The sequence below is a fragment of the Microbacterium sp. MPKO10 genome (assembly GCF_026107415.2).
In the GTDB taxonomy this organism is placed as follows: domain Bacteria; phylum Actinomycetota; class Actinomycetes; order Actinomycetales; family Microbacteriaceae; genus Paramicrobacterium.
Genome location: NZ_JAPCHX010000002.1, coordinates 1 through 115,343 on the forward strand (window position 1 = coordinate 1; position 115,343 = coordinate 115,343).

Sequence of the window (115,343 nt, forward strand, 5' to 3'; positions counted from 1 at the left end):
GCCCGGTCACATTCCGAACCCGGAAGCTAAGGCTCTCAGCGCCGATGGTACTGCAGGGGGGACCCTGTGGGAGAGTAGGACACCGCCGGACTTAACTTACACAACGTGAAGGCCACCCCTGCCCGGGGTGGCCTTCACTGCGTTAACCCACCCACACACCCACCTGCACCGGTACAGACAGCCACCAGTACAGACAGCCACAGGTACCGCCACACCGGCACAGACAGCCACCGGTATAGCCACACCGGTACAGGCATCACCGGTACAGGCACATCACTAGTACCGGCATAATCGAGTGGGCTGCGATCAGAGCCCTTCAACTCGTGGAAGGCACCGCGGCCGCGACCCACACCCACAACACGCGTAATGGGGGCGTATTCGATGGGGAGAGCTCCCCATCGGAACCGATGCGCAAGCTAGCTAGGCTTGGGCCTTATGGCGACCCGCACGACGTACTCCCTTCCCCGCTCTCGGGTCGAGATCACTGTCACCGGTGTGACGGATGTTGGCCGCCGTCGCCGGGTGAACGAAGACTCCATCATCATGGCGTCGCCGATCTTCGCGGTCGCCGACGGAATGGGCGGCCACCAGCGCGGCGACGAGGCTAGCCGTGTCGTGGTGGAGCAGCTGCAGCTCAGTGTGCGCCCCGGCGAGCCGTCGAGCCCCGAGGTGGTCTTCACAGGAATCACCGCGGCCAATGCGAGAATCCTCTCGTGGGCGGACGAAGGCGGTGTCGCCGGCAGCACGGTCGCTGGCGTCGCGCTCGTCTCGTTGTCGCCGCAAGCGGACAGCCATTGGATGGTTTTCAACATCGGCGATTCGCGCGTGTACATTCTCAACGGTTCGCACCTGCGGCAGATCACCGTCGATCACTCGGCCGTGCAAGAGCTCATTGATGATGGCAGTATCACTCCAGAAGCCGCAGCGACGCACCCTCAGCGCAACGTCGTGACACGGGCCGTTGGAGTGGAAACCGACGCGGACCCCGACGTGTGGCTGCTCCCTGCAGAGGGCCACCAGACCTTCATCGTCTGCTCTGACGGGCTCAGCCGAGAAGTCACGGACGATGAAATTCGCAGCATCCTTCTTGAGGGCCCAGCCGACCCGGCACAGGCCCTCGTGGACCGGGCGCTGGCCTCCGGTGCGCGCGACAACGTCTCAGCTCTCGTCGTCGATACCGTCAGCATTGACACCACCCCGCCGAGCCCGGGATATCATGACACGAGAGGTTTGGGCGCGCTCGAAGAGACTCTGCCGCGCTCGAGGTAAGGACGATATGACGCACTTCAGCTACACCGCGGCACATCAGCGAGAGTGGATTGCGCTTGCAGCATCCGGTCGCCTTCTCGTCGTGCGCATCGACGACGACGCGGAACTGCTGACGCGGGTGACATCGCTGGACATCGGTACGCTGACCGTCCACGAAACCCTCGAAGCGCTCACTGCCGGTGGGCTCGCGAACACTCCCGCGTTCGGGCTGTGCTTCTGGGTCGCGGGCACACTCGAGACCGAGGGCCTTGGCGTGATCGTGTATGGCGAGACAGCGATTGACGTCGTGACCGCCGCCGAAACGGTCACGGTGCGGGCGACCGGAGTGAGCGGCTGGGGTGAACAGCTTGTCGAGAACGTCACGGGCATCGAGGTGCGCGGCGGCTCCGACACCGCCGACGCTCTGCCTCTCAGTCAGGGCGCTGCGTGGATCGCGGGTCTCTCGCTCGTCGCGGACGACACGAATCAGGATGCTGCAGGTGCAGCGACAGCGACCGTCGCCGACCCATCGGCCACCAGCTCCGACGCGTCGAAGCCGATCGCACACGAACCCGCCAGCGAACCCAAGCCGGACACCATCGCGATCGACGAGCCGCTCGCCGCGAAGTCGCCACCGCCGCTGCCGAACGCCTTTCCCGTCGTGACTCCGGACGCGTCCGGAGGCGAGAGCGACTCCGTCAAGCCTGTGACCGCTGAACAGCCGACATGGTCGGACGAGGCAGGCGCGGCGCTGGCGCCAGAGACCGAGACCGCTGCCGCGAATACTGAGGCCGGTGAGGTGCCGGACGGCCACGCAGAACCGGAGCGCCCCGCGTCTTCCGATGGATCAGACGACATCACCGGCCCGGAAAGCCCCGCCGGTACCGGGCCTTCAGCAGCACCGAGCGGTGTTGACGGCGCGGACGACGTGCCAGAGCTGACCCTGTTGCCCGGTGACGTCGCGGATCCCATCGAACTTCCCGAGCCCGACGAGCAGACCATCATGCGCACACCAGGGCAGCCGGTTGTGCCTGCACGCGAGGCACTGCTCGGCGACCACGACGGCATGACGGTCCTCGCGGAGGATGTCCGTGCAGCACGGGAGGCAGCGCATCTGCCCGAGGGAGTAGCCGACGAGTCCGCGAACATGCCGCAGTATGCATATGCGCTTGAGCTGCCCGGCGGCGCGCGCCAGCCGCTCGACGCTCCCGTCGTTCTCGGACGCGCGCCGAGTGTGTCCAATGTTCCGGCATCCGTTCTGCCGCATCTCGTGACGCTCGCGGGCGATGACATCTCGCGCACCCACGTACGCGTCGCCGTCGAGGGGGATGCTGTCGTGGTCACCGATCTCCACTCGAGCAACGGAACGATCGTCGAGGTGCCCGGGCGGTCACCCCAACAGCTGCGCGGCGGCGAGCCTGTGCCCGTGATCACCGGTACCGTGATCGACCTCGGCTCGGGCATCACGCTTCGCGTGCTCGAGGCTTAGCGTGGCGAGGCAGGCGGCGCAACCACCGAGGATCCCCGGTCTCCACGCAGAACGCCTGCTTGGATCTGGCGGCTTCAGCGACGTCTACCTGTATCGCCAAGAGCTTCCGCGCCGCGAGGTTGCCGTCAAGGTGCTCTCGCTCGACGAGGTCACTGAGGCTTCGCGGGCCGCGTTCGTCGACGAGGCGAACCTCATGGCCCAGGTCTCGGCACACCCGTACATCGTCACCATCTACAACGCCGCGGTCGCCGACGACGGACGGCCGTACTTCGTCATGGAGTACTGCCCCGGCCCAAGCCTGTCGCAGCAGTACCGGTACCGGCAGTTCACCGTGGCTGACGTGCTGCGCACCGGCATCCGGTTGACGAGTGCCGTCGCGACGGCACACGCGGCGGGTATCCTGCACCGTGACATCAAACCGGCCAACGTGCTCACGAACGCGTACGGGTGGCCTGCACTCGCGGACTTCGGCATCTCATCGGCTGTGGACGCCGACCACACCGCGGGGGGCGAGTCTGCGTCGCTCGGAATGTCGATCCCGTGGTCGCCTCCCGAAATGTTTGCCGACCATCCGGTCGCTGACGTGCGGAGTGACGTCTTCTCGCTCGCCGCCACCGTGTACACGCTGCTCGCGGGCCGCTCACCGTTCGAAGTGCCCGGTCAGCCGAACGGCTCGATCGACCTCATCGGGCGGATCGAACGCGGCACGGTGACCCCGCTCGAGCGTTCCGATGTTCCCGCTTCGCTCATGGCGGTGCTGCGGCGTGGCATGGCAACCCGGCGCGAAGACCGCTTTCCCAGTGCCGTCGACGTGGGCCGATCGCTGCAGCGTGTCGAGATGGAGCTCTCGTACGCGCCCACGCAGCTTGACGTGCCCAACCTTGCATCGGCGAAGCCGCAGAGCGACGACGGCGATGACGATGCCACGCGCATTCGCCCGATGACCACGGTGACGCCGAATCAGCGCACGCCGGAGACCCCGGTACCCGCCCCGCCTGTTCCGCAGGGGTCGGAGAGCGATGCCACGATCGCCCGCCCGGTGAAGCCCGTGTCGGCCCAGCCAGCGCCCGGTGCGCCCGCAGCTCCCGGGGACGCGAGGCGCCCTCAGCAGCGTCCCGTCACCCCACAGGCGGTGGTTCCGCATGACACCTCGGCGACGGCGCGGCGCGGCCCGGTGGCGCCCGTGTCCACGACGTCGGATGCTGCGGCAGAGCCAGCCGAGCCGGGTCGACGTCGGCGTCGCATCCTTCCCTTCGTCATTGCGGCAGTAGCCGTCGTCGTCGTGGGAGGCGGCGTCACGGCATCCCTGATGATCGCCGATGGGCCGCAGCCCGAACACACGGCGTCGTCGACAGGCGAGCCGTTGCTCGTCACGGGGGTCCCCGCTCCCGTGGAGAAGGGCATCACGGTGTCGGATGATGGCGCCAGCGTGACCTTTGAATGGACCAATCCCAACCCGAAGGCCGGTGACATGTACATCTGGCGGCGCTCTGAATCGGGTGAGCTGGGGCCGAAGCACGTGATCGACGAGACCTCGGTGACAATCGACGGTGTGTCAGATGGCGATAAGGTGTGTGTCACGGTCTTAATCAGCAGAGCGAGCGGAAAGACATCAACGGAACCATTGGAGATGTGCACATCGTGACGGCACCACGTATCGAGTTCTGCGGGGAATGGTACGACGTCAGCCCCGACGAGTTCTTCTATATTGGGCGCGAGGGAGACCTTGTCATTGACGACAACCCTTTTCTGCACCGGCGTTTCCTTGCCATTGGCCTCGAGAACGGGATGTACTGGCTCATCAACGTCGGCAACGCTCTTTCGGCAACGGTGACGGACAGCACAGGTCAGGTGCAGGCCTGGCTGGCACCCGGCGCCCGGCTTCCCGTCGTTTTCCGTGAGCTGCAGGTGCTGTTCAGTGCGGGATCGACAACATACGACTTCACGATCCACATGGACTCGGAGTTCTTCGGTACCTCACCTCTGACATCGGCGTCGAGCGGTGAGACCACGGTCGGACCGATCCACCTCACGAGTAACCAACGGCTGCTGATCCTCGCTTTGGCCGAAGACGTGTTGCGGCAGAATTCGCCAGGCCGTGGCGAGATCCCGGCCTCTGCTGAAGCGGCAGAGCGCCTCGGCTGGACGCAGACGGCGTTCAACCGCAAGCTCGACAACGTGTGTGACAAGCTGGACCGCTTCGGTGTGCCCGGCCTGCGGGGTGGCCGCGGAAAGCTCGCGACCAACCGGCGGTCACGCCTCGTCGAGTATGCGGTGTCGACGCGCATGGTCGACCCGAGCGATCTCGTGCTTCTCGATCAAGATCCGTCGGGCACGAGCTCAAGCACGGGTACGGGCGAGAACGTCGCAGAGAGCTAGAACTTTCGCCGTGTGACCGGCCGTGTTAGGTTAGGCTCCGGAATAACTGTGCCTTGAGCGCTGTCGAGCAGCTGGTAATCGAGACGGAACGTGTTTGTGGGGAGCATGAGGGGATGGTTGCGCGGCCGAAAGGTCACTGCATCCGTCATCGCGGCGTCCCTGATTCTTGCAGTACCGGTCACCTTCGCCGTCTTGCACCCGGGATACCCGGCCTCGGATGTCGACCTTGAGGCACGCGATGTCTGGGTGACGAACGGCAAAGAGCTTCTCGCCGGGCGGCTCAACAAGCAGATTGAAGAGCTTGATGCGTCGGTAGCGACGCTCGCGAACGACATTGACATCTTTCAGGATGGCGAGCTTGCCCTGCTGCACGACCGCGTCTCGTCCACGGTGCAGACCATCGATCCGGCGTACACCACGCTCGGAAACAGTGCCGACCTGCCGCCGGGCGCTGAGCTCGCCTATGGGGGAGGCCGTCTGGCTGTGCTCGAGCCCGAGAGCGGCAGCCTCTGGGTCACCAACGTGGCGGGCGGGCTCGACTTCACGACGGTCGACAACGAGCCCCTGCTCAAATTGGGGGCGGATGCTGCGATCGCGGTGTCACACGAGGGCGTCGTGTTCGCCGCGGCGCCGGCCGACGGCATCCTGTATTCGTACCCTGCCGACGGCGGCAAGCCGAGCGAGCAGGAGATTCCCTCAAGCGAGAGCTTTCAGCTGACAGCCGCGGGCGAGACGCCCGTGCTGTTCGACGGCGATGCGAACCGTGTCATCGTTCCGGGTCAGGATCCCATCGAGCTTCCGTCGACCGGTGTGAAGCTGCAGCAGTCGTCCGCCGACCCCGGCGAGGCACTCGTCGCTGGCGCAGAGTCGCTCATGTCCGTTCCACTGAACGGTGATGAGGTCACTGAGATCGATGCCGACATCAGCGCTCCGGCGGCCAACCCCGACGACGTCGCCGCCCCCGTGAACCTCGAGGGATGCTGGCACGCTGCGTGGGCCTCGGGCAGCCGTTACCTGGCACAGTGCGACGGTTCGGCTCCCACGCGCGAAGAGATCGACCCGTCGACGGCGGGTGCCGAGCTGGTGTTCCGCGTTAACCGCGACGTTATCGCCCTCAATAACCTGCAGACCGGTGACTCCTGGCTCGTCACCGAGAACATGCGCCTGGTGCACAACTGGGAGGACGTCACACCGCCCGAAGAAGATGACGGTGAAGAAGGCGACGAGAAATCGTCGGTGAAGTCGTTCGAGGACACCCTCGCCGAGCGTACCGACCAGAACCGGCCTCCGATCGCGAATGATGACAAGCTCGGAGTCCGGCCCGAACGCACGACGGTGCTGCCGCTGCTCAGCAATGACACGGATCCCGACGGCGATGTGCTCACGATCACCGATATCAAGGGGTTCTCTGAGAAGTGGGGCCAGCTGCAGTACATCGACGGCGGGCGTGCCCTGCAGTTCTCGCCGAAGGACGGCGTCGATGCGGGCACCTTCTCGTTCCGGTACAGCGTGAGCGACGGCCGGCCGGGCGGCGTCGCCGAAGGCGCGGTCAACGTGACGATCCGCCCGCCCGAGGCCAACGAGCCACCCGAGTCAGAGCGCGTCGGAGCGGCAGTCGTGGATGCAGGACAGACGATCACGTACGACGCGCTCGCCGACTGGCGAGACCCGGACGGCGACGACATTTACCTGGAATCGGCGGCGTCCGACGCCGGGGATCGCGTACGGTTCAACCCGGATGGGCGCATTACGGTGACCCACACGTCAGGGCAGCTCGGTCCGCGCGACATCGTGTTCACCGTGTCAGACGGTACGGCGTCCGAGACCGGTACTTTCACGCTTGACGTCAAGCCCGCAGGATCGTCGAACCCAGTGGGGACGCCGGACTTCGCCCAGACTTTCGTCGGTGAGGCCGTCGACGTCCATCCGCTCGACAATGACCTGTCGCCGTCGGGCGGGCAACTGGAGCTGTTGGGTGCCGAAGCGCTGCAGGGTGCGATCTCGGTCGCCGTCGATTCGGAGCGCGGCACCATTACGGCATCCGCCGGTAAGGCCGGCGCGTACTACGTCAAATACTCGCTCGGGGCGGGCGAACGCACCAGTATCGGGCTGATCCGCATTGAGGTGACCGAGAAGGCCGAAGCCGATCTCGCTCCCGTCGCCGTGCGAGACACCGGATACGTGCGACCAGGCGAGCCCGCGATGATCCCCGTGCTCGTCAACGACGTGTCACCGACCGGCGACGTGCTCGCGGTCAAATCGATCGAGGCGACCGGCGACGCCGCGCAGCTGTCGATCGAGCTGCTGTCGCAGAGCATGATCCGTGTCACGGCGACGGCAGAGGTGACGGGGCAGGTGCAGTTCTCTTACACCGTCTCTGATGGGCACAAGGAGTCGACAACGACAGTCACGATCGTGATGGTGCCACCTCTGTCGAAGCATCAGGCGCCGATCGCTGAAGACGACCAGGTGCGTGTGCGCGCGGGCGACATCGCGAGCGTGCCTGTGCTCGACAACGACATCCATCCCGACAACGCGGGCATGACCGTGGAGCAAGAGCTTGTGCAGGGCACCGAGAAGGGTCTCGCCTTCGTCACCGATGACAGGGTGCGCTATCAGGCTCCCGCAGAGGCCGGGGTGTACACCGCCGTGTACACGGTCGTTGACGATTATGGGCAGAAGGCGACAGCATCCGTCACCTTCACCGTCGTCGGGACGGACGAGGATTCCAACCAAGCACCCATCGCGAAGACACTGACGACGCGTGTGTTTGAAGGCAGCTCTGTCGACATCGAAATTCCGTTGGACGGGCTGGACCCTGACGGCGACTCCGTCGTGTATGACGGGCTCGCGAGCGCCCCGCTTCTGGGCGCCGTGCGCAACGAGAAGAGCCAGAGCTTCACGTACGTCGCAGGATCGATGGAACTCGGGACCGACACGTTCACCTACAAGATCAAGGACGTTCTGGGGGCGACGGCTGTCGGAACGATCAAGATCGCCGTCATTCCGCGCCCGGAGCAGGCGATGAACCCGGTGGCCGTCGACGACAGCATTGAGGTGAAGCCCGGCCGGGTTGCCTCGGTTCCCGTTCTCAAGAACGATTCGGACCCGAACCAGTACTCGATGTCGCTCGACGAGGAGCTCGAAGACGTTCCGGAAGACGTCGTGGCCACCGTGGAGGGCGAGAGCGTCGTCATCGAGGCACCGGATGTGGAGATGACCTTTGCGCTGCGTTATACGGTGCGCAATGAGAAGGGCGGATTCGACTCGGCCTATGTGATGGTGCGAGTCAGCGAAGAAGCGACGATTCAACCGCCGGGCGTGCAAGATCAGGTTGTGGAGCAGGAGGACGTCGTCGGCGAAGAGACCGTTGACATTGACATCTTCGATGGTGCAACGAACCCGGGCGGCCGCGTCTCTGACCTCACAGCGACCCTCGAGGGCCCGAACGCCGATCAGGCGAAGATTCTCGAGAATGGCAAGGTGCGCGTGACGCTCGGCGATAAACGTATGGCGATTACGTTCCGCCTGACGAATGAAGCGGACGATCTGAGTTCGGCAGCGTTCATTGTCGTGCCGCCCTACTCAGACGGGCAGCCGCCGCGCCTGCGGGAGGATCTGGCCGAGCAGATAGTCGACATGAATTCTACGAAGGAGTGGGATCTTGATGACATCGCGTATTCGCCGTCGGGCAAAGACATTTCGATCACGGGTGCTGACAACGTCTCGGCGTCGCGGAGCAATGGTGAGTCATCCTTCGTTGATGAGAAGACGCTGAGGTTTTCGCCGGCCGAGGACTACCGGGGACCTGCCTCGATTACGTTCGAGGTCACCGACGGCACGTCAACGGGCACGAGTCTGCTCGTTCTGCCGATCACTGTGGGTGACCCGAATTTTGAAGACATCGCTCCGACATTCACACCGCCCTCGATCACGATCGAGGCGGGTGAGGATGCTGTCGAGTTCGACCTGCGCAGTGCGGCCTCGCATCCGAACCCTGACGTCCTCAACCAGGTCACGTTCAGCGATCTGCGGGGGCAGGACAACGGCATCCAGGCGAAGCTGAGCGGGTCGACGCTCTCGGTGCAGGCGCCGTTCAAGACGCCGACGGGAACGTCTGTAACTCTCGGAGTCTCGATGAAGTTCAAGGACTTCACCGTTGACGGGCAGATCACCGTGACGGTCGTTGCGTCGACGCGGCCGATGCCCGCTGCCGTCGATCATGTCAACAATGACGCGCGCAAGGGGGAGACCTACACGATCAAGGCGCTGGCCGGGGCGTTCAATCCGTTCCCCGATGAGAAGCTCACGATCGTGAAGGCGGAGCTCGATTCCGGTGACGCCAAGGTGAGTACCGACGGCACGACGGTGACGGTGAAGACCGGGCCGGCGAAGAGCCAAGAGATCAGCATCATCTATACGATTCAGGATGCGACGGGGGACCAGCATCGGCAATCCTCGGCGCGTATCACGGTTGTGGTGAAGGACGTCCCGGATGCTCCGCCAGCGCCCAAAGCCGCACCAAGTGATAGCAACGTTCGAGTGACATTCAACGGTACCCCAGCCAACAACGGCTCTGATGTCACAAAGTACACCGTACGAAGAAGCGATGGAACGGAACGCACCAACTGCTCCCCAGGGACTGCGTGCGATTTCCCCTCAGACAACGGCAAGTCGTATTCGTTCCGGGTCAAGGCGACCAACGGGGTGGGGGACAGCTCATGGTCGCCGGAGTCAAAAAAGGTCACGCCGTGGGGAACGCCGTCGTCGCCAAGTCTGAAGTCGTTTACCGCAAACGGCAGTACCAATGGCAATGGAAAGGGTAAAGCAAAGATGACGGCCACCTGGAGTGCTCCGTCGTCGACTGGCGGAAGCGCCGTAACTTACAGCTGGAATGTCGACGGCGGTAGCGAGAAGACCACTTCTCAACTATCTGCCACCACAGGAATATTGTCGGCAGGAACTCATAAATTTAAGGTGAGGGCTTGCAACAACGGTGAAAAATGCAGCGACTATGTGTCGATTAGTGGCAAGGTGCCACAATACGATCCCGAGGTTACATTGGTGAAGGGCGTCGATGGTCCGAAAGAGCGTTGCTGGAACGGTAAGTGCGCGCAGAACACGTACCAGGTGCACTTCACATGGCAGTATTTCGAGGCAAATACCTACACGGTCGTTCCTCAATACTGCGACTCTGGTGAGTGGCACGACGTAGCGCCAGAACCGTACAAGATATCGATGGACAAGTCTGGGAACGAGACGACCTCGGCATGGGTGCAGCCTCAGCTTGCTAATTGCGGTATCCGAGTGAAGATCAGCGGAAACGGTGTGAATATCACGAGTGCGAAATACGACTTCCCGGGCTGACCAGCACGCCCATTTCTAGAAATTGACGCAGGAGACATTAGTGGACATCACTCAAGAGCAGGCTGACTGGTTCAAGGACGCCTTCACGAGCCTCGTCGACAACGTCGACAAGGCCATCGTCGGCAAGCAGGAGGTCATCCGGCTCGTCATCGCGTCCCTGCTGACCGGCGGCCACGTGCTGCTCGAGGACTACCCGGGAACAGGCAAGACCGTGCTGGCAAAGTCGCTCGCGAACACGCTCGAGGGCGCCAGCTCCCGCATCCAATTCACTCCCGACCTGCTGCCGAGCGACGTGACCGGCGTGACGATCTACAATCAGCAGACGCACGTCTTCGAGTTCCACAAAGGCCCGATCTTCGCGCAGATCGTGCTTGCTGACGAGATCAACCGTGCCTCGCCCAAGACCCAGAGCGCCCTGCTTGAGGTGATGGAAGAGGGGTTGGTCACCGTCGATAACGAGACCCACCCCGTCGGCAGCCCGTTCATGGTGATCGCCACCCAGAACCCGGTCGAGCAGTCCGGAACCTACAAACTGCCCGAGGCACAGCTCGACCGCTTTCTGATCAAGACGTCACTCGGCTACCCCGACCGTGACACGAGCGTGAACCTGCTTATGGACGCGGCAAACCGATCGCGCTCCGCCGGCGTCGGCCCCATCATCAACGCCGAATCGGTGAACGCCATGACGAAGCTTGCCGGAGACGTGCACGTCGAGCGCTCCATCATGGAGTACATCACCGATATCATCCACGCGACCCGTTCAGACAAAGACGTTGCGCTCGGTGTCAGCATGCGCGGAGGCCTCGCCCTCGCGCGGATCGTCAAGGTGTGGGCGCTCAGCCAAGGGCGCACATATGCGACACCGGACGACGTGAACGCGCTCGCCGTGCACGTTCTCGCGCACCGTCTGCTCATCGACCCCGAGTCGGAGTTCGCGGGCGTCACCGCACACGAGATCATCGACCGCATCCTTCTCTCGATCACTCCGCCGGCGTACCGCGCAGCATGAGCCTCACCGTCGAGCACGATACTCCGCAGACGACGACGCGCCGGTCGCCGCTGCGGACGCGTGCTGCGACGACGACGCAACGCGTCAGGCAGGGCATCGCCACGCTTGTCGTGCCCGTCTCGAAGGCTGTCAACCCGTTCTTCGCCACGGTCAGCTCAACGGGGTGGTTCGTCGCGATCACCGGCGTGATCCTGCTCACCGCCGGGCTGGTGCTCGGCTGGGCGGAAGTGATCTTCGTCGGCGCCACACTGATCGCCGCGTTCGCGATCGCCGCGTTGTTCACGATCGGGCGCTCACGATTCACCGTCTCGCTGCGCCTCAACCCGCGCCGCGTCACGGTCGGTGAGCGCGCAGTCGGCGAAATGATCGTCACCAACACCGCCAAGCGCAACTCCCTCGCCACAACATTCGAGTTGCCCGTCGGTGACGGACTCGCCGTCTTCGACGTGCCCACGCTGGCCCCGGATGCTGGCTCAGAAGAGCTCTTCGCCGTACCCACCGAGCACCGCGCCGTGATCGTGGCCGGCCCCTCCCGCTCGGTGCGCGGCGACCGCCTCGGACTGTTCCGCCGTGCCGTCGATTGGACGGAACCGATCGAGCTGTTCGTTCACCCGCGCATCGTCCGGCTGCACCCGACAGCCGCGGGACTCGTGCGCGACCTCGAGGGTCAGATCACCAAGAAGATCACGAACAACGACATCTCGTTCCACGCGCTGCGCGACTATGTGCGGGGCGACGACGTGCGGTATGTGCACTGGCGCAGCTCGGCGCGCACCGGCCAGCTGATGGTGCGGCAGTTCGAAGAGTCACGTCGGTCGCAGCTCACCATGGTGCACAGTGCCAACAAACGGTATTACACCAGCGACAATGAGTTCGAAATGGCCGTGTCTGTCACTGCCTCCATCGCCACTCAGGTGATCCGGGATGCCACGGACATCAACGTCGTCAGTGAAGGGATGCGCCTGCGCACACACACGCTGCAGGCGATGCTCGACGACAGCTGCCGCGTGCAGCCGGTCGACACCGACGAGTCTGCTCGTGACTTCGCCCGCGACGCGACAAAGCGCCTGCCTGACCCCAGCGTCGTTGTGATTGTCGCGGGGTCAGGCATGGACGCCGCCGATTATCGCAGCATCCAGCGTCTCTTCTCGGGCGAGGTTAACGTCATCGCCCTGCGCGTGACCGAGGGCGGTCAGCCGCGGGTGCAGGACGTCGCCGGTCTGCAGGTGTACACGATCGGCACTCTCCGGGATCTCCCGCGAATCATGGAGCGCGCGCAGTGAGTGAGCGTCGCGATGCTCGCAAGGCCAGACAGGATGCTGCCCGGCAGCAGTCCGCGTCGCCGGCAGGCAGAAAACGCATGCGTGCGCCCCGCGGCGCGTCGCCACGAGCGCCGCGTACACCGCGCACGCCACTGTCGCCCGGGACGGTCAGCGCGCAGACCTGGGTGGATATCGCCGTTGTCAGCGGCCTGATCCTCGTCGGCGCTCTCGGCTGGATGCCCGTGTTCGACGGCGCTCAGCATCTGCTGGCGTCGGCCGGTGGTCTTCTCGTCGGCCTCGGAACCGCCTGGGCGAGCCACCGGCTGCGGCTCAACGCGGTGACGACAGTGCTCGTCTTCTTTCTGACGTACTTTCTCTTCGGCAGTGCCTTCGCCCTGCCCGGCAATGCCCTGTGGTTCGTGCTGCCGACCCTCGACACGGTGCGGGATCTCGCCGTGGGCGCCGTCTTCGGCTGGACAGACGTGGTGACCCTTGCGGCACCGGTCGGCGCGCCGACGTACGTCGCCGTACTGCCCTACGTGTTCTCGATGGTGCTCGGCGCGGTCAGCGGCATACTGCTTCTGCGCTGGCTTCCCACGCGCTACCGGACGCTGTGGCGCTGCGCGTTGGTGCTCATTCTGCCCCTCATCGCCTACCTTGCCCCTCTCGTTCTCGGCACGCATGAGCCGTTCCTGCCCGCCGCGCGCGGCCTCCTCTTCGCCGTTGCCGCTCTCGTGTGGCTGGGATGGCGTCGACCCGAGGGGCGCAACATCAGCCTGTCTGAGAAGGCGGGACTGCGCAGAGCCCGCGTGGTCGGCACAGCGTTTGTCGCGGTCGCCGCCGTCGTGATCGGCGGCCTGGCAGCATCCATTCTTCTTCCCGCCCCCGAAAGTCGGCTCGTAGTGCGAGACGAAGTGCAGCCGCCGTTCGATCCCGAACAGTTCCCGAGCCCTCTTTCCGGGTACCGGCTGTACACGAAGACGCTCAACGAGACGGACTTGTTCACGGTGACGGGGATGATCCCCGGTGACCGGATCCGCCTGGCCGTCATGGACACCTACAACGGCCACCTGTGGAACGTAGCCGGGCCCGATCTCGCCACCGAAGGCTCCGGACTGTACGAGCTGAGCGGATCGACGCTACCTCCGCCGCCCCTTTCAGACGTCGTGGACCAGCGCCGCATCAGCGTCGACGTTCTCGGGTACTCCGGCCCGTGGCTGCCCACCATTGGCGTGCCCGAGACGATCGACCTCGATGGGATCGACCGCGAACGCTCTCGAGGATTCCGTTATAACGCCTCCACCGGATCAGCCGTACTGATCGACGGCGTCACCTCGGGCATCGAATACTCGATGCGCAGCGGCATCCAGGCGGTTCCCGGTGATGAGACGTTGACAGACACGCCCGTCGCCGCCGTCGGCATGCCACCCGTCGAGAAAGTTCCCGACGTCGTGGTGGCGAAAGCGAAAGAGTACGTGGGCGGCGCCGAAACGCCCATCGAACAGCTGCGTGCTATCGAATCGGCCCTCGTCACGAACGGCTTCCTCAGCCACGGGCGAGAGACGGATGCTGCGTCATCACGCGCCGGCCACGGAGCCGACCGCATGGAAGAACTGTTCACGCGCTCACAGCTGATTGGCGACGAAGAGCAGTACGCGTCGGCGATGGCCCTCATGGCGCGCAGCTTCGGCTATCCAGCGCGCGTTGTCATGGGCTTCCAATCCGATGCGGTTGTCGAAGGCTCTCCGACGACGATCACGGGTGACGACGTGACGGCGTGGGTGGAGGTTCCGTTCGAGGGCGTCGGCTGGATCCCGTTCTTCCCGACCCCGGACGAGACCGAGATCCCGCAGGATCAGAATCCGAAGCCGCAGAGCGAACCGCAGCCGCAGGTGAGACAACCGCCGCGCTCAGAGAAGCGGCCTGACGACCTCCTCACCGACAGCGACATCGACGACAAGAAGGACAAGGAAGAGGACGACGGCTTCGCGCTGCCCGTCTGGGCCATTGCGACGCTCGCAGCTGTGGGCGGACTGCTGCTTCTGTACCTCATTCCCCTCGTGATCATCGCGCTCATCAAACGACGCCGCGTGAAGCGTCGCAGACGAGCCGCCACGCCCGACGCACGGGCATCGGGCGCGTGGGATGAATTCCTCGATCGGCATACGGAGCTCGGTTATGACGTTCCGCTCCGCACGCGTGCGGGAATCGCCGGTGCGCTGGCGGGGCAAAGAGACGCGGATGCTGTGGCGACAGCTACGCTCGAGGGCATGGCGTTCAGCGCCGACGCCGCCGTATTCGCCGCAGAAGACGCCGCTGACGGCGACATCGATGTGCTGTGGACACAGACGGATGAGCAATCGCGTCTGTCACGCCGGGCGGTAAGCTGGTGGAGACGCCAGGTGAGCCGCTTCCGCGTCAGCCGGGCACGTCGCGGAAGAGCGCGAAAGAAGGCGTCGAGGAGGAACGATGGGCGCTGACGAGACGGCAGGGTCGCCCGGGCCGGACACGTGGAACGGAGTTCCCGTTCCTCCGCGTCCGCCGCTACCCGTTCTTCCGGGCACAGAGCCCCGCGAGTCAGTTGAGTCGATCGCCCCGGTGACGGTACCGCCGGGGATCGACAATGACACGAGGCGCCCCGACGACGAGAGACCACCGCGGTTCATCGGGCTCCCTCCCGGCATGCAGGCGGATATCGACACGGTGCCGACGACAACGGGGAGCACGCCGCGCACGGAGGCGGCCGAGGTCAGCGCTGACGACAGCGTCTCGGATCTCGATCTCGAATTTCCGGACGGCAGCCGCGTACGTGCCGAGGGCAGCATCCTGATCGGTCGCGACCCGACGGCGCAATCGGCGTTCCCCGACGCCCAACTGGTCTCCATTGTCGATGTCACCCGCAGCGTGTCGAAGACTCACGCGGCCGTGCAATGGTCACGCGGCGCTGTGTGGGTGACAGATCTCAACTCGACGAACGGAACCCGAATCCTCGACGCGACGGGACGCGAGACCGCGTGCGTGCCCGAGGCCCCGACACCCGCGCCCCGCGACGGAGGCATCCTCTTCGGACGCTGCCACGTTCCGCTTCGGGCGAGGGGGAGCGATGGATCCGCATGAGGCCAGAGACCCTCGCCTGATCGCCCTGGCGCAGACGGCGTTCACCGTCGTACTGTATTTGGCGCTGATCATCGCGAGCTTCGGCGTTCTGAGTCTGCTGACCGACACCGACGTGATCGATGTCGAGTCGAGCTTGCTGCTGGCGCCGGCGATGGTGGCCGCAGCCGTCGTCATTGTCGCGCTCCGGCTCGTTGGTGCGGCCATTCGCCTCGTGCAGGATCGCGAGCGCGGCGACCTCGCAGTGCGCATTCCTCTCGTGGCAAGCATCCTGACGGGTTTTTGTGCGCTGCTCGGGTACATCGTCATCGGCGGGATGCTGCGAGCTGTCGCTCTGCGTAACCCAGAGGAGCTTGTCGGCTTCGCCCTGCACGAACTGCTGCGGCCGTACAGCGTGACTCTCGGCGTCTGGGCTCTGATCGTGCACATCGCGTTCGTCGTGATGATCGGTCTGGGTGGGGATGACCCGAAGCGTCCCCTTTGGCCGTGGGAGAAGAGCTGAAAAGCGCAGTTCAGAGTACGGTTGGAGTATGGAGCGGACCCTCGAGGCCAAGGTCGGCGGCGCTGTCGACGCGTGGATAGCCTGGCTCCCTCGGTGGAAGCCGGCCACCCATCGCGTGCGCACACGTCTGTGCCGCCGGTGCCTCGGCTCGCCGTTCCTCAAGGCGATCGGGCTCGACGCCGATGTTCCGCATGGTGTGCAGCACGGCCTCACGACGCGCATGAAGGCACTCATCGATGACGTCGTCGACGAGTACACGGACCAGAATCTTCCCGTGTTGTCTCGCGAGCTCAAAGAGACGGAACGGCGCAAGGCACGCTCGTATCGCCCAGAGGTGGGCCTCGATCCCGAGTTCGACGGGCTGCAGCTTGACCCGGATCCCGTGCCCGGTGAGCCGTTTCTGTTCACGCTTGGTGAGCTGGCTGAAGGGGACGGACCGCCCGAGTCTGTGCGCCCGATCGAACTGAGCGAGGAAGAGAAGCAGGCGCTGCGCACCGAGATCCGTCTGGCCGACGAATGTGCCGATCATGCGGGCCGGTTGATCTGCGGATTCCTCCAGCAGCACCGCGTGCGTGCCCGCGAGGCCGTCGCGGAAATTGTCGAGCCGCAGGTAACCGCGTTGCTTGACGCGCTGTCCGAAAGTCTCGACGTGCCGCCCACGCGGTGGTGAGGTGGACAGAAGTACCCCTGGACGCCGCATAAGTATGTCGACAAACTGGTATCACCAAAGCACAAGGGGGAGAGATGTCGTACCCACCCAACGACCCACAGCAGCCGTGGCAGAACGGCAATCAACAGGGCAACCAGCCGCAGCAGCCTGAGCAGCCGCCGTACGGTCAACCGCAGCAGCAGCCTCAGCAGCAGCCGTATGGGCAGCCTCAGCAGCCTCAGCCGTACGGACAGCCGCAGCAGCCGTATGGGCAGCCCGCGCCGCAGCAGCAGCCGCAGCAACCGCAGCAGCCGTACGGCCAGCCGCCGCAGCAGCCCGCGGCGGCACCGAACCCGTACCCTCAGACGCCGGGCGAGCAGCAGCCGACGGGGCAGCAGCCCACAGGCCCGCACGAGCCGTACAGTCAGCAGCCCGAATACGGCTCCCAGCAGACTCAGGTGTACCCGCCGCAGAACCAGGTCGGTTACCCAGGAGGCGGGGACGGCGGACAGCCGCCGCGGAAGAAGAAATCGCCCGTCGGCTGGATTGCCGGGGGCGCAGCGCTCCTGCTCATCATCATCGCGGGTGTCGTCGGAATCTCCATCGGAAACTCGGCGCACGCACCGCAGAATCAGGTGACCGCATACCTTGACCTCCTGAAGGCCGGTAAGGCCGAGCAGGCGCTCAAGCAGTCGGGAGTCAAGGTCGAAAAGAGCGATGTCCTTCTGACCGACGAGGCATACAAGTCGGCAGACGACAAGATCTCGAAGTACACCATCTCGTCGACAGAGGTCAGTGGTGACAGCGCATCGGTCACGGCCTCGATCTCGCAGGGAGGCGAAACCTACGAGCAGACGTTCGAGCTCAGCAAGGCGGGCAAGGACCTGGTCTTCTTCGACAAGTGGAAGCTCGACCCGCCGAAGCTCGGCGAGATCTCGTATTCGGTGAGCGGGCCCGACAGCGTGCAGATCGCTGTCAACGGCGTCACGGTGGGCGCAGATTCCGAGGGTGCGCTGCGTGCGCTTCCCGGCACCTACGCCATCTCCACGTCAGAAGACCAGGGCGTCTTCGAGGCGGAGGGCGTCTCATCGACGGTCCTTGGCTTCGGCAACGAGAGCGAAGAGGCCGCTGAGCTGACCGTCGGGCTCTCAGACGACGGGGTCAAGGCAGCCGAGGGGGCAGTGTCGAAGTACCTCGATGAGTGCGAGTCGTCCACCGAGGCGAAGCCGAAGGGATGCCCCAACTGGGTCAACGACGAGGGTGTCGACAAGATTGACGACATCGTCTGGACCTTCGAAACTCAGCCCGAGTTCACCGTGGGGGACTACGACGGCTCCGGGTGGGCTGTGACGACGGACAGTGAAGGCGAGTTCAGCCTCGACTGCACGGTCACCATTGACGGCCAGACAGAGAAGCACGTCGGCCTCAAGGCGGGCACGCTTCCCTTCGATGTCGATGGCATGGTCACATTCGATGAGGAGGGCAACGCAACATTCGAGTGGGACGGAGACGATTCGGGCTACTGAGTTCGCAACCTTCCGTAGCACAGGCCCGGTTTTTGCCGGGCCTGTGCTATTTGACCGTCATCCGCTCGGGCCGTATTATTGTTCGGGTGTGCGCATTCGCGTGCGTTGAACCGTGCCTACGCGCGGAGAGACCACGCCGAGGCATTCACATCCTGGGTCGGTTCAGTATGGAACGGCCCCCACGGCATATTCGCCACCAGCATCCGTCACGCTTTGCCGGATGGGCGGATCGTGGCGGCACGTGAGAAATCGCGTGCCTCACCATCACATATTCGCTGTCACCGTGCAGCACATTGAGGAGAAGCAGTGCCAACTATTCAGCAGTTGGTCCGCAAGGGACGCAAGTCGAAGTCTGCCAAGACCAAGGCTCCTGCCCTGAAGGCCAACCCCCAGCAGCGAGGCGTGTGCACACGCGTCTACACGACCACCCCGAAGAAGCCGAACTCGGCGATGCGCAAGGTGGCCCGTGTGAAGCTTTCGAACGGTACAGAGGTCACCGCGTACATCCCGGGTGAAGGCCACAACCTTCAGGAGCACTCGATGGTGCTCGTCCGTGGTGGACGTGTGAAGGACCTCCCCGGTGTTCGTTACCGCATCGTTCGTGGTGCTCTCGACACCCAGGCCGTCAAGAACCGCAAGCAGGGTCGCAGCCACTACGGCGCGAAGATGGAGAAGAAGTAATGCCACGTAAGGGACCCGCACCCAAGCGCCCGGTCGTTGCTGACCCCGTCTACGGCGCCCCCATCGTCAGCCAGCTCGTCAACAAGATCCTCGTTGACGGCAAGAAGGCCCTCGCCGAGCGCATCGTCTATGACGCGCTTGAGGGCGTTGCGGCGAAGAACAGCCAGGATGCTGTCGTCACCTTGAAGAAGGCTCTCGACAACGTCCGTCCGTCCATCGAGGTCAAGAGCCGCCGTGTCGGTGGCTCGACGTACCAGGTTCCGGTCGAGGTCAAGCCTCACCGCGCCAACACTCTCGCACTGCGCTGGCTCGTGAGCTACGCGAAGGGCCGCCGCGAGAAGACGATGACGGAGCGACTCACCAACGAGATCCTCGACGCCTCGAACGGCCTTGGCGCCGCGGTGAAGCGTCGCGAGGACACTCACAAGATGGCCGAGTCGAACCGCGCGTTCGCACACTACCGCTGGTAGCAGTCGGCGGCGCTCTCCGCAGCAGGCCTGGGGAGAGCGCCCGCCACCCCACACTTCACTTTCACTTTCCGGAGGAACCCCGTGGCACAAGACGTGCTCACTGACCTGAAGAAGGTTCGCAACATCGGCATCATGGCGCACATCGATGCCGGTAAGACCACTACCACTGAGCGCATCCTGTTCTACACGGGCGTCAACCACAAGCTCGGTGAGACCCACGACGGTGGAGCAACCACCGACTGGATGGAGCAGGAGCAGGAGCGTGGCATCACGATCACCTCTGCTGCTGTCACGTGCTTCTGGGAGAACAACCAGATCAACATCATCGACACCCCGGGTCACGTTGACTTCACCGTCGAGGTGGAGCGCTCGCTGCGCGTGCTCGACGGTGCCGTCGCTGTCTTCGACGGCAAAGAGGGCGTTGAGCCCCAGTCAGAGACCGTGTGGCGTCAGGCCGACAAGTATGACGTCCCGCGCATCTGCTTCGTCAACAAGATGGACAAGCTCGGTGCCGACTTCTACTACACGGTCGAGACGATCAAGAGTCGTCTCGGCGCGAAGCCACTCGTGATTCAGCTGCCGATCGGTGCCGAGAACGACTTCGTCGGCATTGTCGACCTTGTCGAGATGCGCGCGAAGGTCTGGCCCGGCGACTCGAAGGGCGACGTCACGATGGGCGCGAAGTTCGAGGTCCGCGACATCCCGGAGGAACTCAAGGCCAAGGCCGAGGAGTACCGCACGGAGCTTCTTGAGGCCGTTGCCGAGACGAGCGATGAGCTCATGGAGAAGTACTTCTCCGGCGAAGAGCTCACTATTGACGAGATCAAAGCAGCGATCCGCAAGCTCACGAGCAACAGCGAGATCTACCCGGTTCTCTGTGGTTCGGCGTTCAAGAACCGCGGTGTGCAGCCGATGCTGGATGCCGTCGTTGATTACCTCCCATCTCCGCTCGACGTTCCTGCCATTGAGGCACACGACCCGCGCGATGAAGAGAAGGTCATCCTGCGCCACGCCGACAGTGCTGAGCCGTTCTCCGCATTGGCGTTCAAGGTTGCCGTTCACCCGTTCTTCGGTCGACTGACCTACGTGCGCGTGTATTCAGGTCACCTCGACAGCGGTGCGCAGATCGTGAACTCGACGAAGCAGAAGAAGGAGCGCATCGGGAAGATCTTCCAGATGCACGCCAACAAGGAGAACCCCGTCGATTCGGTGACCGCAGGCCACATCTACGCGGTCATCGGGCTGAAAGACACCACGACGGGCGACACGCTCTCGGATCCGGCCTCTCCGGTCGTCCTTGAGTCGATGACATTCCCTGAGCCCGTCATCGAGGTAGCGATCGAGCCGAAGACCAAGGCTGACCAGGAGAAGCTGTCGACGGCTATCCAGCGACTCGCCGAGGAAGACCCGACGTTCCGCGTTGAGCTGAACGTCGAGACGGGTCAGACGATCATTAAGGGCATGGGCGAGCTCCAGCTCGACGTCCTCGTCGACCGCATGAAGCGTGAATTCCGCGTCGAGGCAAACGTGGGCAAGCCCCAGGTCGCCTTCCGCGAGACGATTCGCCGCGCCGTGCCGCGTCACGACTACACCCACAAGAAGCAGACCGGTGGTTCCGGTCAGTTCGCGAAGATCCAGTTCGCACTCGAACCTATGGAGGTTGAGGGCGACAAGATCTACGAGTTCGAGAACAAGGTGACCGGTGGCCGCGTTCCGCGCGAGTACATTCCATCAGTCGATGCCGGGTTCCAGGACGCGCTTCAGGTGGGAATTCTCGCGGGCTACCCGATGGTCGGCGTCAAGGCGACGCTGCTCGACGGTGCTGCTCACGATGTGGACTCGTCGGAGATGGCGTTCAAGATCGCCGGTTCGATGGGTATCAAAGAAGCCCTCCCCAAGGCCAGCCCGGCTCTTCTTGAGCCGCTCATGGCTGTTGAGGTGCGTACTCCAGAGGAGTACATGGGTGATGTCATCGGCGACCTCAACTCGCGCCGCGGCATGATCCAGTCGATGGAGGATGCGTCGGGTGTCAAGGTGATTCGCGCCAACGTCCCCCTCTCGGAGATGTTCGGATACATCGGTGACTTGCGATCGAAGACCTCCGGTCGTGCCGTGTACTCGATGCAGTTCGAGACGTACGCCGAGGTCCCGAAGGCTGTCGCCGACGAGATCATCCAAAAGGCCAAGGGCGAATAGTCCTTTGCTGCTGGGCGCCACCTGTGGACACAGTGCGGCGCCCAGTCCTCACCTAGTAACATAAATACACAAATCCCCGTAGAGAATCGGTCGCAATCCAGTGCCCGCTGTATCTACACGAGAGTCCTGAGGAGGACCACAGTGGCTAAGGCCAAGTTCGAGCGGACCAAGCCGCACGTAAACATCGGAACGATCGGTCACGTCGACCACGGTAAGACAACACTCACCGCGGCGATCTCGCACGTTCTCTCACTCAAGTACCCGTCTGACGTCAACGTTCAGCAGGACTTCGCCAGCATCGACTCGGCACCTGAAGAGCGTCAGCGCGGCATCACGATCAATATCTCGCACATCGAGTACGAGACCCCGAAGCGTCACTACGCTCACGTTGACGCCCCGGGCCACGCCGACTACGTGAAGAACATGATCACCGGTGCCGCTCAGATGGACGGCGCGATCCTCGTGGTCGCCGCCACTGACGGCCCGATGGCTCAGACCCGTGAGCACGTCCTGCTCGCCAAGCAGGTTGGTGTTCCCTACCTCGTTGTGGCTCTGAACAAGTCGGACATGGTGGACGACGAAGAGATCATGGAGCTCGTCGAGCTCGAGGTTCGCGAGCTTCTCTCGAGCCAGAGCTTCGACGGCGACAACGCTCCGGTCATCCCGGTTTCGGCACTCAAGGCTCTTGAGGGCGACGCCAAGTGGGAGCAGGCCATCGTTGACCTCATGGAGGCCGTCGACGAGAACGTTCCTGACCCCGTGCGCGACAAGGACAAGCCGTTCCTCATGCCGATCGAGGACGTCTTCACGATCACCGGTCGTGGAACAGTCGTCACCGGCCGCGCCGAGCGCGGAACTCTTGCGATCAACTCCGAGGTCGAGATCGTCGGCATCCGCCCGACGCAGAAGACCACGGTCACTGGTATCGAGATGTTCCACAAGCAGCTCGACGAAGCATGGGCTGGCGAGAACTGTGGTCTGCTCCTTCGCGGCACCAAGCGCGAGGACGTCGAGCGCGGTCAGGTCGTTGTGAAGCCGGGTTCGGTCACGCCGCACACGAACTTCGAGGGCACTGCATACATCCTCTCGAAGGACGAGGGTGGGCGTCACAACCCGTTCTACACGAACTACCGCCCGCAGTTCTACTTCCGCACCACGGACGTCACCGGTGTCATCTCGCTGCCCGAGGGCACCGAGATGGTCATGCCTGGCGACACCACCGACATGTCGGTCGAGCTGATCCAGCCGATCGCTATGGAAGAGGGCCTCGGCTTTGCTATCCGTGAGGGTGGCCGCACCGTTGGTGCCGGTACCGTCACCAAGATCAACAAGTAGTCCTCGCGACTTCTGATCTCACAAGAATGGGGTCGGGCCTTCGGGCCCGGCCCCATTCTTTTTGTCTCAGCTCTTGTTTCACCTGTGTCGAGTCGGCAGAATGGCCTGACACCGCCCGTCGATTCAACAGGAGGAACTATGGGACTCTTCGACAAAGGCAAGGATCTGTTCGAGCAGAACAAGGACACGATCGACGATGCACTGCATTCAGAGAAGGCTGAGGACGTGAGCGATCAGGTTCTCGACAAGGCCTCCGAAGGAGCCGACGGCCTCACGGGCGGGAAGTTTACAGACAAAATCGACAGTGCGCGCGACGCCGCCGACGAGAAGATCGGCGACGAGTAGGCGTCGACGAACGTCCGAACGGCGGAGGGCTCGATCACTCGGGCCCTCCGCCGTCGTGTGCGCCGTTAACCGGGACTCTCCTGAGAATCCCGCGGTGCCCGCCCACACCGCGACACGCCCGGGTTGCACAATGCCGTGAAATCTGGCAAACTCAACTAGTTCAATACTTCGGACGCGCCGTGTGGCGTGCCTTCCGGATCACTGCCAGGCAGTGCATAGACCGTAGAGATGTCTAGGCCGCGGGCAGCAGGACACCGACTTAATCACTCCGACAAAAACGCTGACTATCCGCGTGCCCGGAAACAGGTACACGGCCAGCGGGAGTGATGAAGCTTGACAGAAGAACAGTGGTACGCGAAGCAGTGCCAGCGGTGAAGGGAATTCCCGTCGCCGCACAGTAAAGAGCGTCCAATGCGAGAAATTCGTAAGACGCACGACAGAGAGTGAGTCACAGATGGCGGGACAGAAGATCCGCATTCGACTTAAGTCGTACGACCATGAGGTCATCGACACCTCGGCGCGCAAGATCGTCGACACAGTCACCCGCGCGGGTGCACAGGTCGTCGGCCCCGTGCCGCTTCCGACAGAGAAGAACGTGGTGTGTGTCATTCGTTCACCCCACAAGTACAAGGACAGCCGCGAGCACTTCGAGATGCGTACCCACAAGCGGTTGATCGACATCGTCGACCCGACACCGAAGGCCGTTGACTCGCTCATGCGACTCGACCTCCCGGCCGACGTCAACATCGAGATCAAGCTCTAAGGGAAGTCATGGCTACGCAGAACAAGACCAGCAAGGGTCTGCTCGGCAAGAAGCTGGGCATGACTCAGGTGTGGGACGACGCAGGCAAAGTTGTTCCCGTCACCGTTATCGAGATCACTCCGAACGTTGTGACCCAGGTCCGTACCCCCGAGGTCGACGGCTACAACGCCGTCCAGATCGCCGCAGGCGAGATCGACCCGCGCAAGGTGGACCAGCCGACCAGCGGTCACTACAAGAACGCGGGCGTCACCCCTCGCCGTCACCTCACCGAGGTTCGCACGGAAGACGCTGCTGACTACTCACTCGGTCAGGAGCTCACCGTCGACACGACATTCGAGGCAGGCCAGAAGGTCGACGTTGTCGGAACGTCCAAGGGCAAGGGCTTCGCCGGTGTCATGAAGCGCCACAACTTCCAGGGCGTCTCGGCATCGCACGGTGCTCACCGCAACCACCGCAAGCCCGGTTCCATCGGCGCATCGGCGACCCCGGGCCGCGTGTTCAAGGGTCACCGCATGGCTGGCCGCATGGGCGGTGACCGCGTCACGGTTCTCAACCTCCGTGTACACGCGATCGACGCTGAGAAGGGCCTCATGCTCGTCAAGGGCGCTGTCCCCGGTCCCCGTGGCCGCATCGTTTTCGTCCGCAACGCAGTGAAGGGAGCGTAGTTCAATGGCTACCTCGCTCGACGTTCTCGACACCAAGGGTAAGAAGGCCGGCACGGTTGACCTTCCCGCCGAGGTGTTCGACGTTCAGACAAACATTCCGCTGATTCACCAGGTTGTCGTGGCTCAGCAGGCCGCTGCGCGCCAGGGCACTCACAAGACCAAGGGTCGCGGTGAGGTCTCAGGTTCCGGCGTCAAGCCGTTCAAGCAGAAGGGCACCGGCCGGGCTCGTCAGGGCTCGATCCGTATGCCGCAGCACAAGGGCGGTGGCATCGTCCACGGACCAGTGCCGCGTGACTACGCTCAGCGCACCCCCAAGAAGATGATCGCGGCAGCACTTCGCGGTTCTCTCTCTGACCGTGCTCGCGGTGGCCGCATCCACGTCGTCGAGACGTTCGCGGTCGCAGACGAGCGACTCACCAAGAACGCTGCAACGTACCTCGCGGACGTCGTCGAGTCGAAGAACGTTCTGATCGTTCTCGACCGTGACGACGAGACGAGCCACCGCGCCGTCCGCAACATCCCGACAGTGCACGTTCTCACCTACGACCAGCTGAACGCCTATGACGTTCTCGTCTCTGACGACATCGTATTCACGAAGGCTGCCTTCGAGGGTTTCGTCGCCAGCCATGCTTCGGGCACGTCGGCCACCAAGGCCGCGGGTTCGGCAGAAGCAACTGAGGAGGTCTCGGCATGAGCCAGACAATCAAAGACCCCCGCGAGATCATCATCGCGCCGGTCGTCTCTGAGAAGAGCTACGGGCTCATCGACGAAGGCAAGTACACGTTCATCGTCGACGACCGCGCGAACAAGACGGAGATCAAGTTCGCCATCGAGAAGATCTTCAGCGTCAAGGTCTCGTCGGTGAACACGCTGAACCGTCAGGGCAAGACCCGCCGCACTCGCTTCGGCATCGGCAAGCGCAAGGACACCAAGCGCGCCATCGTCACGCTGAAGTCCGGTTCCATCGACATCTTCACGGCTGTCGGCTAGGAGTACAGGAAGAAACAATGGCTATTCGCAAGTACAAGCCCACGACCCCGGGTCGCCGCGGCTCGAGCGTTTCCGACTTCGCCGAGATCACGCGCACGACGCCGGAGAAGTCGCTCCTTCGCCCGCTGTCGAAGACCGGTGGTCGCAACAACCAGGGCCGCATCACCACGCGTCACATCGGTGGCGGTCACAAGCGCCAGTACCGTGTCATCGACTTCCGTCGCCATGACAAGGACGGCGTCAACGCCAAGGTCGCTCACATCGAGTATGACCCGAACCGTACAGCGCACATCGCACTGCTGCACTTCGTCGACGGCACCAAGCGCTACATCCTCGCACCGCAGAGGCTGAAGCAGGGCGACGTCATCGAGTCCGGTGCTGGCGCTGACATCAAGCCAGGCAACAACCTGCCGCTGCGCAACATCCCGACGGGTACCGTCGTGCACGCGATCGAGCTGAAGCCCGGTGGGGGAGCAAAGCTCGCCCGTTCAGCCGGCGCCTCGGTTCGTCTCGTGGCGAAGGACGGCCCCTACGCTCAGCTGCGTCTGCCGTCGGGCGAGATCCGCAACGTCGACGCACGCTGCCGCGCAACGATCGGAGAGGTCGGCAACGCCGAACAGTCGAACATCAGCTGGGGCAAGGCAGGCCGTAACCGGTGGAAGGGCGTTCGCCCGACCGTCCGTGGTGTCGTCATGAACCCGGTCGACCACCCGCACGGTGGTGGCGAGGGCAAGACCTCCGGTGGACGCCACCCGGTCAGCCCGTGGGGCCAGAAGGAAGGCCGCACGCGTCACCCCAACAAAGAGAGCGACAAGCTCATCGTTCGCCGTCGGCCCACCTCGAAGAAGCGCAAGTAGGAGTTGTAGAAGATGCCACGCAGTCTCAAGAAGGGCCCCTTCGTTGACGAACACCTGCTCCGCAAGGTGAATGTCGCGAACGAGGCCAAGAACAAGAACGTCATCAAGACCTGGTCGCGCCGCTCGATGATCGTGCCGGCGATGCTCGGTCACACCATCGCGGTGCACGACGGTCGCAAGCACATCCCGGTGTTCGTCACCGAGAGCATGGTCGGTCACAAGCTCGGCGAGTTTGCTCCGACCCGCACCTTCCGTGGTCACGTGAAGGACGACAAGAAGGGCCGTCGCCGCTAACGCGGGGACGTGAAGGAGGAAGAGAAATGGTGGAGTCGATCGCACGAGTGCGACACATCCGCGTCACCCCCATGAAGGCCCGCCGCGTTGTCAACCTGATCCGCGGCAAGCAGGCGCAGGAGGCACTTGCCATCCTGAAGTTCGCCCCGCAGGGTGCTTCGGAGCCCGTCTACAAGCTGGTCGCCTCGGCCATCGCCAACGCTCGCGTGAAGGCGGACGCCGAGAACAGCTTCCTGGACGAGCAGGACCTGTACATCACCAAGGCATACGTTGACGAGGGTGCAACCCTCAAGCGGTTCCAGCCGCGGGCCCAGGGCCGCGCGTACCGCATCAACAAGCGCACCAGCCACATCACCGTCGAGCTCTCGACGCCTGATGAGATCAGCGCGGCCACGGAAACAGAGAAGGCGAGCAAGTAATGGGCCAGAAAGTCAACCCGTACGGCTTCCGTCTTGGTGTCACCACCGACCACGTGTCGCGCTGGTTCGCTGACAGCACCAAGCCGGGACAGCGTTACAGCGACTACGTCGCCGAGGACGTCAAGATCCGCAAGCTGCTGACCACCTCGCTCGACCGCGCTGGTGTGTCCCGCATCGAGATCGAGCGCACCCGCGACCGCGTCCGTGTGGACATTCACACGGCGCGCCCCGGGATCGTCATCGGTCGGCGTGGTGCCGAGGCGGAGCGCATCCGCGGTGAGCTCGAGAAGCTCACGGGCAAGCAGATTCAGCTCAACATCCTCGAGGTCAAGAACCCCGAGGCCGACGCTCAGCTCGTTGCCCAGGGCATCGCCGAGCAGCTCTCCGCACGTGTGGCATTCCGCCGCGCAATGCGCAAGGGTCTGCAGGGTGCTCAGCGCGCGGGCGCCAAGGGCGTTCGCATCCAGGTCTCCGGGCGCCTCGGCGGCGCCGAGATGAGCCGCTCGGAGTTCTACCGCGAGGGCCGCGTGCCCCTGCACACGCTCCGCGCCAACATCGACTACGGCTTCTACGAGGCACGGACGACATTCGGGCGCATCGGCGTGAAGGTCTGGATCTACAAGGGCGACGTCACGAACAAGGAACTTGCTCGTGAGCAGGCGAACTCGAAGCCGGCTCGTGAGCGCAACGACCGCCCGCGCCGTCAGCCTCGCGAGGCTCAGGCGCCGGTCGCAGAAGGAGCCAGTGCTTAATCATGTTGATCCCCCGCAAAGTTAAGTTCCGCAAGCAGCACCGTCCGGTTCGTACCGGACAGGCGACCGGCGGTACCAAGGTCAGCTTTGGTGAGTTCGGCATTCAGGCGCTCACCCCGGCCTACGTGACCAACCGCCAGATCGAGGCTGCTCGTATCGCGATGACCCGTCACATCAAGCGTGGTGGAAAGGTGTGGATCAACATCTACCCTGACCGCCCGCTCACCAAGAAGCCGGCTGAGACCCGCATGGGTTCCGGTAAGGGCTCGCCCGAGTGGTGGGTCGCAAACGTCAAGCCCGGACGCGTGCTGTTCGAGGTAGCGGGTGTCGATGAGACGCTCGCCCGCGAAGCACTCACCCGTGCAATTCACAAGCTGCCCCTCAAGGCACGCATCATCAAGCGCGAGGAGGGCGACGCGTAATGGCGATCGGTTCCAAGGAGCTCACGCCCGCTGAGCTCGACACATTCGAAGACGAGCGTCTGACTGACGAGCTGCGCAAGGCGAAGGAAGAGCTGTTCAACCTTCGTTTTCAGGCGGCCACCGGCCAGCTTGAGACGCACGGGCGACTGCGCGCTGTCAAGCGCGACATCGCTCGCATCTACACGGTGATCCGCGAGCGTGAGCTCGGCATTCGTGCCACACCGGTACCTGTCGAGGCTCCGGCGAAGGAGACCCGCAAGAGCAAGAAGGCCAAGGCAGCCGAAGAGGCAGCCGCGGCTGACGAGACGAAGGAGGCCTAGAACATGGCTGAGACTGCAAAGGCAGCATCCGAGGCCGCGTCAGGCGCTCCTGTTCGCGGTTACCGCAAGACCCTTCGCGGCTACGTCGTCAGCGACAAGATGGAGAAGACCATCGTCGTCGAGGTCGAAGACCGCGTGAAGCACCCGCTGTACGGCAAGGTCATTCGCCGCAGCTCCAAGGTGAAGGCGCATGACGAGCAGGGGCAGGCCGGCATCGGCGACCTCGTCGTCATCGACGAGACCCGTCCGCTGAGCGCCACGAAGCGCTGGCGCCTCGTCGAGATCGTCGAGAAGGCCAAGTAAGCCTGTCGGCTTGCTGTGAGAAGGAGTAAGGAATGATTCAGCAGGAATCACGGCTCAAGGTTGCCGATAACAGCGGTGCCAAAGAGCTCCTCACGATTCGCGTGCTTGGCGGATCAGGCCGTCACTACGCTGGCCTCGGTGACACCATCGTCGCCACAGTGAAGGATGCCATCCCCGGCGGAAACGTGAAGCGAGGCGATATCGTCAAGGCGGTCATCGTCCGCACGAAGAAGCAGAGCCGTCGTCAGGACGGCTCGTACATCAAGTTCGACGAGAACGCCGCAGTGATCTTGAAGAGCGACGGCGAGCCCCGCGGTACCCGTATCTTCGGGCCGGTCGGTCGCGAGCTTCGCGACAAGCGGTTCATGAAGATCGTCTCGCTGGCACCGGAGGTTATCTAGTCATGGGAGCAAAGATCAAGAAGGGTGACCTGGTGCAGGTCATCAGCGGCCCAACCGAAGAGCGCGGCGGTTACCGTGGCAAGCAGGGTCGTGTCATTGAGGTGCTCATCGAGAAGGAGCGCGTGATCGTCGAGGGCGTCAACTACGTCACGAAGCACGTGCGCCAGGGCCAGACGCAGCGTGGGACCAAGACCGGCGGTCTTGAGACTCACGAGGCTCCGATCCACATCTCGAACGTTGCACTCGTCGACCCCGACACCAAGAAGCCGGTCAAGGTCGGCTTCCGCAACGAAGAAGTCGTCAAGGACGGCGTCGCCAAGACGGTGCGCGTTCGGTACGACAAGAAGTCTGGTAAGGACCTGAAGTAATGACTGACACCGCAGCTGCTGCGCCCGCTGGCAAAATCCAGCCGCGCCTCAAGCAGAAGTACAAGACGGAGATCATCCCGCAGCTCAAAGAGCAGTTCGGGTTCTCGAACGTTCACCAGGTCCCCGGCCTTGTGAAAATCGTCGTGAACACGGGTGTCGGCGACGCCGCGCGCGACAGCAAGGTCATCGACGGCGCGATCGCCGACCTGACCAAGATCACCGGGCAGAAGCCGCAGGTCACGAAGGCACGTAAGTCCATCGCGCAGTTCAAGCTGCGTGAAGGACAGGCGATCGGCGCGCACACCACGCTGCGCGGCGACCGCGCGTGGGAGTTCCTCGACCGGCTTCTGTCACTTGCACTTCCGCGCATCCGCGACTTCCGCGGACTCAACGACCGTCAGTTCGACGGCAACGGCAACTACACATTCGGTCTCACCGAGCAGTCCGTGTTCCACGAGATTGACCAGGACAAGATCGATCGCGTGCGCGGTTTCGACATCACTGTCGTGACCACGGCACGCAACGACGACGAAGGCCGTGCGCTCCTCAAGGCGCTCGGGTTCCCCTTCGCCTCGAAAGACGCCGCGTAGCGGCGCTGCGGGGTCGGCAGCTGCCGACCCCGTTCACACCACAGGTCTGCATTCGTGTAACGGGTGTACGAAACCTGGTGAGCAAAGGAAATAACACATGACAATGACAGATCCGGTCGCAGACATGCTGACCAGACTGCGCAACGCGAACACGGCGCACCACGAGTCCGTGTCGATGCCGCACTCGAAACTGAAGAGCCGCATCGCGGACATCCTCAAGAGCGAAGGCTTCATCACCGGCTGGGACGTCGAAGACGCTCGTGTCGGCAAGACGCTGACGCTGAACCTCAAGTTCGGCCCCGATCGCGAACCGTCGATCGTCGGCATCAAGCGCGTGTCGAAGCCAGGGCTCCGCGTGTATGCCAAGTCGACAGAGCTCCCCAGCGTGCTCGGCGGACTCGGCGTTGCGATCCTGTCCACCTCCTCCGGTCTTCTGACGGACCGCGAGGCCGAGAAGAAGGGCGTCGGCGGGGAAGTCCTCGCCTACGTGTGGTAACGCGCAATGTCACGTATTGGAAAGCTTCCCATTGACATCCCCGCAGGGGTAGATGTCACCATCAACGGTCAGTCCGTCACGGTGAAGGGCCCGAAGGGTGAGCTCAGCCTCACCGTTGCCGAGCCCATCGTGGCTCAGGTCGACGACGGCCAGATCGTTGTCAGCCGCCCGGACGAGGAGCGCGAGTCGCGTTCGCTTCACGGATTGACGCGCACGCTGATCAACAACAACATCATCGGGGTCACGACGGGCTACACCAAGGGCCTCGAGGTCGTCGGAACCGGTTACCGCGTGCTGCAGAAGGGGTCGAACATCGAGTTCGCTCTCGGATTCTCGCACCCCGTTGTCGTCGAGCCGCCGGCGGGCATCACGCTCACCGTCGAGGGCAACAACAAGATCACGGTCTCGGGCATCGACAAGCAGGCCGTCGGTGAGACCGCCGCCAACATTCGCAAGATTCGCAGGCCGGAGCCCTACAAGGGCAAGGGCGTGCGTTACGCAGGCGAGGTCATTCGCCGCAAGGCCGGAAAGGCTGGTAAGTAAGCATGGCTGTCAAGACCAAGTCGTCAGCCCGCAACCGTCGTCACGCGCGCCTTCGCAAGAAGGTCGCGGGGACCGCGTCGCGTCCGCGTCTCGTTGTCACTCGTTCGTCGCGCCACGTGTTCGTTCAGGTCGTCGACGACGCCAAGGGCCACACACTCGTGTCCGCGTCCACGCTCGAAACCGATCTGCGTTCGTCCTCCGGTGACAAGTCGGAGAAGGCGAAGAAGGTCGGCGAGCTTGTCGCCTCGCGCGCCAAGGATGCGGGAATCGAGTCCGTTGTATTTGACCGTGGTGGGAACCGTTACGCAGGACGCGTCGCGGCGATCGCCGAAGGTGCTCGAGAGGGTGGACTGAACCTGTGAGCGAAGCAAAGAAGGAGCAGGACGTGGCTACAGACCAGACTGCTGAAAAGCCTGTGGAGACCGCAGCCGGCTCAGAGCCGCGCACGGACGATCCCCGCAACAACCGTCGCGGCGGTGGCCGTGGCGACCGCAACCAGGGTCGTGACCGTGGCGGACGCGACCGTGGCGGACGCGACGACAAGAACCAGTTCCTTGAGCGCGTTGTCACGATCAACCGTGTGTCGAAGGTCGTCAAGGGTGGTCGTCGCTTCAGCTTCACCGCACTCGTCGTCGTTGGCGACGGAAACGGTGTCGTGGGCGTCGGATACGGTAAGGCTCGTGAGGTCCCCCTCGCGATCTCGAAGGGCGTTGAAGAGGCGAAGAAGAACTTCTTCCGCGTCCCCCGCATCGGCCAGTCGATCCCGCACCCGGTTCAGGGCGAGGAAGCCGCGGGCGTCGTCCTGCTGCGTCCGGCTGCTGCCGGTACCGGTGTTATCGCCGGTGGTCCCGTTCGCGCCGTGCTCGAGTGCGCCGGAATCCACGACGTGCTCAGCAAGTCGCTCGGATCGTCGAACACCATTAACATCGTGCGTGCAACCGTCACCGCGCTCAAGCAGCTCGAAGAGCCTCGCGCCGTTGCCGCTCGCCGCGGCAAGGAGTACGACGAGGTTGCCCCGGCTAAGTTGCTGCAGATCGAGGCGCGGGCCGCAGAGGCAGCCGCAGCCGCGAAGGTAGGTGCGTAATGGCCAGCCAGCTGAAGGTCACGCAGATCAAGTCCAAAATTAGTGAGAAGCAGAACCAGCGCGACACGCTTCGCAGCCTGGGACTCAAGCGCATCGGCGACGTGGTGGTCCGCGAGGACTCGCCGCAGACCCGTGGCTACGTCAACGCTGTTTCCCACCTCGTAAAGGTTGAGGAGATCGACTAATGGCTGACGAGAAGAAGGACGTCACCACAGACACGGCCGCTCCCGCCGAGAAGGCAGCCAAGGCTCCCGCGAAGAAGGCTCCGGCCAAAAAGTCGGCTGCCAAGGCGGAGACCAAGGCTGAGGCCAGCACCCCGGTGCTGAAGGTTCACCACCTGCGCCCCGCACCCGGATCCAAGACCGACCGCACGCGTGTCGGCCGCGGTGAGGCGTCGAAGGGTAAGACGGCAGGTCGTGGTACCAAGGGAACCAAGGCCCGCTATCAGGTGCGCCCCGGATTCGAGGGTGGACAGCTCCCGGCGCACATGCGTACGCCGAAGCTGCGCGGGTTCAAGAACCCCTTCCGCGTCGAGTACCAGGTTGTGAACCTCGAGCGTCTTGCCGAGCTCTACCCCAAGGGTGGCGACGTCACCGTTGATGACCTCGTGTCCAAGGGCGCCGTTCGCAAGAACGAGAAGGTCAAGGTCCTCGGGAACGGCGAGATTTCGGTGAAGCTGAACGTTGAGGTCGACAAGGTCTCGGGCTCGGCGGAGCAGAAGATCGTCGCAGCCGGCGGTTCGGTCAAGTAATTTACGACCGGTCGTGCGATTCGCCAACACCGTGATTCGCGTCTTCGATTGTTCGTTGGGCCCAGTAATCGGCTAGATTCGATTGCTGGGCCCTTCGATTTCGGAAGGCTCTTCGTCGGCATGGCGAGTCGGACAGTCCGGCTCAACCCAGGAGGCCCTTGTTGTTTAGCGCAATTGCGCGGATCTTCCGCACCCCGGACCTGCGCCGGAAGATCGGCTTCACCCTCGGCATCATTGCCCTGTACCGGCTCGGTTCGTTCATCCCGACGCCGTTCGTCGATTTCGCCAACGTACAGAAATGTCTGGCACTGAACCAGGGCACAAGCGGCCTGTACGAGCTCGTCAACCTGTTCTCAGGTGGTGCGCTCCTGCAGCTGTCGATCTTCGCACTCGGCATCATGCCGTACATCACCGCGTCGATCATCACGCAGCTGCTCCGCGTGGTCATTCCGCACTTCGACACCTTGCACAAGGAAGGCCAGGCCGGCCAGAGCAAGCTGACGCAGTACACGCGGTACCTCACAATCTTCCTCGGCATCCTTCAGTCGACGACGCTGATCACTGTGGCGCGAAGTGGCGCACTCTTCGGGACCAACTCCGGCCCCGAATGCAGCTCGCTGCTGACCGATGACACCTGGTATGCGGTTCTTCTGATGGTGCTCACAATGACAGCGGGCACCGGACTCATCATGTGGATGGGCGAGCTCATCACTGAGCGCGGGATCGGCAATGGAATGTCGCTGCTGATCTTCACGTCGATCGCCGCCACATTCCCGAGCTCGCTGTGGGCCATCGCTGAGTCTCACGGATTCGAGATGTTCCTTCTCGTTCTCGCCATCGGCTGCGTCGTTGTCGTCGCCGTCGTATTTGTCGAGCAGTCACAGCGGCGCGTTCCCGTGCAGTACGCAAAGCGCATGGTCGGACGCCGCACCTATGGCGGCAACAGCACATACATTCCGATCAAGGTCAACATGGCCGGTGTGATTCCGATCATCTTCGCCTCATCGCTGCTGTACCTGCCCGCGCTCATCGCGCAGTTCAACCAGCCGGCCGCCGGTGAAGCGCCCCCGGCCTGGGTCACGTGGATCACCACGTATCTGACGAACGGCGACCACCCGCTGTACATGGCTCTGTACTTCCTGCTCATCATCGGGTTCACGTACTTCTACGTGGCGATCACCTTCAACCCGGAGGAAGTCGCTGACAACATGAAGAAGTACGGTGGCTTCATTCCCGGCATCCGCGCCGGGCGCCCGACGGCCGAGTACCTCGATTACGTGCTCACCCGTGTGACGCTGCCTGGATCCCTGTACCTCGGATTGATCGCTCTGATTCCGCTTGTCGCTCTCGCGACGGTTGGCGCCAACCAGAACTTCCCGTTCGGCGGAGCATCAATCCTCATCATCGTCGGTGTTGGTCTTGAGACGGTCAAGCAGATCGACTCGCAGCTCCAGCAGCGTCACTACGAAGGGTTGCTTCGATGACGACGGAAAACTCCCAGGCGAACGTGCGGCTGCTGATCGTCGGCCCTCCCGGAGCGGGAAAGGGCACGCAGGCGAGCGTTATTGCCTCCACCTACGGAATTCCTGCGATCTCGACCGGAGATATCTTCCGTCAGAACATCGCCGACGGCACCGAACTGGGAAAGAAGGTCGACGCGATCGTCTCGAGCGGGGGCTACGTTCCTGATTCGCTGACGAACGAGATCGTCGCCGACCGACTGCAGCAGAGCGACGCCGCACAGGGCTTCCTCCTGGACGGCTACCCCCGCACGGCGGAGCAGGTGGCCGAGCTCGACCGCATTCTCGCGGCATCCGGGCATGCACTGGACGCCGTGGTGCAGCTGACGGCCGACCGCGACGAGGTCGTGAAGCGTCTGCTGATCCGCGCTGAGCAGCAGGGCCGCTCGGACGACACCGAGGACGTCATCCGCCACCGGCAGGATGTCTACACCGAGCAGACGGCTCCGGTGATCGCCGAGTATGAAAAGCGCGGTCTCGTTGTGAGCGTCGACGGCCTCGGCACGATCGACGAGGTCAGCGATCGGGTTCTGAGCGCTCTGGCACAGCGCGGGCTGGCAGCATCCGCCTGATGCGACCGCTGCGCCGCTCGATCTACAAGTCACCTGCCCAGCTGCGGCTGATGCGGGAACCAGGGCTCTTGACGGCGCGCGCTCTCGCCGCCGCGTGCGACGCGGTGAGGCCCGGCGTGACGACGGCGGAGATCGACAGCGTTGCTGAGAGCGTCATCGTGGCTGGTGGTGGCAAGCCGAATTTCAAGATGGAGCGCGGCTACCACCACACGCTGTGCGTTTCAGTCAACGACGAGGTCGTCCACGGGATTCCCGGCGACCGCGTGATCGAGCCGGGCGACATCGTCTCGATCGACTGCGGTGCCGACGTCGGCGGCTGGAACGGTGACTCGGCGGCAACTGTCGTGGTTCCGGACCCCGAGCGCCCAGACGTCGTGGCAGCGCGCGAGAAGCTCTCTGCGGCCACAGAAGGCTCACTGTGGGCTGGCATCGCGCGACTGGCGACAGCAACGCACCTGAACGAGATCGGCGACGCCGTGCAGAGTTTCATCGAGGCGAACCCGGCGGCAGACGGCAGCGCATACGGCATCATCGAGGACTACATCGGCCACGGCATCGGCCGTTCGATGCACGAAGAGCCGCCGGTCTTCAACTACCGCGTGCCCATGCAGGGCCCCGCGGTGAAGAACGGTCTTGTCGTCGCCATCGAGCCGATGGTCGTGGAAGCATCGCCAGACACCGAGGTGCAGAGCGATGACTGGACTGTCGTGACGACCGACGGCGGAGCCGCCGCGCACTGGGAGCACAGCATTGCCGTCCATGCCGGCGGGATCTGGGTGCTCACAGCCGAAGACGGGGGAGCGGCGGGGCTCGCCCCGTTCGGCATCACGCCGGCACCCATCGCCTGACCCGCACTGAGTGCCTGGCCTGCTCGGCTCTCCTGATGGCCCTGGTTGCCTGATCGGTGCCCGTCGGCTGGCCAGCATCTGCCGGTCACCGAACGGCTGCCGCCCGAGGCGCGGTATCGTCGCCTCATGGCCGTCGTCTTCATGATCACCCCGCGCCACCCCGAGACCACGCCGGGAAACGCTGACGCGTCGTCACTCGATGCACTCCTGGTGCCGCACGATCCGGATGCTGCCGCCCTCAGCGTCTTCGACGCCGGAGCCGCGCGAGGCGACGGCGTCTTCGAGACAATCGGGGTGAACGCCGGCCGCGCGCGCAAACCCGAATCGCACATTGCTCGCCTAGCAGCATCCGCTCGCATTATGGATCTACCCGCACCAGACGTTTCGGTCTGGCGCCACGCGATTGACCGCGTCGTATCCCTGCTCGATCCGGAACGCAGCGGTGTGATCCGGCTGGTGATCACACGCGGAACACCGGGGGCGGGACCCACCTGCTGGATCACGGGGGAGGAGGTCTCGCCCGAGGTCCGTGAGCGGGAGAGTGGCGTGCGCGTGGTGCTGCTCGACCGGGGCTGGCCCATCGACATCGCCGACAGGGCACCCTGGATGCTGGCGGGCGCGAAGACCCTCTCGTACGCCCCCAACATGGCCGCACTGCGCGAGGCTCGACGCCGCGGAGCAGATGACGTCGTCTTCACGTCGCTGGAGGGATTCGCGCTGGAAGGGCCGACGTCGTCGCTGATCATCAGGACGGGGATGCTGTTGAGCACGCCGGCCTCTGGCGACGGGAATCTGCCCGGGACGACCCAGCGCGAAATCTTCGACTGGGCACGCCAGAACGGGTTCGAGACGTCGTCGCGCCGGGTGCCCGCAGACGAGGTGCGGAGCGCGAATGCCGCCTGGCTGGTGTCGAGTGTGCGACTCGTGGTGCCGATCACCGCCATCGACGGGCGCGGAATGGATGTCGACGCCGAACTCACAGACCGCATGAACGAGCACCTTCTGGCGCTCGGCTGAACAGCGCCGGGCCGGCCTGCCCGCTACAGAGTCGGACGATACGCGCCGGGGCCGGCCGAATGCTCGGGCCGGCTGCGCGCATCCGAGTGGACAGAACGTTTCCTGGCTTCTGGATACCTCTGGGCTGGGCTGCGGCGTGGCTGGAGAGGGGCAGGGCGCAGCCGATCTCAGCTGTCCATCGTGCGCACGAGCTCGTCGATGAACGTGCTGAACGTTCGGCCGCTGCGGATGATGCTCGCCACGTCGTCGCGCTCAGAGAACACCTCGACGAACTGATCGAACACCTCTTGAAACTGCGCACGGCCCTCGGCGCTGAACGCGATGAGCGCGACCACGTTGACCCGACCGTCGCCCCACGGCATGCTGCGTTCGTTCACGGCGATCGCGATCGAGGTGCGTCTCGCGGTCATCTCCATGGCGTGCGGAACGGCGAGCGTGTCTGTGAACGCCGTCGACGACATGCGCTCGCGTTCGATCGCGCCCTCGATGTACCCGGCGTCGATGACCCCCTGTTGCAGCATCCGCTCGCCGAGCACGCGAATCACCGCCTCTTCCCCTTGGGCGTTGATGTCGCGGACGAACAGCGACTCATCGAGATAGCGCAGCAGCTCATCCCGAATCGAGGCACGCCGTGCCAACCGGCGCGTGCGGCTGAGCGCGGCCCGCACCTTGTCGACGTCGGCCGGGCTCAGGAACGGCTGAATGTGCACGATGTTCTCGGCGGGGACGGGCGGTTCGATCGTCGTGAGGATGAGGTCGGCGTCGAGTCGGCTCCAGGGTACGTCCGTGCGCGTCACGACCCGCGTGACGGTGAGCGCGTCGCCGAGCGCCTGAACGACGCGGTCGGCGAGCATCGCCTGCAGATCGTAATAGTTGGGGCACACGAGCACGCACGTCGCGAGTTCGTCACGACGGGTCTGCTGCTGCAGATGCGCGCCGATGTGCATCGCGATATAGGCGATCTCGTCGTCGTTCACGACAATGCCGCGGGCGTCGTGCAGCCCGCTCGCGAGGAAGACCGCGAGTTCGTAGATCATCGGATACGCGGTCTTGATCGACTTCGTCAGCGGATTGCGCGAATATGACTGATCCTCGGCCCGCTCGAGGAGATTGCTGACGTGCACAGTGAGCCGGGTCAGGAAGTCCACGTCTGTCAGGTCGACGAGGTACTCATCGCTCGCTCGCTCGGCGATCGCCCGCACCGTCGCGAACTCCTCCGGCGTGAAGTACTCCGAGGCGACCGAGGCATCCGCGTCGGGCCGCGGCGCGACGGCGCGCGTCGACAGCAGATAAGCGATGTATCCCACGTCGGCCTCGCCCAGTGGTTCGGCGAAGTGGGTGCGCGAGAGCCGGCGCACGACGTCGCGCAATTCAGCATCCGCGCCCGTCTCCCGACCCGCGGCCTCAACCGGCTGGCTGCGCCCCGCACGATCGGCGGCGATCGCGATGTGCAGCAGAACGTTGTCCATTCCGTAGTCGTTGATGTAGTAGCCGCTGCTCTGCAGAGCGTCGATCAGGTCGGTCTTGAAGCTTCCGAGGCTCTCCGACTCGAAAGCGCGCTGGATCGCATCGAGCTCGGCCATGCCGTGCGTTGTCTCGTCACGGAACAGCCGCGACAGCAGACGGCGCCTGGCGAGTTCTGAGCCCTGCAGGACGACCCGGCTGCCCGTGCGCTTGAGCTCCAGCTGCGTATCGGCGAGCAGGGCGCGCACCCGCGAGAGGTCCGTCTCGAGCGTCGAATCGCTGATGAAAAGCGCACTCGCCGTCTCAAAGACATCGAAGCCGTTCTCGTCGTCGACGAGCAGCCGCACAAGCCGGTGCAGTCTCTCCCGCGGCGTCCCCTCATCGCTCACCGTCTCGGCCGCAGACACATAGGCGGCATAGGCCTCGCGGTCCAGCCGGTACCCGTCCGGTCCCGACTCGATCACCGGAAGCGGGTCGGCCTTCGCCTTCACCGCCGCAATATACGTCCGGATGCTGCGGGACGTGACCCCGAGCGCATCAGCGAGCTCCCCCGCCGTCTGCCAGCCTGTCGACCGCATAAGCTGCGTCAGCAGCTGCGTGTGTCGGTCGTTGCTCACGGTGCTCCTTTGACGGTCGTGTTAAGAGTCAATCAGTCTTCACCGGGCGCCGGAAAGAATATGCCTCTTGAGACGTTTCCGCCCGGGCGGAAGACCCTCTGCTGGCTGCGGCCGGAACGAGTCGGCACACTCGATGATATGCGGATCATCGTTGTATGCGGAGCGGGAGCGTCGTCGACGTTCGTGGCGCTGCGCGTGCGTCGCGCGGCAGCATCCCGAGGTCAAGAGATCTCGGCGCGCGCCGTCCCCATCGAAGCCGTTGACGCGGCGCTCGCCGAGGCCGATGTGCTGCTTCTCGGTGCGCACCTCGCGACCGGTGCCGACGAGTTGGAGTGCCGGGCCGACGAAGCGGGCGTCGCCTTCGCCGTCATGCCCGAAGAGGTATTCATCGCCCCGACGGGTGATGCGGCGCTCGATCTTGCCCTCGCGGCTGTGGGGGAACAGACATGATGACGAAATCGTTGTATGTCAGCACACACTCAGACTATGGTGACAAACACAGCCCTCAGACGTCCAGGAGGACCACATGGTGGAACGAAACATCAGAATCGGATCGTCGCATGGGCTGCACGCTCGTCCGGCCAAGCTCTTCACGCAGGCCGCGGCATCAAGCGGTGCGACCGTCAACATCCGCAAGGGAGACAAGACGGTCAATGCCGCGAGCATTCTCGGCGTCATCTCACTGGGAGTCGACCACGGCGACGAGGTCACACTCACCGTCGAGGGCGATGACGCCGAACGCATTATGGGCGAGCTCGAAGAGCTGCTCGTCACTGATCAAGACGAGGCCTGACCGCACAATGCGTGCGGCCTCGCGAGAACGAGGAGGTCGCTGATGGAGTTCACCGGAACGGGGATCGGTCGAGGAGTTGCCGTCGGGCAGACGGTGCGTATGCCTGACCCTCTGCCAGAGCCCGCCGACACACCGAGCAAACGGGGTGCCGACGACGAGCTCTCACGCGCCACCGCATCGATGGGCGCCGTCGCACGCGACCTTGAGAAGCGCGCCGAGATCGCCGGGGGTACCGCTGCCGACGTCCTCGAAGCACAGGCCATGATGGCCGAGGATCCGTCGCTCGTCGACCTCATCTCGCAGGCCACGGCAGCCGGTAAGACGGCGGAGCGCGCGGTCTTCGAGTCGTTCGCCTCGTTCCGCGACCAGCTGACCGCCATGGGCGGGTACCTGGGGGAGCGCGCAGCCGATCTCGACGACGTTTCGCAGCGGGTGATCGCCGATCTCAGTGGCGTGCCGGCGCCCGGCGTCCCGCAGCCGGAGGAACCCTTCGTCCTCGTCGCCCGCGACCTCGCCCCGGCCGACACCGCCCTTCTCGACCTCGACAAGGTGCTCGCTCTCGTGACCAGCGATGGCGGGCCCACGTCGCACACGGCGATCCTCGCCCGCGAGAAGGCGATCGTCGCGATTGTGGGAACAGCAGACGCCCTCACGATCGAGAACGGCACCTCCGTGATCGTGGATGCTGCAGCAGGCACGGTCATGACCGAGCCCTCGGCCGCGGCTGTGGCCGACGCCGAGGCGCGCATCGCGGAGCGTCGCGAAGCAGCATCCGCCCCGCTGACGCCGGGAGCACTCGCCGATGGAACCGCAGTTCCGCTGCTGGCCAACCTGGGGTCGGGGGATGCCGCGGCATCCGCTGTTGAGCTTGGCGCCGAGGGCGTTGGACTGTTCCGCACCGAGTTTCTCTTTCTCGACGCGGGCCAGACGGCGCCGAGCGTCGACGAACAGACCGCGCATTACGTGCGCGTGCTCGAGGCGTTCCCCGGCAAGAAGGTGACAGTGCGCGTCCTGGACGCGGGCGCCGATAAGCCGCTTCCGTTCCTGAACGATGCCGATGAAGAGAACCCGGCCCTGGGTCTGCGCGGCTTGCGTGCTCTGCGCGCAAACGAGCAGATCCTGCGCGACCAGCTGACGGCGCTCGCCGCGGCCGATGCGCAGACGGACGCCGACCTGTGGGTGATGGCCCCGATGGTCTCAACCGTGGAAGAGACCGAGTACTTCGTCGGTCTGGCGCACGAGTTCGGACTCCGCACGGCGGGGATCATGGTGGAGGTGCCGTCGATCGCGCTGCTCGCGGATCGCGCGCTCGCACACGCCGATTTCGCGTCGATCGGCACGAACGATCTGACGCAGTACACGCTCGCCGCTGACCGGCTCCTCGGAACGGTCGCGGGATTCCAAGACCCGTGGCACCCCGCCGTCCTCCGGCTGATCAGCGAGATCGGTCAGGCCGGTGCAGACACAGGCACACCCGTCGGGATCTGCGGCGAAGCCGCCGCAGATCCGCTCCTCGCCGTCGTGCTCGTTGGGCTCGGCGCGACAACCCTCTCGATGTCGCCGGCGGCGCTCGCCGACGTGCGACTCTCGCTCGTGCGGTTTGACCGCGACGCCGCGCAGCGACTGGCGCGCATCGCGCTCGACGCGCACGATGCGGCCTCGGCCAGAAGCGCCGTCACTGACGCGGCAGCTTCTCTACAGAAAGAGTGATCACAATGACCGACACGACAGCAACAGCAAAGAAGGGAGGCGTGCGCGTCCGCGTCCAGCGGTTCGGCACGTTCCTCTCCGGAATGGTGATGCCCAACATCGGCGCATTCATCGCGTGGGGGCTCATCACCGCATTCTTCATCGAGACCGGGTGGACGCCCGTTCCGCAGCTCGGCGGGTTCGGCGAAGACGCCGACGGCAACGCCTACGTCGGCCTGGTCGGACCGATGATCACCTACATGCTGCCTCTTCTGTTGGCGTACACGGGCGGCAAGATGGTGTATGACGTGCGCGGTGGCGTCGTCGGTGTGATCGCCACCATGGGCGTCATCGTCGGAAGCGATGTTCCGATGTTCATCGGTGCCATGATCATGGGGCCGCTCGGCGCCTGGATCATGAAGCAGGTGGACTCCATCTGGGACGGCAAGATCAAGGCCGGCTTCGAGATGCTCGTGAACAACTTCTCGGCCGGCATCCTCGGCGGTCTGCTCGCCCTCGGCGGCTTCTTCGGCATCGCGCCTCTTGTCACTGGGCTCAGCAGCGCCCTCGAGGCAGGCGTCGGCTGGCTCGTCAACCTGCACCTGCTGCCGCTCGCCAGCATCCTTGTCGAGCCCGGCAAGGTTCTGTTCCTGAACAACGCCATCAACCACGGTGTGTTCACCCCGCTCGGTGTCGAGCAGGTGACGGAGCAGGGCAAATCGATCCTCTTCCTCATCGAGGCGAACCCCGGCCCCGGCGTCGGCATTCTGCTCGCGTTCATGTTCTTCGGCGTCGGCATGTCGAAGGCCAGTGCACCGGGCGCCGCGATCATCCAGTTCTTCGGCGGCATCCACGAGATCTACTTCCCGTACGTGCTCATGAAGCCGATGATCATCATCGCGGCGATCGCCGGTGGTATGACGGGCGTCGCCATCAACGCGGCGTTCCAGACGGGGCTGCGCGCCCCAGCATCCCCGGGCAGCATCATCGCCGTGCTCATTCAAACAGCACCAGACAGCTATGTCGGCGTGATCCTCTCGGTCATCGGTGCGGCCGCCGTGTCATTCGTCATCTCCGCGATCATCCTGCGCGCCTCACGCAAACGCGACCTCGAGAACGAGAACGCGGGTGACCTCAGCGACGCGATCGCAAAGACCGAGGCGAACAAGGGCAAGAAGTCCAGCGTGCTCGGCACGATGGGAACAGAGACGGATGCTGCCGAGCAGACCGAGGGCGCAACGACGACGGTCACCGGGCCGATCAGCAACATTGTGTTCGCCTGCGACGCCGGTATGGGATCGAGTGCCATGGGAGCATCCGTTCTGCGCAACAAGCTCAAGAAGGCCGGAATCACGGATGTGAAAGTCACGAACCAGGCGATCGCGAACCTCACGGGAGACGCTGACCTGATCGTGACGCAGCATGAGCTCACCGAGCGAGCACAGCAGAAGTCGCCGAACTCCATCCATGTGTCCGTTGACAACTTCATGAACAGCCCGAAGTACGACGAGGTCGTGCAGCGGGTGACCGAGAGCAACGAGACAGAGGGGGAGAACGAATGAGCGCCGAGATTCTCACAGTGGGCAACATTGTGGCGTCAGGCAACGCGACGACCAGGGACGAGGCGATCGCCGAAGCGGGCCGTGTGCTCGTGAACGCCGGTGCCGTCACGGAAGCGTACGTCACAGCGATGCGCGATCGCGAAGAGACCGTGTCGACGTACATGGGCAACTACCTGGCGATTCCGCACGGCACGAACGAGGCGAAAGACGAGATCAAGTCGTCCGCGTTGTCGTTCATTCGTTACGCGACCCCCATCGATTGGGGCGGTGACGAGGTGCGTTTCGTCGTCGGCATTGCCGGCGTCGAGAACGAGCACCTCGAGATCCTCTCGAAGATCGCGATCGTGTTCTCTGAAGAGGAGTCCGTGCAGCAACTGATCGACGCAGCGGATGCTGAGGCGCTCTACGGCGTGCTCGAGGAGGTCAACGACCAATGAAAGCTGTTCACTTCGGAGCGGGAAACATCGGCCGCGGGTTCATCGGCCTGCTGCTGCACGACGCCGGATACGATGTTGTCTTCTCCGACGTGAACCCGGAACTCATCCAGGCCCTTCAGGCTGCCGACAGCTACACCGTGCATGAGGTCGGTGAGGGCGCCGAAGATCACGTCGTGACCGCCTTCACCGCCGTGAACTCGGCGGAGGACGAAGAACGGCTTATCTCCGAGCTCGCCGATGCCGACATCATCACCACGGCAGTGGGTCCGAACGTTCTGCGGTTCATCGCCCCGGCGATCGCGAAGGGACTCGCAGCGCGCGCCGCCGAGAGCTCCCCTGTCGCGGTTCTGGCGTGCGAGAACGCGATCGGTGCGACAGACACGCTGCGCGGGCACATCGAAGAGAACGCGGGGGCCGACTGGGAGCTTCTCGCCCCGCGCGCCGTCTTCGCCAACACCGCCGTCGACCGCATCGTCCCGGCGCAGGCCCCGGACGCAGGCATCGATGTCACCGTCGAGGCGTTTCACGAATGGGTCATCGAACGCGGCCCATTCGGCGGCGCCGAGCCAGTGCTGCCCGGAGCACACTTCGTCGACCGTCTCGCCCCGTACATCGAGCGCAAGCTGTTCACCGTGAACACCGGGCATGCAACGACCGCATACGTTGGCTTCCTCGCCGGGCACGAGAAGATTGCGGATGCCGCGGCCGACCCGCTCGTGCACGAGAAGGTGAGTCGCGTGCTTGAAGAGACGTCGGCGTACCTCGTTGATGTACACGACCTCGACCCCGCGGAGCAGACGGCCTATCGCGAGACGATCCTGTCGCGCTTCACGAACGACCATCTTCCCGATACCGTGCAGCGCGTCGGCCGGCAGCCGCTGCGCAAGCTCAGCCGGCATGAGCGCTTCATCGGCCCGGCGGCATCAATCGCCGAGCATGGCGGATCCTGCGATGCGCTGATCGACGCGATCGGGGCCGCATTGCAGTTCCACGTCGCCGATGACGAGCAGAGTCAAGAGATGGAAGAGCTTCTTGAGACACTCGAGCCCGAGGAGTTCACCGAGCAGGTGACGGGCCTCGACCGGCAGCATCCGCTTTTCGATCGTGTCTGCCGAGAAGTTCACGCCGTGACGCGCCGATAGCAGAATCTCGACTGGCGAAGCAGAGCTTTATCGCATAAGATAATTCGTTGGTGCATTGTGCACGCCACTGGCGATGCCGTCCGCACCGAAATCCAACGCACGACCAGTGCGACGAACCTGAGCGACAGTGAGGCTATGGCCAAAAAAGACGGTGTCATCGAGATCGAAGGAGCCGTGATCGAAGCGCTGCCCAACGCGATGTTCCGCGTTGAGCTGAGTAATGGTCACAAAGTTCTTGCCCACATTTCGGGCAAGATGCGCCAGCACTACATCCGCATCCTCCCGGAGGACCGCGTGATCGTGGAACTGACCCCCTACGACCTGACCCGCGGCCGGATCGTCTACCGCTACAAGTAAGTCGCGCTGTAAGTAACGGTTGAGCCTCCACGCGCTTCGCGGCGCGCGGCTCTTCACGAGGACAGCGAATCGAAGGAAAAACATGAAGGTCCATCCCAGCGTCAAGAAGGTCTGCGATCACTGCAAGGTGATCCGCCGCCACGGGCGCGTCATGGTCATCTGCAAGAGCAACCCGCGCCACAAGCAGCGTCAGGGCTAGCAGTCGCGGCCACGGCCGCACCACGACAACAGAACAGAACAGGCAGTTCCAGAACCCGGCCGAGCGGCTTTCGCTCACCGGGGGACACCCAGGGTCGGAGGCTCTGGCACCGGATCTGCTCCATACCTCCACTTACTCCTAGGAGAAGCCACCATGGCACGTCTCGCCGGCGTAGACATTCCCCGCGAAAAGCGCGTGGAAGTCGCACTGACGTACATCTATGGTGTCGGCCGCACCCGGGCGCTCAAAGCCCTCGCCGACACCGACATTGACGGAAACATTCGCGTCAAGGACCTCACCGACGACCAGCTGGTCGCCCTTCGCGATTACATCGAGGGCAACTTCCAGGTCGAGGGTGACCTTCGCCGTGAGGTAGCCGCTGACATCCGCCGCAAGGTCGAGATCGGCTCGTACCAGGGCATCCGCCACCGCCGCGGTCTTCCGGTTCACGGCCAGCGCACCAAGACCAACGCGCGCACCCGCAAGGGCCCGAAGCGCACTGTCGCCGGCAAGAAGAAGGCTCGCTAGGTCGAGACTCGCCTCAAGGATTCAGGAGAATATCAATGGCAGCACCCAAGTCGGCCGTCCGCAAGCCGCGTAAGAAAGAAAAGAAAAACGTCGTCCAGGGCCAGGCCCACATCAAGTCGACGTTCAACAACACAATCGTTTCGGTCACCGACGCCTCTGGCGCCGTCATCAGCTGGGCTTCGTCCGGTGGAGTCGGCTTCAAGGGATCGCGTAAGTCGACACCGTTCGCCGCTCAGATGGCCGCAGAGGCCGCCGCGCGTCAGGCGCAGGAGCACGGCATGAAGAAGGTCGACGTCTTCGTCAAGGGCCCGGGTTCCGGTCGCGAGACAGCGATCCGTTCGCTGCAGGCCGCCGGCCTCGAGGTCGGATCGATCAACGACGTCACCCCGCAGGCGCACAACGGATGCCGCCCGCCGAAGCGTCGTCGCGTCTAAGCACTTCTCACCCGAGATCGGGCCGGATAACCCCGGCTCGATTCTTGGGGTTAACACAACTCAATATCCCGTCAACGCAAGTGTCATATAGCGGACACTTAGCCGAAAGGAATACATAGTGCTGATTGCACAGCGTCCATCGCTCACCGAGGAGAACATCTCGGAGTTCCGCAGTCGTTTCGTCATCGAGCCGCTTGAGCCCGGCTTCGGTTACACACTCGGCAACTCGCTTCGTCGCACACTTCTCTCGTCGATCCCCGGCGCCGCTGTCACCAGCGTCCGCATCGACGGCGTGCTTCACGAGTTCAGCACCATTCCCGGTGTGAAGGAAGACGTCACCGAGATCATCCTCAACGTCAAGGGTCTCGTCGTCTCGAGCGAGCACGATGAGCCGATCACCGCGTACCTGCGCAAGACCGGCTCCGGCCAGGTCACGGCTGCCGACATCTCGGCTCCCGCCGGTGTCGAGGTGCACAACCCCGAACTCGTGATCGCCACGCTGAACGAAGAGGCGAAGTTCGAGCTCGAGCTCACGATCGAGCGCGGCCGCGGCTACGTCTCGGCCACGCAGAACCGCAACGAGTTCTCTGAAGCCGGACAGATCCCCGTCGACTCGATCTACTCGCCGGTCCTCAAGGTCACCTACCGCGTCGAGGCGACGCGTGCCGGTGAGCGCACCGACTTCGACCGCCTCGTCGTCGACGTCGAGACCAAGCAGGCCATCACGCCGCGCGACGCCATCGCATCGGCCGGAAGCACGCTCGTCGAGCTGTTCGGTCTCGCGAAGGAGCTCAACAACCAGGCTGAGGGAATCGAACTCGGTGCGGCTCCGGCCGAGACCGTGCTCTCGAGCGAGCTGTCTGTCCCGATCGAAGACCTCGACCTGTCGGTTCGTTCGTACAACTGCCTCAAGCGTGAGGGAATCAACACGGTTTCCGAGCTTGTCGCCCTCAGCGAGACGCAGCTCATGAACATCCGCAACTTCGGTCAGAAGTCGGTGGACGAGGTTCGCGACAAGCTCGTCGAGATGGGGCTGTCGCTCAAGGACTCGGTTCCCGGGTTCGACGGCGCACACTTCTACTCGGGCTACGAAGACGAGAACAACTGACGGTCAGTCGTAAGACGGTCCGAGATCAATCTGGAGAAACACGACAATGCCTAAGCCCACCAAGGGACCCCGCCTCGGAGGCAGCGCAGCGCACCAGCGTCTGATGCTCGCCAACCTCTCTGCGGCCCTGTTCACCCACAAGAGCATCACCACGACCGAGACCAAGGCCAAGCGCCTGCGTCCGTTCGCCGAGCGTCTCGTCACGTTCGCGAAGCGCGGTGACTTGCACTCGCGCCGTCGCGTGCTGTCGACGATCGGCGACAAGACCGTCGTGCACGAGCTGTTCACGCAGATCGCGCCGCTCGTCGCCGAGCGCGAGGGTGGCTACACACGCATCACGAAGATCGGCAACCGCAAGGGCGACAACGCTCCCATGGCCGTGATCGAGCTCGTTCTCGAGCCCGTCACGCCGAAGGCGAAGCCGGCCAAGAAGACGGCGGCCGCTGAAGCGCCGAAGGCTGAAGAGCCCGCGGACGAGACACCCGAGGAGACTCCGGAAGAGGAGACCACGGATGCTCCCGCCGAGGACACCGCTGAGGAGTCGACAGAGGCAGCAGAGGACGCTCCCGAGGCTTCCGCTGAAGACGCTCCCGCCGAGGACGCAGCTGACGAGACGGCAGAGTCCGAGGACGACGCCAAGTAAGCAGCATCCTGCGCTGAAGGCCCCCGAGAATCTCACGATTCTCGGGGGCCTTCGCCGTGAGGGCCGTGACCCGTATGGTTATCTCCGCGGTTAGACTCGGCCAGGTGACTGACAACGCGATTACCGAACTTCTGGACGCCACGCGACTGAACGGACTCACGGCCACACGGGCCGGTCACCTCGTCGCATCCATCTCCACCCCCACCGCCGAGGGCAACGCGTACGTCTCAGCGCTTGCGGAGCTGACGGACGACGGAGCACCGCGGCTCACGCGCGGTGACGTGTCAGCATCCTCGCCCGCGATCACCGACGACGGGCACGTTCTGTTCGTGTCGAAGCGTGTGGGCGAAGATAACTCCGAGGCGAAAGACGGCTCCGTCTGGTGCCTCCCGCCGCGCGGTGAGGCGCGGCAGCTCGCGACGCGCCCCGGCGGTTTCGGTTCGCTGCGGACTGCGGCGGGCGTGGTTGTGGCGGAACTCGCCGTGCACTCGCAGGCGACGACAGAGAAAGAGCACGCCGATCTGTCGAAGACCCGCACCGACGCGAAGGTGTCGGCGGCGCTGCACGCAGGGTTCCCGACGCGGTATTGGGACAGTGATCTGGGGCCGACGCGGAGCACGCTCGCGGTGGCGACCCTTCCCGCCGATCTCGACGCGGCAACCACCCGCCCCGCTCCGACGCCGGAATCCGACGACGAGTCGGCGCCCCAGCCGCTCACCTTCGAGTATGCGCGGATGCCCGCCGGGCGCCTGACCGACTGGACGCTCGCCGATGACGGGTCGTTCGCCCTCGCGTCGCTGCAGATCAGCATCCCGGCGAAGCTCATGGCTCAGCAGGTGTGGCGGATCGACCTGCGCGGTGGTGAGCCGCGACTGCTTGTCGACGCAGATCCGAAGGGGCGTGACGAGGTGGAGGCAGGGCCGATCTCGCCAGATGGCACACGTGCCGTGATCGGGCGCTTCACGAACTGGACGGCCGAGCAGAGCCTCAGCGCTCGCCTTCAGCTGCTCGACCTGACGACGGGCGCGGTCTCGGAGCTGTGGCCGGAACACGACTTCTGGGCGAACCCGGTGTGGCTCGACGACACGACGATCGTCGCGGTGAGTGACGATTCCGGGCGCGGTTCGGTGTGGATCGGTGGGCTTCAGGACTCCCAGCCGCACCGCCTGGCGGGAGGGCCAGAGCAGAAGCGCGCATTCGGCGGTCTCGTGGTGCACGGGGATCGCCTTGTCGCCGTTGCCTCGGCTGTCGATGTCGCCCCGCATCCCGTGGCGATCGACCCGTCAACGGGTGCCGTGACAGATCTGCCGAACCCGGCGCACACGCTCGATGCTCCGGGGGAACTGCGCGAGATCACGGCGACCGCAGACGACGGAACGATGGTGCGCGCGTGGTTGCGCGTGCCGAGCGGCGACGGGCCGCATCCGCTTGTCGTCTTCGCCCATGGCGGGCCGTGGGGGTCGTGGAACGCCTGGACCTACCGGTGGAACCCGAACCCGTTTGTCGCCGCCGGCTACGCCGTGCTGCTTCCGGACCCGGCGATTTCGACCGGCTATGGTCAGCGCATGATCGACCGCGGCCAGCAGCTACGGCGGTTACATGGCGAACTGGGTGGCCGGCCACACCGGAACGCGGTTTCGCTGCATCGTCACGCACGCCTCGCTCTGGAACACCGAGTCGATGGGATCGACGACGGACAACGACGGCTGGGACGAGCCGATGCGGGTGCAGAACGAGCAGTACTCGCCCCACCGGTTCGTTGCAGACATCCAGGTGCCCATGCTCGTCATACACGGTGACCGCGACTATCGGGTGCCGATCGCTCAGGGCCAGCAGCTCTGGTACGACCTGCTCACCCATTCGGCGACGCCGCGCGATGCAGACGGTCACACGCAGCACCGGTACCTGTACTTTCCTGACGAGGGCCATTGGATCCTCGGGCGCGGAAATGCGCAGGTCTGGTATGAGACGTTCCTCGGATTCCTCGACACGCACGTGCGCGGGGTCGAGGCCGTCAGGCCGGCCACGCTCGGCTGAACCCGCTCGATAAACTGAAGGCATGACAGACTCCGCCGCCCCGCTTCGCGACCGTGTCGCCGCACCGGAACTCGAGCTCCCACAGCATCCGGATATCGCCTGCTGGAGGCCCGCGACGCTCGACGACCTCGACGCCATGATGGTGCTGATGGATGCTGCGGATCACGTCGATCATCCGGCATCCACAACCACACGCGCGCAGATCGAGAACGCCCTCAGATCGTCGATGCTCATCATGGCCGACGACACACTTGTGGGCGAGAGCGCCTCTGGTGTGCTCATCACGGCGGGCATCGTCGCTGAGGCACAGGCCCAGTCGACGCGCGTGCAGGTATACCTGGAGGGCACGGTGCACCCCGAGTGGCGTGGCCGCGGCATCGGGCGCCAGCTGCTGGCCTGGCAGCGAGACCGTGCCCTGCAGATTCTCGCCCGGTCGCCGCACGCCCTGCCGGGTTGGATCATGGTTGACCAGGAACAGGGAAACATCGCGGGTCAGCACCTCAGCGAGCGAGCCGGGTTCACGCTGACCCGGTATTTCACCGAGATGGAGCGCCGCCTAGCCGACCCCGTCGAGACTGTCGAGACTCTGGCAGACGTCCGCATCGTACCGCTGACGGATGCGCTCGTTGAGTCGGCGCGACTCGCCCGCAACGATGCATTCCGTGACCACTGGGGCAGCCAGCCAACCACGCGCGAGCGCTGGGAGCACATGACCTCGGCACCCGAGTTCCGGGGCGATCTCAGCCGCGTGGCGATCGAGAAGACGGATGCTGACGAGCCGCGCGTCGTCGCGTTCGCACTCATCTCGGTAAACAAGCGCGACTGGGAGTCGGCAGGGTATTCCAAGGCGTATATCGAGTACATCGGGGTGGTGCGCGATCATCGCGGAGAGAAGCTTGCCCCGGCGATCATCACCGAGGCGCTGCAGAGCCTGCGCGATGCGGGAATCGAGCGCGCGACACTCGATGTGGACTCCGAGAGTCCGACGGGCGCGAACACCCTCTACGAGCGGATGGGCTTCGTCGCCGGAGGCCGCACATTCTCGTACGTTCTTGAGGTCTAGCCAGCCGGATGCTGGTCAGCGCACGACCGGCAGGTTATAGCCGTGCTGCTCGGTCACCGCTGGTGGGAGATCGGCGAGCACCTGCAGTGAGTGCGTGATCGCCTCGGCATACAGGACGCCGCCGTCGTAGCCGGGGTGGATGTGATCGGCGGCGAGCAGCTCATCGGCGCGCGGATCGATCGCGTCTCTCCAATCCGCCACGACCGAGGTCCGGTGTCGAGCCGCGAACGCATCGAGGTCGGCGTTCACTCCGTCGATCCAGTCGCGTGGCGCATAGGCGTTGACCAGAATGAGGTGACGGTCCGGGCCGATGACGTCCATGATCTGGTCGAGGGTGGCTGGATCGACGGGACCGTTCGTTCCGAGCCCGATGACGACGGTGCTGCGCAGCTGCCCCTCGCTCTTCAGCCCCTCGAGAATCCCCGGTGCCGTGTACATGGACCGAGAGACGGCTGCATCGATGGCGATGCCGGGCAACGCGTCCTCGAGGGCGGGTGCCGCGGCCAGCATGACGGAGTCGCCGACCGCGGTGATGTTCTCGCCGGTGATTGTCGACGTGGGCGACTCCGACGGATCCGGTTTCGAGCCCTTGGCCTCCGAGGCTTTCTGTGCATTCGCGATGAGCGTCTCGACCGATGACTTCTGCGGGGCGACGGCCATGGCCGTGCCCGTTGACCCGATGAGCACGACGGTCACGGCAATGATTGCCGTGGCGAGTCCCGCGCGCGGAACACTGCGCCGGAACGCCCCCAGAAGTGCGCGGCCGCAGTCGCGGAATCCGCGACGTCGCACGGGAGTCTCGACGTACCGGAACGACAGTTCCGAGGCCAGGAGCGTCACGACGATCGCGAGGAGTGAGATGCTGATTGGCGGCGCTCCCGATGCCGATGAGCCGCCCCAGGCGAGTGCCAACGTGAAGACGGGCCAATGCCAGAGATAGACACCGTATGAGCGGCGGCCCAGCCAGCGCAGGGCACCGGCATCGAGCCTCGAACCGAGCAGCGACCCCGGGCGGATCGCGGCGGCGATCACGATCACGGTCAAAAGCGACGCGAGCGCGAGGCCTCCCCGGTATGTCGCGTCGTCACCGTCTCCCAGTGAGAAAGTCAGCACCGCGACCCCGATGAGCGCGAGCGAACCGGCGACGTCGAATGAGCCGCGGATCACCGGGCCGTTGCGTTTCGGCAGTCCCGCGCCGAGACGCCCCTCGAGAAGGACGGCGAGTGCAGCGCCCAGCAAGAGTCCGAATGCATGCGTGTCGGTTCCGTAATAGACGCGGGTGGCGTCGCTCCCCGAGATGAAGAGCGTGCTCATCCAGAGTGCCGAGCCGATGGATGCTGCCACGAGAACACCCGCGCGAAGCCACCGCGACGGCAGAAGCAGCAGAGCGAGAAGCAGCAGCGGCCAGACGATGTAGAACTGCTCCTCAACAGCGAGTGACCACAGGGTGCGGAACATCTCGGGGGAGAGGGCGTCGAAGTAGGAACCGCCCGACACGATCTCGACCCAGTTGTAGCTGAACGTTGCTGCGCCGAATATCTGTCTGCCGATGCGGACGAGCACATCGCCGCCGATGAGCAGGGCGGCAGTTGTCGAGGCGGTGACGACGAGAACCAGGGCGGGGAGGATGCGGCGCGCTCGCCGCGTCCAGAAACCGCGCAGGCTGACACGGCCCTGTGTGTCGCGCTCGCGGATGAGCAAACTGGTGATGAGAAAACCCGAGATGACGAAGAACACGTCAACACCGATGAAGCCGCCGGGAAGCGCTCCGGGGAACAGATGGTAGACGAGCACCCCGGCCACGGCAAGCGCGCGCAGCCCGTCGAGTCCCGCATAGTGGATGCGGGCGGCGGGCTGAGAGAGGGCGGAAGCTGTTGTCACCATGGAACCGATCGAGGATATCTCTCGAGAGTGAGTGGCGCATGAGAACCGATGTTGCTGTGCTCTAGCCTGATGCGATGGACACCTGGCATCACGGACTTCTCGAGACGGCACCCGCTCGCTTCGTCGAGCAGCACCTGAGCGCACCCGTGCTTGTCGACGATCTGTCGTGGGGACTCGTCGATACGGCCGTCCTCTGGGTTCGTGACGGCGATCGCGATGTGATTGTGAAGACGGCTGGTCCGGGCAATCATCATATTGGGCGGGAAATTACGGCGAATGAGTCGTACACGTCCCCGCTGGTTGGCAGCAACCGCACGGGGAGGCTCATCGCCGCTGACCGCACGGCGAACACGCTCATCCTCTCGTATCAGCACGGGAACCTGATCGACGGGACGGTCTCTGAGTTCGACCCTGATGTCTATGCGCAGGCGGGGGCGGTGCTCCGCGAACTGCACGGGCAGGAGTCGCGTGTTGATGACGACTACGAGATTCGTGTCACCGATCGTGCCGTGCGCTGGCTCGATGGTGAGCACCGCATCGCTCCCGATGTCGAGGCGGAGGCTCGCAGCATCCTCTCGTCGTATCGTCCGATGCCGATCACGGTTGTGCCCACGCATGGTGACTGGCAGCCGCGCAATTGGCTGATCGACAACGGCTGGCTGCGCGTCATTGATTTCGGGCGCTTTGCCTTCCGGCCGCCCGCGACGGACCTGTGCCGCATCGCTGAAAAGCAGTGGCGTGAGAATCCGGTATTAGAGGACGCCTTTGTGGCGGGCTTCGGTCGGGACCCGCGCGACGAGTTCGTCTGGCCGATGGATCTGCTGCGTGAGGCGATCGGAACCGCCTGCTGGGCGTTCCAGGTCGGCGATGCGGATTTTGAGGAGCACGGTCTCCGGCTTCTCGATGAGGCGATCGCGCGTTTCTGATCGCTCGTCGTGCGAAAGCCATGCAGAGACCGCGACGTTTCGACGTGGCTCATGACGAACAGGTCACCCGGCCATCGCCGGGCACGTCCTGGTGATGCGGCGTCGATAGACTGAGCGCCGTGACCGACCAGCATCCGCCTGCCACACGATTCCGGCTCGACATCGCGTACGACGGAACGGACTTCTCCGGGTGGGCGAGACAGCCGGAGCTGCGCACCGTGCAGGGGGCGCTGGAAGACGCCATCGCGCGCGTCTTCGGCCGTCGCGGGGATGAGCCAGGGCTGACCGTCGCCGGACGCACCGATGCCGGGGTTCACGCGACGGGTCAAGTGGCCCATGTCGATCTGCTCGAGCGGCACGTCGAAGCGTTGACCCGGCAGAAGCGGCGGGATGCTGTGCCGCAGAGTCCCGGTGAGGTCTTCGCGCGTCGCATCAACGGTGTTCTCGGTCGACGCTCCGATGTCGTGGTCACGGCGGCGCGCGAGGCTCCCGACGGGTTTGACGCGCGGTTCTCGGCGTCGTGGCGTCGGTACGCGTATCGGATCGCCGACGATGTCACCGGACGGAACCCGCTTGAGCGCAGCACCGTTGTCTGGCATCCGGGAACCCTCAATGTCGAGGCAATGGATGCCGCGGCCCGTGAACTCGTCGGGTTGCACGACTTCGGTGCCTACTGCAAGCCGCGCGAGGGGGCCACGACGATTCGCACGCTGCAGGATTTTCGGTGGATCCGGGATGCTGCGGGCCACGTCGTCGCCGAGGTGAAGGCCGATGCCTTCTGTCACAGCATGGTCCGTTCGCTGACGGGTGCCTGCGTCGCCGTCGGTGAGGGGCGGCTCAGCGCAGACGATCTCGTGCGGCTCAGAGATGCGGGCGAGCGGACGAGCGCGTTCGCGGTGATGCCGGCACACGGGCTGGTTCTCGTGCAGGTCGGTTACCCGGAAGATGACCTGCTTGCCGCGCGTGCTGAACTCACGCGCGCCAAACGGTCACTCGACTGAGCTGCTGGCTCGAGGAACCTCGTTTAAAGACGGAGCGAGGAGCGACGTCCGAATGCCGCTGTCGCACGCTTCTGGCCGGACAGATGGTGGAGTGCGGACGCCATATTCACGTCGGCAACGCGGGCGACACCGCGCGCGAGTAGTGTTCGATCCGGCATCGGGTCTGTGCGTTGTGCTTTGTGGGGCAGGGCAGTGCGTGCGACAGCATCCCGGTATAATCTCGTGAGTGACAGCGTGTTGTCTGCGACAGCATCCAGGCCCTGCGAATTGACCGGCTGACCGGCGTCGCGTAGCATAGCTCGTTGGTGCTGTGCCCGTTTTCTGGCTCGCACCCGTAGTTGAGCCCTCCACCTGCGGAGTTCACGTCACGTGAACGCCCAACGGAGCGGGATTCACGAACGTCCAACTAACGATTAGGAAAGCAGCACTACTGTGACGCGCACTTACTCTCCCAAGGCCAGTGAGATCCAGCGTGACTGGATCGTCATCGACGCTGAAGATGTCGTTCTCGGCCGTCTGGCAAGCCACACTGCCGTTCTTCTTCGCGGCAAGCACAAGCCGACATTCGTCAACCACCTCGACACCGGTGACTTCGTCATCATCGTCAACGCCGCCAAGGTCGCCCTCAGCGGCGACAAGCTTCAGAAGAAGCGCGCCTACCGCCACTCGGGCTACCCGGGCGGTCTCTCCTCCATGAGCTACGGCGAACTCCTCGAGAAGAACCCTGTTCGCGCCGTCGAAAAGGCAGTTCGCGGGATGCTCCCGAAGAACTCGCTCGGTCGTGCTCAGCTGGGCAAGCTCAAGGTGTACGCAGGCAGCGAGCACCCGCACGCCGCTCAGCAGCCGAAGCCGTACTCATTCGACCAGGTCGCGCAGTAAGCGCCCGCAAAGCTAAGGATTCATGACAGTGGCGAAGATCGAAGACTCCATCGAAACCCCCCAGAACTTCAGCACCGAGTCGGAGGCGACACCCGAGGCTGCAGCCCCGCGCCCCGCGCTGACCGTTCCCGGCGCAGCTGTGGGACGCCGCAAGCAGGCCATCGCCCGCGTGCGCCTCGTTCCCGGCTCCGGCAGCATCACGGTCAACGGCCGTGAGCTTGCCGACTACTTCCCGAACAAGCTGCACCAGCAGCTCATCAACGACCCGTTCACGGTGCTCGACCTCTCGGGCAGCTACGACGTGATCGCCCGCATCTCGGGTGGTGGCCCCTCGGGCCAGGCCGGCGCTCTGCGTCTCGGCATCGCTCGTGCGCTCAACCAGATCGACCTCGAGAACAACCGCCCGACTCTGAAGAAGTCCGGATTCCTCGCGCGTGACGCTCGCGTCAAGGAGCGCAAGAAGGCTGGACTCAAGAAGGCGCGTAAGGCACCTCAGTTCTCGAAGCGCTAAGACACACAGGTCTGGCTCTTCATGGCTCGTCTGTTTGGAACTGACGGCGTTCGCGGTCTCGCGAACGGTGTTCTCACAGCCGACCTCGCTCTCGGCCTTGCCCAAGCCACCGCAGTGGTGCTTGGGCAAGGCCGAAGTGCTGAGGCCCGGCGTGCTGAAGGTAAACGGCCGACGGCCGTCGTCGCCCGCGACCCTCGCGTGTCAGGAGAGTTTCTCGCGGCCGCGGTTTCGGCGGGTCTCGCCTCGAGCGGGGTCGACGTGCTGGACGCCGGCGTCATCACGACGCCCGCTGCTGCCTTCCTCGTGCAGAGCATCGACGCCGATTTCGGTGTGATGATTTCGGCGTCGCACAACCCGGCGCCCGACAACGGCATCAAGATATTCGCGCACGGCGGCACCAAGCTGCCCGACATCGTGGAAGAGCGGATCGAGGAGCACCTCGACACAGAACAGCTCATGCCCACGGGTGCCGACGTCGGCCGGATCCAGCGGTTCGCTGACGCTGAGGACCGCTACCTTATTCATCTTCTCGGCAGCCTCCCGCATCCGCTCGACGGATTGCACGTCGTCATCGACTGTGCAAACGGTGCAGCCGCGGGCGTCTCCCCTCAGGTGTTTTCGGATGCTGGCGCCCGCGTCTCTGTGGTCGGAAACGACCCGGACGGCATCAACATCAACGATGGTGTCGGGTCGACACACATCGATGCGCTCGCGCGCACTGTCGTCGAGCTCGGCGCCGATGTGGGCATCGCTCACGACGGTGACGCCGACCGCTGCCTGGCCGTGGACGCGAATGGCACAGTCATCGACGGCGACGTGATCATGGCGATCCTCGCCGTGTCGATGAAAGAGCGCGGCAAGCTCGTCGACGACACGCTCGTTGCGACAGTGATGAGCAACCTCGGTCTGCGTCGCGCCATGGAAGAGCACGGCATCGAGATGCTGCAGACAAAGGTCGGCGACCGCTACGTTCTCGAGGCGATGAACGAGAAGGGCTACGCCCTCGGCGGCGAGCAGTCCGGCCACGTGATCATGAGCGAATTCGCGACGACGGGCGACGGCATCCTGACCGGTCTACACCTCGTCAGCGAGATGGCCCGCACCGGCAAGACCCTCGCAGAGCTCGCCAGCGTCATGACCGTGTACCCCCAGGTCATGATCAATGTGAAGGACGTGGACAAGACCCGCGCGCACTCGGATGAGAACGTCTTGCGTGCCGTCACAGATGCTGAGGGCGAGCTGGGTGAAACCGGCCGCGTCCTGCTGCGGCCGAGCGGAACAGAGCAGCTTGTTCGTGTGATGGTGGAAGCAGCCGATCACGACACGGCGGGCCGCATCGCCGATCACCTCGCCGGGATCGTGAGGACGAACCTCAGCATCGTCTGACCCGATGGCGCATACTGCGCTGAAAGCTCACGCTGGGCAGAGAGCGAACATCGACAGGGCCTGCATCCATGCGGATGCAGGCCCTGTCGTTGCATGAGGTTGCGTCAGAGGTTGCGGCGACTGGATCCGACGACGTCGCCGGCCTTCCAGTCGTCCCAGCCCTCGCGCCCCGCCATGAAGGCTTCGATCTCCTCCTTCGAGGCCTCCAGCTTCGGGTCATGCTTGAGGTAGTGCTTCGTCTCGCGAGCGACGAGACCCGAGAGCACAAGCAGACCGACGAGGTTCGGCAGTGCCATGAGCCCGTTCATCACGTCGGAGAAGGCCCACACGACGCCGAGCTGTACGGTGCAGCCGATGTACACGATGAGAGAAAACACAATGCGGAACGGCATCACAGCGCGTCGACCGAAGAGCCGCTCGATGTTGCGCTCACCGTAGTACGACCAGCCAAGGATCGTCGAGAACGCGAACATCACGAGCGCGATTGTCACGACCCAGTGACCCCACTCGCCGGGCAGCCCGTTCGTGAATGCCTCGCCCGTCATCAGGGCGGCGGAGATCTGCTCGCCTGTTTCGGGGTCAATCGCCTTCCACGCGCCCGTCGTGACGATGACGAGACCGGTCATCGTCACGACGATGATCGTGTCGATGAAGGTCTGCGTCATCGAGACGAGACCCTGACGCACGGGGTGCGAGGTCTGGGCTGCTGCAGCGGCCATGGGTGCTGAGCCAAGCCCGGACTCGTTCGAGAAGAGCCCGCGAGCGACACCAAACTGAATCACGATGATGATCGCGGAGCCCGCGAAGCCTCCCGCTGCGCTCGTGCCGGTAAACGCGTGGGTGAAGATCTCGGCAAGCGCGGACGGGAGCGAGCCGATGTTCGCGATGAGAATGTACAGTGCCGCGGCCACGTAGAAGATGATCATGACGGGCACGAAGCCCGCGGTGACGCGGCCGATCACCTTGATTCCTCCGACCAAAACGAGCAGTGCCAAGACGGTGAGCGTGACGCCGGTGATCCACGTGGGCACGTTGAAGCTCGACTCGACGTTGGAGGCGATCGAGTTGCCCTGCGTCATGTTCCCGATGCCGAAGCACGCGATCGTGGCGAAGATGGCGAACATGAGGCCGAGGACCTTGCCGAACGGGCCCTTGATTCCGCGCTCCAGATAGTACTGGGGTCCGCCGGACTTCTCGCCCGCAGCATCCGTCCCTCTGAACCGCACACCGAGATACGCTTCGGTGTATTTCGTCGCCATGCCGACGAGGCCGGTGATCCACATCCAGAACAGGGCGCCCGGGCCGCCGATCGCGATGGCCGTTGCCACGCCGACGATGTTTCCCGTGCCGACGGTTGCGGCCAGGGCAGTCGTCAATGCCTGGAATTGCGAAATATCGCCTTCACTTCCGGCATCTTTGCGCTTGAGGATGCCGAGGCGCAACGCGGCGCCGAGTTTGATGAATTGCAGCCCACCGAGACGAAACGTCAGGTAGATGCCGGTTCCGATGAGCAGAGGAATGAGGACGTATGGTCCCCAGACGACTGAGCTGATGTTTCCCAGTGCTTCCTCAAGCCAGGTCAAGTCCATGGTTCTCCCGTCTGTGCGTCGTTGCACGATGGGCACCATCCTATGGGGCAACAAGGCCCCGCTGGAAGAGCCTTATGCGCGAGCCGCGCGACGTGATTTCTGCCACGCCCAGAACCGCGACAGCATCCGCTTCAACCACCCCGAGAGACGCCGTGCCCATCGGAATTCGGTGCCAAGAATCGCGAGCCCAAGAAAGACAATGAGCCAGCCCGGTCCCGGGAGAGGAATGAGAATCAGACCGAGAAGCGCGATGACGGTGCCGAGCGTGCCCACCGTCACACGGTAGGTGCGTTGCAGGCGCGGGTGCGTCACGAGCCAGGCGCGGATGCGACGCATCAGACGTCGCACCCAGCGGTCGGGATTCTCTGCGCTGACGATATCGCGAGAGATCTCGGTCTGGTACGTCATGGTCGCCAGGCTAGGCGCGGATGCTGGAGATGCGCCGAATGCTCAGGTCAGATCTTGCGCAGCAGCACCTTGGAGACTGTGTGATCGCTCTCTTTGCGCAGCACAAGCTTGGCACGTGCCCGGGTGGGACGAATGTTCTCGCGCAGGTTGGGCTCGTTGACCTCGGTCCAGAAGTAGCGGGCCTTCTCTCGAGCTTCTTGCTCGCTCAGATCGGCGAAAACGTTGAAATATGAGTTTGGGTTCGCGAATGCACCCTGCTGCAACGCGAGGAACCGCTCTTCGAACCAGTGCGCGATGTCGTCTGTGCGGGCATCGACGTAGACGCTGAAGTCGAAGAGATCGGCGATGGTGAGGTGCCCGGCGACGGCCGGCTGCAGCACATTGAGCCCCTCGACGATGAGCACGTCGGGACGCCGCACGACGATGCTGGCATCGGGAACGATGTTGTACTGCATGTGCGAGTAGAACGGCGCGCGCACCTCGTCTGCGCCGGACTTCACCTCGGTGATGAAGCGCAGAAGCGACCGGCGGTCGTAGGCCTCGGGGAAGCCCTTGCGGTGCATGATTCCGCGGCGTTCGAGCTCTTCGTTGGGGTAGAGAAAGCCGTCCGTCGTGATGAGCTCGACGCGGGGAGTGTCCGGCCACCGCGACATCAGTTCGCGCAGCAGTCGCGAGACCGTCGACTTACCTGCAGCGACCGAGCCGGCCACGCCGATCACGAACGGCGTGCGTGCCGATGACTCGCCGAGGAACTGCTGCGTCGAATCGTGCAGTCGCTTCGCGTTCGCCACATAGAGGCTCAGCAGCCGGCTGAGCGGCAGGTACACCTCGGCGACCTCGTTGATGTCCATGCGGTCGCCGAGCCCGCGCAGCTGCACGATTTCAGCATCCGTCAGTGGGCTCTGCATGTTGGGCGCGAGACTGGCCCATCGTGCACGGTCGATCTCGACGAACGGGGTCGTGTGCACGGGAAGGGAGCCGGTGGCTGTGCGACTGGGCGACATGTGACCACATTTTACGCAGGTTGCGCTGTCGAATCGTGCCGGCAGCGCTACAGAGTCCTGGTGGAGCTGACCCTATTCACCGCGTGCTATCGGTGTTAGTGTCCGAAAAGGCGGCGGATTCATGACAGGGATACGTCCGTCGTCGGAGGGGATCAGTCGTGCTCGACACGAACACCGACGGAGTTGATCAGCGCGTATCGACCGGTGAACTGCCGAGCTGGCAGCGCATCGACGAACGCGTCACCGAGGCGTACGAGCGCAATGTTGCCGATGAGGGTGGACGCGTCGCCGACTACATTCCTGAGCTCGCAGCTGTGGATCCCTCTCAATTCGGCATCTGCGTCGCGGACGTTGGCGGTGGCCTCCATTCGGCGGGGGACGCCGATGTCGAGTTCACCATCCAATCGGTCTCAAAAGCGTTTGTCTATGCGCTGGTCTGCGCTGAATTCGGGCACGACGAGGTGGGCCGGCTCGTCGGGGTGAACAACACGGGCCTCGCGTTCAATTCAGTGATGGCCATCGAGCTGAACGATGGGCATCCGATGAACCCCATGGTGAATGCGGGTGCTATTGCGACCACAGCGCTCATGCCCGGGGCAACGCTCGCAGAGAAGTGGGAGAACGTCCGTACCGGGCTCTCGGAATTTGCCGGCAGGCAGCTCACGATGGACGGAGATGTTTACCGCTCAGAATCGGAGACCAACACCCGCAATGAGGCGATCGCGAAGCTGTTGAAGAGCTACGGCCGCGTCACCGGAGACTCCACGGGCCTCGTCGACATTTATACCCGCCAGTGCTCCCTCCGCGTCACCGCGCAGGATCTGGCAATCATGGGGGCGACTCTTGCCGACGGGGGTGTGAATCCCGTGACGAAGCAACGGGTTGTGTCACCGATCGTCTGCCGCGACACACTCGCCGTGCTGGCGACCAGCGGGCTCTACGAGCGTTCGGGGGAATGGATGTTTGAGATCGGCCTGCCCGGCAAATCAGGGGTGTCGGGCGGCATTGTGACTGTCGCACCGGGAAAGGGAGCGCTCGGGGCGTTCTCGCCTCGACTCGACTCAGCGGGGAACAGCGTTCGCGGGCAGAAGGCAACAGCGGCGCTCTCGCGCTCACTCGGCCTGAACATCTTCGCCTCCGACAGTGAAGGGGACAGACACGATGTCTGAGCAGAAGGCGACGACCGCAGAGAAGACTTCATGGGTGCCGCTGGTGGGGCTGTTTCTCGCGCAGGTGCTCATGTCGTTCAACGTTGCGGTTCTGCCTGTCTCACTCGGCGGCATGGTCGACGACTTCGGGGTGCCGCCAACGGTCGTCAGTTCCACCATCGTCACCTATGGGGTCGCGGTTGCCGCGCTCGTCATGGTCGGGGCGAAGCTGGGACAGCGCATCGGCTGGGTGCTCATTTTCCGCATCGTCGTCGTCATCTTTGCGGGTTCATCGGTCATGATGCTCCTGTCTCCGAGCGTCGGCTGGGCGATCACAGGCCAGGCGCTCGCCGGGGCCTCCGCGGCGATCATCGTGCCCGCGCTCGTTGCGCTCATCGCCGAGAACTACAAGGGAACCCAGCAGGCAACGGCGATCGGATCCCTCGGCTCGGCGCGTGCGATTTCTGGAGTGAGCGCCTTCATGATCGGCGGCGCACTCGGAACGTTCATCGGATGGCGTCCCGTTTTCATCATCGTGCTCGTGCTCGCGATTGCTGTGTTTCTCTTCAGCTTTCGCCTGCGCAGCGATCGCGGTAAACGGGCGGTGCAGATCGATGTGGTCGGGGCTGTGTTCATCGGCGTTGCCATCATTCTGCTGACGCTTGGCTTCAACAATTTCAATGCCTGGGGAGTGCTCACCGCTCGCCCGACCGCACCGTTCTCGGTGCTGGGGCTCTCGCCTGCCATTGTGATGGTCGTGTTCGGGCTCATTCTCGGGCAGTGCTTCTTTCTGTGGACGCGACGTCGATCGCGGCTCAGCAAGGTTCCGCTCGTGAGCCTCGCCGTCCTGGGCTCAGGCAAGGAGCGGGCCGCGGTCTACGCAATGTTCATCGTCGTCGCCCTCGAAGCTGCTCTGAATTTCACAGTCCCGCTCTACATCCAGATCGTTCAAGGTCGCACACCGCTCGATACGTCGTTGGCGATGCTGCCGTTCAACCTCACCGTGTTCATCGTCGCCACCCTCGTCGTGCGGTTCTACAAGCGATACACCCCGCGCACCATCGGTGTTTTCTCGTTTTCCCTCACCACGATTGCGCTCATATGGCTTGCGATCGCCGTGACGAACAACTGGGAGACCATCCCCACGATCGCGGGGCTAATCGTCTTCGGCATCGGGCAGGGGGCGTTGGTGACTCTCGTGTTCAACGTGCTCGTCACCGCCTCGCCGAAAGAAGCCGCGGGTGATGTCGGATCCGTGCGAGGAACGACTCAGAATCTCGCGTCGGCCGTGGGCACCGCCCTTGCAGGGGCAATGCTCGTGACCATTCTCGGCATCAATATCGGGCAGGCAGTGACGAACAACGTTGAGTTGCCGCGAAACCTCGTTGATCAGGTGGACCTTGACGATGTTAACTTCGTCAGCAACGATCAGCTGCGCGAGGTGCTCGATGCGACAGACGCCACGGCAGAAGAAGTGGACCGCGCCGTCGAGATCAACGCTGACGCTCGTCTGCGCGCTCTGAAACTCGGGCTGTTGATTCTGGGCGGGATCAGCTCGATCGCGATCATCCCCGCCACGAGGCTGCCTAAGTACCGACCGGATGAGATTCCCGTCCCCGACGAGACGGACTCTCGGTGATTCGGAGCCGCGTCCCGTCTCAGCACTCAGCTTTCTGCCCATAAACTTGTCACCATGTGTGGAATCGTGGGATACGTCGGCAACCGTGACAGCATCGACGTCTTGATGAACGGGCTCAGAAGGCTCGAGTATCGCGGGTATGACTCCGCCGGAGTTGCCGTCATTGGGGAAGACGGGACGCTCACGACACGGAAGCGTGCGGGCAAGCTCGCCGTCCTCGCCGACGATGTCGCTGAGACAGCGATTCCAGCGAGCGCGACCGGTATCGGGCACACCCGTTGGGCGACGCACGGCGGCCCGACAGACGACAACGCTCACCCGCACCTCAGCGCCGACGGCAAGCTCGCCGTCATTCACAACGGGATCATCGAGAACTTTGCGGCGATTCGCGACGAGCTCGAGAATCAGGGATACACCTTCTCGAGTGAGACTGACACCGAAGCGGCGGCCATTCTGCTCGGTCGCGAATATGCAGAGACCGGTGACCTGCGTCAGGCCTTCCAGCGCGTGGTCGTCAAACTCGACGGCGCGTTCACACTGCTTGCCGTGCACCAGGACGAGCCGAACCTCGTCGTGGGCGCCCGCCAGAACTCGCCGCTCGTGATTGGCCTCGGCCAGAACGAGAACTTCCTCGGCTCCGACGTCGCCGCGTTCGTCGAGTACACGCGCTTCGCGCTCGCCGTGGGCGAGGGCGAGATGGTCGCGATCACCCCGGACAGCGTCGACGTCACCGACTTCGCCGGCAACCCTGTGCAGTCCACGCCCTTCGAAGTGCAGTGGGACGCCTCGGCCGCCGAAAAGGGCGGATGGTCGAGTTTCATGGCGAAAGAGATCAGCGAACAGCCGGATGCTGTCGCCAACACGATCCGTGCACGCATCGGCGACGACGGTCTCGTGCATGTGCCCGAGCTCGAAGGGCTCGACGAGCTCTTCCGCGACGTGTCCCGAGTCGTGATCGTCGCGTGCGGCACGGCCTCCTACGCCGGCATGGTGGGGAAGTACGCCATTGAAGCGTGGACGCGCCTGCCCGTCGAGGTCGCGCTGAGCCACGAGTTCCGCTACAGCGATCCCGTCGTCGATGCGAGCACACTCGTCGTGTCGATCAGCCAGTCCGGTGAGACGATGGACACCCTCATGGCGGTGAAATACGCGGCCGAACGCGGCGCGAAGACCCTGTCCATCTGCAACACACAGGGCGCCACGATTCCACGTGAATCGGATGCTGTCGTCTACACGCACGCGGGCCCCGAAGTGGCTGTAGCCTCGACGAAGGCGTTCGTCGCGCAGATCACTGCGCTGTACCTGTTCGGGCTGCACATAGCGAACGTGCGTGGCAGCCTCACACGCGAGCAGATCGCCGAGAACGCGACGGAGCTCCAGGCAATCCCGGGCAAGATCGCTGAGGTGCTCGAGCAGCACGACGAGATCGCGCAGCTGGCGCACTGGATGAGCGACACACGATCCGTGCTATTCCTCGGCCGCAACGTCGGCTACCCGATCTCTCTCGAGGGTGCACTCAAGCTCAAGGAGCTCGCCTACATCCACGCGGAGGGCTTCGCCGCGGGCGAGCTCAAGCACGGTCCGATCGCGCTGATCGAGCCGGGCCAGCCGGTCTTCGTCGTCGTGCCGAGCCCGCGCGGTTCGCAGACGATGCACGCGAAGGTCGTCTCCAACATTCAAGAGATCCGCGCCCGCGGCGCCCGCGTCATCGCGATCGCCGAAGAGGGCGACGTCGCCGTTCTGCCGTACGCCGACACCGTGGTGCGGGTTCCGCTCGCCGCCCCGCTCTTCGAGCCGCTGCTCTGCGTGGTTCCCACGCAGATCTTCGCCATGGAGCTCGCATCGGCGAAGGGCCTCGACGTCGATCAGCCGCGCAACCTGGCCAAGAGCGTCACCGTCGAGTAGCCATGTCAACGGCAGGTGGTGCGCAATGATCGCGGGAATCGGCGTCGATCTCGTCGACCTCGCTCGATTCGAGCGGGCCGTCGACCGGACGCCGCGTCTGCGGGAACGCCTGTTCGCTGAGCGCGAACGGATGCTGCCCCTGCGCTCACTTGCGGGGCGCTACGCCGCGAAGGAAGCACTGATCAAGGCGCTCGGCGGCTCAGACGGCGTGCGCTGGCTGGACATCGTCGTCGACAAGTCTGAGGACGGCGACCCGTTCTTCACGTTGTCGGGGACGACGGCGGAAGCCGTAACCGAACGCGGCATCACGGCGTTGCACGTGAGCATGAGTCACGATGGGGGAGCCGCGATGGCTTTCGTCGTCGCCGAGAAGGGGGACGCGTCATGACGGTGCTCCGCGAGGCGACGGTCGATCTGGCGGCGATCGCCGAGAACCTGCGCGTACTCAGGTCGTCGACGCAGGCGACAAACGTCCTCGCCGTCGTCAAGGCGGATGCGTATGGGCATGGTGCCGTTCCCGTCGCCCGGACGCTCGTCGCGGCCGGCGCGGACATGCTCGGAACCGCGGACATCGACGAAGCCCGTGCCCTGCGCGGCGCCGGCATCGATGCGCCCATTCTGTGCTGGCTGCACGGCCCGGATGCCGATTTCGAGGCTGCCCTCGCGCAGAACATTGAGGTGGCGGTCTCGAGCATCGAGCAGCTGAACGCCGTGGCCGACGCGGCGCGGCGCCTGAGAGCATCCGATGTTCCCGTGCAGATCAAACTCGACACGGGGCTCAGCCGCAATGGTGCCGCCCCGGAACTCGCGGGCGCCCTGTTTGCGCGCGCTGCGAAGTTTGAGGCCGAGCGGGTCCTGCGCGTGCGCGGCCTCATGACGCACGTCTCGAACACGGCTCCGGCCGAGGATCTCGCGCAGGTCGCTCAGTTCGAGAACCTCGTCGCTGACGCGCGCGCGGCAGGTCTGCGCCCCGACGTGCTGCATGCCGCTGCGACGGCCGCCGCCCTGCGGATTCCCGAGTCGCGCTTCAATCTGGTGCGTCTTGGCATCGGGCTCTATGGGCTCACGCCGTTCGACGACGAGACGAGTCAGCAGCTCGGCATTCGACCCGCTATGACGCTGCGCGCCCCGGTTGCCGCGGTGCGCCGAGTGCCTGCCGGGGCGGGCATCTCGTATGGCTTCACCCATCGCACGTCGACCCCGACGACGCTCGCCCTCATTCCGCTCGGGTACGGCGACGGCATCCCGCGCCAGGCGTCGAATGGCGGCACCGTCGCGATCCGGGGTCGCATCGTCGCGAATGTCGGCCGCGTTGCGATGGACCAGTTCGTCGTCGACGTGGGCGACGCGCCCGTCGAAGTCGGCGACGAGGCGGTGCTGTTTGGCGATGCCGCCCAGGGCGTGCCCAGTGCGGACGACTGGGCGAACGCCGCATCCACCATCAACTACGAGATCGTCACGCGCCTCGGGTCCCGTGTCGTGCGTCGCTATGAGGGCGCATGATCGACGTCCCCTCGACGATCGTCTGCGCGACGCCGGACGAGATGCACGACCTCGGCGTCGAGCTTGGCCGGATGCTGCACGCCGGCGATCTGCTCGTTCTCACCGGGCCTCTCGGGGCGGGCAAGACGACACTCACGCGCGGAATCGGTGAGGGGCTCGGCGTGCGGGGGCCGGTCACGAGTCCCACGTTCGTGCTTGCACGAACGCACCCGAGCCTGGTCGGAGGGGCGCCGCTTGTGCACGTCGACGCGTACCGGCTGAGCGACCCGCTGGAGCTGGACGACCTCGACATCGACTTCGAGAGCAGCGTCGTTATCGTCGAGTGGGGGCGCGGGATGCTGGAGGGCATTGCCGAGTCGTGGCTCGACGTGGAGATCGAGCGGCCGATGGGCAGCGCTGGGTCGGCCGCCGACGCGGGCACGGCTGCCGAGGAGCGTGACGAGCCGCGCACGGTGCGCATCGCACGTGTGCGCGCGGGTGACGGCGCGGAAAACTGCGCGGAAAACTGCGCGGAAAACAGCTCGGGCGCAGAGGAATAGGCTGGACGCGTGCTTCTTGCCATCGACTCATCCATCGGAACGTCGGCCGCCGTCGTCGACCTCGACCGCGGCATCATCGCCGAGCGGCACAGCGCCGACACCCGCGGCCACGCGGAGGTCGTCGGTGCGCTCATGCGCGACGCGCTGACAGCATCCGGGGTCTCGCCTGCTGAGCTCTCGGGCGTGGTCGCAGGAATGGGCCCGGGCCCGTTCACCGGTCTGCGCATCGGCATCGCTGCCGCGCGCGCGTTTGCGTTCGGCGTTTCGAAGCCGGTCGTCCCCGTTGTCAGCCACGACGCCATCGCGTTCGACTGGTATGCCTCCGGCGGCACGGGGGAGCTTCTCGTCGTCACCGATGCTCGTCGGCGCGAGAATTACTGCTCGCGGTATTCCCGAGCGGATGCTGCCGGGCTGCCCGTCCGCATCGACGGCCCCGTCCTCGCCAAACCGGGTGACATTGTCATGGGTGCGGCGACCAGGCTTGACGCTGACCGGATCTCCGCCGGATCTCTGGGCATGGTCGCCGAGCTCACCTGGGCCGCCGGACGTCCCTTCGCCGCCGACGAGCCCCTGTATCTGCGATCGCCTGACGTGACCCCGTCAGCGGGACACAAGCGGGTGACGTCGTGATCGAGATACGCGATGCGACACGTGACGACCTCGACGCGATCATGGAGCTCGAGCGCAGCTCGTTCGCGCCAGACGACTGGTCGCGCGACTCGATGCAGCGCGAGATTCTCAGTGAGCACACGCGCTACCTCGTGGCCGCAGACGACGAATACATCGTCGGCTACGGGGGAGTGCTCGCTCCGTCTGGCAGCGCCGACGCCGACATTCAGACCATCGCCGTCGCGCCCGAGCACCGGCGGACGGGAATCGGCAGGGCGCTCATGACGCGACTTGTCAGCGTGGCAGCATCCGCCGGCGCCCGCGGCGTCTTTCTCGAAGTCAGCGCCGAGAGCGCAGGAGCGCAGCAGTTGTATCTCTCGCTCGGGTTTACGCAGATCGGTGTGCGCCCACGCTATTACCGGGGAGGCATCGACGCCTTCGTAATGAAGCTTGATCGCCCGGGCGAGGTCGGAAAGACAGGAACAGCATGAACCGCGACGCCCCGCTCGTGCTCGGCATCGAGACCAGCTGCGATGAGACCGGAATCGGTATCGTGCGCGGCAGGACTCTGCTGTCGAACACGATCTCGTCATCGATGGAGCAGCACGCGCGCTTCGGCGGCGTCGTGCCCGAGGTCGCGGCGCGGGCCCACCTCGAAGCGCTGGGCCCCGCCCTGACCTCCGCTGTCGACGAGGCGCAGATTGAACTTGCCGACCTCGACGCTGTTGCCGTGACGAGCGGCCCGGGGCTCGCCGGAGCGCTCATGGTCGGCGTCGGCGCGGCGAAGGCGCTCGCGCTCGCCCTCGACAAGCCGCTCTATGCCGTCAACCATCTCGTTGGACACGTCGGTGCCGACATTCTCGATGACCGCGGCGAGCCGTTCGAGTACCCGACGATCGCGCTCCTGGTCTCGGGCGGGCACACCTCACTGCTGCTCGTGCGTGACCTCACCAGCGATGTCGAGCTGTTGGGCGAGACGATCGACGATGCGGCGGGCGAAGCGTTCGACAAGGTGGCGCGCATTCTCGGGCTTCCATATCCGGGAGGCCCGCAGATCGACAGAGCCGCAGCGGAAGGGGATCCAACGGCGATTCGCTTTCCGCGCGGACTCAGCCTGCCGAAAGACATGGCCGCGCACCGGTACGACTTCTCGTTCTCGGGCCTGAAGACGGCGGTCGCCCGATGGGTCGAACAGAAACAGGATGCTGGTGAGCCGGTGCCCATCGCCGATGTCGCCGCGTCGTTCCGCGAAGCCGTCGCCGACGTGCTGCTGACGAAAGCCATCGCCGCCTGCCGTGATCACGAGGTGCCCCGACTGCTGCTCGGCGGGGGAGTCGTGGCGAATGCGCGGATCCGCGAGCTCGCCGAGCAGCGGGCCGCCGAGGCGGGCGTTGCCCTGCGCATTCCGCCGTTGGCGCTGTGCACCGATAACGGAGCGATGATCGCGGCGCTCGGAGCCCAGCGCATCATGGGCGGATTCGCCCCGTCGAGTTTGGATTTTGGAGCAGACTCGACGCTTCCGGTCACCGATATTCAGGTAGCGTGAGACGACACCGCTGCAATCGCGAGGAGACGCACGATGACAGAGCCTAACGATCCTGCCGCCCCGGCGACGCCGCCGCGCCCGCCGCTGCCCGACAACACGCCAGACCAGAACGCGGATGCTGCCAAGAACGCAGATTCTGGCCAGGCATCCGGCGGCGACACGCAGCAGTCGGAGAAGTCGCAGACGCAGGACGCCCCGGCTCAGCACCAGAGCTCATCGGCTCAGCAGCCTCAGCAGCCTCAGCAGACTCCGCGACAGAGTGCTCCAGCGCAGCAGCCGCAGCAGCAGCCGCAGACGGGAGCTCAGGGCGCGCCGGGCCAGCAGCCTCAGCAGCCATCCGCCCAACAGCCCGGTGCCCAACAGCCCAGTACCCAACAGCCCGGTGCCCAGCCTTCGACGGGGAACCCCGCAGGTCAGCAGCCGCCCGCGGCGCAGAGTCCACAGCAGGGCGCGAGCCGGAACCCCGCACCGTGGGCGCGCCCGTCGGGCGCTGCGCCTACACAGCAGCCACCGGCACCTACGCAGCAGCCCGCTGCCCCGCAGCAACCGGGAACCTCGCAGCCGTCAGCTCAGCCTCAGCAGCAGAGGCCCCCTCAGCAGCCACAGAATCCGGCGCAGCCTCAGCGCCCGGGGCAGCCGCCGCAGAGCCCTCAGCAGCAGAGACTGCCTCAGCAGCCACAGGGGCCCGCCCCGCAGGGCGCTGCCCCGCAGCATCCGGGTGGGAATCATCCGCCGGCACAGGGTCAGCCCTCGCAAAGCCGTCCGGCACAAGGTCAGCCTGCGTCGGGCCAACCAGCGCAGGGACAGCAGCCGTCAGCGCCGGGGCAGCGCGCGCCGCAGGCTCACACCCAGCAACAGCCAACGACGCCGTATCAGCAGCCTCCTGCGCAACAGCGGCCAGGCCCGCAGAACTCTGCCCCGCAGTATCCGGGCTACCAGCCACCCGCGCAAGGCCAGCAGCCTTCCGCACAGCGGCCGCAGGGCCCGGCTCAGCCACAGCATCCGGGTGCGTACCAGCAGCCCTCGGCAGCGCAGAACCCGACGACTCCGTACCAGCAGCCGAGTCAGCAGCCCTATCGACCGGCACCCGGTCCGGGCCAGCAGCAGCCGTATCAGCCTGCACCGCAGCCGAACCGCACGGCTCAGGCTCCCCTTGTCGGTCCCGGCGGCGCGATGCCTGCCGCAGCACCCGTCGCCCAGCCCAAGCCTCACAAGAGCCGCGCAGGCCTCATTGGTCTGATCTTCGGAATCCTCGGAGTCATCGGCGGCGTGTTCTTCGGTTGGGCGCTTCCTCTCGCGGTCGTCGGAATCGTGCTGGGCTTCAAGGCGCGAGGCAAAGCGGACGACGACCGTACGTTTGCTCTGTGGGCAATTATCACGGGGTTTGCGGGGACGCTGTTCTCGATCGGATGGTTCGTGTACAGCATCATCTACTTCGTCATGAGATGATCGACGTGAGGGGAGACCACATACAATGAGCGATCCACAGCAGGGCCACGAGAATCAGCAGCCCGCGTACGGACAGAACCAGCAGCCGACCTATGGTCAGCAGGCGCCCGCACCGACATACGGGCAGCAGCCCTACGGACAGCCCACGTACGGGCAGCAGACGGCCCCGCCTCCGGGATACGTACAGCAGCCCTACGGCCAGCAGCCGTATTCCGCCTACCCGCCGCAGCCGGGCACGAACGTGCTCGCCATCGTCGCGATCATTTCGGCATTCTTCATTCCGCTCGCGGGAATCATTTGCGGGCACATCGCGCGCAAGCAGATCCGAGAAACCGGTGAGCAGGGGGACGGTCTCGCCCTGACTGGACTGATTGTCGGCTACGTATTCACGGCGATCATCGTGATCCTCATCGTGCTCTACGTCATCTTCTTCGTCGTGCTCTTCGGAGCTGTCGGGTTGTCGGGCGCCTACTACACCTGATCCGCTCGTTTCGGCCCGGTAGCGAACGCACAATCGGCCGTCACCGCGTTAATGCGGTGACGGCCGATTGTGCCACCAGGCTCGGGGTGCGGGTGAGAACGCCCACATGCCACAGGTCGACGATGGAGAACGGACGCCGGTTCACCGACCTGAACGATGCCAGAGGGAGAAACAGCCCGACGAGGATGAGAATCGCGCTGCTGGTCGCCAGCATCGTCAGGTGAAAAGACTCGATCCGCTGAATGCGGGAGGAATGCGTGTGGTCGGCGGGCGGCTGAGTGACCATGAATACTCCGTCCCCAATCGGTGACGGCTGTGCTTCAGGCTCGTTCTACCACGAGAGCCGTGTGCCGCCCCGCGACGCGCGTGAGAACGATCGTCGCCTGCGTGCGTCCGCGCGGGTGCAGCCGGGTGCGGAACGCCGCGGGGTCGATATCGACGCCGCGCTTCTTGATCTCGAGCGTCCCGATGTCGTTTCCCTTCACCCAGCGGCGCAGCACCTTCTCGTCAAGGGGCAGCTGCTCGATGATTCGGAACGTCGTCGCGAACGGGGTGTCGTGACGCTCGTCTGAGCTGAGGTAGGCGATGCCGTCGCTGATCGGGCCGGCGTTCAGTGTGCGGGCGAGGTCGCCGATGAGGCGGGCACGAATCACTGCGCCGTCTGGCTCGTACAGGTACGTGCCGAGTGCGCGCACGGGCTCGTCTTCGCTGTCTGCGGTCGCTGTCAGCTCGGGCGAGCCCTCGTCGCTGAGAACGAGGGCCGCCCGGCCAACACCCTCACGTGCGAGCACCCCCGACCAGAGCATGAGCTCGACAACGCTGCCGTCGACGCTGACCCACTGCGCCTCCACGTCGTTGGGAATCTGGTCGCGGTCGAAACCGGGGCCAAGCTTGACGCCCGTCGGCAACCGCCGTGCGACGTCGAAGACGTGGTCGAGGCTGGGCGAATAGTCAGACGGATCGGTCAGCCGCTGCGTCTCGGCGTGCCCCGACGTGCGGCGGGCCGGATCGAAGAACACCGCGTCGACGTCGCCGAGCTCTGCGTCTTCCGCCCGGCCGTGGATGACATGCGCCTCGGCGAACGGCGCGAGATTGTGCGTGGCGATCGCCGCCGTCACCTCATCCGTCTCGACGGCGGTGACGGCGATCTGCATGGCAGCCATAGCCATCGCGTCTCCGCCGATGCCGCAGCCGAGGTCGGCGACGCGCGTCAAGCCCTGCGCGACGTAGCGCCCCGCGTGCATGGCGGCGGCACGCAGCCTGGTGGCCTGTTCGAGGCCCGCCTGCGTGAACAGCATCCGGTCGGCGAACTCGCCGAACTTGACGCGACCGCGCGCACGCAGCCGTGCCTGTGTAAGCGCGGCAGCGACCAGCTGCGGATCGTGCCCAGCTTTGCGCAGTCGCGTGACAGTCTGAACGATGTCGCCCGCCGTCCCCTGCTCGGCCAACTCGTCGAGTAGTGTCATTCCATCGGGGGTGAGCAGTGAGACCAGCTCGGCGCGTTCCATCCCGCCAAGATACCAACCCGAAACGATCTCGCCCTGAGCGAAACCGACACGAGAGTTGGCACTCACGTTGCACGAGTGCCAACGCATCCGTAAACTGACAATTAGCACTCGGATAGTGAGGGTGCTAACTCACGTCTTCTTATGAGAAAGAGGTCAACCGTGTCGGTCTCCATCAAGCCGCTCGAGGATCGCATCGTCATTCAGCAGGTCGAGGCAGAGCAGACCACCGCGTCTGGTCTGGTCATCCCTGACACCGCCAAGGAGAAGCCGCAGGAGGGCGAAGTCGTGGCTGTCGGCCCCGGTCGCATCGACGACAACGGCAACCGCGTTCCGCTCGACGTCACCGTCGGCGACCGGGTTCTCTACTCGAAGTACGGCGGGACCGAGGTGAAGTTCGGCTCTGACGAGTACCTCGTGCTCTCGGCGCGTGACGTGCTCGCGGTCGTCGAGCGCTAAGCGATCCACGAACAGAAGGCCCGGGTGCACGCATCCGGGCCTTCTGCGTGCCCGGGCAGTGTCTGTGCCAGCACATAGACTGGCATCATGACTCCGACCCGGGTATTCGTCTTCGATATCGACGGCGTCATCCGCTCATTCCGCCCCGCCCGCATGGCCGCACGGCTCGACGCCGAACTGGGCCTGCCCGTCGGCATCATCGAGCAGACGGCGTTCGCCGACCCTTTCGGCGTCGACCTCGTCGAAGGGCGGATGACGCGCGCCGAATGGGTGGCTGAGCTGTCGGAGCGCGTCGCCCAAAACACACGAGATGCGGATGCTGCTCGTTCCATCGTGAGCGAATGGGCGACCGACATCGGCCAGCTGATCCCCGAGACCGTCGAGCTTATCGACGAGCTGCGCACGCAGCATCCGGTTTTCGCCTTCACCAACGGCACAGACTGCACGACGCGAGAGCTTACCGAGCACGGCATCATCGACCGCTTTCACCGCGTGCTGAACTCCTACGAGCTCGGCATCGCAAAGCCCGAGCCGGCCAGCTACCCGAAAGCGCACGCGCAGATCGAGCAGACACTGGGCGGGCCCGTACCCGCGTCGTCCGTTCACTTCACCGATGATCGCCCCGAGAACATCGAGGCGGCAGCGCGATTCGGCTGGCAGGCTGTGCAATTCACGGATGCTGCCGCGCTGCGTCGCGCGATCGCACCGGTTCTCGCCCCGTGACGCCGGCTCCGCAGGCGAGGTCACGCTCAGGTTTTTTCTACGCGGCCTCGGCGTATTTGCTCTGGGGCGGGCTGCCGCTGTACTTCGTCATTCTCGAACCGGCGGGCGCCTTCGAGATCGTGTCTCTGCGCATTCTATTCTCACTGGTCTTCTGCGCCGTTCTGCTGAGCGTGCTGCGCGACTGGCGCGGATTCTTCGCCCTGTTCCGCTCGCGACGCACGATGCTGGTCATGACGTGCGCCGCCGTGTTCATCTACATCAACTGGCAGACATACGTCATCGCCACGCTGACAGGGCACGTGGTCGAAGCATCGCTCGGGTATTTCATCAACCCGATCGTGACGGTGCTGTTCGGCATCGTCTTTCTGCGCGAGAAGCTGCGTCCGCTGCAATGGGCTGCGGTCGGCGTGAGCGTGATCGCCGTGCTCGTTCTTTGGATGGGATACGGAAGCTTCCCGATCATCGCGCTGATTCTCGCCTTCTCGTTCGGGCTCTACGGGCTGATGAAGAACCGTGTGGGCGGCACGGTTGGGGCGATCACCGGTCTGACCCTCGAAACGCTTCTGCTCGCGCCCGTCGCGATCGCCGTGCTGTTCGGCGTGGCCGCCACGACGGGAATCGTCTTCGGAACGGCGGGAGCGGGAAACACGGCGCTTCTGGTCGGCTCGGGGGTCGTGACTGCTGTTCCACTGCTGCTGTTCGCGTCAGCATCCCGTCGTCTTCCCCTCGTCTATATGGGGATGTTCCAGTACGTGACGCCTCTCATGCAGTTCCTCGTCGGCGTGTTCATTCTGCGCGAGCCCATGCCGCCGGAGCGCTGGGCCGGGTTTTTCATCGTCTGGGTCGCGCTCGCTCTGCTCACGGTCGACATGGTGAGGCACGCGCGAACGGTGCGGCGGCGTACGCTTGATCTGACCTGAGCATCCGGGCATAAACCGCCGCCCGAGATGGTTACCATGGATTACCGGCGTTGACCAGCTCCGTTCCGCCGGGTCGCTCTCACCCACATGACTCGCCTCGCGAAGGGACGCTATGGACACCTCGGATCCGTTCGGCTACATCGGTCTCACCTACGACGACGTGCTGCTGCTTCCCGCGCACACGAACGTCATCCCGAGTGAGGCAGAGACTTCGTCGCGACTGACCCGCAACATCACGGTCGCGACGCCGCTGCTCTCCAGCGCGATGGACACCGTGACGGAGGCGCGCATGGCCATTGCCATGGCGCGCGAGGGCGGCATCGGCATCCTGCACCGCAACCTCTCGATCGCCGACCAGGCCGAGATGGTCGACCGCGTGAAGCGCAGTGAGTCGGGGATGATCACCAACCCGGTCACGACGACAGCCGACGCGACAGTTGCGGAGGTGGACGAACTGTGCGGTCAATTCCGGGTCTCTGGGCTGCCCGTTGTTGACGAGGCCGGCGTGCTCAAGGGCATCGTGACCAATCGCGACATGCGCTTCGTCGACGACGAGAAGAAATCGTCGACACCCGTCTCTGCCGTGATGACGAGCGAGAAGCTCATCACCGCTCCGGTGGGGACGAGCCCGGAGCAGGCGATCGAGCTGCTGTCCACGCACCGCATCGAGAAGCTCCCGCTCGTGGACGACCGGGGCATTCTCAAGGGCCTCATCACCGTCAAGGACTTCGACAAGAGCGAAAAGTACCCGCTTGCGACCAAGGACGACTCGGGGCGCCTCCGCGTGGGGGCGGCGATCGGTTTCTTCGGCGACGCGTGGGAGCGTGCCTGCGCCGTGCGCGATGCCGGAGTCGATGTTCTCGTCGTTGACACGGCGAATGGTGATTCCGAGGGCGTCCTCGAGCTGATCGGTCGCCTCAAAGCAGACACGAGCTTTGCCTCGATCGATGTGATCGGCGGTAACGTGGCCACGGGCGCCGGTGCCCGTGCGATTGCCGAGGCTGGCGCGGATGCTGTCAAGATCGGCGTCGGGCCCGGGTCGATCTGTACGACACGTGTCGTCGCCGGGGTCGGCGTTCCCCAGGTGTCCGCCGTCTACGAGGCGTGGAAGGCCGTGCGCGACCTCGACGTTCCGATCATCGCTGATGGCGGCCTGCAGTACTCGGGCGACATCGCGAAGGCGATCGTTGCTGGCGCTGAAACCGTCATGCTCGGCTCGCTACTCGCGGGGTGCGACGAGTCACCGGGCGAGCTGGTGTTCGTCAACGGCAAGCAGTTCAAGACCTACCGCGGCATGGGGTCGCTCGGAGCCATGCAGACGCGCGGCAAGAACACCTCGTATTCGAAGGACCGCTACTTCCAGGCTGACGTGCCCAGTGACGACAAGCTGATTCCCGAGGGCATCGAGGGTCAGGTTCCGTATCGCGGGCCGCTCTCGGCCGTCGCCTATCAGCTCATCGGCGGGCTGCGGCAGTCGATGTTCTATGTCGGTGCTCGAACCATTCCCGAGCTCAAGGAACGCGGCAAGTTTGTGCGCATCACATCGGCGGGGCTCAAGGAGTCGCACCCGCACGATGTGCAGATCGTGGTGGAGGCGCCCAACTACCGTCGGTAGAGGTGCGAAGCTCGATCGCGCTCCACTTACTTACATGAGCCTGAAACGTTGAGAGCGCGGCGACGATTGTAGCGCGGTCTTGGCGCGCGTCGTCCGTAGGCTGCCCAACGAGCCGTCCCTACGTGAGAGGGAGCTTGGTATCTGGCTGCCGATAGGTGAATTCCCCCGGGCGACGCCCGCTGCGTGCAGCGCTGTAGCCCACGATGAGTTGCGGCACGAGGACTTCAAGAATCGCTCGCTCAAAGCCGGTCGCATCGGCGGGCAGAGCGATCGCGACGAGGTTCTCATGCGCGGGGCGCGCGAGCTCGGCCAGCGGCCGCTGGGTGACTAGGCACACCTGCACCCCGGAATCGAGAACCGAGTCGACGAGCGAGAGTTCACGGTCATCGCCGAAGACCACGAGACCGCTGTGCTCGCGCAGAGGCTCCATCGGCCCGTGCAGATACTGATAAGTGTCGAACGCGGCAGTGGGGACGGCCAGCGCTTCTCGAAACATCAGAGCACCCTCCGACGCGGCAGCCAACGACATCCCGCGCCCCACGAAATCCACGGTCTGCGCTGTGGCGAGGCGCTCAGAAGCGAGTTCTGCCGCGGCAGCGAACTGGGCGAGCGTGGCTGCAACGCGAGTAGGTATGCCCTCGGCATCGCCCACCGGCATTCCGAGCATGTGCTCGCACAACAACGCAGCGGCGAGCAACGTCGACGTGTACCCCACTGTGTATACGCCCGAGTCATCGAGGTCGCCGAAGGTAATTGCAACGTCGACGACCGCGGTGAGTGGGCTGTCGGGGACGTTCGTGATTCCGATGCGTCGGCCGGGCGTGAAGCCGCGCGCCGCGGTGATGGGCTCCGGACTACGGCCGGACTCCGAGATGATGACGTAATGGTCGGCCGACTGCGCTCCCGCCGGGTAGAACGAGGCATCGGATGCTGTGAGCGCGACGGCACGCATTCCGGAAGCAGCAAGTGCGAAGACTAGAGCGTGCGCCGCGTGTGACGACGCCCCCATGGCAACGACGGCGACGGTGTCTCCCGCGCGCCACGGCTCGATTGTCGCATCGGCGAGTGCCTCGACGATGCTGCGACGGGCTCGTTCCAGGTTCGCCGGTTGATCGCGCACGGCGGTGTCATAGTCAATTCGTTTCATCGTCTCTCCTCATCGTGAAAAGCTTCTCCCTCACTCCACCGCTGCAGCACGGCGACTCAGCTACCCCTTGACAGCGCCGACGCCCATGCCGCTGACGACATAGCGCTGGAAGATCACGGCGATCACAATGGGCGGAATGGCCGCGAGGATGCCGCCGGCAGCCACGAGCCCGAAATCTGTGGTGTAGCGCCCCGCGAACTCCGAGATGGCGACGGGCAGCGTCTTCGCGGCATCCGAAGATGTAAAGATGAGGGCGTACATGAATTCATCCCATGCGAGAAGGAACGCGAACATCATCGCCGCGAAGATCCCCGGCTTCGCGCTCGGCAGAATGATTCGGAAGAGAGCGCCAACCCGGGAAGTGCCGTCGATGCGTGCTGCCTCCTCAAGCTCGTCCGGAATCGTCACAAAGTAGTTGCTGAGAATCCAGAGCGTGAACGGGATCACGAGGGACGAATCAACGAGGATCAGGCCGACAAGAGTGTTGAGCATCCCCAATGCGTTCAAGATGAAGTACAGGGGAATGAGCAGTGCGATCTGCGGAAGCATGTAGGTGGCAAGAAAAACCATCAGCGTGGCCTTGCGGAACGGGAACCGCAGTCGCGCAAATGCATACGCCCCCAGCACCCCGACGACCATGGCGATGGCGACGACGGAGACGGCGACGATCGTCGAGTTGACCATGGCGGCGCGGAATGTCGAGCCAACGCTGCCCTCGCCGCCCTGGAAGATCTCGACGTAGCGACTCAGATCGATCTCGGACGGTATCCAGCGCATCGGCCGGCTGACAAGGTCACGTTGCGGTGCGAAGCTCGCTTCGACCATCCATGCGAAAGGGAGCAGGATAAGCACGGCGACAATGATCGCGGCGACGTGCAGGAGAATCGAGTTTCGTCGTTGATGTCTCACAGCAGGCTCATCTCCGATCGGCGCAGCATCCTGAGATAGACCGTCGTCAGAATCAGGATGACGATGACGATGATGTAGGAGAGCGCCGACCCCATTCCGAAGTTCTGATCCGAGAAGGCGCGTACATATGTGTAGTAGGCAATTGTCTGCGTGCCGTTTGCCGGCCCGCCGCGGGTCATCGCATAGATGATGTCGAATGCCTTGAACGCCTCGACAGTGCGCAGCACGAGAACGATCGAGATCGAAGGAACCAGCATCGGCAGAGTGATCGAGCGGAAAATGCGGAGCCACGACGCGCGATCGATTTTGGCGCTCTCATAGATCTCGGGGTTGATCGCCGTCAATCCGGCAAGCAGAAAGAAGGCGACGAGTGGCGTCGTTTTCCAGGCATCGGCCAGGATGACCATGTTCAGAGCGAGCGTCGGGTCACCCAGCCAGGCGATGTACTCGTCCGTCAGGCCGAGCTGCGTGAGCGCGGCGTTGAGCGAACCGTACTGGGCGTTGAAGATGCCTTTCCACATCGCCGCATTGACAATCGTCGGTACGGCCCAAGGGAGCACCACGATTGCGCGGAACAACCACCGCATACGCAGCCGCGCATTCAACAGCATTGCGAGCATCATTCCAAGCGTTAACTCCAACGCCGTCGAGACCACGGTGAAGTACAGTGTGCGGCCAATTGCCGCCCAGAAGCCAGAGCTTGACAGCGCTCGCTGATAGTTCTCAATTCCAACGAATGGGGTCTCCGTAGCAAGCGCAGACTCTACTTCGAAGAACGAGATGATCAGTGTGCGAATGATCGGGTAGACAATAATGCCGAAGACCGCGACTGCGGCCGGGAGGAGGAGCCAGAAAGCGAGACGCCTCTGACTCTCCCTGCCCGTTCTCAGCCGCGGCGGTGCCGTGGTGGCGAGTTTCGTCATCGTATAGCTCAGCCGTTCAGAACATCGTTCGCGGCCGACACCGCGTCGTCCATAGCCTGCTGCGGAGACTTCTTACCGAGAAGTGCATTCTGGATCTCGAGCTGGACGATTTGTGAGACCTGACTGTAGTTCGGGACCTGCGGGCGGAGTATCCCGTCGTCGTACCCGACCTTGGCCGCGGCGAATACCTCAGGATTGGTCTCGGTGATCTCGGAGTCTTCGTATGATGCTTTCCAGTTCGGCAGGGTGCTCGTAACGAACTTCTCCTGTTCGCTCTGGCCGCTGATGAATGAGATAAAGTTCCACGCGGCGTCCTTATTCTCCGACTTCGAGGCGATGCCGAGTGCCATTGCGCCATTCACGCCCGGCCGCACGCCTTCTGGGCCGTTCGGCGTAGCCGATACACCGACTTGGCCGACGACCTTCGAGATTGATTCATCATTGAGATCGCGGAACGTTGACTCCCAGTTCAAGGAGAATGCAGCCTGGCCGGACGCCATGGTCTTGTTCACATCATCCTCGAGGAACGTGGTCGAGTTCGGGTTGGTGAGACCTTCATCGATGGAGTCTTTCATCCAGGTGAGCGCCTCTACCCCCGGGCCCTGGTTGATAATGAGTTCGCCGTCGTCGTTCGTGAATTCACCGCCGAAAGCTCCAAGCAGCTGCGCGTAGTCGCAGATAAGCGCCTCTGCCTGTGCCCAGCTCCAGGCGAGCGGGTATTCGACGATTCCCTGTTCCTTCATCGCGCGAGCGACATCCAAGACGCCGTCCCATGTGTCGAGATCAGAGACCGAGTATCCTGCCTCCTCGACCATGTCTTCGTTGTAGTAGAACAGCTTGGTCGACGGATACCAGGGCACCCCATAGAACTTGTCCTGATACTCAGCGGTGATGAGTGCGCCGCCGAGCATGTCCTGTTTCCACTCGTCGGGGAAACGATCGGTCACATCGGTCACGATGCCTTTTGACGCAAATTCAGCTGGCCAGATGACATCCATGAGAACGACGTCGTATGTACCCGAAGGGGCGGCCGTCACGATCTTGTCATGCAGCGCCTCATAGGCGACGAAGGTGGGATCGACAGTGATATCGGGATACTCCTTGTTGAAGTCTTCGATCATCTCCTTAACGTCGTCTTCCGTGTAGCCGGCTTGTTTCATGAAGAGCGCATTAACCGTTCCTGAGTCGGCATCGCCAGCTCCGCCAGCTGATGACGGCGCTCCGGTAACGCTGCACGCGCTGAGAGCGAGGGCTGCAGCGGCGGCTATCGTGACCGTCGCGGTCGTGCGCCTCAATCCGTTCTTGAGATGTCTCATGATTTCCTCTACTTCCTTGTTGAGGTTCCTATGTGATGGGGGAGGGGCGGTCAATTGGTGTCTGAGGGGGCTGAGCTGTCGTCGTGTGCCGGGATTCCTCGTCATCGGCAAGTCTGAGTGCGCCAACAACAGGAGGGTCGGTCAGGAGTTCAGTCGCTGCTTCGGGCCAAAGGACGGCGATTCGAGCTTTGAGCGCCGAGTAGAGCTGAGGCTGGTTCGTGATGACTCCTCCCGCGCAGACGATCGCACTGCCGATGGCACCCTGCTGACGGACATTGAGCACATTGGACGCCAGCTCACTCGCTGCCTCTTCTATGACGGCGGCAGCGGTGGCGGAACCATCGTCTGCCGCCTCAAAAACGAGGGGCGCTGCCGACGCCCACCTGCCGATCTCGGGGGCGACCGAGAGGGCATAGATCAGACCCGTGACATCGCTGACGTCGAAGTGCTGCATCAGCCGTTGCCCGAGCAGATCGTCACCCTGAGTCTCATCTCGACGTTGAAGCAGCTTCTTGACTGCTTCGCGCACGATGCCGGGAGCACTTCCCGGGTCCCCTAGCAACCAACCGTGCCCGCCGGCTATGAGCATCGCTTCTGAGGGGGAGGAGCCGACGACGATCGAGCCGGTTCCGACGATGACGGCTAAACCTGAGTTCTGACCAGAGGCGGGAACAAGTAACTGCGCATCGTTAACGACGGTGGCGGGTTGGCGGTACGCAGAGCGCAACTGTTGCGCGAAACGTTGGCAGTGCTCTGGAGTGTCGCACCCGTGCGCGCCGACCACCATGCGACCGCCATCGATGCCGTCGCCGAGGGCAAGAACCTCAGACACGAGACGTTCGGCGTTTTCCGGATCCCCGAACAATCCACCGCGCCGCCAACGGTCACTCGGCAGCACACGTTCGTGAACGGTTCCCTGGGGATCACGCAGTGCGATGTGTGTCTTGGTTCCACCGATATCGATGCCAACGGTCACAGCGCCTCCTTGCGATGAGACTTCTTATCGATCACATTGAAAAGAAGTCGTTTCGAACATAGACCTGTGAATAGTGCCTGTCAACAGATTTCGAGAAATCAACCAGCGACGTAGGTGAATCCCCGCACGTCGAGAGCGGCGAGCTCAGCGATTCCCACGAGAACGCCATCGTCGACAAAGGCCGCCGGTTCCATATGAGGAACACGGATGATCCGCCCAGTCAGGCGCTCTTCAATTGCCGGAATCACCATGTCAACATGGGATGCGAGCCCGCTACCCAGCACAATGACTTCAGGGTCCAGAATGATCGACATCGCGCCGATAGCAATGGCGACCATATCGAGAATCTCGGACGCCATATCGACGGCAACAGCCTCCCCCCGCGCCGCGCGAGTGAGAATCTCGTCAGCCATCAGCAGGTGGCCATCCGGCACGGTGAGCCCCCGGGAGCGTGCTTTTCGGGTGAGGGCAACCGACCCCACGCGATCTTCGAGGTCACCGAGAACTGAGTACGACTTTTCTAAAGACGAAGGCTCCATGAGCAAATAGCCAATCTCACCCGCCTCAAACCTGGAGCCGTGGTGAATTCGCCCGTTGCTGATGATGCCCGCTCCGAGTCCGTTCTCGAGGTGAACGGCGACAAGGCTACTCGCGCCTCGACCTGCTCCATGCTGCATCTCGCCCAGGGCGAGCGCGTTCGCGTCATTTTCAATGACGATCGGCAGGTTCGTTCGTGCGGCGAAGAACTCTTTCAAGGGGAACTCGGGCCAGCCCAATTCAGGGAGGTGAGCCACCCGCCCATCTGGATGTCTCACAACACCCGGAACCGATATTCCAACACTGACACAAGGGGTAGCGAGCGAACGGGCAGACTCGAGGAGGTCATCGAGGAGCTTCAGCGTGCGTGAGAGGCGTTCATCTGCTTCGACGCTGCTGTGGGATTCGGCAGGAGGCAGATCGTCAAAATCCACGTTGATGCGATGCACAAAGCGTGAGTCAAAATCGATCAGTGCGCCTCGCGCGCAATCGGCTCGCACCTGGATGCAAGCGACAAGTTGAGAGGCCCCTGTGTAGCTCAGCAGTACGGAGGGACGCCCGCCTGTTGAGGGGACGTGTCCTTGGCGCGCGACCAGGCCCTCATCGATGAGGTTCGCTGTGAGTCTGTTGACCGTGGCCGGACTCAGTCCCGTGGCGACACCAATCTGCTGACGAGACAGCGGACCCTGCTCGCGCAGAGCCTCGATGATGGCGGTTCGGTTGACTCGGGAGACAGTGTTGCTCGTCGCCGTCGACGCCTTGTATGTCGCTGGTCGCATGCACCCTCCCGCGCCGTACGAGTCAAATTCGCGCGGAAAACAGTCTGCGCACTCAGCATGGTATCTCTCTGTCGCACCCGCACGATGTGCAGATCGTGGTGGAGGCACCCAACTACCGCCGGTAGTGGGAATGGCAGTACCGGCGTCGCCGTCGGAGACAGATGTGCGGCGCCGTGGGATAGGAACAGCGCGGTAGGCTGGAGCGCGTGAGCCAAGAAACTGAAATCGGCCGCGCCAAGCGGGCACGCACCACATTCTCGTTCGACGACGTCGCCATCGTGCCGTCGCGGCGCACCCGCGACCCCGAGGACGTCTCGACTGCGTGGACGATCGACGCGTACACGTTCGACACTCCGTTCATCGCTGCGCCGATGGACTCCGTCGTGTCGCCGCGCACCGCGATCATGATGGGCCAGCTCGGCGGCCTCGGCGTGCTCGATCTCGAGGGGCTCTGGACGCGCTACGAAAACCCCGAGCCGATCCTGAGCGAGATTCGCAGCCTGCCGGCCGAGTCCGTCGTGTCGCACATGCAGCAGCTCTACTCCGAGCCGATCAAGGCCGAGCTCATCACCGCGCGGCTCGAAGAGATCCGCGAGGCGGGCGTGACCGTTGCCGGTTCTCTCTCGCCGCAGCGCACACAGGAGTTCTACCAGACCGTCGTCGATGCCGGCGTCGACCTCTTCGTGATCCGTGGCACGACGGTCTCTGCCGAGCACGTCTCGCAGAACCAAGAGCCGCTGAACCTCAAGAAGTTCATCTACGAACTCGACGTCCCGGTGATCGTCGGGGGAGCTGCAACGTACACAGCCGCGCTGCACCTCATGCGCACCGGTGCCGCGGGCGTGCTCGTCGGATTCGGCGGCGGTGCCGCGTCGACGACGCGGAATACCCTCGGCATCCACGCCCCCATGGCGACAGCGGTCGCCGACGTCGCCGGCGCACGCCGCGACTACCTCGACGAGTCGGGCGGGCGCTACGTGCACGTCATCGCCGACGGCGGGCTCGGTACATCGGGCGACATTGTCAAGGCGATCGCGTGCGGCGCGGACGCCGTCATGCTGGGCACCACGTTTGCCCGCGCGAGCGACGCACCGGGAGGCGGCTTCCACTGGGGTGCCGAGGCTCACCACTCGAAGCTGCCGCGTGGCAATCGCGTCGAGGTCGGCACGACGGGCACGCTCGAGGAGATCATCTATGGCCCGGCTTCCACGCCCGATGGTACAGCGAACCTTCTCGGAGCGCTCAAGCGCTCAATGGCGACGACCGGTTACAGCGACCTCAAGGAGTTCCAGCGCGTCGAGGTAGTTGTCGCGCCGTACCGACTGCGTTAGCGTCGAACCAAGGGCGTGAGCATCCGACAGGTTCACGCTGATGGAGGTTCGCAATGAGCGCCAAGAAGACGGTTGCGCGGTCGAAGAAGCTGGGCCCTGAGGAACGCGTCGAAGCGATCGAGGAGATGCGCTCGAAAGAGCTCGACGTCCTCGTCATCGGCGGCGGGATCGTCGGCACGGGCAGTGCCATGGATGCTGTCACACGCGGCCTTTCCACGGGCCTCCTCGAGGCACGGGACTGGGCGAGCGGCACATCGAGCCGGTCATCGAAACTGGTTCATGGCGGCATCCGGTATCTCGAGCAGCTCGACTTCGGTCTCGTCCGAGAGGCACTCATCGAGCGCGGTCTGCTGCTGCAGCGGGTCGCGCCGCACCTGGTGAAGCCCGTGCGCTTTCTGTACCCGCTGACGAAACCGGTCTGGGAACGCATCTACATCGGCGCCGGCATGATGCTCTACGACATCTTCAGCTACACGGGCCTGCGCCCACCGGGCGTGCCGCACCACCGTCACCTGTCACGGCGCCAGCTGCAGAAGTCGATTCCCTCGCTGCGCAGCAATGCATTTGTCGGCGGGCTCACGTACTACGACGCTCAAGTCGACGATGCCCGCTACGTGGCATCGCTCGCCCGGACGGCATCGGCATACGGTGCGCACGTCGCCAGTCGCGTCCGCGTTGAAGGTTTCCTCAAGGTCGGCCAGCGGGTCGTCGGCGTCAAGGCGCACGACCTGGAGACCGACGAGCACTTCGAGGTGAAGGCGAAGCAGGTCGTCAACGCCACCGGCGTCTGGACGGACGAGACGCAGTCGATGGTGGGGGAGCGCGGGCAGTTCAAGGTGCGTGCCTCGAAGGGCATCCACCTCGTCGTACCGCGCGACCGCTTCCAGTCGACGATGGGCATGATCCTCCGCACCGAGAAGAGCGTGCTCTTTGTTATTCCGTGGGGGCGCCACTGGCTCATCGGCACGACGGACACCGACTGGAACCTCGACAAGGCGCACCCGGCCGCCACGGCTGCGGACATCGACTATCTGCTCGAGCACGTCAATAGTGTGCTCGCCGTATCGCTGACGCGCGACGACGTCGAGGGCGTCTATGCCGGGCTGCGGCCGCTGCTCGCGGGTGAGAGCGACGAGACGTCGAAGCTGTCGCGTGAGCACGTTGTCGCTCATTCTGTTCCCGGGCTCGTCGTCGTGGCCGGAGGCAAGTGGACCACGTACCGCATCATGGCGAAGGACGCCATCGACGCTGCGGTCGACGCGCTCGACGGCAAGATCCCGGCGTCGACAACGGACAACATCTCGCTCCTGGGAGCCGAGGGGTATCAGGCGGCGTGGAACAAGCGCGGCAAGATCGCGCGCAAGTTCAACGTGCACAAAGCACGGGTGGAGCATCTGCTGAACCGCTACGGCGTGCTCACCGATGACATCCTCGACCTCATCAGAGACAACCCCGAGTTGCAGGAGCCGCTTCCCGGAGCCGACGACTACATCAAGGCGGAGGTCATCTACGCCGCGACGAGCGAGGGTGCGCTTCACATTGAAGACGTGCTTGCGCGGCGCACGCGCATCTCGATCGAAGCCTGGGACCGCGGAGTCTCCGCCGCCCCCGTCGTCGCCGAGCTGATGGGCGATGTTCTCGGCTGGGACGCCGAGAAGAAGGAAGCCGAGGTGGAGTACTACCTGAAGCGCGTTGCGGCCGAGCGAGCGTCACAGCAGGAGCCCGACGACGAGTCGGCTGAGCGTGTGCGACTGGAGGCTCCCGACATCTCGCAGGTCTGAGTCTTCAGATCTGAGCCGCCGGGAGGGACAGGCCCGGTGCTCACTCAGTGAGTGCGCGGATAACGCGGATAAACTGGCCCTTTCGGCGGGTTCGATCCCCGCGAGACGGAGGACATGTGAGCGGCAACGCGACAACCCGATTCAACAATGCCTCTCTGCTCTCTGTGGCGAGCGAGCTTCCATCGCGGGTGACGACCTCGGCTGATATCGAGTTGCGCCTGGCCTCCGCACTCAAGCGACTTCGCCTCCCCGACAGCCTGCTCGAGCGCGTCGCCGGTGTGACGGAGCGCCGCAACTGGGCCGACGGCGAGAACTCTGACGACGCGACGGTGGCCGCGGGGCGTCGCGCGCTGGATGAGGCCGGCGTCGCGGCATCCGATATTGGGCTCATCGTCAATACCTCCGTCACGCGCAAGCACCTGGAGCCCTCCGTGGCCGTGCGCCTGCACCACGGACTCGGGCTGCCGAGCTCTGCCATCAACTTCGATATCGCCAACGCCTGTCTCGGCTTCGTCAGCGGCACGAGCCTCGCGGCCGGCATGATCGATGCGGGGCAGATCCGCTACGCGCTCATCGTGAACGGTGAGGATGCTGATGAGATCCAGAACAACACGGTCACTCGTCTGCTGCGCAACGACGTTGGCCGTGACGGCTTCATGAGCGAGTTCGCCTCGCTGACACTCGGCTCCGGCTCGGCGGCCGCGGTGATCGGCCCCGCAGACGAACACCCCAACGGCCACCGCATCCTCGGCGGTGTGACACGCGCTGCGACGCAGTTCCACGAACTCTGCGTGGGCAGCACCGACGGCATGTTCACCGACGCGAAGGCCCTGTTGAAGGGCGGCCTCGATCTGGTGGTCTCAGCGTGGAAAGATGCGGCGAAAGAATGGAACTGGGGCGCGATGGACCGCTACATCACCCACCAGGTCTCTGAAGTGCACACGAACGCCATCGTGAAGACTGCGAAACTCGATCGTCGTCGCGTCCCCATCACCTTCCCCTGGCTCGGCAACGTGGGGCCGGCCTCGATCCCCATCACCCTTGCCGAAGAGAAGAAGTCCCTCGTGCGCGGTGACCGCGTGCTGCTCATGGGCGTCGGCTCGGGCCTCAACACGGCCATGATGGAACTGGCGTGGTGAGTTCCCCCTCCGCTCAGGAGCACGTCGCCGCGCGTGCCGCATCTCTGCCCCCGAGCGGGCTGCCCGGTCTCGACCTCGCCTCCAGCCATCTCATCGACGTCCCTGGTCGCGGCATCGACGAGGGGGCCGTGCGCACCTGGCACTACCTGGACAACGCCGACGAACTGGCCGACCGCGGAGTCACACCTCGCGGAACGATCCTCGCCGTCCACGGCAACCCCACCTGGTCATATCTGTGGCGACAGATCGTGGCGCAGTCCGGCGGTGATCGGCCGTGGCGCGTCGTTGCCGTCGACCAGCTCGAGATGGGCTTTTCGGAGCGTACCGGGCGGCACCGCACGCTCTCGCAGCGCATCACCGATCTATCGGCGTTCACCGAAGCCCTCGGCCTCACGGGCTCCGTCGTGACACTGGGGCACGACTGGGGCGGTGTGATTTCGCTGGGCTGGGCCACCCGGCATCCGGAGCTGTTGGCTGGCGTCGCACTTCTCAACACGGCAGTGCATCAGCCGGGCGACGCCCCCGTGCCCGCTCCGCTGCGCCTCGCCCGCGCCCGAGGCGTCCTCGCCACCGCGACGGCGCAGACCAACGCGTTCCTCGACGTCACGCTCTCGCTCGCTCATCCCCGGTTGTCCGCCGCCGTTGCCGCGGCGTATCGCGAGCCGTACCTGACAGCTGACCGGCGCTCCGGAATCGAGGGCTTCGTGCGAGACATCCCCGTCGACACCCGACACGAGAGCCACGCTGCCCTCGAGGCGGTCGCCGACGGCGTGTCGCAGCTCACGGTTCCCGCTCTTCTGCTGTGGGGTCCCAGGGACCCGATCTTCAGCGACCGCTACCTCGCCGATCTCATCGAGCGACTCCCGCACGCACACGTGCACCGGTTCGAAGGCGCGGGTCACCTGCTCGCCGAAGACGCGCCGTACGCCCCGGCGGTGCTCGACTGGGTGACCGAGCACGTCGACGAGGTTCAGCGCGCAGACCAAGCCAAGCACGCTGCTGAAGCCGAGCACGCTGCCGTCGCCGAGCACGCTGACACGGCCGGGTACAGTGACGGCGCGGCCACCACGGCCGAGAATCCGGATGCTGCCGCCGATGCCGCGCGGGCACGCTTCGTGCCGCTGTGGAACCAGCTCGACGCCCACAGCGATGACCCGAGTCTCGCCGTCACCGACATGACCGCTCCCGGGGAGCCGCTCCGGGTCAGCTGGGCTCAGTTGTCGACTCGTGTGCGGCAGCTGGCGGCAGGGCTCCACAGTATCGGAGTGCGTCCAGGTGACCGGGTGTCGTTGCTCGTGCAGCCGGGCCCGACGCTCACCGCGGTGATCTACGCGTGCCTGCGCATCGGTGCGGTCGTGGTCGTTGCCGATGCCGGGCTCGGAGTCCGCGGGCTCAGCCGTGCGATTGCGGGAGCACGCCCCGACATTCTGATTGGCGACGCCCGTGCACTGAGCGCCGCCCGTCTGCTCGGGTGGCCGGGGCGACGCATTTCCACCGCCGCGCTGCCGCGTCCCGTCGCAGCCGCCCTCGGCGTGGCACACACGTTGGGCGACCTGGCAGCCCGGGGCAGAGACACACGGCTTCCTGCCGAGCCGAGCGCCGACGCCGAGGCCGCCGTGCTGTTCACCTCAGGGTCGACGGGCCCCGCAAAAGGGGTCGTCTACACGCACGCCCAGCTCTCGGCCATGCGCGACACCATCGCCGGGCACTTCGCGGTGACGCCCGAGACGGGACTCGTCACCGGGTTCGCGCCGTTCGCCCTTCTGGGCCCGGCGCTCGGCACCCGCTCGGTGACGCCCGCCATGAACATCAGCTCGCCGCGCACGCTCACCGCACAAGCCGTCGCCGCCGCGGTGCGGGCCTCGAACGCGCGCATCGTGTTTCTCTCACCAGCATCCATTCTCAACGTCGTCGCCACCTCGGGCGAGCTGTCTGACGATGACCGCGCAGCGCTCGCGACCGTGCGTACGTTCCTCTCGACCGGCGCCCCCATCAGCGAACGGCTGCTGAGCGCCGCCGCAGAACTCATGCCGAACGCGACAGCGCACACGCCGTACGGCATGACCGAGTGTCTGCTCGTCACGGACATCACGCGTGAGGGCATCAGTGAGGTGCAGGATGCCGCAGACCGCGGTGTCTGTGTCGGCACACCCATGGGCGGCAATCGTGTGCTCATCAGCGCGCTGGATTCCGCCGGGAACGCCGCGGGAACAGCATCCGATGCCCCCGGCGTTTTAGGCGAGATCCTCGTCTCGGCGCCGCACCTGAAGCAGAAGTACGACCGGCTCTGGCTCACCGATCGTCGCGCGACCCGTGACGTGCCCGAAAACGGACGCTGGCATCGCACGGGAGACATTGGCCACCTCGATGCCGAGGGTCGTCTGTGGGTGGAAGGGCGCCTGCAGCACGTCATCGTCACGGCCGAGGGACCCGTCGCACCCGTCGGTCCGGAACAGGACCTCGAGCGCGTCGCCGAGGTGCGGCGTGCCGCTGTCGTCGGCATCGGCCCGGAGGGTCTGCGCCAGGCCGTCGCGGTCATCGAAACGATGGACGGCACCCGCAGGCCGCGGTTCGTCGAGCCCGGACTCGCCGCGCGCCTGCGTGCCAGCACGGCTCTGCCGCTGGCCGCCGTGTTCGAGGTGCAGCGGCTCCCGACAGACATCCGCCACAATTCGAAGATCGATCGTTCGCGGCTGTCGGTGTGGGCCGAGCGGATGCTGTCAGGCGAACGGCTGGTGGCACCGTGATCGTCGTTGTCACCGGAGCGAGCGGTCTGCTGGGGCGGGCCGTCGCCGTCCTGCTGCGCGACGCCGGCCACGAGGTCCGCACGCTGCAGCGCAGTCCGTCGACAATTGATGGCGTGCACGACGTGCGCGGTTCCGTCACCGAACGTGACGTCGTCGAGGCGGCGGTTGCCGGGGCTGACGGCGTTGTGCATCTCGCCGCGAAAGTGTCGCTCGCGGGGGATCGCGATGACTTCTGGCGCGTCAACGTGGGCGGCACCCGGACGCTTCTCGACGCTGCCGAACGTGCGGGAGTCCGCCGTGTCGTCCAGGTCTCATCGCCGTCCGTCGCGCACACCGGCTCCTCGCTCGCTGGCGTCGGCGCCGAGCCCGCCGACCCTGACCACGCGCGAGGAGACTATGCGCGCACGAAAGCCGAGGGCGAACTGCTGGCGCTCGCGCGGAACAGCGGGTCGCTGAGCGTCGTAGCGGTCCGCCCGCACCTCGTGTGGGGGCCGGGCGACACCCAGCTGATCGCGCGCATCGTCGACCGTGCCCGCCGCGGAACGCTTCCCCTTTTGAACGACGGAACGGCGCTCATCGACACGACATACATCGACAACGCGGCGAGCGGCATCGTGGCCGCGTTCGAAAGCGCGGAGCAGGTGGCCGGGCGCCGCTACGTGATCACCAACGGCGAGCCACGACCCGTCGCCGAGCTGATGGCTGGCATCTGCGCTGCGGCGGGCGTTCCCGCGCCCCGCTTCAGCATTCCCGCGGGCCTCGCCACGGTGGCCGGAAGCGCGATCGAGCACCTGTGGAGCATCCGGCCCGGTCGGGATGAGCCGCCCATGACGCGGTTCCTCGCCGAGCAGCTGTCGACGTCGCACTGGTTCGACCAGCGTGACACCCGTCGCGAGCTGCGGTGGACGCCGAGCGTGAGCATCGACGAGGGCCTTCGCTACCTCGCCGCCCACGAGTCCGGGCACAGCGTGCCCACAGCGGTCCCGAGCTAAGCTCGACATGGTTCCCTCTCGCGGACCACGCGAGCCAGTCGAAAGAGTGAGCACCATTTCCCCACGCGTCTCGGATCAGCCGCGCACACTGTTCCGCACGATGATCATGCCGCGCTGGATCGCGCTTCTCGTGTTGGCGCTCGCGATCGCCGCGGCTTTCGCATTCCTCGGGAAGTGGCAGCTGGAACGGGCCTACCGCGCAGCGCCGACGCAAGAGAGCGCGCCGACCGAGACCGTCAGACCGCTGACCGACACCGTCGAGCCCGGCAGCCTGCTGCGCACCGAGCGCGTCGGCCAGAAGGTAAGCGTGCACGGCGAATTCGTTCCGGGCGACTACCTCGTGATCAGCGACCGGCTCAACGAGGGTGAGTCCGGGTACTGGGTCGCCGGGCACCTCGTGACAGATGAGGGCGCCGCGCTCGCCGTGGGGCTCGGCTGGACGCCAACGCGTGAGACAGCGGATGCTGTCGCCGAGCGCCTCAACGACGCGCAGCGTGCTGAAGCATCCGTCACCGGCCGTGTGCTTTCGGCGCAATTCCCCGAGCTCGACGAAGACGCGCCATTCGAATTCACGAAGATGGCCCCCGCCAGGTTCGTCAACGTGTGGCACGAGATGGACGACGTAGATGTCTACGAGGCATACGTCGTCTCTGACGCGGCGCCCGAGGGCCTCGAGACCATCTCATCGCCTCCGCCCGAGCAGGAGGTCGAGATCAACTGGCTGAACATCTTCTACGCGATCGAATGGGTCGTGTTCGCGGGATTCGCTGTGTTCCTCTGGTTCCGCATCGTGAGGGATGCCTGGGAGCGCGATATCGAAGAGCGCGAGCTCGCCCAGGCGGATGGCACATCGAATGAGAAAGTAAACTAACACCATGGCTCTTGAACCTCGCGCCGCTGATCTCCCCAAGATTCCGGGAGCCCTGAAGTTGTATCAGGTGGCCTCGATCATCACCGGTGTGCTGCTTTTGGCACTGTGCCTCGAGATGCTCGGCAAATACGCGTTCGGTGTCGAGCTCGAACTCGGCGGTGCGTACGGGTTCCTCGCCCTCGTGCCGAGCGGCAGCGTCGCGGCGATCAACCTGTCGATCGGCGTGCTCGTCGTGCACGGCTGGTTCTATGTCGTCTACCTGTTCGCGGACTTCCGCTTATGGAGCCTGATGCGCTGGCCGCTGACGACGTTCGTCTTAATCGCCCTGGGCGGCGTCGTGCCCTTCCTCTCGTTCATCGTCGAAGCGAGAATGGCGAAGCGCGTGCGTGCGTACCTCGCCGAGCGCCACGACCGCGACAACGCATCTCGTGACACCCAGAATCGTGACACCCAGAACCGTGATGCCACAGACCAGGAGGCCACCCATTAGCGAGCAGACCACGGCCCAGCGGCCGGTTCTCGTCGTCGACTTCGGGGCACAGTACGCGCAGCTGATCGCGCGTCGCGTCCGCGAGGCCGGCGTGTATTCAGAGATCGTTCCCCATACGATCACCGCGGCCGAGGTGCGCCGCCTCGACCCCGTCGGCATGATCCTCTCGGGTGGGCCCTCAAGCGTCTACGCTGACGGCGCCCCGGGCTTCGACGGCGAGATCTTCGACCTCGGCATCCCGACACTCGGCATCTGCTACGGATTCCAGGTGATGGCGCGCGCCCTCGGTGGGACCGTCGCGCACACAGGCAAGCGCGAGTACGGGTCGACGGATGCTGTTCTCAGCGGTGACGGCGGCACACTGCTCGCCGGTCAGCCCGCCGACCAGACCGTGTGGATGAGCCACGGAGACTCGGTCTCAGAGGCTCCTGCCGGGTTCGACGTGCTCGCGTCGACAGCATCCACGCCCGTTGCGGCGTTCGCCAGTGACGAGCGGTGCCTGTACGGGGTGCAGTGGCATCCCGAGGTGAAGCATTCCGCGTTCGGGCAGAACGTTCTCGAGAACTTCTTGCACACGGCTGCCGGCATCCCCGCCGACTGGAACTCGGGCAACGTGATCGCCGAGCAAGTGGCGCGCATCCGTGCCGAGGTCGGCGACGCTCGCGTGATCTCGGCGCTCTCGGGCGGAGTCGACTCCGCTGTGTCGACGGCCCTCGTGCACGAGGCGATCGGCGACCAGCTCACTGCCGTATTCGTCGACCATGGCCTGCTGCGACAGGGCGAGCGTGAGCAGGTCGAGAAGGATTACGTCGAGTCCACCGGTGTTCGCCTGGTGACCGTGGATGCCGCGGACACCTTCCTTGGGCACCTGGAGGGCGTGAGCGACCCGGAGCAGAAGCGCAAGATCATCGGGCGCGAGTTCATTCGTGCGTTCGAGAAGGTGCAGCGGGAGCTTGTCGAGGAAGCCAAGGCGACCGGCGACGCCCCCATCAAGTTCCTCGTGCAGGGCACGCTGTATCCGGACGTCGTCGAGTCAGGCGGCGGAACCGGCACGGCCAACATCAAGAGTCACCACAACGTCGGCGGGCTGCCCGATGACCTCGACTTCGATCTGATCGAGCCGCTGCGCGCACTGTTCAAAGACGAGGTGCGGGCGATTGGCCGCGAGCTCGGAATCCCCGACGCGATCGTGAGCAGACAGCCCTTCCCCGGGCCGGGCCTCGGCATCCGCATCATCGGCGAGGTCACGGCCGAGCGTCTCGACGTGCTGCGCCGAGCCGACGCCATTGTGCGCGAGGAGCTCACCGCTGCGGGTCTCGACAGTGAGATCTGGCAGTGCCCCGTCGTGCTGCTCGCGGATGTGCGCTCGGTCGGTGTTCAGGGCGACGGTCGCACATACGGGCACCCGATCGTCCTGCGTCCCGTCTCGAGCGAAGACGCGATGACCGCCGATTGGACGCGTGTTCCGTACGACGTTCTGGCGCGCATCTCGAACCGCATCACGAATGAGGTGCAGGAGGTCAACCGGGTTGTGCTCGATGTGACGTCGAAGCCGCCGGGGACCATCGAGTGGGAGTGACGCTGCCGCTCAGCCGGTGATCTCGAGGATCACGAGCTGGGCGATGCTCGTCCCGACGCCCAGCAAAAGAAACCCCAGTGCGATCCACGTCAGGGCGCGTGCGTGCGATCGAGGACGCTCGAATCGAATCCTCTCGGGGTGCCTGTCGCGGTAGAAGATCTCCGCCTCCCGGCGTCCATCGAGCCAGGCACGGTGCTCGGGGCCCAGCTCAGCCGTGCCCGGTTCTGAGCCGCTCGCGCGGAACCAGCGAATGACCGTCTCGTCATCGTCGACGATGCCCCGCGCACTGTGCCACCCGCGCGTCGCGAATCGGGCGATCAATGCAATGACGGCGACGATCAGGCAGACGCCGAAGCCGAGCCACGAGGCGAACTCAAGCGCGAGCACGACCAGTTCGCTACTATTCACCGTGCTCCTGACGTCAGACCCGCCAGCACTCTGTCCCGGCTGTCAAGGATCATACCCGCTGACAGCGTCGACGGCTGGGCGTCGGAATGCGGTTCCCTGCCCGTAATCACTGAACACTTGAACACGGAGGCAATCAGCGGCAGGATGCTGGAATGAGGCCGCTGACTGCTGACGACATCCGCTCCTCGTTTGTGAACGCGACGCCCGAGCAATTGGAGCGACTGCCGCTTCCGGGGCTGCACGAGACAATATGGAATGAACGGGAGTTCCTTGGCTGGCGCGATCCCCAGGCGGCGCGGCTCGGCTACATCGTGCATTGGGCGGGAGATCGACCGGTGGGGATCGTCGTGAGGGCAGCATCCGGAACCCTCAGAAACGGGATCGCCGCCATGTGCTCATTCTGCCGGTCGACGCAGCCGGCGACGCAGGTGCGCATGTTCTCTGCTCCGCGAGCGGGGGAAGCCGGCCTGAACGGCAACACGATCGGCACGTACCTGTGCGAAGACCTCGCGTGCTCACTGTTGATTCGCATTACGCCGTCGCAGCCGCTGCAGCCCGGCCTTGTCGAAACCCGGGCCACGAGGCTCCTGGAGCGTGTGCACGGCTTCACGAGTGACATCCTGAAGACCGCCGAGAAGTGATGCCCGGGCAGGTAGTGGGCCTGCTTCGGGCGAGCCACCGGGTCGCCACTGACGAAGCGATGGGGCGCGGCGTCACGTCGCGCGTCGCCGCGTGCGCGCCGTCGCGGGGGCCGACCACGGGTCTTCCGGCCAGGGATGCTTCGGGTAGCGGCCGCGCATTTCACGGCGGACGTCCTGGTACGGGCCGTTCCAGAACGAGGCGAGGTCGTCCGTCACGGCAAGGGGGCGGCGTGCGGGCGAGAGCAGATGAAACTGCACGGCGACACGGCCGTCGATGAGTCGTGGAGTATCGGCAAGCCCGAAGACCTCCTGCAGCTTCACCGCGACAACCGGACGCCCGGCGGCATCCTCGGGGTAGTCGATGCGCACGCGCGACCCGGACGGCACGGTGAGGCGTTCGGGTGCGAGTTCGTCGAGGCGGCGAGCCTGGGGCCAGGGCAGCAGGCGGCGTAGCGCCGAAGCGACATCAACATCAGACAGGGATGCTGCGGCCGGGGAAATCGCGTTCAGGTCAGGCCCGAGCCAATCGTCGAGTCGCTCAACGAGAGCGGCGTCGGTGACATCGGGCCATGGGGCGCCGAGCTCGCGGTGCACGAGCGCAAGGCGGCGACGCAACGAGGAGGCCTCGGCCGACCACGGCAGGATGCCGATGCCCTCAGCAGTGAGATGCGAGGTGAGAGCCGCCGCGATCTCGTCCGGACGCGGAGCCACGGGCGTTGACGACACGAGGACCGCACCGACACGACGTTCGAGGCGTGCGCGGGGGCGCCCGTTCTCCACGCTGATCTGCCGTGCGTCCATCACGTGGCCGATGCGCAGGGCATCGTCGTCGTGCAGAGCCGCGGCAAGCCGGATGACAGCCCCTGTTCCATCGGCGGCACGGCCGTCGGCGCGCTGCACATCGCACACGGCGATCCATTCGCTCCCGGTGAGTGCCGACCCCTCAGGAAGAGCGGCGCGGGTGCCACTGGCGAGAAAGTAGCTGCGAGAATCGGGCGCTGTGCGTCGGGCGATCCAGTCGGGTCTCGAGAGTGCGGCGATGAGCCCCGTGGCGTTCCGCAGATCTGTGTGGGGCCGTGGGGTGTCGGAACCGTGTGACGCCGGCATCCTCTCGACGGTTCGGGTGAGCCGTTCTGCCTCAGCACGCCACCGTGCCGTACCGCGGTGCTCGCCGCGCCGCAGCGAGCGCACGAGGGCGTCGAGGTCGGCACCGGGCTCACGCGCGTCGCCCGAGATCGCGGCGATGACCGATGCGGCTTCGCGGGGGTCGACGTGCGAGACCGCAATGTTCTCGTCGACGACCCGACCGGTGGCGACGAGCAGCGCGCGAGCCTCTCGGGCGCCGAGCGGCACGAGGGCGATGCGTGCTCCGAGCGCCGTGGGGCGGCCGTCGTCATCGATCAGCTCGAGGGCGCTGAGCGTCGCGACTGCCTGCCGAAGCGACTCCGCAGGAGGCGAAGTGAGAAGCGGAAGCCCGCGCCCCTCCGGCGTACCCCAGGCGGCCAGCGTGAGCGCGGCATCGGTGAGGTCGGCGGCCAGGATCTCCGGGTCCGCCTCGGGGCGAAACGCGGCGAAGTCGGCCTCGCTGTAGGCACGCACCACGCGACCGGGGCCCTGCCGTGCCGCACGGCCAGCACGCTGGTCGGCGCTCGCACGCGAGCAGCTGACGGTGACGAGCCCCGACATCCCGCGGGCCTGATCGCGGCGCGGCTCGCGCGACAGCCCGGCATCCACCACAAGCCTGACACCGGGAACCGTGAGCGAGCTCTCGGCCAGAGACGTACTCACGACGATGCGGGGCGGGTCAGTGGGATGCTGCCGCCCGGCCGTTGCGCGGTCCTGCTCACGTGGAGCCAGGCGTCCGTGCAGGGGAAGCACCTCGACAGCTGTCGCCTGTTCGCGCGAGCGCAGCCGCTGCACCAGCCCCTCGACATCGCGCGCTGTCGGTACGAAGACGAGCGCGTCGCAGCCCTCCGTGCGCTGTGCGTCGAGAGTGGTGCCGGCGAGGTGGTCGAGGAATTCCCGCGTCACCCCGCGGGTGTCAAGACGCGGCGCGCGGGGCGGACGGTATTCCACGCTCAGCGGGTGGAGTGCCGAGGGCACGTCGACGATGCGGGCATCCATGAGGTCGGCGACGGCCGCGGCATCGAGGGTGGCCGACATCGCGACGAGTGTGAGATCCGCGCGCAGGGTGCGCACTTCGGACAGGATGCCGAGCAGCAGGTCGCCGTCGAGAGAGCGCTCGTGCACTTCGTCGAGAATGACCGCGTGGACGCCGTCGAGTCCGGGGTCGTTCAGCAATCGTCGCAGGAGAACGCCGGGGGTGACGATTTCGATACGGGTCGAGTCGGAGACGCGCCGCTCACCACGCACGGTGAAGCCGACGGGGCCGCCGAGCGAAGAGCCGTCGAGCTCGGCGATCCGGCGAGCCGCGGCGCGAACAGCGACCCGCCGTGGCTGAGTGACAATGACGCGTCCTGTGCCGCGCGTCAGATTGGCGACGAGAGGTGGCACGACTGTTGTCTTACCGGTTCCGGGCGGAGCCGTGACGACCACGGAACCCGTCTCACAGGCATCCGTGAGCGCGCGTGCCGCCTGCGTCACAACCAGCCCTGCACCGATGCGATCCACGTCGAAGTGGTGGCTGTGCGAGGTCACCTCTTCATTGTCCCGTACGGGCGCGTGGTGACACAGATCACGGTCGAGCATGACGAAGGGGGCCCGCCGACGCGAGCCCCCTTCTGAACTGACGATGCGCTAGTCGCGTGCGATCGCGATCATGCGGAGGATCTCGAGGTACAGCCACACGACCGTCATGACGACGCCGAAGACGCCCGTCCAGCCGAACTTGCGCGGAAGGCCGTTCTCAGAGCCGCGCTTGATGAAGTCGAAGTCGAGAACGAGCGAGTACGCGGCCATGATCACGACGAGAACGCCGAGGATCAGCCCGAACGGGATGCCCATGATCTCAGCACCGCGCATACCCCACGGGTCGTCGTTCACGCCGGTCACCATGAGAATGATGTTTACGATCGAGAACGCCGCGTAACTGATCATCGCGATCATGAAGACCTTCGTCGCCTTCTTCGACGCACGCACCTTGCCGCTGGCGAACAGCGCGAACGTGACGCCGAACACGGCGACGGTTCCGATGAGCGCCTGGCTCACGATGCCCGGGTAGATGGTCTCGAAGATGCCGGAGATTCCGCCAACGAAGACGCCCTGCACTGCCGAGTAGGCGAGCACGAGCGGAGCCGACGGCTCCTTCTTGAAGATGTTGACGAGAGCGAGCACGAATCCGATGATCGCGGCCGGGATCGCGAGGGCCGGAACGAACCAGCCAATTGCCGCGCCCACGAGCAGAATGCCAAAGGCGATGACCGACTTGCCGAGGGTGTCCTCGACCGTCATCCGGTCAGTCTGCGCCGCCGTGGCTGCGGGCTGATCGTACATCTGCTGCAACTGCTCGGCCGTCATGTTCGGCTGCTGCGTCGCGGCGCCGCCGCCGCGCTGGAATCCGGCGTTGCGGAATGCCGGGTTGTTGATGGCCATGAGGCGTGATCCCTACTCTCTCGTCGGGGGTTGGAATACTGTCATTAACGCTATCGGACTCGCCTATGTTCCCGCAGTGACCCCCGGGGAATCCTCAGCTTGCGGCGCCCGTGCCAGCGTGTGGGGCACACGCGGATGCTGCGGCACGTAGCCTTGCCATATGTCAGCACTCGTGATCGGGCACCGCGGTGCCCCCGGCTACCGCCCCGAGCATTCGGCGTCGGGCTACCGTCTCGCGTTCGAGCTCGGTGTCGATGCCGTCGAGCCCGACGTCGTGGCGACGCGCGACGGGGTGCTCGTCGTGCGCCACGAGAATGAGATCGGTGGCACGACCGATGTGGCGCAGCATCCGGAATTCGCTGATCGGCGCAGACGCATGATCATCGACGGCGTCGAGGTCGCAGGCTGGTTCACCGAGGACTTCACATGGGACGAACTGCAGACGCTGCGAGTGCGCGAGAGGATTCCCGAGTTGCGGCCGGGCAGCGCTGCATACGACGGTACAGAGCGGATGCTGCGATTCACCGATCTGCTTGACCTGCTGCGTGAGCACGAGAAAGTCTCGGGCCGACGCGTGGGGCTCGTCGTCGAGGTGAAGCACGCGACGCACTTCGCCTCAATCGGGCTGCCGCTCGACGTGCTGCTCGCGCGCGAGCTCGGCACGACAGACTGGTCTTCGGGCACAGGTCTGGTCATCGAGAGCTTCGAGCCGGATCTGCTTGGGCGACTCAGAGAACGCGGTGTCGACGCGCGATATGTGTTCCTCGTGGAGAAATCTGGCGCACCCGCCGACCGCGTGGCGCGCGACGGGTCGGCAGCCCGTGCCTACGCCGACGATCTGACGGAAGCCGGCCTCGAAGCGCTCGCAGCCACGGTCGACGGCATCAGCGTCGACAAGTCGTACCTGCTTCCCTGGACGCGCCTGGGCAGCAGCGTCGGTGACCTCGTTGCGCGGGCGCATCGGCGTGAACTCGGCGTCTTCACGTGGACGCTGCGCCCGGAGAATGCGTTTCTTGACGCGCGCCATCGTGAGCCAGGCGAGCGCCGTGCGTTCGGGGCGTGGCAACGCGAGTTCGACGAAATCCTCTCGACGCGTATCGACGGCGTGTTCGCCGATCATCCCGACCTCGCACTCGAGAGGCGTGCTGTCAGCGGCACGGCTTAGACTTGAGGGGACATGACGGGCACCCCTACTTCTGATGCACACGGCAGCGACCAGATCACGAGCGACTCCGCGACACCGGTGATCGTTGACTGGCCGACCAGCGGCATCCCGGGTGGCGGCCAGACAGCATCCGGTCATCTTCTCGACGGTCTCAACCCGCAACAGCGCCAGGCCGTCGAATACCGCGGCAAGGCGCTGCTGATTGTCGCGGGCGCCGGCTCGGGAAAGACGCGTGTGCTCACACACCGCATCGCGGCACTCATCGAAAACCGTGAGGCGTGGCCGAGTCAGATTCTCGCTATCACGTTCACGAACAAAGCGGCGGCCGAGATGCGTGAGCGCGTCGAGGAGCTGTTGGGTGGCCGGACCGAGGGCATGTGGATCTCGACGTTCCACTCGGCCTGCGTGCGGATTCTGCGGCGCGAGGCCGAGAACCTCGGGCTCAGCAAGAACTTCACAATCTACGATTCGTCAGACTCGCGCGTGCTGCTCAAGCGCATCATCAAGCGAAACGATGCCGACATGTACGGCTTCACCCCCGCGAACGCGGCGGCCAAAATCTCGAAGCTCAAGAATGAGCTGGCGGATGCTGACAGCTACGCGCGCAACGCGAATATGTCTGACCCGAACGAGGTCGCCTTCGTCGAGATCTTCCGCGACTACCAGCGCGAGCTGCTGCGTGCGAGCGCGTTCGACTTCGACGACCTCATCGCGCAGACTGTGTACCTCTTCCGGGCATTCCCGCAGGTGGCGGCGCGGTACCAGAAGAAGTTCCGGCACGTGCTCGTCGACGAGTACCAAGACACCAACCACGCGCAGTATGCGCTCATTCGCGAGTTCACGCGTGCCCCGGAGGCCGACGGATTCCTCCCGGGCACGGACGAGGGGGCGTCGCTCACCGTCGTGGGTGACTCCGACCAGTCGATCTACGCGTTCCGCGGGGCAGACATTCGCAACATCGTGGAGTTCGAGCGGGACTTCACCGGAGCCACGGTGATTCTGCTCGAGCAGAACTACCGATCGACCCAGAACATCCTCTCGGCCGCGAACGCCGTCATCGCGAACAACTTCGATCGCAAAGACAAGAAGCTGTGGACCGACATCGGCGACGGCGAGAAGATCATCGGCTTCACCGGTTACTCCGGTCACGACGAGGCCCAGTTCGTGGCAGACGAGATCGAGAAGCTGCACTCAGACGGCGTCGCGTACGGCGACATCGCGGTCTTCTACCGCACGAACGCGCAGACGCGTGCTCTGGAAGAAATCTTCGTGCGCTCGGCGCTGCCGTACAAGATCATGGGCGGCACGAAGTTCTACGAGCGCGCCGAGATCAAAGACGCCTTCGCCTACCTCACCGCCGTGATGAACCCCGCTGACGAACTGGCTGTGCGACGCATCATCAACACGCCGAAGCGCGGTATCGGACCGGCCACCGTGACGCAGCTCGCGAGCTTCGCCGAGAATGCCGAGACCACGCTGAGGGACGCCCTGCGCGAAGCATCCACTCTGGGCTTTGGCCCCAAGGTGACGCGCGCCATCAGCGACGTGTCTGCTGTGCTCGACGAAGCGTCAGCGCTCGCCGACCAGGGGAAGGTGAGCGAAGTACTCACCACGCTGATGCAAAAGAGCGGGCTGATCGATTCTCTGCGGATGAGCCGCGACCCGCAAGACGAAGCGCGAGCCGAGAACATTGACGAACTCGTTGCCGTGACGAAAGAGTTCGAGCGCAACAATCCAGACGGCACGCTCATTGATTTTCTGACCGAAGTTTCGCTCGTGGCAGCGGCTGACGATCTCGACGATGCCAGCGGCACCGTCTCGCTCATGACGCTGCACACGGCGAAGGGGCTCGAGTACGACACCGTGTTCTTGACCGGCGTCGAAGAAGACCTGCTGCCGCATCGCATGTCGGCGAACGAACCGGGCGGACCCTCTGAGGAGCGGCGCCTGTTCTACGTCGGCATCACGCGTGCCCGCAAGCGTCTATTCCTGTCGCTGGCGATGACGCGTGCGCAGTACGGGGAGACTGCTGTGGCGATGCCGAGCCGCTACCTGCAGGAGATCCCGGCTGAACTCATCGAGTGGCGGCAGTCGCCCGGTTCTGTCAACTCGCGTGGCGGTACGCAGTCGCGGGCGCTCAACGCGCGTCGTTGGGGTGCAGGGTCCGCGGGCGGATCAGGGACGGATGCTCGAGCGCTCCCTCGCGCCGAGAAGAAGGAGTGGCCGAACAAGGTCACGAACATGGTGCGCGACAACGGTGACCTGGAACTCGTGGCGGGTGACCGCATCCGGCATTCCGACTTCGGCGAAGGCCGCGTGCAGAACGTGACGGGTGCGGGCACGAAGCGCGTCGCCCATGTGCAGTTCGACACGGCGGGTGCGAAGAAGCTGCTGATCAAGATCGCTCCGATCGAAAAGCTCTGACGTGTCGCCGGACGCGGAGGCACCGGATGCTGGGATGCTGGCTATCGCGCTGATCCTCGCGCCTTCGTGATGGTGCATCTGTCGTCTTTGACAGCACTCATTCTAGAACTAGCATTCGATGATTGCCTCAAAGCGGCACGCGAGTCAGCGGTCGGAACGGCTATGGTGTTCGTGGCGCGTCTCGTGCATGTCGGACCCGAGTCTTCGCGTGCCTGAATCTGGCCTCCGCATTGTCTGACTGCGGCCGGCCACCCGACTGCCTGATTGCCTGATTCGTCGGGTGTGTCCGGCATGCCACTCAGGTGGGAATTCGCGGGATCCGGCCCGCGCCGGATCCCGCCCCTGTATGGCAGAAAAATACGCATGAATTGCGAAAAAATACTAGAACAAAACTTCGATACTTGTTACACTTGAGTCATGTTTGACGAGAGCTCGTGTGAGGGTCGAAAGGGGCCGATCCCGATGGGCGATGAAGGCCAGGGCGAGGTTGCTCTGCGGCCGTTTTTCACGCTTCACGATTACCTGTATCTCGAAGATGAGATGCATGCCCCGATTGAGGAGTCGAACGATGCTGCCGTTCTGGCGATGGAAGATCTGGAACGAGAGTATGACCGGTTGCTGGCGCAGCAGGCAGTAGTGGCAGAGAAGATCGAGGCAGGGCGTATCGCCTTCCGGAACCAGCGGGACATGATTGTCGTCGACAGTGGCAGCCCGAGGTTTGACGGCGATGAGGCTCTGCGCCGGGCATATTCATCCGAGGTGGCAACACGTCTTCACGTTTCTGACCGCTCGGCGACGAATCTGATCGAGGAGTCGAAGACGGTCCTCAATGATCTTCCCGAACTCGCAGATGCGTGGCGTTTGGGGTGGGTATCGCAGCAGCACGTGCGCAGCGCTGTGCGCCAAGCCTGGGAGCTGCCCGCGGAAGCGCGGGCGGGATTCGACGCGGCGGTCGTCGCGCGGGCGCGGACGCAGACACCGTCTCGGTTTCAGTCAACAGCGCGCAAGACGCGTGAAAAGCTGCATCCGGAGTCGATCGAGACACGGAAGAAGAACGCTTTCGCGGAGCGTCAGGTCGAGGTTTTCGAGGCTGCGGACGGGATGGCCGGCGTGACCCTCCATCACTCGGCCGAGATCGTTCTCTCGATCGAGGATCAGGTGCGCGCCCTGGCGAAACGACGCAAGAACGAGACCTCAGGCGAGAACCGTACCCTGACACAGCTCGGTGCCGACATCGTCGCGGAGGCACTGATGTCGCAGCTCGGCATGGAGACCCTCCGTATCGGTGCCTTCGGGCAAGACCTGGCAGTCGATCCGGGCACCGGAGACGGCAGCTCCAGCACCACTGGCAGCTCCAGCGATACTCGCCGTTCCAGTGCCAAAGGTCTCGGTTCCGCCGGTGTACCGGAGGCTTATCGTGAGTCTGAAGCTGAAGCTGAAGCTGAAGCTGAAGCTGAAGCAGCTGTGGCGTCCGACGCTGAGCCCGCGGCCGACATCAGCCGGTCAGCGACCCCGGCCGAACAACCCGCAGACCCGACGACGATGTGCACGACAGACCCGTCAACGAATGGCGCGTCGTCGAACGACGTCTCAGGAGAGGGCACCTCCGCGGGGGTTGCCGCAGGCACAGCCGATACGGTGGGCTTCACCTCGCGTGGCGATGGGCAGCAGGATGCTGGCCTGACGGCAGCTCAGTTGGCGGCACTGCGCCCCGGCGTGGTGATCACGGTTCCCGCCGCGACACTGCTCGGTCAGAGCGATGAGCCGGCCAAACTGAACGGGTACGGTCCCTTGGACTGGGAGTCCGCATCCGAGTTGATGCTGCGAGCCTCCAGCTTCCATCGGGTTCTCACCAGCCCCGTGGACGGGTCAACTGTCGCGATCGATCCGAACAAATACCGGTTGAGCGAACAAGTGAAACGCCTGATCCGCACACGTGATGTCACCTGCGGGTTTCCCGGTTGCGATGTTCCCGCCCACCGTTGCGATATCGACCACATCGTCGCCTGGGAAGACGGGGGACGAAGCACTCTCGACAACCTCATTCCGCTCTGCCGTCGACATCATTCGGTGAAGCACTCCACGCGATGGCGATCCGAATCTCGGCCTGACGGCAGCATCCTCTGGACCTCACCCACCGGTGCGACGTACTCGGTCACACGCGGCGAGGTTCGCGAGGAATAGAACGCAACTGTGTGCCATGTCGTTGAGTTGAGTTGAGTCGAGTAGCTGAACTGAGTTGAGTCACTGAACTGAGTCGAGACACTGAACTGTGTCGTTGAGGCGCCGCATCGACGCCGTGAGCACGCGAAGTATTCCCCGCACAAGAGATGCACTCTGCCTCACAGCAACTGGGGGAGCGCTCAGTGATGGGCCCGCATCGAGCGTCTCAGAGTCAGAGCTACCGTGTGACTGAGCGACTCAGTGACCGGGGATGGGTACCCGTCTCCCTGCCCGAAATCGCGCCAAAGTCATAGGCTCACAGTCATGAGCGAAGAGCACAGCAGCCTCTGGCGAGCGATTGTGGCGGACGCCCATCGATACCCGAGCCCCCACAACTCTCAACCCATCAAACTGCGCCCGACGGGGGAACACACAGCGACGCTGTACTACGACCTTGACCTGGGTCTGCCCGCCGAATCGTTCGGCATCCCGTTTGCCCACGTCTGTGCCGGCGTCTTCCTCGAATCGCTCTCGGTCGTCGCCCGTGCGCACGGATACGACGTGACCGAAGACCTAGATCTCGCCGACATGGACTTCGACGCCACTGACCGGCTGCACCGCTTCGCCGACGTCGAACTGGTGCCCGTAACCCTCACCGCGGACGAACAGGTCGAAGCGCAGATCGAACTCGAGCGGTTTCGCACCCGCCGTACATCCAGGCGCCCCTACTCACGCGAACTCGTGCCCGACAGCATCCTGAGCGATGTCATCCGCATCAGCGAGGACGCCGGCTTCGAATTCCGCTCTACGGCAGACCCGAAGCGTGTGAAGAAGATCATCCACGTCAACCAGGCGACGCTCTTCGACGACCTGCAGAACGATGCCGTCCACGGAGAAATCATGGAATGGCTGCGCTTCTCACGCCGAGAGGCCGCAGACCGCGCAGACGGCCTCTCCGCCGAGACGATGCTGCTGCCCGGCCCGATCCTTCGCGTTGCGATGGGTAAGCGCGAGCTCTGGGAAGCCCCTGTGATCGGCCCGCTGATCAAACGGGTGTACCTGAACACCATGCGCGGCGTCCGCCAGCTGGGCTGGCTCGAAGGGCCCTTCGACGGCCCCGCGGACTACATCGAGGCCGGGCGCACCTTCATGCGCGTGTGGCTCGAATTGCACAGGCACGGTGTCGTGCTGCACCCCTTCGGAACCGTCATCACGAACCCGCGCTCGCACCAGCAGTTCGCCGATATCGTCGGTGCGAACGAAGGAGACGGGCGCATGGCGTGGATGCTGTTTCGCTTCGGCTACAGCCAGACACCACCATTCGCACACCGACGAGCACCAGAACACATGATCGTGACCGGAAGGGATGCTTCGTGAGAAACGCGCTGAAACGACGAGCAATCTTCACTCTGCTCGGGATGCTGGAAGGCGTCGTCCGCCTCCTCATGCCGCGCGTCAGCACCCACCGCATCCTGTGGGCTCCCGGAATCGAGAACCTGCGGTGGAAGCTTGGGCGCCTGCGCGCCTGGCGCACATTCGAGCAGGCCGCACGACGCGTGCCTGCCTACAAGAAGTTTCTCGCCGAACGTCGGTTCCCTCGGCACCTCGACGTCAGCCGCGGGCTAGCGCAGGCATTCGAGACCGTCCCGGTCATGGACAAGGACTCCTACATCCGTCGCTGGTCCATCGAACAGCGCTGTGTCGGCGGGCGCCTCCCACGCCACGGTGTCATCGTCGACGAATCGAGCGGAAGTTCGGGCACCCCGACAAGCTGGGTGCGCGGTCCGCGCGAACGGCAGGCGACGCGGCAGATTCTGCAGCTCGGCTACTCGAATACAGCATCCGCTCTGGCCAACCCGCCCTTCGTTCTCAACGCGTTCTCGCTGGGCGCCTGGGCAACGGGCATGAACGTGACCACGTCGCTGACTGATGTGAGCATGATCAAATCGATCGGGCCGGACAAGAGCAAGATCATCCAGACGATGCTCGAATTCGGGCCGCGTTACACATACGTCATTCTGAGCTACCCGCCGTTCCTCAAATCGCTCTTCGACGACACCAGCATCAACTGGGCCGACTACGACATCGTCGCCGCGTTCGGCGGTGAGGGCATCAGTGAAAGCATGCGCGATCACATCCTCACCGTCGCGCACTCCGCGTACGGCAGTTACGGCGCGAGCGACCTCGAGATCAACATCGCCCTCGAGTCGGACTTCACCGTCGAACTGCGACGCGCCCTCGTGGCAGACCCGGAGCTGGCACGGCGCATCAGCAAGCGCGACGAGTACGGCGTGCTGCCGATGATCTTCCAGTTCAACCCGTTCAACTACCTCATCGAGACGAATGCAGAGGGTGAACTCATCGTCACGATCGCGCGTGCGGAGAACATCAACCCGCGTATCCGCTACAACATTCACGACCGCGGTCACGTTCTGCGCATGAAAGATCTTGAGCCGGTGTTGCGCGAGCGGGGCCTTTCACACCTGCTGAAGCGCCGACAGCTCGACCTGCCGCTGCTGTTCCACTACGGGCGCAGCGATCTCTCGATCGACTTCAACGGGGCCGTCATCGGACCCGATTCGCTGCGCGACGTCATCAACGCGCACGAGCTGCTGCTGCGCATCGTAGAAAACCACCGTCTGATCTCGTTTGAAGATGAGAACGGAGACCGTCAGCTGCATATCGCGCTACAGCTCGCGGAGGGCGAGAGCACGAAGGACGTGGATGCTGCGGCGCTCGCCTCCGAGATCTTCGCGGAGCTGCGGGCTGCGAACGGCGACTTCCACAACGCGATCCTCACCTCAGATGACCGGATGCTGCCGAGCCTCGCGTTCTACGACTACCGCACCGGGCCGTTCGTCGATGACGGAGCGAAGCTCAAGAACGTGTACGTCGAAACGCTCGATGCTGCTGAAGCTGCCGATGCTGAGCTGGACACCACGATCGTCGCGCAGAAGTAGCATGCCGCTGCGCCATGCTGCGCCATGCTGCGCTGCGCTGTGCTGAGTCGGGTCGGCATCAGATGGGCGAAGAAGCCTCGCCACCGGGGCAACGGAGAAGCCTTGCCAACGAGACAAACTGTGTAGTTGTAATTATGGGGTGCACGTGCGTGGGCACCCCTGTCCGCACTGCACGAACGTCAGATTTATCTATCGCCCAGATCCCCCTCTGCGGCTTCTTCGAGAGCTTTCAGACGCATCTCGATTCCGCTCAACACTGATACGAGATCTGCCACAAGCGTCTCGACGGTGACGCCCGGGCCCCCAGATGATGCATGAGCCTGCCGAGCTCTCAGGCCCTCGACAAAGGTCTTGGTGATCGGCGTCTGATCTCCTAACACAGCATCCATCTGTGCGAGAAAACGATCAAATAGCAAAGGGCTGAGCGAATCAGTCATGAGAACCCTCCCTGTGACGCACGCTCGGTATCTACGAGACGACGAGCAGCCACATACCGTCTGACCGACATCGTATGCCCGTGTACGGGTGCAACGCGTCCGTCTCGCACGACCTTCTGGGCAGGTTTCAGATCAGTGCGGACGCTTCTCGCGGCGCACCTCACTCAGGAGTACAAGCATCGGCCTGTCGACTGCTCAATGTGTGACCTTGCGGACCGCTCAACGTGTTGCCTTGCGGACAGCCAATGTGTGACCTTACGGACAAGGTGCGTCGGTATGCGCGCCGATCTTGTCCGTATCGCACGAACATCTTGGCGGTCTCGTGATCAGTACGGGTGCATTTTGTGATCGTGATCAGTACGAGAGCATCACGCGTCAGCGTGGATGCACTTCGCGGCGGACGCGACGCAGGAGCACGATGGCGGGCAGGTGACGGATGCCGCGGGGCAGCGTGCGCCACAGCATCCGCGTGACCGTCAAAACCGTATCGAAGCGACGTTGGCGCGCCCGCGACCAGGGGAGCCCGTACGCCTCACGGAGGTCTGTGTCGAGAAGCCCGGCGGTCACGAGTCGGGCAAGCGGCATCGCCGCCTTCAGCCACAAGGGAACGGCACGTGGGTGCAGAAGTTCGCGGGCGACTCGGCGCGCCTCCGGCGTGACGGTCAGGTCGGCATGCGCGGCATTCCAATACTCATCGAATGCCGCACGACTGGCGGGCCACAGCCTCTTCGGCATCCCCAGGGCGGTGCCGAGAACCGCGTACTCGCGATAGATGCTCTCCGCGACAGCATCCGGGAGCGCGCCGTGAATGCGCTCGTACATCGTGATTGCCGTGCGGTACAGGGTCGCCGCGACCCAGAGCTGAAGATCAGGGTCGCTCGCTGAATAGGCGGGCCGCTCGCCGACAGCAGCCGCTCGCACCGGCCTGTGCGCCACCCCGACCTTGCGCGCAACGTAGCGGCGCTCGGCATTCGTTCCATACACCTGCACGTATACGTACGTCAGCGTCGCGTGCAGCCGGTTGAGAGGACGCGCCGCGAAGTCGCTGTGGTCGGCGACACCGAGGCCGACACGCTCATCGGCGATCTGCAGAAGAATCGCGGCACCGCCTCCGGCGATCAGCACGGCCTCCGCCGCAATGTCTCGCATCTCGTGCACCTGCCGCATGGCTCAAGGCTACGTCGTGACGCCGAACGAATCTGAGGAGTGCGCGGTTGTCGGTATTCCGCATGGCGGCCCTGCGCCCGGCTCCTGCCGCCGCCCGGAGTAAAGTGGGGGTGGCGATTTTCTCTCGGCGTCGAGAACATCGATGCCGAGTGTGTCGCGAACACCCGACAACGCAACGCCCCTGAAAGCGGTTAGGAACCTACGTGGATCTTTACGAGTACCAGGCACGAGACCTGTTTGAGAAGCATGAGGTCCCGGTGCTCCCGGGCATCATCGCGGACACCCCCGAGGAGGTGCGTGCAGCAGCGGAGAAGCTCGGCGGTGTCGTCGTCGTGAAGGCTCAGGTCAAGATCGGGGGCCGCGGCAAGGCCGGCGGCGTCAAGGTGGCGAAGAACCCAGACGAGGCAGAAGAGGCAGCGCGTGCGATTCTCGGCCTCGACATCAAGGGCCACGTCGTCAAGCGCGTCATGGTGGCCGGCGGAGCCCGCATCGCCCAGGAGTTCTACTTCTCGGTGCTGCTCGACCGCGCCAACCGGTCGTACCTGTCGCTGTGCAGCGTCGAGGGCGGCATGGAGATCGAGCAGCTCGCCGTCGAGAAGCCCGAGGCACTGGCCCGCGTCACCGTGGACCCGACAGTCGGCATCGACGAGGCGAAAGCCCGCGAGATCGCCCGCGAAGCGAACTTCCCGGCCGAGCTCATCGAGAAGGTCGCACCCGTCTTCGTCAAGCTCTACGACGTGTACACGGGTGAAGACGCGACGCTCGTCGAGGTCAACCCGCTCGTGCTCACGGAAGAAGGCGACATCATCGCCCTCGACGGCAAAGTCTCGCTCGACGAGAACGCCGGATTCCGTCACCCCGAGCACGAAGAGCTCGAAGACAAGGCCGCCGCCGACCCGCTCGAGGCGAAGGCCAAGGCACAGGACCTCAACTACGTGAAGCTCGATGGCGAAGTCGGCGTGATCGGAAACGGCGCGGGACTCGTCATGTCAACGCTCGACGTCGTCGCCTACGCCGGTGAGAACCACGGCAACGTGAAGCCCGCCAACTTCCTCGACATCGGCGGCGGCGCCTCGGCTGAGGTCATGGCCGCCGGTCTCGACGTCATCCTCGGCGACGAGCAGGTCAAGTCCGTCTTCGTCAACGTCTTCGGCGGCATCACCGCGTGCGACGCCGTTGCGAAGGGCATCGTCGGCGCGCTCGCCGAGCTGGGCGACGCCGCGAACAAGCCACTCGTCGTGCGCCTCGACGGCAACAACGTCGACGAAGGCCGCCGCATCCTCTCCGAGGCGAACCACCCGCTCGTCACGCTTGCCGCGACGATGGACGAGGGCGCCGACAAGGCCGCCGAACTCGCGAACGCCCGCTGAGACACACTGAGCTTTAGGAACAACTGATATGTCAATCTTCCTCAACAAGGATTCCAAGGTCATCGTCCAGGGCATCACGGGCGGTGAGGGCACCAAGCACACGGCTCTCATGCTGAAGGCCGGCACCAACGTCGTCGGCGGAGTGAACGCCCGCAAGGCCGGCACCACGGTGAAGCACGGCGACGTCGAGCTGCCCGTCTTCGGCACCGTCGAAGAAGCCATCAAAGCCACCGGCGCCGACGTGTCGATCGCATTCGTGCCCCCGGCATTCACTAAGGATGCTGTCACCGAGGCCATCGACGCCGAGATTCCCCTCCTCGTGATCATCACCGAGGGTGTTCCGGTTGGCGACTCGGCCGAGTTCTGGGCCCACGCCCAAGAGAAGGGCAACAAGACCCGCATCATTGGGCCGAACTGCCCCGGCATCATCACCCCGGAGGAGTCGCTCGTCGGCATCACCCCGGCAAACATCACGGGCAAGGGCCCGATCGGCCTCGTGTCGAAGTCGGGAACTCTGACCTACCAGATGATGTACGAGCTGCGCGAGATCGGCTTCTCGACGGCCATCGGCATCGGCGGCGACCCCGTCATCGGCACGACCCACATCGACGCGCTCGCCGCGTTCGAGGCGGACCCCGAGACGAAGGCCATGGTCATGATCGGCGAGATCGGCGGAGACGCTGAAGAGCGTGCCGCCGAGTACATCAAAGCGAACGTGACGAAGCCCGTCGTCGGCTACGTCGCCGGCTTCACCGCGCCCGAGGGCAAGACAATGGGCCACGCCGGCGCCATCGTCTCCGGATCCGCCGGCACCGCGCAGGCGAAGAAAGAAGCACTTGAGGCCGCCGGCGTCAAGGTCGGCAAGACACCGAGCGAGACCGCGCAGCTCATGCGCGAGATCATCGAGTCTCTCTAAGCGCTGCATCTAAGCGCTACATCGTCAGGCCCCGCCGTGCATCGGCGGGGCCTGACATGTTTTCCAGCCCCCGCCGGGTAAGCTGGGCCACCGGATGAACCGCCTGACTGCCTCCCTTCTCGCCGCTCTCGAAGCGTTCATCGTTGTGGCCATCGGCGTGTTCGTCCCGCTCGTCCCGCTCACTCTGCTGTGGGCGATCCAGTACGACTTCGGCATCGACTGGTTCGTCTTCTGGCGTGCGGCAGCAGACATCTGGCTGCTCGGAAACGGTGTCGATATCACCGTCACGCTCAACGATGCGGCGTTGCAGGTCGTGGGTATCCCGGATGCTGCCAAGCCGTTCGTCCTCTCGTTCGCGCCGCTCGTGTTCGCGCTGTTCACCCTTCTCATGGGCGTGCGGACCGGGCGTCGTGCCGTGCGCAGCGGCGCCTGGCTGCCCGCCGTCATCACCTCGTTCGCAGTCTTCGTCGTGTTCGCCGGCATCGTGGGCATCACGGCGATCAACGCTGTTGCCTCGCCGACCCCGTGGCAGGCGTTCCTCGTTCCCGCGCTCGTCTGGGGCTTCGGCCTTCTCGTGGGCGTCGGCATCGAACTGGCGGTCAGCGACGACGATGATGCCGTGCTCGCCCGCCTCGACGAGCTGCGCGAGCGGATGCCGACGCACATCGATGCGATCATCATGGCCGCGTTGCGGGCAGCGACCGGTGCTGTCGCCCTGCTCGTCGTCGGCGCGGGGCTCGTCGTCACGGTGAGTATCGCCCTGAACTTCAGCTCGATCGTGTCACTGTACGAAGCGGCGCAGGTCGGCGTGGTGGGCGGCATCGCGCTCACTCTCGCGCAGATCGCCTACATGCCGAACATCGTGATTTGGTCAGCATCCTGGCTCGTCGGCCCCGGCTTCACGCTCGGCACTGGGTCCATCGTCTCGCCCTCGGGAACGATTACGGGGCCCGTGCCCAGCATCCCGCTTCTCGGAAGCCTGCCGAGCCACGACCTCGCGTTCGGCTTTCTGGGGCTTGCCATTCCCCTCATCGCCGGCTTCATTGCGGCGCTCTCAGCCCGCGACCGGGTGGTCGTTGCCCTCGGCATCCGGTCGAAGGCTCTGTATCTGGCCCTCACCGCACTCGTCATCGGTGTGATCGCGGGCGCCGAGATGGCGGTGCTCGCCTGGTGGGCATTCGGCGCGGCCGGACCGGCACGATTTGCCAGCGTCGGCCCAAACCCGCTCACCGTCGCCGGAATGACCGCCGCGCTGGTCGGAGTGGGGGCGCTCGTGGGCATGGCATCGGGAAGTTCGAATGCTGTCGCGACCTCCGCGCGTTCGGCGGCGCGAGGGATGCGCTCGCGCGACCGGTAGGATAAACGGGTGCTCTCACTCGTCGTGCTGATCTCCGGCGGGGGCTCCAACCTCCGCGCCCTCCTCGATGCGGCATCGGACGCCGAGTTTCCCGCGCGCGTCATTGCCGTCGGGGCAGACAGGGATGCCGAGGGGCTCGCGCACGCCGAGGAGTTCGGTGTTCCGACATTCACCGTGCCCTACAGCTCGTTCGACTCCCGTGAGAGCTGGGGCGAGGCTCTTCTCGAGCAGATCCGCGTGTGGAGCCCCGACCTCGTCGTCCTCTCCGGTCTTATGCGGCTTCTGCCCGCCTCTGTCGTGACGGCGCTTTCGCCGAACCTCATCAACACGCACCCCGCCTACCTTCCTGAGTTCCCCGGGGCCCACGCCGTCCGCGACGCGATCGCCGCGGGAGCGACGGAGTCCGGAGCATCCATCATCGTTGTCGACAACGGCGTCGACACGGGCTCGATCATCGTGCAAGAACGTGTCTCCGTCGCTGAAGACGACACAGAGCACACGCTGCACGAGCGCATCAAGCCCGTTGAGCGCCGGCTGCTGGTGCAGACCGTGCTCGACATTGCCAATGGCCTCGACCTGCGCACGGTGTAACCCCCAATCGAAGGAGCAGCAATGAGTGGACCCAGTCACGACAAGAGCCTGTATCGCGAACGCGACGTCGTTCCGATCAAGCGGGCACTCATCTCGGTGAGCGACAAGACCGGGCTCGGTGACCTGGCTAGCGCCCTCGCGAATGCGGGAATCGAGATCGTCTCCACTGGCTCGACGGCGCAGACGATTCGCGACGCCGGCTATCCGGTGACCGACGTGGCGGCTGTGACGGGGTCGCCCGAGATGCTCGACGGCCGCGTCAAGACGCTGCACCCCACCGTCCACGCCGGGCTGCTCGCCGACCTGCGGCTCGAGGCGCACGAGAAGCAGATCGCCGATATGCAGATCGAGCCGTTCGAGCTCGTCGTCGTCAACCTGTACCCGTTCGTCGAAACCGTCGCCTCGGGCGCCGAGCCTGACGACGTCGTCGAGCAGATCGACATCGGTGGGCCATCCATGGTGCGCGCGGCGGCCAAGAACCACCCGAACGTCGCCGTCGTCGTGTCTCCGGGCTCGTACGGTGAGATCATCGAGGCGATCGCGGCCGGGGGAACGACGCTCGCTCAGCGTCGCGCGCTCGCCGCTGAGGCGTTCTCGCACACGGCAGCGTACGACACGGCTGTCGCTGGTTGGTTCACGGATGCTGTCGAGGGCTTCGGGTCGTCACTGACGATCCAGGGCGAGCTTTCGCACGTGCTGCGCTACGGCGAGAATTCGCACCAGGAGGCCGCGCTGTACCTGCGCGCCGGAGGGCAGGGCATCGCGCAGGCGACCCAGCTGAACGGCAAAGAGATGAGCTTCAACAACTTCACAGACGCCGACGCCGCCGTGCGTGCTGCTTACGACTTCTCCGAGCCCGCCGTCGCCGTTGTCAAGCACGCGAACCCGTGTGGCATCGCCGTGGCGAAGCCCAAGGCTGGCGACCCGATTGCGTCGGCGCACCGGCGTGCCCACGACACCGATCCGGTGTCGGCATACGGCGGCGTCATCGCCGCCAACCGACCGGTGACGCTCGGCATGGCCGAGACGGTGAAGGAGATCTTCACCGAGGTCATCGTCGCGCCCGGGTACGAAGACGACGCTCTCGCGCTGCTGAAAACCAAAAAGAACCTGCGCATCCTGCAGCTTCCCGACGGGTTCGCCCTCGAACCGCTCGAGGCAAAGCAGATTTCGGGCGGCCTGCTCGTGCAGCAGTCGGACCGTTTCGACCCCGAGGCCACCATTACCACCGAGTGGCAGCTGGTGTCGGGGGAGCCCGCAGACGACGCGACGCTCGCCGATCTGGCGTTCGCGTGGAAGGCCTGCCGCAGCGTCAAATCCAACGCGATCCTGCTGGCAAAGTCCGGGGCTGCCGTCGGCGTCGGTATGGGGCAGGTCAACCGTGTGGACTCGTGCGAACTCGCGGTGAAGCGCGCAGGCGACCGTG

The 115,343-nt window shown here is 64.7% G+C and carries 113 protein-coding genes and 1 rRNA gene (1 of these 114 running past the window's edge); 95 read left to right on the forward strand and 19 right to left on the reverse strand.

The genetic code is table 11. The annotated features are described in order from the left end of the window. The 42 genes from rrf to OK352_RS04840 all read left to right on the forward strand — a co-directional run. Positions 1-91: ribosomal RNA gene (rrf, locus tag OK352_RS04635) — 5S ribosomal RNA — on the forward strand; the annotation flags it as partial. A 344-nt stretch (positions 92-435) separates the two neighbouring features. Next, positions 436-1,269: a PP2C family protein-serine/threonine phosphatase gene (locus OK352_RS04640; protein ID WP_265140287.1), complete on the forward strand. Its 834-nt coding sequence runs from the start codon at positions 436-438 to the stop codon at positions 1,267-1,269. Between the two features lie 7 nt (positions 1,270-1,276). Continuing rightward, the gene (locus tag OK352_RS04645) at positions 1,277-2,737 is read left to right on the forward strand and encodes an FHA domain-containing protein (protein ID WP_265140288.1); all 1,461 of its coding nucleotides are present in this window, start codon (positions 1,277-1,279) and stop codon (positions 2,735-2,737) included. Between the two features lies 1 nt (position 2,738). Further along, on the forward strand, positions 2,739-4,382 hold the full coding sequence (locus tag OK352_RS04650) for a serine/threonine-protein kinase (RefSeq protein WP_265140289.1): 1,644 nt from the start codon (positions 2,739-2,741) through the stop codon (positions 4,380-4,382). After that, positions 4,370-5,116: a hypothetical protein gene (locus OK352_RS04655; protein WP_265140290.1), complete on the forward strand. Its 747-nt coding sequence runs from the start codon at positions 4,370-4,372 to the stop codon at positions 5,114-5,116. The genes OK352_RS04650 and OK352_RS04655 overlap by 13 nt, the downstream gene beginning before the upstream one ends. A gap of 105 nt (positions 5,117-5,221) precedes the next feature. Next, positions 5,222-10,483: an Ig-like domain-containing protein gene (locus OK352_RS04660; protein WP_265140291.1), complete on the forward strand. Its 5,262-nt coding sequence runs from the start codon at positions 5,222-5,224 to the stop codon at positions 10,481-10,483. A 40-nt stretch (positions 10,484-10,523) separates the two neighbouring features. Next, positions 10,524-11,492: an AAA family ATPase gene (locus OK352_RS04665; protein WP_265140292.1), complete on the forward strand. Its 969-nt coding sequence runs from the start codon at positions 10,524-10,526 to the stop codon at positions 11,490-11,492. Then, positions 11,489-12,775, forward strand: a complete 1,287-nt coding sequence (locus OK352_RS04670) for a DUF58 domain-containing protein (protein WP_265140294.1) — start codon at positions 11,489-11,491, stop codon at positions 12,773-12,775. The genes OK352_RS04665 and OK352_RS04670 overlap by 4 nt, the downstream gene beginning before the upstream one ends. Beyond that, complete coding sequence (locus tag OK352_RS04675) at positions 12,772-15,234, forward strand: transglutaminase TgpA family protein (protein WP_265140295.1); 2,463 nt, start codon at positions 12,772-12,774, stop codon at positions 15,232-15,234. Before OK352_RS04670 ends, OK352_RS04675 begins: the two co-directional genes overlap by 4 nt. Next, positions 15,224-15,871 (forward strand): FHA domain-containing protein, encoded by a 648-nt coding sequence (locus OK352_RS04680; RefSeq protein ID WP_265140296.1) that lies wholly within the window; start codon positions 15,224-15,226, stop codon positions 15,869-15,871. The genes OK352_RS04675 and OK352_RS04680 overlap by 11 nt, the downstream gene beginning before the upstream one ends. Beyond that, positions 15,858-16,370, forward strand: coding sequence for a hypothetical protein (locus OK352_RS04685; protein ID WP_265140297.1), 513 nt, complete (start codon positions 15,858-15,860; stop codon positions 16,368-16,370). Before OK352_RS04680 ends, OK352_RS04685 begins: the two co-directional genes overlap by 14 nt. Positions 16,371-16,398: 28 nt before the next feature. Next, positions 16,399-17,040, forward strand: coding sequence for a spermidine/putrescine ABC transporter substrate-binding protein (locus OK352_RS04690; protein WP_265140298.1), 642 nt, complete (start codon positions 16,399-16,401; stop codon positions 17,038-17,040). A 74-nt stretch (positions 17,041-17,114) separates the two neighbouring features. Then, on the forward strand, positions 17,115-18,545 hold the full coding sequence (locus OK352_RS04695) for a zinc ribbon domain-containing protein (RefSeq protein WP_265140299.1): 1,431 nt from the start codon (positions 17,115-17,117) through the stop codon (positions 18,543-18,545). Positions 18,546-18,851: 306 nt separating this feature from the next. After that, positions 18,852-19,226 (forward strand): 30S ribosomal protein S12, encoded by a 375-nt coding sequence (gene rpsL / locus OK352_RS04700; protein WP_098409073.1) that lies wholly within the window; start codon positions 18,852-18,854, stop codon positions 19,224-19,226. Next, a complete protein-coding gene (gene rpsG / locus OK352_RS04705) occupies positions 19,226-19,696 on the forward strand; it encodes a 30S ribosomal protein S7 (protein WP_265140301.1) in 471 nt (156 codons plus the stop codon). Before rpsL ends, rpsG begins: the two co-directional genes overlap by 1 nt. A gap of 81 nt (positions 19,697-19,777) precedes the next feature. After that, on the forward strand, positions 19,778-21,892 hold the full coding sequence (gene fusA, locus OK352_RS04710; RefSeq protein WP_265140302.1) for an elongation factor G: 2,115 nt from the start codon (positions 19,778-19,780) through the stop codon (positions 21,890-21,892). A 141-nt stretch (positions 21,893-22,033) separates the two neighbouring features. Further along, on the forward strand, positions 22,034-23,227 hold the full coding sequence (gene tuf / locus OK352_RS04715; RefSeq protein WP_265140303.1) for an elongation factor Tu: 1,194 nt from the start codon (positions 22,034-22,036) through the stop codon (positions 23,225-23,227). Positions 23,228-23,365: 138 nt separating this feature from the next. After that, on the forward strand, positions 23,366-23,572 hold the full coding sequence (locus OK352_RS04720) for an antitoxin (RefSeq protein WP_265140304.1): 207 nt from the start codon (positions 23,366-23,368) through the stop codon (positions 23,570-23,572). A 454-nt stretch (positions 23,573-24,026) separates the two neighbouring features. Beyond that, positions 24,027-24,335 (forward strand): 30S ribosomal protein S10, encoded by a 309-nt coding sequence (gene rpsJ, locus OK352_RS04725; RefSeq protein WP_098409068.1) that lies wholly within the window; start codon positions 24,027-24,029, stop codon positions 24,333-24,335. Between the two features lie 8 nt (positions 24,336-24,343). Beyond that, positions 24,344-25,000, forward strand: coding sequence for a 50S ribosomal protein L3 (gene rplC / locus OK352_RS04730; RefSeq protein WP_265140305.1), 657 nt, complete (start codon positions 24,344-24,346; stop codon positions 24,998-25,000). A 4-nt stretch (positions 25,001-25,004) separates the two neighbouring features. Then, complete coding sequence (rplD, locus tag OK352_RS04735) at positions 25,005-25,694, forward strand: 50S ribosomal protein L4 (RefSeq protein WP_265140306.1); 690 nt, start codon at positions 25,005-25,007, stop codon at positions 25,692-25,694. Then, complete coding sequence (gene rplW, locus OK352_RS04740) at positions 25,691-25,990, forward strand: 50S ribosomal protein L23 (protein ID WP_265140307.1); 300 nt, start codon at positions 25,691-25,693, stop codon at positions 25,988-25,990. The genes rplD and rplW overlap by 4 nt, the downstream gene beginning before the upstream one ends. Positions 25,991-26,007: 17 nt before the next feature. Further along, positions 26,008-26,847: a 50S ribosomal protein L2 gene (rplB, locus tag OK352_RS04745; protein WP_265140308.1), complete on the forward strand. Its 840-nt coding sequence runs from the start codon at positions 26,008-26,010 to the stop codon at positions 26,845-26,847. A gap of 12 nt (positions 26,848-26,859) precedes the next feature. Further along, positions 26,860-27,141 carry a 30S ribosomal protein S19 gene (gene rpsS / locus OK352_RS04750; RefSeq protein ID WP_265140309.1) on the forward strand — a complete coding sequence of 94 codons (282 nt, stop codon included), beginning with the start codon at positions 26,860-26,862 and terminating at the stop codon, positions 27,139-27,141. A gap of 26 nt (positions 27,142-27,167) precedes the next feature. After that, the gene (gene rplV, locus OK352_RS04755; RefSeq protein WP_265140310.1) at positions 27,168-27,560 is read left to right on the forward strand and encodes a 50S ribosomal protein L22; all 393 of its coding nucleotides are present in this window, start codon (positions 27,168-27,170) and stop codon (positions 27,558-27,560) included. Then, on the forward strand, positions 27,560-28,312 hold the full coding sequence (gene rpsC, locus OK352_RS04760) for a 30S ribosomal protein S3 (protein ID WP_265140311.1): 753 nt from the start codon (positions 27,560-27,562) through the stop codon (positions 28,310-28,312). Before rplV ends, rpsC begins: the two co-directional genes overlap by 1 nt. Positions 28,313-28,314: 2 nt before the next feature. Then, positions 28,315-28,734 (forward strand): 50S ribosomal protein L16, encoded by a 420-nt coding sequence (gene rplP, locus OK352_RS04765; protein ID WP_265140312.1) that lies wholly within the window; start codon positions 28,315-28,317, stop codon positions 28,732-28,734. Beyond that, positions 28,734-29,054 carry a 50S ribosomal protein L29 gene (gene rpmC, locus OK352_RS04770; protein WP_265140313.1) on the forward strand — a complete coding sequence of 107 codons (321 nt, stop codon included), beginning with the start codon at positions 28,734-28,736 and terminating at the stop codon, positions 29,052-29,054. Before rplP ends, rpmC begins: the two co-directional genes overlap by 1 nt. 3 nt (positions 29,055-29,057) lie before the next feature. Beyond that, positions 29,058-29,357: a 30S ribosomal protein S17 gene (gene rpsQ, locus OK352_RS04775; RefSeq protein WP_098409058.1), complete on the forward strand. Its 300-nt coding sequence runs from the start codon at positions 29,058-29,060 to the stop codon at positions 29,355-29,357. A 32-nt stretch (positions 29,358-29,389) separates the two neighbouring features. Then, positions 29,390-29,758, forward strand: a complete 369-nt coding sequence (gene rplN / locus OK352_RS04780) for a 50S ribosomal protein L14 (protein ID WP_265140314.1) — start codon at positions 29,390-29,392, stop codon at positions 29,756-29,758. Between the two features lie 2 nt (positions 29,759-29,760). Beyond that, on the forward strand, positions 29,761-30,126 hold the full coding sequence (gene rplX, locus OK352_RS04785) for a 50S ribosomal protein L24 (RefSeq protein ID WP_265140315.1): 366 nt from the start codon (positions 29,761-29,763) through the stop codon (positions 30,124-30,126). Then, positions 30,126-30,716: a 50S ribosomal protein L5 gene (gene rplE / locus OK352_RS04790; RefSeq protein ID WP_265140316.1), complete on the forward strand. Its 591-nt coding sequence runs from the start codon at positions 30,126-30,128 to the stop codon at positions 30,714-30,716. The genes rplX and rplE overlap by 1 nt, the downstream gene beginning before the upstream one ends. A 97-nt stretch (positions 30,717-30,813) precedes the next feature. Continuing rightward, positions 30,814-31,212 carry a 30S ribosomal protein S8 gene (rpsH, locus tag OK352_RS04795; protein WP_265140317.1) on the forward strand — a complete coding sequence of 133 codons (399 nt, stop codon included), beginning with the start codon at positions 30,814-30,816 and terminating at the stop codon, positions 31,210-31,212. A gap of 6 nt (positions 31,213-31,218) precedes the next feature. After that, positions 31,219-31,755, forward strand: a complete 537-nt coding sequence (gene rplF, locus OK352_RS04800; protein ID WP_265140318.1) for a 50S ribosomal protein L6 — start codon at positions 31,219-31,221, stop codon at positions 31,753-31,755. A 2-nt stretch (positions 31,756-31,757) separates the two neighbouring features. Next, positions 31,758-32,117, forward strand: a complete 360-nt coding sequence (rplR, locus tag OK352_RS04805; protein WP_265140319.1) for a 50S ribosomal protein L18 — start codon at positions 31,758-31,760, stop codon at positions 32,115-32,117. 23 nt (positions 32,118-32,140) lie between these two features. Further along, a complete protein-coding gene (rpsE, locus tag OK352_RS04810) occupies positions 32,141-32,839 on the forward strand; it encodes a 30S ribosomal protein S5 (protein WP_372338077.1) in 699 nt (232 codons plus the stop codon). Next, positions 32,839-33,024: a 50S ribosomal protein L30 gene (gene rpmD, locus OK352_RS04815; protein WP_265140320.1), complete on the forward strand. Its 186-nt coding sequence runs from the start codon at positions 32,839-32,841 to the stop codon at positions 33,022-33,024. Before rpsE ends, rpmD begins: the two co-directional genes overlap by 1 nt. Then, complete coding sequence (gene rplO / locus OK352_RS04820; RefSeq protein ID WP_265140321.1) at positions 33,024-33,590, forward strand: 50S ribosomal protein L15; 567 nt, start codon at positions 33,024-33,026, stop codon at positions 33,588-33,590. Before rpmD ends, rplO begins: the two co-directional genes overlap by 1 nt. A gap of 161 nt (positions 33,591-33,751) precedes the next feature. Beyond that, entirely contained in the window at positions 33,752-35,074 is a 1,323-nt protein-coding gene (gene secY, locus OK352_RS04825; RefSeq protein ID WP_265140820.1) for a preprotein translocase subunit SecY, read from the forward strand. Then, positions 35,071-35,682, forward strand: coding sequence for an adenylate kinase (locus OK352_RS04830; protein ID WP_265140322.1), 612 nt, complete (start codon positions 35,071-35,073; stop codon positions 35,680-35,682). The genes secY and OK352_RS04830 overlap by 4 nt, the downstream gene beginning before the upstream one ends. Next, positions 35,682-36,530: a type I methionyl aminopeptidase gene (gene map / locus OK352_RS04835; protein WP_265140323.1), complete on the forward strand. Its 849-nt coding sequence runs from the start codon at positions 35,682-35,684 to the stop codon at positions 36,528-36,530. Before OK352_RS04830 ends, map begins: the two co-directional genes overlap by 1 nt. Positions 36,531-36,656: 126 nt before the next feature. Then, complete coding sequence (locus OK352_RS04840; protein ID WP_265140324.1) at positions 36,657-37,547, forward strand: aminotransferase class IV; 891 nt, start codon at positions 36,657-36,659, stop codon at positions 37,545-37,547. A gap of 167 nt (positions 37,548-37,714) precedes the next feature. Here OK352_RS04840 and OK352_RS04845 read toward each other — a convergent pair whose 3' ends face one another. After that, on the reverse strand, positions 37,715-39,628 hold the full coding sequence (locus tag OK352_RS04845) for a BglG family transcription antiterminator (protein WP_265140325.1): 1,914 nt from the start codon (positions 39,626-39,628) through the stop codon (positions 37,715-37,717). Positions 39,629-39,766: 138 nt separating this feature from the next. Here OK352_RS04845 and OK352_RS04850 point away from each other — a divergent pair, with 138 nt between their 5' ends. From OK352_RS04850 to OK352_RS04915, 14 genes are all read left to right on the forward strand, one after another. After that, positions 39,767-40,078: a PTS sugar transporter subunit IIB gene (locus tag OK352_RS04850; protein WP_265140326.1), complete on the forward strand. Its 312-nt coding sequence runs from the start codon at positions 39,767-39,769 to the stop codon at positions 40,076-40,078. A gap of 76 nt (positions 40,079-40,154) precedes the next feature. Then, positions 40,155-40,421, forward strand: a complete 267-nt coding sequence (locus tag OK352_RS04855; protein ID WP_265140327.1) for an HPr family phosphocarrier protein — start codon at positions 40,155-40,157, stop codon at positions 40,419-40,421. A gap of 42 nt (positions 40,422-40,463) precedes the next feature. Further along, positions 40,464-42,131 (forward strand): phosphoenolpyruvate--protein phosphotransferase, encoded by a 1,668-nt coding sequence (gene ptsP / locus OK352_RS04860; protein ID WP_265140328.1) that lies wholly within the window; start codon positions 40,464-40,466, stop codon positions 42,129-42,131. 5 nt (positions 42,132-42,136) lie between these two features. Beyond that, positions 42,137-43,672 (forward strand): PTS mannitol transporter subunit IIBC, encoded by a 1,536-nt coding sequence (locus OK352_RS04865; RefSeq protein WP_265140329.1) that lies wholly within the window; start codon positions 42,137-42,139, stop codon positions 43,670-43,672. Then, positions 43,669-44,109: a PTS mannitol transporter subunit IIA gene (locus OK352_RS04870; protein ID WP_265140330.1), complete on the forward strand. Its 441-nt coding sequence runs from the start codon at positions 43,669-43,671 to the stop codon at positions 44,107-44,109. Before OK352_RS04865 ends, OK352_RS04870 begins: the two co-directional genes overlap by 4 nt. Further along, positions 44,106-45,251, forward strand: coding sequence for a mannitol-1-phosphate 5-dehydrogenase (locus OK352_RS04875; RefSeq protein WP_265140331.1), 1,146 nt, complete (start codon positions 44,106-44,108; stop codon positions 45,249-45,251). The genes OK352_RS04870 and OK352_RS04875 overlap by 4 nt, the downstream gene beginning before the upstream one ends. Positions 45,252-45,386: 135 nt before the next feature. Further along, complete coding sequence (gene infA, locus OK352_RS04880) at positions 45,387-45,608, forward strand: translation initiation factor IF-1 (RefSeq protein WP_166984504.1); 222 nt, start codon at positions 45,387-45,389, stop codon at positions 45,606-45,608. Positions 45,609-45,690: 82 nt separating this feature from the next. After that, positions 45,691-45,807, forward strand: coding sequence for a 50S ribosomal protein L36 (gene rpmJ / locus OK352_RS04885; RefSeq protein WP_098409041.1), 117 nt, complete (start codon positions 45,691-45,693; stop codon positions 45,805-45,807). Between the two features lie 153 nt (positions 45,808-45,960). Then, positions 45,961-46,335 (forward strand): 30S ribosomal protein S13, encoded by a 375-nt coding sequence (gene rpsM, locus OK352_RS04890; protein WP_265140332.1) that lies wholly within the window; start codon positions 45,961-45,963, stop codon positions 46,333-46,335. Between the two features lie 35 nt (positions 46,336-46,370). Beyond that, on the forward strand, positions 46,371-46,769 hold the full coding sequence (gene rpsK, locus OK352_RS04895) for a 30S ribosomal protein S11 (RefSeq protein ID WP_166984506.1): 399 nt from the start codon (positions 46,371-46,373) through the stop codon (positions 46,767-46,769). A gap of 118 nt (positions 46,770-46,887) precedes the next feature. After that, positions 46,888-47,877 (forward strand): DNA-directed RNA polymerase subunit alpha, encoded by a 990-nt coding sequence (locus OK352_RS04900; protein WP_166984507.1) that lies wholly within the window; start codon positions 46,888-46,890, stop codon positions 47,875-47,877. Positions 47,878-47,923: 46 nt separating this feature from the next. Further along, entirely contained in the window at positions 47,924-48,520 is a 597-nt protein-coding gene (rplQ, locus tag OK352_RS04905) for a 50S ribosomal protein L17 (RefSeq protein ID WP_265140333.1), read from the forward strand. Positions 48,521-50,119: 1,599 nt separating this feature from the next. Further along, on the forward strand, positions 50,120-50,557 hold the full coding sequence (locus OK352_RS04910; RefSeq protein ID WP_265140334.1) for an alpha/beta hydrolase family protein: 438 nt from the start codon (positions 50,120-50,122) through the stop codon (positions 50,555-50,557). A 22-nt stretch (positions 50,558-50,579) separates the two neighbouring features. Next, the gene (locus OK352_RS04915; RefSeq protein WP_265140335.1) at positions 50,580-51,620 is read left to right on the forward strand and encodes a GNAT family N-acetyltransferase; all 1,041 of its coding nucleotides are present in this window, start codon (positions 50,580-50,582) and stop codon (positions 51,618-51,620) included. Between the two features lie 15 nt (positions 51,621-51,635). Here the strand turns inward: OK352_RS04915 and OK352_RS04920 are convergent, their stop codons facing one another. Then, positions 51,636-53,504 (reverse strand): acyltransferase family protein, encoded by a 1,869-nt coding sequence (locus OK352_RS04920; RefSeq protein WP_265140336.1) that lies wholly within the window; start codon positions 53,502-53,504, stop codon positions 51,636-51,638. 74 nt (positions 53,505-53,578) lie between these two features. Between OK352_RS04920 and OK352_RS04925 the strand changes: the two genes are divergently transcribed. Both OK352_RS04925 and truA read left to right on the forward strand, forming a co-directional pair. Beyond that, entirely contained in the window at positions 53,579-54,430 is an 852-nt protein-coding gene (locus tag OK352_RS04925; RefSeq protein ID WP_265140337.1) for a phosphotransferase family protein, read from the forward strand. A 119-nt stretch (positions 54,431-54,549) separates the two neighbouring features. Continuing rightward, positions 54,550-55,431, forward strand: coding sequence for a tRNA pseudouridine(38-40) synthase TruA (gene truA / locus OK352_RS04930; protein WP_265140338.1), 882 nt, complete (start codon positions 54,550-54,552; stop codon positions 55,429-55,431). A gap of 23 nt (positions 55,432-55,454) precedes the next feature. Here truA and OK352_RS04935 read toward each other — a convergent pair whose 3' ends face one another. Continuing rightward, entirely contained in the window at positions 55,455-55,727 is a 273-nt protein-coding gene (locus tag OK352_RS04935; RefSeq protein WP_265140339.1) for a hypothetical protein, read from the reverse strand. A 136-nt stretch (positions 55,728-55,863) separates the two neighbouring features. On the opposite strand from OK352_RS04935, the gene rplM reads away from it, so the two are divergent. The 3 genes from rplM to glmM are packed head-to-tail and all read left to right on the forward strand — an operon-like array spanning position 55,864 to position 58,207. Beyond that, positions 55,864-56,310, forward strand: coding sequence for a 50S ribosomal protein L13 (rplM, locus tag OK352_RS04940; RefSeq protein WP_265140340.1), 447 nt, complete (start codon positions 55,864-55,866; stop codon positions 56,308-56,310). Between the two features lie 28 nt (positions 56,311-56,338). After that, positions 56,339-56,821, forward strand: coding sequence for a 30S ribosomal protein S9 (gene rpsI, locus OK352_RS04945; protein WP_265140821.1), 483 nt, complete (start codon positions 56,339-56,341; stop codon positions 56,819-56,821). A gap of 21 nt (positions 56,822-56,842) precedes the next feature. Further along, positions 56,843-58,207, forward strand: a complete 1,365-nt coding sequence (glmM, locus tag OK352_RS04950) for a phosphoglucosamine mutase (RefSeq protein WP_265140341.1) — start codon at positions 56,843-56,845, stop codon at positions 58,205-58,207. Positions 58,208-58,311: 104 nt separating this feature from the next. On the opposite strand, the gene OK352_RS04955 is transcribed toward glmM, so the two are convergent. The 3 genes from OK352_RS04955 to coaA form a co-directional block, all read right to left on the reverse strand. Continuing rightward, complete coding sequence (locus tag OK352_RS04955) at positions 58,312-59,796, reverse strand: alanine/glycine:cation symporter family protein (RefSeq protein WP_265140822.1); 1,485 nt, start codon at positions 59,794-59,796, stop codon at positions 58,312-58,314. A 72-nt stretch (positions 59,797-59,868) separates the two neighbouring features. Continuing rightward, positions 59,869-60,204 carry a TIGR02611 family protein gene (locus OK352_RS04960; protein WP_265140342.1) on the reverse strand — a complete coding sequence of 112 codons (336 nt, stop codon included), beginning with the start codon at positions 60,202-60,204 and terminating at the stop codon, positions 59,869-59,871. Between the two features lie 47 nt (positions 60,205-60,251). After that, a complete protein-coding gene (gene coaA, locus OK352_RS04965; protein ID WP_265140343.1) occupies positions 60,252-61,208 on the reverse strand; it encodes a type I pantothenate kinase in 957 nt (318 codons plus the stop codon). A gap of 158 nt (positions 61,209-61,366) precedes the next feature. Here coaA and glsA point away from each other — a divergent pair, with 158 nt between their 5' ends. Genes glsA through OK352_RS05020 form a run of 11 tightly spaced genes read left to right on the forward strand, consistent with a single transcriptional unit; the run spans position 61,367 to position 72,027 of the window. After that, on the forward strand, positions 61,367-62,377 hold the full coding sequence (glsA, locus tag OK352_RS04970; protein ID WP_265140344.1) for a glutaminase A: 1,011 nt from the start codon (positions 61,367-61,369) through the stop codon (positions 62,375-62,377). Further along, complete coding sequence (locus OK352_RS04975) at positions 62,352-63,995, forward strand: MFS transporter (RefSeq protein ID WP_265140345.1); 1,644 nt, start codon at positions 62,352-62,354, stop codon at positions 63,993-63,995. Before glsA ends, OK352_RS04975 begins: the two co-directional genes overlap by 26 nt. Before the next feature lie 54 nt (positions 63,996-64,049). After that, a complete protein-coding gene (gene glmS, locus OK352_RS04980) occupies positions 64,050-65,900 on the forward strand; it encodes a glutamine--fructose-6-phosphate transaminase (isomerizing) (protein WP_265140346.1) in 1,851 nt (616 codons plus the stop codon). Positions 65,901-65,925: 25 nt separating this feature from the next. Next, complete coding sequence (locus OK352_RS04985) at positions 65,926-66,288, forward strand: holo-ACP synthase (protein ID WP_265140347.1); 363 nt, start codon at positions 65,926-65,928, stop codon at positions 66,286-66,288. After that, positions 66,285-67,403 carry an alanine racemase gene (gene alr, locus OK352_RS04990; protein WP_265140348.1) on the forward strand — a complete coding sequence of 373 codons (1,119 nt, stop codon included), beginning with the start codon at positions 66,285-66,287 and terminating at the stop codon, positions 67,401-67,403. The genes OK352_RS04985 and alr overlap by 4 nt, the downstream gene beginning before the upstream one ends. After that, complete coding sequence (tsaE, locus tag OK352_RS04995) at positions 67,400-67,942, forward strand: tRNA (adenosine(37)-N6)-threonylcarbamoyltransferase complex ATPase subunit type 1 TsaE (protein WP_265140349.1); 543 nt, start codon at positions 67,400-67,402, stop codon at positions 67,940-67,942. Before alr ends, tsaE begins: the two co-directional genes overlap by 4 nt. A gap of 9 nt (positions 67,943-67,951) precedes the next feature. Then, a complete protein-coding gene (gene tsaB, locus OK352_RS05000; RefSeq protein WP_265140350.1) occupies positions 67,952-68,572 on the forward strand; it encodes a tRNA (adenosine(37)-N6)-threonylcarbamoyltransferase complex dimerization subunit type 1 TsaB in 621 nt (206 codons plus the stop codon). Next, positions 68,569-69,042, forward strand: coding sequence for a ribosomal protein S18-alanine N-acetyltransferase (rimI, locus tag OK352_RS05005; RefSeq protein WP_306387771.1), 474 nt, complete (start codon positions 68,569-68,571; stop codon positions 69,040-69,042). Before tsaB ends, rimI begins: the two co-directional genes overlap by 4 nt. Next, entirely contained in the window at positions 69,039-70,097 is a 1,059-nt protein-coding gene (gene tsaD / locus OK352_RS05010) for a tRNA (adenosine(37)-N6)-threonylcarbamoyltransferase complex transferase subunit TsaD (RefSeq protein ID WP_265140351.1), read from the forward strand. Before rimI ends, tsaD begins: the two co-directional genes overlap by 4 nt. A gap of 33 nt (positions 70,098-70,130) precedes the next feature. Further along, positions 70,131-71,546, forward strand: coding sequence for a hypothetical protein (locus OK352_RS05015; protein ID WP_265140352.1), 1,416 nt, complete (start codon positions 70,131-70,133; stop codon positions 71,544-71,546). 25 nt (positions 71,547-71,571) lie between these two features. Further along, a complete protein-coding gene (locus OK352_RS05020; RefSeq protein WP_265140353.1) occupies positions 71,572-72,027 on the forward strand; it encodes a DUF4190 domain-containing protein in 456 nt (151 codons plus the stop codon). Positions 72,028-72,067: 40 nt separating this feature from the next. Here the strand turns inward: OK352_RS05020 and OK352_RS05025 are convergent, their stop codons facing one another. Both OK352_RS05025 and OK352_RS05030 read right to left on the reverse strand, forming a co-directional pair. Beyond that, entirely contained in the window at positions 72,068-72,313 is a 246-nt protein-coding gene (locus OK352_RS05025) for a hypothetical protein (protein WP_265140354.1), read from the reverse strand. Between the two features lie 34 nt (positions 72,314-72,347). Next, positions 72,348-73,535, reverse strand: a complete 1,188-nt coding sequence (locus tag OK352_RS05030; RefSeq protein ID WP_265140355.1) for a THUMP-like domain-containing protein — start codon at positions 73,533-73,535, stop codon at positions 72,348-72,350. 141 nt (positions 73,536-73,676) lie between these two features. Between OK352_RS05030 and groES the strand changes: the two genes are divergently transcribed. The 4 genes from groES (at position 73,677) to guaB (ending at position 77,249) form a co-directional block, all read left to right on the forward strand. Beyond that, positions 73,677-73,991, forward strand: a complete 315-nt coding sequence (gene groES / locus OK352_RS05035) for a co-chaperone GroES (protein WP_265140356.1) — start codon at positions 73,677-73,679, stop codon at positions 73,989-73,991. Between the two features lie 87 nt (positions 73,992-74,078). Then, on the forward strand, positions 74,079-74,714 hold the full coding sequence (locus tag OK352_RS05040; RefSeq protein WP_265140357.1) for an HAD family hydrolase: 636 nt from the start codon (positions 74,079-74,081) through the stop codon (positions 74,712-74,714). Beyond that, positions 74,711-75,634, forward strand: coding sequence for an EamA family transporter RarD (gene rarD, locus OK352_RS05045; protein ID WP_265140358.1), 924 nt, complete (start codon positions 74,711-74,713; stop codon positions 75,632-75,634). Before OK352_RS05040 ends, rarD begins: the two co-directional genes overlap by 4 nt. Positions 75,635-75,746: 112 nt before the next feature. Beyond that, complete coding sequence (gene guaB / locus OK352_RS05050; protein WP_265140359.1) at positions 75,747-77,249, forward strand: IMP dehydrogenase; 1,503 nt, start codon at positions 75,747-75,749, stop codon at positions 77,247-77,249. 118 nt (positions 77,250-77,367) lie between these two features. Here the strand turns inward: guaB and OK352_RS05055 are convergent, their stop codons facing one another. The 6 genes from OK352_RS05055 to OK352_RS05080 form a co-directional block, all read right to left on the reverse strand. Continuing rightward, positions 77,368-78,396, reverse strand: a complete 1,029-nt coding sequence (locus OK352_RS05055; RefSeq protein WP_265140360.1) for an SIS domain-containing protein — start codon at positions 78,394-78,396, stop codon at positions 77,368-77,370. A 60-nt stretch (positions 78,397-78,456) separates the two neighbouring features. Continuing rightward, complete coding sequence (locus tag OK352_RS05060; protein ID WP_265140361.1) at positions 78,457-79,305, reverse strand: carbohydrate ABC transporter permease; 849 nt, start codon at positions 79,303-79,305, stop codon at positions 78,457-78,459. Continuing rightward, positions 79,302-80,228, reverse strand: coding sequence for a carbohydrate ABC transporter permease (locus OK352_RS05065; protein WP_265140362.1), 927 nt, complete (start codon positions 80,226-80,228; stop codon positions 79,302-79,304). The genes OK352_RS05060 and OK352_RS05065 overlap by 4 nt, the downstream gene beginning before the upstream one ends. 8 nt (positions 80,229-80,236) lie before the next feature. After that, a complete protein-coding gene (locus OK352_RS05070; protein ID WP_265140363.1) occupies positions 80,237-81,544 on the reverse strand; it encodes an extracellular solute-binding protein in 1,308 nt (435 codons plus the stop codon). Positions 81,545-81,572: 28 nt separating this feature from the next. Further along, positions 81,573-82,520, reverse strand: a complete 948-nt coding sequence (locus tag OK352_RS05075) for a BadF/BadG/BcrA/BcrD ATPase family protein (RefSeq protein ID WP_265140364.1) — start codon at positions 82,518-82,520, stop codon at positions 81,573-81,575. A gap of 98 nt (positions 82,521-82,618) precedes the next feature. Then, positions 82,619-83,836: an ROK family transcriptional regulator gene (locus tag OK352_RS05080; protein ID WP_265140365.1), complete on the reverse strand. Its 1,218-nt coding sequence runs from the start codon at positions 83,834-83,836 to the stop codon at positions 82,619-82,621. A gap of 206 nt (positions 83,837-84,042) precedes the next feature. On the opposite strand from OK352_RS05080, the gene OK352_RS05085 reads away from it, so the two are divergent. The 8 genes from OK352_RS05085 (at position 84,043) to guaA (ending at position 94,766) form a co-directional block, all read left to right on the forward strand. Continuing rightward, the gene (locus OK352_RS05085; RefSeq protein WP_265140366.1) at positions 84,043-85,167 is read left to right on the forward strand and encodes a GuaB3 family IMP dehydrogenase-related protein; all 1,125 of its coding nucleotides are present in this window, start codon (positions 84,043-84,045) and stop codon (positions 85,165-85,167) included. A gap of 53 nt (positions 85,168-85,220) precedes the next feature. Then, on the forward strand, positions 85,221-86,948 hold the full coding sequence (locus OK352_RS05090) for a glycerol-3-phosphate dehydrogenase/oxidase (RefSeq protein WP_265140367.1): 1,728 nt from the start codon (positions 85,221-85,223) through the stop codon (positions 86,946-86,948). A gap of 116 nt (positions 86,949-87,064) precedes the next feature. Next, complete coding sequence (locus OK352_RS05095) at positions 87,065-88,087, forward strand: 3-oxoacyl-ACP synthase III (protein ID WP_265140368.1); 1,023 nt, start codon at positions 87,065-87,067, stop codon at positions 88,085-88,087. Next, a complete protein-coding gene (locus OK352_RS05100; RefSeq protein WP_265140369.1) occupies positions 88,081-90,834 on the forward strand; it encodes an alpha/beta fold hydrolase in 2,754 nt (917 codons plus the stop codon). Before OK352_RS05095 ends, OK352_RS05100 begins: the two co-directional genes overlap by 7 nt. Beyond that, positions 90,831-91,826 carry an NAD-dependent epimerase/dehydratase family protein gene (locus tag OK352_RS05105; RefSeq protein ID WP_265140370.1) on the forward strand — a complete coding sequence of 332 codons (996 nt, stop codon included), beginning with the start codon at positions 90,831-90,833 and terminating at the stop codon, positions 91,824-91,826. The genes OK352_RS05100 and OK352_RS05105 overlap by 4 nt, the downstream gene beginning before the upstream one ends. A gap of 46 nt (positions 91,827-91,872) precedes the next feature. Next, entirely contained in the window at positions 91,873-92,697 is an 825-nt protein-coding gene (locus tag OK352_RS05110; RefSeq protein ID WP_265140371.1) for an SURF1 family protein, read from the forward strand. A 4-nt stretch (positions 92,698-92,701) separates the two neighbouring features. After that, entirely contained in the window at positions 92,702-93,187 is a 486-nt protein-coding gene (locus tag OK352_RS05115; RefSeq protein ID WP_265140372.1) for a DUF3817 domain-containing protein, read from the forward strand. Next, positions 93,159-94,766 (forward strand): glutamine-hydrolyzing GMP synthase, encoded by a 1,608-nt coding sequence (gene guaA / locus OK352_RS05120; RefSeq protein WP_265140374.1) that lies wholly within the window; start codon positions 93,159-93,161, stop codon positions 94,764-94,766. Before OK352_RS05115 ends, guaA begins: the two co-directional genes overlap by 29 nt. A gap of 9 nt (positions 94,767-94,775) precedes the next feature. Here guaA and OK352_RS05125 read toward each other — a convergent pair whose 3' ends face one another. Then, positions 94,776-95,174 carry a hypothetical protein gene (locus tag OK352_RS05125; protein WP_265140375.1) on the reverse strand — a complete coding sequence of 133 codons (399 nt, stop codon included), beginning with the start codon at positions 95,172-95,174 and terminating at the stop codon, positions 94,776-94,778. 152 nt (positions 95,175-95,326) lie between these two features. Between OK352_RS05125 and OK352_RS05130 the strand changes: the two genes are divergently transcribed. Further along, positions 95,327-95,815, forward strand: a complete 489-nt coding sequence (locus OK352_RS05130; RefSeq protein WP_265140376.1) for an FBP domain-containing protein — start codon at positions 95,327-95,329, stop codon at positions 95,813-95,815. Positions 95,816-95,887: 72 nt separating this feature from the next. Here OK352_RS05130 and hrpB read toward each other — a convergent pair whose 3' ends face one another. Both hrpB and OK352_RS05140 read right to left on the reverse strand, forming a co-directional pair. Beyond that, positions 95,888-98,473, reverse strand: coding sequence for an ATP-dependent helicase HrpB (hrpB, locus tag OK352_RS05135; protein WP_265140377.1), 2,586 nt, complete (start codon positions 98,471-98,473; stop codon positions 95,888-95,890). A 99-nt stretch (positions 98,474-98,572) separates the two neighbouring features. Further along, positions 98,573-99,367, reverse strand: coding sequence for a Bax inhibitor-1/YccA family protein (locus OK352_RS05140; protein ID WP_265140378.1), 795 nt, complete (start codon positions 99,365-99,367; stop codon positions 98,573-98,575). 160 nt (positions 99,368-99,527) lie between these two features. Between OK352_RS05140 and OK352_RS05145 the strand changes: the two genes are divergently transcribed. From OK352_RS05145 to OK352_RS05165, 5 genes are all read left to right on the forward strand, one after another. Then, on the forward strand, positions 99,528-100,532 hold the full coding sequence (locus OK352_RS05145) for a glycerophosphodiester phosphodiesterase family protein (protein ID WP_265140379.1): 1,005 nt from the start codon (positions 99,528-99,530) through the stop codon (positions 100,530-100,532). A 12-nt stretch (positions 100,533-100,544) separates the two neighbouring features. Further along, positions 100,545-102,956 (forward strand): ATP-dependent helicase, encoded by a 2,412-nt coding sequence (locus OK352_RS05150; RefSeq protein WP_265140380.1) that lies wholly within the window; start codon positions 100,545-100,547, stop codon positions 102,954-102,956. A gap of 417 nt (positions 102,957-103,373) precedes the next feature. Continuing rightward, a complete protein-coding gene (locus OK352_RS05155) occupies positions 103,374-105,140 on the forward strand; it encodes an HNH endonuclease signature motif containing protein (RefSeq protein WP_265140381.1) in 1,767 nt (588 codons plus the stop codon). A gap of 303 nt (positions 105,141-105,443) precedes the next feature. Next, positions 105,444-106,496, forward strand: coding sequence for a hypothetical protein (locus tag OK352_RS05160; protein WP_265140382.1), 1,053 nt, complete (start codon positions 105,444-105,446; stop codon positions 106,494-106,496). Then, a complete protein-coding gene (locus tag OK352_RS05165; RefSeq protein WP_265140383.1) occupies positions 106,493-108,079 on the forward strand; it encodes a phenylacetate--CoA ligase family protein in 1,587 nt (528 codons plus the stop codon). The genes OK352_RS05160 and OK352_RS05165 overlap by 4 nt, the downstream gene beginning before the upstream one ends. Before the next feature lie 185 nt (positions 108,080-108,264). Here the strand turns inward: OK352_RS05165 and OK352_RS05170 are convergent, their stop codons facing one another. Together OK352_RS05170 and OK352_RS05175 are read right to left on the reverse strand one after the other, a co-directional pair. Then, positions 108,265-108,516 carry a hypothetical protein gene (locus OK352_RS05170; RefSeq protein WP_265140384.1) on the reverse strand — a complete coding sequence of 84 codons (252 nt, stop codon included), beginning with the start codon at positions 108,514-108,516 and terminating at the stop codon, positions 108,265-108,267. Positions 108,517-108,891: 375 nt separating this feature from the next. After that, complete coding sequence (locus tag OK352_RS05175; protein WP_265140385.1) at positions 108,892-109,683, reverse strand: oxygenase MpaB family protein; 792 nt, start codon at positions 109,681-109,683, stop codon at positions 108,892-108,894. A gap of 203 nt (positions 109,684-109,886) precedes the next feature. Here OK352_RS05175 and sucC point away from each other — a divergent pair, with 203 nt between their 5' ends. The 5 genes from sucC to purH all read left to right on the forward strand — a co-directional run. Next, positions 109,887-111,053, forward strand: a complete 1,167-nt coding sequence (gene sucC / locus OK352_RS05180) for an ADP-forming succinate--CoA ligase subunit beta (protein WP_265140386.1) — start codon at positions 109,887-109,889, stop codon at positions 111,051-111,053. Positions 111,054-111,081: 28 nt separating this feature from the next. Next, complete coding sequence (gene sucD / locus OK352_RS05185) at positions 111,082-111,969, forward strand: succinate--CoA ligase subunit alpha (protein WP_265140387.1); 888 nt, start codon at positions 111,082-111,084, stop codon at positions 111,967-111,969. A gap of 94 nt (positions 111,970-112,063) precedes the next feature. Next, on the forward strand, positions 112,064-113,326 hold the full coding sequence (locus OK352_RS05190; RefSeq protein WP_265140388.1) for a cell division protein PerM: 1,263 nt from the start codon (positions 112,064-112,066) through the stop codon (positions 113,324-113,326). A gap of 9 nt (positions 113,327-113,335) precedes the next feature. After that, entirely contained in the window at positions 113,336-113,917 is a 582-nt protein-coding gene (purN, locus tag OK352_RS05195; protein ID WP_265140389.1) for a phosphoribosylglycinamide formyltransferase, read from the forward strand. A gap of 21 nt (positions 113,918-113,938) precedes the next feature. After that, positions 113,939-115,343, forward strand: the 5' portion of a protein-coding gene (gene purH, locus OK352_RS05200) for a bifunctional phosphoribosylaminoimidazolecarboxamide formyltransferase/IMP cyclohydrolase (RefSeq protein WP_265140390.1). 188 nt of this gene lie beyond the right edge of the window; the window shows 1,405 of its 1,593 coding nt (coding positions 1-1,405); its start codon is at positions 113,939-113,941; its stop codon lies beyond the right edge, outside the window.

Bases quoted from the DNA above. Each gene is read 5' to 3' on its own strand.
- OK352_RS05040 (WP_265140357.1), top strand. From the start codon at position 74,079: ATGACTCCGACCCGGGTATTCGTCTTCGATATCGACGGCGTCATCCGC.
- ptsP (WP_265140328.1), top strand. From the start codon at position 40,464: ATGGAGTTCACCGGAACGGGGATCGGTCGAGGAGTTGCCGTCGGGCAG.
- rpsH (WP_265140317.1), top strand. From the start codon at position 30,814: ATGACAATGACAGATCCGGTCGCAGACATGCTGACCAGACTGCGCAAC.
- rplF (WP_265140318.1), top strand. From the start codon at position 31,219: ATGTCACGTATTGGAAAGCTTCCCATTGACATCCCCGCAGGGGTAGAT.
- alr (WP_265140348.1), top strand. From the start codon at position 66,285: ATGACGGTGCTCCGCGAGGCGACGGTCGATCTGGCGGCGATCGCCGAG.
- groES (WP_265140356.1), top strand. From the start codon at position 73,677: ATGAGAAAGAGGTCAACCGTGTCGGTCTCCATCAAGCCGCTCGAGGAT.
- OK352_RS05170 (WP_265140384.1), bottom strand. From the start codon at position 108,516: ATGACTGATTCGCTCAGCCCTTTGCTATTTGATCGTTTTCTCGCACAG.
- OK352_RS04855 (WP_265140327.1), top strand. From the start codon at position 40,155: ATGGTGGAACGAAACATCAGAATCGGATCGTCGCATGGGCTGCACGCT.
- rpsG (WP_265140301.1), top strand. From the start codon at position 19,226: ATGCCACGTAAGGGACCCGCACCCAAGCGCCCGGTCGTTGCTGACCCC.
- OK352_RS04685 (WP_265140297.1), top strand. From the start codon at position 15,858: ATGGATCCGCATGAGGCCAGAGACCCTCGCCTGATCGCCCTGGCGCAG.
- OK352_RS05115 (WP_265140372.1), top strand. From the start codon at position 92,702: ATGGCTCTTGAACCTCGCGCCGCTGATCTCCCCAAGATTCCGGGAGCC.
- OK352_RS05025 (WP_265140354.1), bottom strand. From the start codon at position 72,313: ATGGTCACTCAGCCGCCCGCCGACCACACGCATTCCTCCCGCATTCAG.
- guaB (WP_265140359.1), top strand. From the start codon at position 75,747: ATGGACACCTCGGATCCGTTCGGCTACATCGGTCTCACCTACGACGAC.
- rplN (WP_265140314.1), top strand. From the start codon at position 29,390: ATGATTCAGCAGGAATCACGGCTCAAGGTTGCCGATAACAGCGGTGCC.
- OK352_RS05175 (WP_265140385.1), bottom strand. From the start codon at position 109,683: ATGCGGCAGGTGCACGAGATGCGAGACATTGCGGCGGAGGCCGTGCTG.
- OK352_RS05090 (WP_265140367.1), top strand. From the start codon at position 85,221: ATGAGCGCCAAGAAGACGGTTGCGCGGTCGAAGAAGCTGGGCCCTGAG.
- rpsJ (WP_098409068.1), top strand. From the start codon at position 24,027: ATGGCGGGACAGAAGATCCGCATTCGACTTAAGTCGTACGACCATGAG.
- rpsC (WP_265140311.1), top strand. From the start codon at position 27,560: ATGGGCCAGAAAGTCAACCCGTACGGCTTCCGTCTTGGTGTCACCACC.
- rplV (WP_265140310.1), top strand. From the start codon at position 27,168: ATGGTGGAGTCGATCGCACGAGTGCGACACATCCGCGTCACCCCCATG.
- OK352_RS04840 (WP_265140324.1), top strand. From the start codon at position 36,657: ATGGCCGTCGTCTTCATGATCACCCCGCGCCACCCCGAGACCACGCCG.
- OK352_RS04875 (WP_265140331.1), top strand. From the start codon at position 44,106: ATGAAAGCTGTTCACTTCGGAGCGGGAAACATCGGCCGCGGGTTCATC.
- rplB (WP_265140308.1), top strand. From the start codon at position 26,008: ATGGCTATTCGCAAGTACAAGCCCACGACCCCGGGTCGCCGCGGCTCG.
- tsaD (WP_265140351.1), top strand. From the start codon at position 69,039: ATGAACCGCGACGCCCCGCTCGTGCTCGGCATCGAGACCAGCTGCGAT.
- rplX (WP_265140315.1), top strand. From the start codon at position 29,761: ATGGGAGCAAAGATCAAGAAGGGTGACCTGGTGCAGGTCATCAGCGGC.
- OK352_RS04935 (WP_265140339.1), bottom strand. From the start codon at position 55,727: ATGCTACGCGACGCCGGTCAGCCGGTCAATTCGCAGGGCCTGGATGCT.
- OK352_RS05130 (WP_265140376.1), top strand. From the start codon at position 95,327: ATGAGGCCGCTGACTGCTGACGACATCCGCTCCTCGTTTGTGAACGCG.
- OK352_RS05150 (WP_265140380.1), top strand. From the start codon at position 100,545: ATGACGGGCACCCCTACTTCTGATGCACACGGCAGCGACCAGATCACG.
- OK352_RS04660 (WP_265140291.1), top strand. From the start codon at position 5,222: ATGAGGGGATGGTTGCGCGGCCGAAAGGTCACTGCATCCGTCATCGCG.
- OK352_RS05160 (WP_265140382.1), top strand. From the start codon at position 105,444: ATGAGCGAAGAGCACAGCAGCCTCTGGCGAGCGATTGTGGCGGACGCC.
- OK352_RS04920 (WP_265140336.1), bottom strand. From the start codon at position 53,504: ATGGTGACAACAGCTTCCGCCCTCTCTCAGCCCGCCGCCCGCATCCAC.
- sucD (WP_265140387.1), top strand. From the start codon at position 111,082: ATGTCAATCTTCCTCAACAAGGATTCCAAGGTCATCGTCCAGGGCATC.
- rplD (WP_265140306.1), top strand. From the start codon at position 25,005: ATGGCTACCTCGCTCGACGTTCTCGACACCAAGGGTAAGAAGGCCGGC.
- rplP (WP_265140312.1), top strand. From the start codon at position 28,315: ATGTTGATCCCCCGCAAAGTTAAGTTCCGCAAGCAGCACCGTCCGGTT.
- OK352_RS04670 (WP_265140294.1), top strand. From the start codon at position 11,489: ATGAGCCTCACCGTCGAGCACGATACTCCGCAGACGACGACGCGCCGG.
- rplO (WP_265140321.1), top strand. From the start codon at position 33,024: ATGGCTGACGAGAAGAAGGACGTCACCACAGACACGGCCGCTCCCGCC.
- rpmC (WP_265140313.1), top strand. From the start codon at position 28,734: ATGGCGATCGGTTCCAAGGAGCTCACGCCCGCTGAGCTCGACACATTC.
- infA (WP_166984504.1), top strand. From the start codon at position 45,387: ATGGCCAAAAAAGACGGTGTCATCGAGATCGAAGGAGCCGTGATCGAA.
- OK352_RS04865 (WP_265140329.1), top strand. From the start codon at position 42,137: ATGACCGACACGACAGCAACAGCAAAGAAGGGAGGCGTGCGCGTCCGC.
- OK352_RS04680 (WP_265140296.1), top strand. From the start codon at position 15,224: ATGGGCGCTGACGAGACGGCAGGGTCGCCCGGGCCGGACACGTGGAAC.
- rpmJ (WP_098409041.1), top strand. From the start codon at position 45,691: ATGAAGGTCCATCCCAGCGTCAAGAAGGTCTGCGATCACTGCAAGGTG.
- rplW (WP_265140307.1), top strand. From the start codon at position 25,691: ATGAGCCAGACAATCAAAGACCCCCGCGAGATCATCATCGCGCCGGTC.
- OK352_RS04850 (WP_265140326.1), top strand. From the start codon at position 39,767: ATGCGGATCATCGTTGTATGCGGAGCGGGAGCGTCGTCGACGTTCGTG.
- guaA (WP_265140374.1), top strand. From the start codon at position 93,159: ATGCCACAGACCAGGAGGCCACCCATTAGCGAGCAGACCACGGCCCAG.
- OK352_RS05145 (WP_265140379.1), top strand. From the start codon at position 99,528: ATGTCAGCACTCGTGATCGGGCACCGCGGTGCCCCCGGCTACCGCCCC.
- rplQ (WP_265140333.1), top strand. From the start codon at position 47,924: ATGCCTAAGCCCACCAAGGGACCCCGCCTCGGAGGCAGCGCAGCGCAC.
- OK352_RS04690 (WP_265140298.1), top strand. From the start codon at position 16,399: ATGGAGCGGACCCTCGAGGCCAAGGTCGGCGGCGCTGTCGACGCGTGG.
- OK352_RS04985 (WP_265140347.1), top strand. From the start codon at position 65,926: ATGATCGCGGGAATCGGCGTCGATCTCGTCGACCTCGCTCGATTCGAG.
- OK352_RS05015 (WP_265140352.1), top strand. From the start codon at position 70,131: ATGACAGAGCCTAACGATCCTGCCGCCCCGGCGACGCCGCCGCGCCCG.
- OK352_RS04925 (WP_265140337.1), top strand. From the start codon at position 53,579: ATGGACACCTGGCATCACGGACTTCTCGAGACGGCACCCGCTCGCTTC.
- glmS (WP_265140346.1), top strand. From the start codon at position 64,050: ATGTGTGGAATCGTGGGATACGTCGGCAACCGTGACAGCATCGACGTC.
- OK352_RS05140 (WP_265140378.1), bottom strand. From the start codon at position 99,367: ATGGCCATCAACAACCCGGCATTCCGCAACGCCGGATTCCAGCGCGGC.
- OK352_RS05055 (WP_265140360.1), bottom strand. From the start codon at position 78,396: ATGAAACGAATTGACTATGACACCGCCGTGCGCGATCAACCGGCGAAC.
- OK352_RS04960 (WP_265140342.1), bottom strand. From the start codon at position 60,204: ATGACGTACCAGACCGAGATCTCTCGCGATATCGTCAGCGCAGAGAAT.
- OK352_RS05020 (WP_265140353.1), top strand. From the start codon at position 71,572: ATGAGCGATCCACAGCAGGGCCACGAGAATCAGCAGCCCGCGTACGGA.
- rpsK (WP_166984506.1), top strand. From the start codon at position 46,371: ATGGCAGCACCCAAGTCGGCCGTCCGCAAGCCGCGTAAGAAAGAAAAG.
- rplE (WP_265140316.1), top strand. From the start codon at position 30,126: ATGACTGACACCGCAGCTGCTGCGCCCGCTGGCAAAATCCAGCCGCGC.
- rpmD (WP_265140320.1), top strand. From the start codon at position 32,839: ATGGCCAGCCAGCTGAAGGTCACGCAGATCAAGTCCAAAATTAGTGAG.
- rpsS (WP_265140309.1), top strand. From the start codon at position 26,860: ATGCCACGCAGTCTCAAGAAGGGCCCCTTCGTTGACGAACACCTGCTC.
- map (WP_265140323.1), top strand. From the start codon at position 35,682: ATGCGACCGCTGCGCCGCTCGATCTACAAGTCACCTGCCCAGCTGCGG.
- OK352_RS04640 (WP_265140287.1), top strand. From the start codon at position 436: ATGGCGACCCGCACGACGTACTCCCTTCCCCGCTCTCGGGTCGAGATC.
- OK352_RS04910 (WP_265140334.1), top strand. From the start codon at position 50,120: ATGGCGAACTGGGTGGCCGGCCACACCGGAACGCGGTTTCGCTGCATC.
- OK352_RS05080 (WP_265140365.1), bottom strand. From the start codon at position 83,836: ATGCGACCAGCGACATACAAGGCGTCGACGGCGACGAGCAACACTGTC.
- coaA (WP_265140343.1), bottom strand. From the start codon at position 61,208: ATGTCGCCCAGTCGCACAGCCACCGGCTCCCTTCCCGTGCACACGACC.
- OK352_RS04830 (WP_265140322.1), top strand. From the start codon at position 35,071: ATGACGACGGAAAACTCCCAGGCGAACGTGCGGCTGCTGATCGTCGGC.
- rpsM (WP_265140332.1), top strand. From the start codon at position 45,961: ATGGCACGTCTCGCCGGCGTAGACATTCCCCGCGAAAAGCGCGTGGAA.
- OK352_RS04645 (WP_265140288.1), top strand. From the start codon at position 1,277: ATGACGCACTTCAGCTACACCGCGGCACATCAGCGAGAGTGGATTGCG.
- tsaE (WP_265140349.1), top strand. From the start codon at position 67,400: ATGATCGACGTCCCCTCGACGATCGTCTGCGCGACGCCGGACGAGATG.
- rpsQ (WP_098409058.1), top strand. From the start codon at position 29,058: ATGGCTGAGACTGCAAAGGCAGCATCCGAGGCCGCGTCAGGCGCTCCT.
- OK352_RS04695 (WP_265140299.1), top strand. From the start codon at position 17,115: ATGTCGTACCCACCCAACGACCCACAGCAGCCGTGGCAGAACGGCAAT.
- OK352_RS04955 (WP_265140822.1), bottom strand. From the start codon at position 59,796: ATGGACTTGACCTGGCTTGAGGAAGCACTGGGAAACATCAGCTCAGTC.
- OK352_RS05070 (WP_265140363.1), bottom strand. From the start codon at position 81,544: ATGAGACATCTCAAGAACGGATTGAGGCGCACGACCGCGACGGTCACG.
- OK352_RS04720 (WP_265140304.1), top strand. From the start codon at position 23,366: ATGGGACTCTTCGACAAAGGCAAGGATCTGTTCGAGCAGAACAAGGAC.
- rplC (WP_265140305.1), top strand. From the start codon at position 24,344: ATGGCTACGCAGAACAAGACCAGCAAGGGTCTGCTCGGCAAGAAGCTG.
- OK352_RS04870 (WP_265140330.1), top strand. From the start codon at position 43,669: ATGAGCGCCGAGATTCTCACAGTGGGCAACATTGTGGCGTCAGGCAAC.
- OK352_RS04915 (WP_265140335.1), top strand. From the start codon at position 50,580: ATGACAGACTCCGCCGCCCCGCTTCGCGACCGTGTCGCCGCACCGGAA.
- glmM (WP_265140341.1), top strand. From the start codon at position 56,843: ATGGCTCGTCTGTTTGGAACTGACGGCGTTCGCGGTCTCGCGAACGGT.
- OK352_RS05190 (WP_265140388.1), top strand. From the start codon at position 112,064: ATGAACCGCCTGACTGCCTCCCTTCTCGCCGCTCTCGAAGCGTTCATC.
- OK352_RS05065 (WP_265140362.1), bottom strand. From the start codon at position 80,228: ATGACGAAACTCGCCACCACGGCACCGCCGCGGCTGAGAACGGGCAGG.
- OK352_RS05155 (WP_265140381.1), top strand. From the start codon at position 103,374: ATGTTTGACGAGAGCTCGTGTGAGGGTCGAAAGGGGCCGATCCCGATG.
- OK352_RS05030 (WP_265140355.1), bottom strand. From the start codon at position 73,535: ATGGAACGCGCCGAGCTGGTCTCACTGCTCACCCCCGATGGAATGACA.
- rplR (WP_265140319.1), top strand. From the start codon at position 31,758: ATGGCTGTCAAGACCAAGTCGTCAGCCCGCAACCGTCGTCACGCGCGC.